This window comes from Collinsella sp. AM18-10 (assembly GCF_003471585.1).
Taxonomy (GTDB): Bacteria; Actinomycetota; Coriobacteriia; order Coriobacteriales; family Coriobacteriaceae; genus Collinsella.
This window is the reverse complement of record NZ_QRJO01000001.1, coordinates 346,029-461,371: the sequence shown is the minus strand read 5'-3', so window position 1 is coordinate 461,371 and position 115,343 is coordinate 346,029. Positions and strand designations below refer to the sequence as shown.

The window sequence follows — 115,343 nt, the reverse complement described above, 5'->3', positions numbered from 1 at the left end:
AGGGTGTGGTAGCAAACGTAGTAGATAGGCCCGTTTTGCGGCATACGACCTATTCAAGCCCAATCTCGAAGGCTGGAGAAAGCCCTTCATCCACGCCTGTGAGCGAAAACCAAATAGAATGAAAGGCAAATGGAAAAGCCCGTTTAACGAGCGGAGGACATATGCGCGACGTAGCCGAAAGCGACTGGAAGCTGTTTAAGAAAATGCTTCCTCAATGGCAAGAACGTTATATGGAAAAGCTCATCGGCCAGTATGTTGAGATACTGAACGGCGACAGTGAAGCGTCCAGTAGATTTTGGGCACTAGAAGAGCGCCTCAATAGAGACAAGCTGTCCTCAGGCGTAATTGCAAACGACATTCGCCGCAGCACAATGCACCGCGAGATAGCCAATTTGCTTATCGACAGCGTGATCACCCTTGACGACCTTGACGGTTTTACCGAGGACATTAAGAGCTATGCGCAACACTGGATTGGCCAGTAAGAGCACTGAACGACAGACATCCCCAGCAAAACGGGGCAAACGCCGGGCCACCTAATGGTTGTCCGGCGTTTGCGCAGATAAAACCTGCCAAAATAAACCTGTCCCTTTTTGGCAGGTCACTCGGCGCTCTTGAGGGCGCCGACCATGTCGATCTTGTTGAGGGTACGATTGGTGGCTAGGTTGACGATAAACGTAAAGCCAAAGGAAAGCACCACGGCGAGCACGTAGCTTAGCGGCTCGACTTCGACGTCAAAGTACAGCGACGGCATCTGCAAAATGTACGTAAAACTCTCGGCCAGCAAGCCGCCCAGTGGCACGCCCAGCGCGGCGCCAATTGCCGTGAGGATCAACGTCTCCTTGTTGACGTAATGGTGCACCTCGCCACGGCGGAAGCCCAGCACCTTGATGGTCGCCAGCTCGCGTTCGCGCTCGGAGATATTCGTGTTGGACAGCGTAAACACCACCACAAACGACAGGCATGCCGCCATAAAAGTCACGAGCACCACGACCGAATTGATGATCGCAAAGTTCGCCTCGTAGTTCTGCCAATGTTCGGCCGTGCTCGAGATGGTGAGCCAACCGTCGCTCTTAAGCTTCTTGCTAAACGCAATCTGGTCGGCCGACGAGCCCTTAAGCAGCGCAAGGATGCCGTTAAGGCGCGCGCTTCGACCGAACGCGCGCTCATAGGTGCCCTGCGTCATGTAAAGCGTATTGCCCAGATAGTTGAGCGAGATGTCGCTGACTTTGACCTTGGCAACATTGAGCGACGAATCCTGGACGTGAGCCGTGTCACCCGGCTTGATCCCCAGCACCAGCTGAGAGCTCTTGCTCAAATACACATCCCCGTCACGCAGGGCGAGCGGTTCTTTGGACTCATCCTCCAGGCGCACGTAATCGCCCAAGTCACCCGTGCGGTCGTCGGGAATCACGATGAGCTGCACGGTCTCGCTCTTACCGCCAAATGTAAAGGTGACGTTGTCTGTCATAATTGGCAGCGTCGAAGTCACGGTCACGTTGGAATCCTTGGCTGCACTGCGTTCATCCAGTGCTGCGCACGTCTGCGAAAAATCGTCGGGGTTGGCGACCGCCAGCAAGTCGTAGCGCGTGATGTGCCCGTACTGCTTGGGCGACAGCGCGACCGACGTATCGCGGATACCCATACCGCAGATCACGAGCGCCGTGCATCCCGCAATGCCAAAGATGGTCATAAAGGCGCGCTTTTTGTAGCGGAACAGGTTGCGTGCAGCGACCTTGTTCAAAAAGCCCATGCGGTGCCAGATAAAGCCGATGCGCTCGAGCAGAATGCGCGAACCGGCGCGCGGAGCCTTGGGGCGCATGAGCGAGGCAGGGGTCTCGGCCATCTCGTGGCGGCAGGCGATAATCGTGGCTCCCACCACGCCCACAGCAAACAGCGCCACCGAAACGATCGAGGACACGATGTCGTACGAAAGTAGCATCTGGGGCAGCGAGTACATGTCGTCGAACACCGTAAACAAGAACAGCGGCAGGCCCACAAATCCGATGATGTTGCCGAGCACGCCACCGATCAGACACGCCCACAGCGAGTAGTCCACATATTTGGACAGGATGCGCCCGCGTGAATAGCCGAGCGCCTTGTACAGGCCAATAAGCGTGCGCTCCTCCTCGACCATGCGGGTGGCGGTGGTGAGACTGATAAGCACGGCGACGATAAAGAAGATGAACGGGAACACCGTGGCGATGGCCTCGATCGAAGAACTATCGCTCTCGACGCTCGAGTAGCTTGCGATATTGCCGCGGTCCTGGATGTACCAGGTGCATTCGCCCAGGTCAGAGAGCTCGGCGCGGGCATCGGCAAACTGCTGGTCGGCGGCGGCACGGCGCTGGTCCAGGTCGGCTTGCGCCTGCGCACGCTCGTCGCTGCCCTCGGCCATGCGATTGATGTTGTCCTGCTCGATCCCAAAGACCATATTCGCCTGACGCTCAGCTGCGTCCAAGCTCGCCGGTGTGTCGACCGTCAGCTCCTGGGCGCGCGCCTTCTCACGCTCCTCGCGGATCTTCTCGATATTGCCCTTGACCTTGTTGATCTTTGCCGAGTAGGCATCCGAATAGGAGTTGAGGCTCTTGGCTCCCTCGACGACCACGTGGACAGCGGAGTAGGAAGAAGATGTCGCGGCATCCTCGCTCACGTAGAACTTGTAGTCCGCAGTCGAAGCAGCGCGAAAGGCGTTGACTGTCGAGTCGGAGCTCACATCAGTGGGATCGAGGACCTCAGCCGTAATGGTGTAGTACCCATCGGCAAACTGGTCCTTGGCGCTTTGGTTCGACGAGCTCGCATCGTTGGCGGCAAAGCTCACCGTATCGCCGATTTTCTTGCCCGAAGCCTTCAAAAAACGTGAGGTCACTGCCACTTCGCCCGAAGTCTCGGGCAGCTCGCCGCGTACTAGCACCGGTTGGTCAATATTCTCTTTGGAGAGGCTCTGTACGACGACACGCTCGCGCGTCGTACCCACGGCGGTATAGGCGGTCTCGGTATAGATGCCCTCGGCCGTCTCGACGCCATCGACCTCTTGGATCGCGGCAATATCGTCATCGGTCAGACCATAGGTCGACTGCACGTTGATGTCATAGACATTCTGCTGGTCAAAATAGGCGTCGACCGAATCACACAGGTCCTCGCAGCCCGCCTTAAGGCCGCACATCACGCTCACGCCAAGCGCGGTGATCACAACGATAGACAAGAAGCGTTTGAGGCTGCCGCGAATCGTGCGGTAGATGCCACGACGAAAAACCGTCGGCACCATATCGTTTGAGCTTTGGGCGGTACGGTAGGTCGTAAAATCCTGCTCGCGCTCCGTGTTCTGCGCGTCGCGGCGTTGACTGTTTTGGCGGTCCTGATTCATGGGCGCTACCACTCGATCGTCTCGATAGGCACAGGATTTTGCTGGACCGTCTCGCTCTCCACGCGGCCGCTCTTAAAGCGGATCAGGCGATCGGCCATGGGCGCCAGCGCAGAGTTGTGGGTGATGATGATGACCGTAATGCCTTGCTTGCGGCAAGTGTCCTGTAGCAGCTGCAAGATCTGCTTGCCGGTTTTGTAGTCGAGTGCACCCGTAGGCTCGTCGCACAAAAGCAGCTTGGGGTTCTTAGCCAGCGCGCGGGCGATGGATACGCGCTGCTGCTCGCCGCCCGAAAGCTGCGCCGGAAAGTTAGCGAGGCGGTCGCCCAGGCCAACCTGGCGAAGCGTTTGCTCGGCGTCGAGCGAATCGGGGCAGATCTGCGCCGCGAGTTCGACGTTCTCAAGCGCCGTCAGGTTAGGGACCAGATTGTAGAACTGAAAGACAAAGCCGACGTCAGCGCGACGGTATTCCACAAGCTGAGCCTCGTTGGCAGAGCTCACGTCACGCCCGTCCACCGTCACGGTGCCAGAAGTTGCCGTGTCCATGCCGCCCAGAATGTTGAGGGCCGTGGTCTTGCCGGCACCCGAAGCACCCAAAATGATGGCGAGCTCGCCGCGCTCGACCGTAAAGCTCGCGCCGTCGAGCGCGTGGATGCGGGCATCGCCCTCGCCGTATGCCTTGATGACGTCTTTGAATTCGATATAGGCCATCGATTAATTCCCATCTGGTCGGATAACTCTTTAGTATTACCCATTTCCCACCTACCAAAAAGGGACAGGTTTATTTTGGCAGGTTTTATATGGGGAAACGTACCTCTTTGGGGGCAGCGCGGGACGCGCAGGGGCGGCCGTGCAGATCGGCACAGCCGTCTCACGTGGAATCGACCGACGCCTGCCTTTCCGTGACACCGGCAACTCGTTTTTGCTTGTTGGCATGGCCGCCATTATGCCTTGGGACTGAGCACTCAAATTCTCACTCCTCATTGCCACGCTTGCCGCAAGCTATCAGGGTGACGAGATGACGACGCTCGCTGTAGCAGCGCAGCCACACTCTATAAGCGAGGCGTTTGCCAGCAAAAAAGCGCGCGACAGGGTAAGCCCGCCGCGCGCTATCCTATGCGGACTAGTTATTGTTGTTGGTCATCGAGGCCACTGCTGCCGCAAGATTGGAAATGGGCATCGTCTGCAACCAGATGCGACCGGGACCGGTGAGCACGGTGTTGAACACGCCCTCGCCACCAAACATGATGTTTTTGACGCCCTTGACCATTTGAGCGTCGATGCTCACGGTCTCCTCAAAGCCGGCCACGTTGCCGGTATCCACAATCATCTGCTGGCCAGCAGCGAGCTCGTACTCAACCAGGTCGCCGTCGATCTCGGCAAAAGCAACACCCGAGCCCGTGAGCTTCTGCATGATAAAGCCCTCGCCGCCAAAGACGCCGGCCTTTGCCTTCTTGTTAAAGTGAATGCTCAACTCGACGCCACTTTCCGCGGCAAGGAACGAACGCTTCTGCAAAATCCAGCTCTTGCCCGGACCGATCTCGATTGGCACGATGCGGCCGGGGAAGCAGGAGCCAAACGCGATCATGCCATCGCCACGCGCGGTCCAAATGTTTTGGAACAATGCCTCACCCGAAAAAGCCTTGGAGAACATCTTGCCGATGCCACCGCCCGAGGTAGACATTTCCATGTTGGGGGTCATCCAAGCCATGGCGCCGCTTTCGGTGATCATGGATTCGCCATCGCTAAGGTTGCATGTAACAACCGGGAAAGCCCCTCCGCCGATCTCGTACTGCATGACCGTCTCCTTTCCACTCAGGAGCCGAATAACGATGCCTATATTTTAGCAGGTAGAGATGCATATGTTCACACCGCCCATGCCCTCTCCTGCGGACGTTTCCCCAGATAAAACCTGCCAAAATAAACCTGTTCCTTTTTGGCAGGTTTTAAAGGCAAACGGTGAAGGTGATCTGGTTGCCGTGACCGGATACGGTGGCGGCGCCTCCATGGGCCTCGGCGATGGCACGCACCACGGACAGGCCCACGCCCGAGCCACCCGTCTTGGAGCTGCGCGACGCATCCGCACGATAGAAGCGATCGAACAATCGGTCCAGGTCGCCCTCGGGCAGCTCGTCCACGGCGTTCGATACGACAAGCTCGGCGGCGCCCTTGCCTTTGCCGTGCGAAACGGCGCACAGGCTCAGCTCAATCACGCTGCCCTCGCTCGCATAGCGCGTGGCGTTGTCCAGTAGCAACTCAACCACCTGCGCCACCGCCGCGGCATCGGCATGGGTCCGCACGCCGGTCGCAATCGACGTCGACAGGCGCTTACCGCCTGAGACCACCACCGACTTAAACGGCGCCGCCGCCTTGTTCACCGCCTCCGAAAGATCGATCGACGCCATGGTAAAGCCCGCCGAGCCCTCGTCCATGCATGCCAAGAACACCAAGCGCTCCGTGAGCGCCGATAATAGCGCACCCGCACTCGCCTTAGTGCTGCCTTAGCAGGTCGATGAGCATATTTAAAAAAGCAAGGTTATAGCTTAGTCGGACTTAAGGAACGGGCGGCTTCACATCTCGCCCTGAAAACAACGCCCGTACAGCGAGCGCGCTTGCCGCATGGGCGTTGCGGCCGCCTGCAGCTTATAGATAGGCACCCTCGAGGCGCAGCAGCCACTCCTTGCGATCCAGTCCACCGGCGTATCCGTTGAGCGATCCGTCGGCCGCGACCACGCGATGGCACGGCACGATAATCGAAATAGGGTTGCGAGCGACCGCAGCCCCCACCGCGCGAGGAGATACAACGGGCGCTTCATTTCCCGGCACACGATGTCGAGCCGCAACACGCTGGGCGATCTCGCCATACGTAGCGACCTCGCCACGCGGAATTGAAAGTAGCTCAAACCAAACCTCACGCTGAAACGCCGTGCCAATCAAATGCAACGGCGGCGTAAACCGAGGCTCCTGCCCCGCAAAATAGGCGTTGAGCCAAGCCCAAGAACGCTCTAGCACCGAAGAAGCCGCGCCATTGGCCGGATTTACCGTCTGCATGCCCCCGGCACCCGAAACTGCATCGGTGCCCTCAACGTATTCGGCGCTTTCTTTAAGAAGCGTGGAACCAAAGTGCTCCTGCCCCTCAAACCAAAGCCCCGTCAGACCGCGGCCATCAGCGGCAAGCAAGATTTCGCCCAAAGGCGAAGCAAACGTCGTCGTGACCACCAGCGGCTCCCTTCAAAACTCCGCAACATAATACCGCGAATTGTACAGACAACCCCGCAGATACGTCTGGGCGGGCTCGCAATTACTTAAGCGAGACTGTTTTCCCTAATCAAGCGAAAAAGACGCAGGGCATCGACACCAGAGCGGTACCCCTGTCAGCCGAGCTCTAATACTTTCCCGAGAAGTGAACGAGTAAAAACGAAGTCCCGGAGCATCCACACCTTTAGACCGCAAAACCGCAGGATTCGCGCTGCAAAACCGCAGGACATAGCAATCAAAAAATGCCAATGCTTCGGGGGTCCAAATAAGGTCGTTCACTTCACGGGAAAAGTATTAGACCTCAATTCGCACCAAGCCCAAAGTCACCCCAGGCAGCAGGCGCGAAGCGCCGAGGCCGCCGCCGGGACTAGGGCCCGCAACAACCACGTGCCCCCACATCAGCCCAGCGGCCCCAACCAGCAACGGCCCCATCGCAGGCCGCTCGCAGCCGAGTCACCGCAGGCGGGGGCCGGGCTTGGTTTTCAGAACATTCCGCAGACCAGTGTGGCGCCTTGTCCGCAGCTCCGAAGGAGCAGGACAAGGCGCCACACATGGTCGAGGACGTTCTGAAAACCAAGCCCGGCCCCCGCCGGACAGGTCCACCGCTACTCGCAGAGCAGCTTAGCGATCTGGACGGCGTTGGTTGCCGCGCCCTTACGGATTTGGTCGCCGCAGCACCAGAAGGTAATGCCACGTGCGGCCTCGGGGTTCGAGATGTCGCGGCGTACGCGACCGACCCAAATCAGGTCCTGGTCGGAGGTGTCCATCGGCATGGGGAAGCGATCGTGCGCATCCTCGGCACTCATGTCGTCAACCAGCTTGACGCCCGGAGCGGCAGCCAGCGCAGCACGGGCCTCTTCCACCGTGATGTCGCGCTCAAACTCGAGCGTAATGCTCTCGGAGTGCGAGCGCAGCACGGGCACGCGCACGCAGGTGCAGTTCACGCGCAGCTCGGGCAGGTGCATGATCTTGCGGCCCTCGTTTTGCAGCTTCATCTCCTCGGAGGTAAAGCCCTCTTCCTTGACGCCGCCAATCTGCGGAATCAGGTTGCTCGCCAGCTGGGCGGCAAACGCGCGCGGCTCGGGAATCTCTTCGCCACGGCCCAGGGCGGCCAGCTGGGCCTCAAGCTCGGCCATGCCGGGGGCACCAGCGCCCGAAGCCGCCTGGTACGTCGAGACGATCATGCGCTTCACGCCAGCGAGCTGATGCAGCGGCCACGTGGGAACCAGGCCGATAATGGTCGCGCAGTTGGGATTGGCGATAAGACCGTGATGCCACTTGATGTCGTCGGCATTAATCTCGGGCACGACCAGCGGTACCTCGGGATCCATACGGAAGGCATGGCTGTTGTCGACCACGACGGCGCCGCGCTTGACGGCCTCGGGCAGCAGCTCCTTGGCGATATCGTCGCCGGCAGCGCCGAGCACGATGTCGCAGCCCTCAAAAGCCTCGGGGCAAGCCTCCTCAATCACAGCCTGCTCGCCGCGGAACTCGACGGTCTTGCCCGCAGAGCGTGCGCTCGCCAGCAGCTTGAGCTTGCCGACCGGGAACTCCTGCTCGTTCAGGCACTCGAGCATCTGGGTGCCCACGGCTCCCGTCGCGCCCAAAATAGCAACCGTGTACTGTTTCATGCTTCCCCCTTTAAAGGTTGTGGCTATCGCCCGCACGCCAAGCAGGCCGATTATTGTTGCCAGTGTATACAAGAACGGGGCAGGCACGAAACCCGCCCCGTCGAAACGAAACCGAAACGAAACGCCCCGCCGTAGATTTTTTGACATGACCCAAAAATCTACCGAGCAGTCGCTACTTTTTGAGCGCGGCCAGAGCGGGATCAACCGGCGCGGAAGCCTCCAGGTCGGAGACCTTCACAATGCCATTTTCGTCGGAGAAGGCACGGTAAATGGTCCGAATCGCCAGGTCAAAGTCCTTCTCCTCGACACCGATAATGATGTTGATCTCGTCGCAGCTCTGCGAAATCATACGCACGCTCACGCCAGCCTGGCCGAGCATGCCAAACAGATGGCCCGAGATACCTGCACGGCCGCGCAGGTTACGACCGACGGTCGCGATAAGCGCCAGACCCTCAACGACCTCGATCTCGAGCGGCTCGACCTCCTGCTGGATGTCGCCCACGAGTGAGTACAGCGAATCGTGCACATCCTGCTCCTGCACCACGGCGCCAAAGCGGTCGACGCCGGTGGGCATATGCTCGACGGAAACGTCATAGCGCTCGAAGACCGAAAGCGCACGGCGCATAAAGCCAACGCGGGGCTTGGTGCGGTCGCGGGCCACGTTGATGGCGACAAAACCGCGCTTGCCGGTCACGCCGGTAATGATGGGCTCTGCCTCGCCTTCATCAGCCGTCTCGCTAATGATGGTGCCGGGGTCCTGCGGCGCATTGGTGTTCTTGATGACCAGCGGAATGCCCGCCTCGCGCACGGGGAACACGGCCTCCTCGTGCAGGACGCTTGCGCCCATGTACGAAAGCTCGCGCAGCTCCTCGTAAGTAACGCGCGCAATGGGCTGAGCCTCGGGAACAATACGCGGGTCGGCAGAATAGAAGCCCGAGACGTCGGTCCAGTTCTCGTACAGGTCGGCGCCCAGGCACTTGGCCAGAATCGAGCCCGAGATATCGCCGCCGCCACGATCGAGCAGCTTGATCTGGCCCTCACGCGTCGCGCCGTAGAAACCGGGCATAACAAAGCCGCCCTGCTGACCGTACTCCTGCACCAGCTCGGAGGTGCGATTCATGCTGAGCGTACCGTCGTGATGGAACGCCACGACCGTCGCGGCATCCAGGAACGGCAGGCCCAGGTACTCGGCCATCAGGCGAGCGGTAAAGTACTCGCCGCGGCTTACGAGCTCCTCAGTAGAGTAGCCACCGGAGCGAGCACGCTCGGCAAAGGCCGCAAACTCTTCGCGGATGGGATAGGTGAGCCCCAGCTCGTCAGCGATATCAAAATAGCGCTGGCCGATGTCCTCGAGCAGCTCCTCGCACGACACGTGGTACTTGACGTGCGCGTTGACCAAGTAGAGCAGATCGGTCACCTTGGTGTCGCCCTTAAAACGGCGACCGCAGGCAGAAACCACCACAAAACGGCGGGCCGGGTCGGCATCGACAATGGCCTTGATCTTCTTAAAGTGTTCGGCGTCGGCGACAGACGAGCCGCCAAACTTGGCAATCTTAATCATGGGCTGGAGGTTACCTTTCTAAAAAGCCTCTGCGAACCTATTTTGCGCGCTCTGATACCATGGTTTCACCGATTGGGACCAAGGCATCCGAGGAGCAGTGTTATATGGGAACTTATCATAGTACACGAGGACGCACTTTATCGTGCTCAAGTAAGGTGGCAATCCGTACCGGCATCGCTCCCGACGGGGGTTTGTTTGTCTCGGACGAGCTCGGCACCCAGCAGGTCGATAACAGCTCGCTTGCAGATAAATCGTACTTTGAAATCGCTCAAGATGTGTTGGGAATGTTACTGAATGATTACACGACCGAAGAAATATCGGCCTGTGTGAATGAGGCATACCGCGGCACGTTCGCGAGCGAAGAGGTCACGCCGCTCGTCAAACTCGACGCCGCACCGGGCGCTGACGTCCCTCAGACCTATGTGATGGAGCTCTTTGGCGGCCCCACAAGCGCCTTCAAGGACGTCGCCCTGCAGATGCTCCCCCGTCTGACGGCCCGCACTTCCGCCAAAGACGGCGGCGCCGAGCGCATCATGATCGTCACCGCCACGTCGGGCGACACGGGCAAGGCAGCACTCGCCGGCTTTGCCGACGCCCCGGGCACGGGCATCACCGTCTTTTATCCCGAAGGCAAAGTCAGCCGCGTGCAGAATCTGCAGATGTCCACGCAGGAGGGCGATAACGTCGCCGTCTGCGGCATCCGCGGCAACTTCGACGATGCCCAGAGTGCCGTCAAGCGCATCTTTGCCGATAAGGAGCTTGCCGAGCGCCTGGAAGCCGCCGGCACGGTGCTTTCGAGTGCCAACTCCATCAACGTCGGCCGCCTGGTGCCGCAGGTTGTCTACTACTTTGCCGCCTATGCGCAACTGCTGCGCGCCGGCGCTATCGAGGCTGGCGACGCCGTAGAGTTCTGTGTGCCCACCGGCAACTTTGGCGATATCTTGGCCGGCTACTACGCCAAGTGCATGGGTCTGCCCGTCGCCAAGCTCGTCGTGGCGAGCGACAAGAACAACGTGCTTACCGACTTCCTGACCACCGGCGTTTACGACCGTAACCGCCCGTTCTTCACGACCATCTCGCCGTCGATGGACATCCTTATTAGCTCCAACCTGGAGCGCATGCTCTACTTCTTGTCCGACGGCGACTGCGAGCTCGTTGCCGGCCTTATGGAGCAGCTGGCACAGACTGGTCGCTACGAAGTTCCCGCCGACCTGCTGGCAAAGATTCAGAGCGTCTTTGGTTGCGGTTGGGCCAGCGAGGACGAGGTCCTCACTGCCATCAAGAGCTGCTGGGACGCGAACGGCTACGTGATCGACCCGCACACCGCTTGCGGCTATCACGTCTTTGAGCAGGTCGCTCCCGCCGAGGGCGCCAAGGCCCGCGTGTTGCTTTCGACCGCCAGCCCCTACAAGTTCCCGCGAGCCTGCTGCGACGCCTTGGGCCTCGACGTTCCCGAGGATGATTTTGAGGCTATGCGTGTGCTCGAGCAGGCCACCAACACGGTCGCCCCGGCACAACTTGCCGAACTCGAGTCCAAGCCCGTCCGCTTCGAAGACGTCTGCGACGTCGATGAGATGGCAAGCTACGTCGAGTCTGCAGCAAAACGAATGAGCACCAACTAAACCCCTTATTAAGCGCCGGCGAAAGCCGGCGCACCTTCTTTTTATTAAGCTTTCGGGATGATGACGAGCATGCGAGCGGGTCTGGCCGTTTAGTTCGTCGCGAGTTCCGCACGAGCCGGAAAGCACTTAATGTGCTTTCCGAGCGAGCCAGGACTGCCCGAGCAGCGAACTAAACGGCCAGACCCGCCCAGGAGGACCCACATGATCAAAATCACCGTCCCAGCAACCAGCGCCAACCTAGGCATCGGCTACGACACCCTCGGCATGGCCGTCAGCCTCTACTCGCACTTCACCTTCGAGCGTACCGACAAGCTCACCATCACGGGCTGCCCCGAGGAGTTCCAAAACGAGAACAACCTGGTCTATGTGAGCTTTGTCGATGCTCTGGCCGCCTGGGGCGAGCAGGCCTTCCCCGTTGCCATCGACATCCAGACCGACGTGCCCGTCGCTCGCGGCTTGGGTTCCAGCTCCACCTGCGTCGTCGCTGGCATCATGGCGGCCGCCGCGCTGACGGGCCACACCGTCGACCGTGCCGAGCTCGTCCGCATTGCCACCGAGGTCGAGGGCCATCCCGATAACGTCGCCCCTGCCATCCTGGGCGGTGCCGTTTGCTCCTTTACGCCGACTGATTCGCTCCCCCAGTGCCTGCGCTACGAGGTGAGCGATCGCTTGCGTTTTATTACCGTGATTCCGCCCTACGAGGTGCATACGAGCGAGGCGCGCAAGGTTGTGCCGCAGGAGATTCCACTCTCCACCGCCGTATGGCAAATGGGCCGCATCGCCGGCATGACGCGCGGCCTGGAGACCGGCGACCTTGACCTGATTGCCGCCGCCAACGACGACCGCATCCAGGAGCCCTATCGCCGCCGCCTGATTCCCGATTACAACGCTGTGCGCGACACCTGCCTTAATGGCGGCGCCAAGACCATCTGGATCAGTGGCTCCGGCTCGACCCTTATGGCTGTAACCGATGACACTATCGTAGCCAAGTTCCTGCAGGTCAAGCTGCGCGAGCAGTTCCCCAAATGCGACACGCACATTCTGACGTGCGACACGGAAGGCGCCCAGATCGAATACCTGTAGTCGCCGTACCTTATACCCGCCGGGGAGGCCAGGGGCTTTGCCCCCAAATCGTCCTCGGACATGGCAGGACCCCCGCTGCGCACTTCGTGCGGCGGGGGTCCTGCCGTCCTGCGGAAAGATTTGGGGGCAAAGCCCCTGGCCTCCCCTACGTTAACTTCGCTGGCGGCGGCTACAGGAACCTACGCTCTGGAAAGTCGCCGGGCTGATAGTTGCTTTTTATTGGTAGGGGCTCTTGCTAGGCTGGAGCACTTCCTAGAGGCGGGCATCGGCTGTGTGCTTGGTTTAGGCGGCGCTGGTTTCTTTGTATTCGAAGACTGGTTCTAGGAGGTCTTCGATGTTGCAGTGGAGGGCTTTTGCTATGGCTCTTACGCTTGTAACCGAAGCTTCATTGATGTTTCTCTGGCGCTGCTCGTACATTTGGATTGAGCGGAGTGATACGCCCGATTCGTATGCCAGGTCTTGTTGGGTTTTCTTGAGCCTCTTTCTTGCTTGCGCCAGTTTAGTTTGACGAGGTGTTTTCTTCGCCATATCGCAAATAAGACGCGCCACACGTTCCTCTGAGGCTTCGTGCCAGGGGTAGTACAGACTGCGTAGCACATCGAATGGAACGACATGCAGCAAATCTTCGAAAGACTCTCCTAGGCGCCACTGAAGGTATGCCAATATCCAGCCTGTCCAATATTCCGGTGTCTTTTCGAATCGGTAGGTTCGATTTGGCATCGGCCTTGATTGATAGCCGAACCTTTCGGCAATGAGCGCAAACAGCTCAACGCCCGATTTTCCCGATACGACCCATGCGTTGCCGCGTTCGAACTCGCGGGCTACGCCGCTCAGGCAAAAGAGTTCAGCAACTTCCGATCCTTCTGCCCCATAATCGTTAACGGCATAGTCAAAGCAGTCGCCGAGGTTGTTCATTGCATCCTCAAGGTAGTAGACGGGGTATGTCCTACTCGGCCCACGATCCGTTAACTCTTGGATCATTTAAATCAACCCTCCCTGCCATCAAATCCCTAATGTCGACACCATCAGAGTCAAATCCGTTTACCGTATCCAGGTACTTTCGTCGAGCGTTCTGTTCTCGCTCAAATCGTTTGGGATAAAACTCAGCTCCCGAGGCCTGCTTCCAATCGCGGAACTTAATCGCCGAGAACGCACGCTCACTCATGAGCGCATATTGAATGCCCAAATCCCCCAAAAACATAATGCGCTGCAATTGCCTGAGCGAGATCATGCCGTTGACAAACTGTCTTGCAAACGAGAAATAGGAATCGTCTGCACGATAGCCTCGAATAACGTCATAGGGAGAAATATCAATCAGGCAGTTATCCAGCAGATAACGAAGCCCCTCGCGTGCTACTGGCGTTGAAACATTGAACTCTCTGTTATTCGCCAGAATTGCAAGCCAGTTGAGAATCGAGAACTCACCTGATTCCAAATCCAAAATCGCAAGGCCATCTAAATCAAGCTCATATCGATTGGCAATGCCATCAGACTCGGTCCGGCATGCCCATTCCATTGCCATTTCCTCATGTGGCGTGCAATAAAACCCGCGCCCATAGTCATTGAATTGCCTGCATTTATCCAACGATGGATGCTCGACAACAACCTCCGACCCGTGCCAAAGCTCCATATCGACCTCCTAAAAAATATCACCCCAGTGATAGTTTACCAATAACTATCACTGGGGTGATATAGATGAGAGCTTTTGAGGGGTTGCAGCCCGATTAGAGGCAGGCCTCGGCGATGCGGCGCTTGAGTTCATCGATGCCGGTGCCGGTCTGGGAGCTTGTGATGATTACGTTTTCGGCCGGGACGTTGAGCTGCTTTTTGATGGCTGCCGCCTGGCGGGCCTGCTGGGTGCGGCTGAGCTTGTCGGCTTTGGTGAGGCAGACGATAAAGTTGAACTCGTTGCCCTGCAGGTAGTCGATCATGTCATGATCGAGCTTGCTGGGGTCGTGACGAATGTCCACCAGCGAGACGACCAAGTTAAAGCTGCGCTCGGAGTCGAAAAAGTCGCCGATAAGCTCGGCCCAGCGGTCGCGCTCGGCCTTAGAACGACGGGCGAAACCATAGCCCGGCAGGTCGACGAAGTGCACGTCGTCGGCCTCGAAGAAATTGATGTTGCTTGTCTTGCCCGGTGTGCTCGAAACCTTGACCAGGTTCTTGCGGCCAAAGAGCTTGTTCATAATCGACGACTTGCCCACATTGGAGCGGCCGACAAAGCTCACTTCGGGGCAGGTGGACTCGGGAATCTGCGAAACCTTGCCGTAGCTGGCGACGAACTTGGCAAGCTGGTAGTTAATGGAATCGGCCATGGACACTCCTTGGTCGTAGGTTCTTACAAAAGAGCGCGCTATTGCGCAGCGGCAATGCGGCGGACGATATCGAGCGTGATGTTACTTGCGACACGCGCGTACTCGAACAGATCGAACTCTCGGTCGCAAATTGCATCGTACGCCTCGTCACAATTATCGCTGATAGCGCGCAACACCAGGCAATCGACACCATTTTTGGTTGCGACATGGGCAATCGCCGCGCCCTCCATGCCGACACAATCGGCATGCGTCGCTTCGATAGCGTCGTTACGCATGGCGGCGCCCGTCACAAAGCGGTTACCCGTGGCAATCGTGCCGACCAGGAACTGTTTGGTGCCCTCGTTCGAAGCGACTGCATTTGTCGAAGCGTCAACGAACCCACGCTCAGCAAGCACGTCGACGGCAATATCGACCAGCGCGGGCGTCGAACCAAACTCCTCAAGCCCCGGTGCGGACTCGGCGATAAGCGCGGTATCGGTATCCAGATAGCGTAGGCGTTTGCCAATGACCACGTCGTCGATATGGAGCTTGGGGTTCAAACCGCCCGCAATGCCCGAAAACACAACAGCCTGCGGAGCATACTTGCTAATGAGGTGCTGTGTTGCAGCGGCGGCGTTCACCGTGCCCATGCCCGCCGTTGTGGCGACGACTGTCAGGCCGTCGAGCTCGCCGCTCACAACGGTCAAGCCTGCCTCCCGTGCCTCGCAAACGTCGCTCAGCTCTTCCTTAATCTGCATGATCTCTTTTTCGAGCGCACCGATAATCGCGATGGTAGCCATACCATTCCCCAAACCTATACGAAATTCTCAACCACGGTATGGTACCAGCATTTTGTTTGACCTCGCCAAACGAACACGCTAAGCCAGCGCAGCTCGCATATCAAACAGAGCCTTTGCAATCACGGCCGTAACCTCGCTCGAGCGGTCGCCCCACGGCATCGATGTCATGACGCTCATGACATAGGTACGACCATCGATGCCGATAAGGCCCGCATCGCATGTCGAATAGTAACCATCCTCGCTAATCCAGCCTGCCTTGTTGCGCACCAAAACATGCTCGCCCGCAATGCCATCGCGCACTCATTTAAGTCTGTCCCCAATGAGTGCCCTTGGGGGCGAAAATGGCTCGCTAGTCGATGGCGTTTTTGAGTTCGGCGCGGCGCTTTTTCATGCCCGTCATGACGGCGTTGCGCAGCTCGGGCATGCGCGCGGTATCCATCTGGGGCACGCCCTCAAGCTTATAGGGAATCCCCAGCTGCTCGTATTTGACGACACCCATGGTGTGATACGGCAGCATCTCCAGGCCGACCACGTTATGCCACGGGGCGATTAAACGACCGAGCGCCTCGCACTCCTCCACCGTGTCGGTAATGCCCGGTACCACCACGTGGCGGATAACGACCTTGATCCTGCGACGCGCCAGCTCATCGCCAAACGCCAGGATGCGTGCGGGGTCACAACCGGTCAGCCTTTTATGCTCGACCGGGTCGGCATGCTTGATGTCGAGCAAAACCATGTCGGTCTCGTTGAGCACGGCATCGAACTTCTCGGGATGCTGAGGGTCGAAGGCGTAGCCACAGCTATCCAGGCAGGTATGTACACGACCATCGGGGTTGTTGTGCATTGCACGGAACAGGTCGGCCAAAAACTCGGGCTGCAGAAGTGGCTCGCCGCCCGAAACCGTAATTCCGCCGCTGCGGTAAAACTCATGATTGCTCTGGAACTCGTCCATCAGGTGCTCGACGGTCACCATCGTGCCGCCGTTAACCGACCAGGTATCGGGATTGTGGCAATACGCGCAGCGCATGGGACAGCCCTGGACAAACACTACGAAGCGGATGCCGGGTCCGTCGACCGTACCCATCGTTTCAATCGAATGTACGCGGCCCAGGGCAAACGCGGAGTCCTCGGGACGAGCGTCCACACCCTCGAGCGTCATCTCAGCCATTCCCGCTACCTTACCTCTCATTGGTTTTAGTTACATAAATGCCAGAGCCATTCTAGCCCATACGCATGATGGTGAAACGGTTTAGTGGTCAATTGGGTTGTTCTATTTGGCCCCACACAAAAGCGGCGGGAAGGTTGTCACAACCCACCCGCCGCCGAGACAATAGATATCGATAGACGCCAGGCCTTACGCCTTGAGCGTGAGCACCGCGCCGAAGGCGGTCGGGCCGCAATGGCTCGAGATGACGCCGCCGACCTGAGTCCAGGTAATGTCCTTAAAGCCCAGGTCGTGCGCATAGACTTCCATGTCGTCGCGCAGCTCCTCGGAAAGACCTACCGAATATGCCAAGCCAATGTGCGAGTAGTCGATCTCGCCCTTGGCAACCATGTGGTCAATAAAGGCGCGGGCGCATTTGAGCATAGAGCCGCGGAACTTCTTGGTTGCCACGAACTTGCCGCCCGTTACCTCAATGCAGGGCTTAATCTTGAGCAGATGGGCGCCCAGGAACGCGACGTTGGACAAGCGACCGCCCGCCTTAAGGAAGGCAAGGTCCGTAGGAACAAAGCCCAGCAGCACGCGGTCCATGACGGAGTTCGTAAATGCAAAGATCTCGTCGACGGTGGCATCGGGGTGAGCCTCGATGTATTTGGCAGTCTCGACGACAACGAGCGACTGGCCCACCGAGACAAAGCGCGTGTCCATGGAGAACACGTAGTCGCGCCCCTGGGCCGCAATCTTAGAGGACTGATGCGAACAGGTCGTGGCCTCGGAATATGCAAGATGCAAAATAGTCGCGTCGGGTTGCTCGGCATGGATGCGGTCGTACACGTGCGCAAAATCCGCTGGCGAACAGCCACTGGTCTTGGGCATCACACCAAACTCGTTACAGCGCGAGTAAATCTCGAGCGGATCGATCGAGCCGTCCTCGACGGTCTCGTCACCAATCGTGACATGCATAGGCACGCGCACGATGCCGTAGCGCTCGCAGAGCTCCGGCGTCACATCCGACCCAGACTCAACCACGATTACGTACTTGCCCATTATCATCACGACCCATCTCGACGTTGACTATGTATTACACGCGCACGCTCGCCGCCCCATTGAACAACGACTCACAAGCGCCAGAGAGACGCCGCCCTTCGACCACAGCAAAGGACAGCGTCTCCCTGAAAAACTCCGTGCTTCTCTGAGATTTTACACGGTTTATGAAGGAGTGTTACTTATTCCGCAAACGGTAGCTATACGCGATAAACGGTAGCAAGCAAGAATCCAGAACGCTCAACCCATTAGGAGAGTTCCGCCTAAAGGGTGACTACACAGGACCCCGCCGGGGCTGTTTGGGCTACCTCCCAAAATATTCCGCAGGACGCAAGAAGCCCTCGCCGCACGAAGTGCGCAGCGAGGGCTTCTTGCATGTCCGAGGACGTTTTGGGAGGTAGCCCAAACAGCCCCGGCGATCCTGCGGGAGTTAAACCCCTTTAGAACTTGTTGTGGAAGGTACGCGAAATGACCTCGTCCTGCTGCTCCTTAGTGAGCGTGTGGAAGTTCACGGCATAGCCGGAAACGCGGATGGTCAGCTGCGGGTACTTCTCGGGGTGGGCCTGAGCGTCGAGCAGCGTCTCACGGTTGAAGACGTTGATGTTCAGGTGGTGGCCACCCTTCTCGGCGTAAGCGTCGAGCATGTGGACCAGGTTATCGGCCTGAGTCTCAGAAACTTCAGAAACCTTCATAATGTGTCTCCTTCGATTGATAGGCGCCGGCCGAAACCGTCGCTCTAATCAGTAATCGTTATTGTTAGTATAGCACTAACAATAGTTACTCGCCCAGCTGATCAAGGTCGATATCGCCAAAGAACACCTGGTCCTCCTTGCCGAGCGCACCCGGGATGATGGAGAAGGTGTTGGAGATGCCGTCCTGAGCATCGCGGAACGGGAGCTTGGAAACCGAAGACAGCGAAGCGATGGCGCCGTGGCTATCGCGCTTGTGCATGGGGTTAGCACCCGGGGCGAACGGCTGGCCAGCCTTGCGGCCGTCGGGCGTGGAGCCGGTCTTCTTACCGTACACGACGTTGGAGGTAATGGTCAGAACCGAGGTCGTGGGCACGGAGTTGCGGTAGGTGTCGTTCATGCGGATGTACTCCATGAACTGGTGCACAACGTCGTGAGCAATCTGGTCGACGCGGTCGTCGTCGTTGCCGTACTTGGGGAACTCGCCCTCGGTCTCGAAGTCGACGATGATGCCGTTCTCGTCGCGGACGGGGTGGACCTTGGCGTATTTGATGGCGGACAGGGAGTCAGCCACGACGGAAAGGCCAGCGATGCCCGTAGCGAACCAACGATGCACGTGCTTGTCGTGCAGAGCCATCTGGATGCGCTCGTAGCAATACTTGTCGTGCATGTAGTGAATGATGTTCAGCGAGTTGACGTACACGCCAGCAAGCCACTTCATCATGTCGTTGTACTTGGCCACAACGTCGTCGTAATCGAGCGTATCGCCCTCGACGGCGCGATACTTGGGGCCGACCTGCTTCTTGGAGACCTCGTCAACACCGCCGTTGAGTGCGTACAGCAGGCACTTGGCCAGGTTGGCGCGGGCGCCGAAGAACTGCATCTCCTTGCCGATGCGCATGGAGGACACGCAGCAGGCAATGCCGTAGTCGTCGCCGTGGTAGACGCGCATGAGGTCGTCGTTCTCGTACTGAATCGAGGAGCTGGCGACAGAAGTCTTGGCGCAGAACTTCTTGAAGTTCTCGGGCAGACGGGTCGACCACAGAACGGTCATGTTGGGCTCGGGGCTGGTGCCCATGTTCTCGAGCGTGTGCAGGTAGCGGTAGCTCATCTTGGTAACGAGCGTACGGCCGTCAACACCCATGCCGCCGATGGACTCGGTGACCCACTGCGGATCGCCGGTAAACAGGGCCTGGTACTCGGGGGTACGGGCAAACTTGACCATGCGGAGCTTCATGATGAAGTGATCCACGAACTCCTGGATCTGCTCCTCGGTGAAGGTACCGTTGGCAAGGTCGCGCTCAGCGTAGATGTCGATGAACGTGGAGGTACGGCCGATGGACATAGCGGCGCCGTTCTGCTCCTTGACGGAAGCGAGGTAGGCGAAGTACATCCACTGGATGGCCTCCTGCGTGTTGGTAGCAGGGTTGGAAATGTCGAAACCATAGGTCTCGGCCATCATCTTGAGCTCGCCGAGGGCGCGGATCTGCTCCTGCAGCTCCTCACGATCGCGGATGTTGTCGGCGGTCATGACCGTCGGGGTGGAAGCCTTCTGGGCCTCCTTGTCCTTGATCAGGTAGTCGACACCGTACAGGGCGACACGACGGTAGTCGCCGATGATGCGGCCGCGGCCATAGCCATCGGGCAGACCGGTGATGATGTGGGCCGAGCGGCAGGCGCGCATCTCGGGGGTGTAGACATCGAAGACGCCGGCGTTGTGAGTCTTGCGCTCGAAGGTGTAGCGCTCGACAACGTTCTCGTCGATCTTGTAGCCGTGCTGGCTGGCAGCCTGGCAAGCGATGCGGATACCGCCGTTGACGTGCAGCGCGCGCTTGAGCGGCTTGTCGGTCTGGAGGCCGACGATGGTCTCCTTGTCGCGATGGGCGTTATCGATGTAGCCAGCGGGGTGGCTCACGATACCCGTGACGGTCTTGGTGTCCATATCGAGGACGCCGCCCTGCTCGCGCTCCTTGAGCAGCAGGTCGAGAACCTCGCCCCACAGCTCCTTGGTACGCTCGGTCGGGCCGGCGAGGAACGACTCGTCGCCCTCGTAGGGGGTGTAGTTCTTCTGGATGAAGTCTCGGACGTCAACCTCTCCCGTCCAGATGCCTTCCTTGAAGCCTTCCCATGCCTCCTGCATTGTGTAACCACGCTCCTAGTTACGTGTAATGCGGCGCTCTCTCACACCGCTGCTTATTGAATTCTTGAATGTTCGGCTTGCACTACCGGCTTCTTCCGTTCTTCACCACACGTTGGTGCAGGGAAAACGTTTGTCCACCTTGGAACTACAACCCAAAACCCAAGATTTCACCCGTTTGAGAAGGATAACATAGCGACCCTCTCCATCTGGGCTGTTATATGTTTCTTTTTTTATATCATAAAGGCGTTTTTTACAAACCCGCAGGAAATGCGAGCGCGAACAACTACCGTTCACCGATTTCTTTGGTATTTTTCCTTGCCTTTGTACGACGTTCACTCTAGCTGTTATGTCAGCTTTATCAGAGTAAAGTACCCCAGAGACCCTTCAGAAACTGAAGGGCGGCCACGGGATTTCCCCCGGGGCCGCCCTATGGCGTGGCTAGTTATTTAGCTTTGATTGCCGTTTGGCATTAGGCGGCTGCGGAGGCCTTGTCGGTCGTTGCCTTGCCGTTGCTCTGCTGGCCCTCAAAATGCTTGTAGCACCAGCTGGTGACCAGCGGGGTCAAAATGGCCGTCACGATAGCACATGCTGCAACCTGTGCCGTAGCCGTCGCGAGCACGGCACCACCGTACATGGCCCCGTTGACGCTTGCCATGGCAGCAGGCGTGGCCACATTGGCTCCGGCGCAGCTCGAAATGGCCGCACCTGCGACACCCGTGCCGCCCGTGAGCTTATCGACCGCGATGACGGGAATTGCAAAGATCACCGAGCAGATCACGCCGAGCAGAATACCGGGAAGACCGCCATTAATGAGCTGGCCAAAGGTCATGGTCGAGCCCATGGCAAAGAAGACGAGCACGATGACGGCGGAAAGTGCCGGCGCCATCATCTTCTTAAAGCTGGGGAAGAGGTTGCCCAGGATAATGCCGACGACGATCGGCAGGATGGCGCCCACGAGCGACCAGCCGATCGGAGCCTGGCCGGCGGCGCCAAGGACAATCATCGTGACCGGAGGGCCGACAACCAGCGTGGTAATGGCGACGGCGCCACGCTCGGCCTCGTTGCCCATGGTGCCCATCAGTCCAGCGTACATAGCGTTGTTGGCACCCGTGCAAGCGGCCAGCATCACCATGGCCGAGATACCAAACAGGTTGTCGTTGAACACATAAAGGATGAGCAGCGACACGGCAACGACAACGATCTGCTTGACGGCGATGATGATGGCGCCGCGGGCAGCGGCGGCAGGAGCGCTCTTAAACGAAATCGTCGTGCCGACGATGAGCAAAAAAGCGCCAACAAGCGGGCCTGCGCCCTGCTGGGTCATGCCGAGCGTAAAGCTGCCGAGCGTTTTAAACAGGTCGGGGAACAGCGTGTTGAGCAAGCAACCCAACAGAAGCGGCACCAAGATATTGGCACCCGGGATGGAGGACATCTTAAAGAACGGCTCCTTTGCCGCCGGCGCCTCCACCGCAGTCGATTCACTCATATATATCTCCTTTGGATGCATGCGAATCGTAGCCGCACGCGCCTTTGTCAGAAAGAAGGCGACGGTCCCGAGTCGCAGGAGCCGTCGCCGAATAATCGTCGTGGGGTATTACCCGTCCAGGACGATGCCGCCGTCGCAGTCGCCGATCTCGCCGTTCACGAAGCTGGCGAGGTCGGAAGCGAAGAACAGCACCATCTGCGCAGGCTCGCTGGCCTGGGCGGCGCGGCCCAGAGGAATACCGTTGATGATGCGCTGAGAGTTCTCGTCAGAGAGAATCGAGGTCATATCGGTAAGGGTAAGTGACGGGCACACGGCGTTGCAGCGGACGCCAAACTTGCCGCCTTCCTTGGCGACTGCCTTGGTTAGGCCGTTGACGCCGGCCTTGGAGCTTGCGTAGGCAGCAGTGCCGAGCAGGCCGCCGCCGATCTTGCCCGCAACGGAACTCACGTTGACGATAGTGCCAGCATGGGCCGCCTTAAAGTGCGGGTACACGGCGTTCATCATAGTGAAGGTACCGTTGAGGTTGATGTCGATGGTACGACGCCACTCGGTGTCATCGATCTCGTCGAACTTCTTGGTGCTGATGACGCCAGCGCAGTTGATCAGGATGTTGGTTTGCGGCAGGTCCGTAAAAATCTGCTCGACGGTCTCGCGCGCCTTGGGTGCATCGGCGACATCGAGCTGATAGAACTTGTTGCCCTCGCCAAGCTCGGCCACCGCGGCCTCGCCCTTGGCAGCGTTCCTTGCGATGAGCGCGACGTGTCCGCCGCCCGCAACGATACCCTTGGCAATCTCGAGGCCAATGCCCTGAGTGCCACCCGTGACAATCGCGGTCTTGCCCGTGAAGTCAAATGCCATGACTCCATCCCCCTTTATATAAGGTGTCTCCTTGCGGGAAGTTGGAGCATCGCACGTGGCGATAAATGAGTCCCAGTCGTCATGGTGGTGACAACCCCTCGCCTAACCGCGGGCATAATAGTTCTTTGAAACGCTTCAGCAATTGAATTTTTTAACTCTTTATGCGCTCTTTATATTGCCCACTGAATGAGGCCCGAATATGCGGGTATCATCTTTCACCGAAAATAGTTTCTAGTGTTAGGGGTTTTCGGTGGAAGATACCGATTTCCATGAGCTTGGGCGTCAGCTCTTTACCGAGTTTGGCAGCATGCATCATCGCATTTCACGCTCTGCGGACAAAGCTCTCGGCGGCGAGATGGCCGTCATGCGCGCCCTCATGCTCGCCGGCGGCTCGCTCACGCCGAGCGAACTCGCCGATCGCGCCTGGGTCTCGAGTGCCCGCATCGCCAATATCTTACGCACTCTCGAAACCAAGGGCTGGGTCGAGCGCGAGCACTCAAAGACCGACCGTCGTCGCGTACACGTCACGGTGACCGACAAAGGCCGACAAGATATCGAAATCAAGCGTCGCGAATTCGAGGACCGCACCGCGGCCTTCCTCGAACAGCTCGGCGAAACAGATACCCAAGAGATGGTGCGCCTTCTAAGGCGAGCCAACGAAATTATCGATCGCAATCACGAAAGGAGAGATGCCGAGTGAGGATTCTCAAGCTTTTTAAAAAGCATATCCTGGCGCTGCTCACGGCTATCGTACTTATCGTAATCAGCTGCAATGCCGACCTAGCGCTACCTACGTATATGAGTGACATCGTCGATGTGGGCGTGCAGCAAGGCGGCATCGCCTCGCCCGTACCCGACACCATTCGAGCCGAATCGCTCGATGACCTCAAGCTCTTTATGAGCGCCAAGGATGCCAAAGCGGTAGAGGCCGTGTTTAGCAAGGCAGACAACAACGGCATTCGGACGTACAAGGGCACCGAGGAAGAGCGCGCCGATGGCGGCAAGATTGCTGACATTATGAGCCTGCCCGAGACCGTCGTCCTTTCGCTCAACCAGGGCATCGACGCTGGCTCCATGGGCGACATGATGGGCACGTCCAACGAACAAGACAACAGCACCGCCCAGGCCATGCCCTCCCCCGAGCAGATGGCGGCGATGACGCCCGAGCAGCTCGCCGATATGCAGCAGAAGGCCGCAGCGGCGCAGAACATGCAAAAGCAGATTGATGCCGACGGCGGCAAGGTCACCATGAAGAGCCTGCGCCTAGGTGTCGAGGGCGGTCTGGTAGACCAAAGCAAGCTCGTCGAAGGCGCCAACCAAATGGCGGACAAAATGGGCTCCATGTCGGGCTCCATCGTGACCCAACGCGCCGTGAGCTATGTGCAAGACGAGTACAAGGCGCAGGGTATCGACCCCGCCGACGTGCAGAACGCCTACCTGGGCCGCATGGCGACCACGATGTTTGGCCTGTGCCTGATCTCGCTGGTCGCCACCATCCTGACCGGCGCTGTGGCGTCGCGCACCGCCTGCTCCATCGCCCGCGACCTGCGCCGCGAGACCTTCAACAAGGTCATGCACTTCTCGCCGGCCGAGGTGGGCAAGTTTAGCCAGGCCTCGCTCATCACCCGCTGCACCAACGACATTCAGCAGATCCAGATGGCAGCGACTCTGTTCATTCGCATGTGCCTCATGGCGCCTGTCATGGGCGTCGTCGCCGTCATGCGCGTCCTGGCCAACCACACCGGCCTGGAGTGGACCATCGCCGTGGCCATCATCGCGGTCTCGGCCGTCGTCGGCGTGCTCATGGGCCTTACCATGCCCAAGTTCAAAAAGATGCAGAGCTTTGTGGACCGCGTGAACCTCACCGCCCGCGAGCTGCTCGACGGTCTTATGCCCATCCGCTCGTTCACCCGCGAAGAGCATGAGCTCGAGCGTTTTGACAAGGCATCACTCGACCTGATGACCACGCAGCTCTACACCAACCGCGCCATGAGCTTTATGATGCCGCTCATGATGCTCGTCATGAACTGCATCACCGTGCTTATCGTCTGGTTTGGCGCGCAGGGCGTGTCCGACGGCGTGATGCAGGTCGGCAACATGATGGCGTTTATCTCCTACACCATGCAGATCGTCATGGCGTTTATGATCCTCACCATGGTTTCGGTCATCCTGCCCCGCGCCGAGGTCGCAGCCGAGCGCGTGGAAGAAGTCATCACTTGCCCCACGAACATCAACGACCCTGCCTCGCCCAAACTGCCCGTGGCCAGCGCACCGCGCGGTGAGCTCACCTTCCGCGACGTGAGCTTCCAGTATCCCGATGCCCGCGCCGACGTCATCAGCGGCGTAAACTTCACCACGCACGCCGGTCAGATGCTCGGCATCATTGGCTCCACGGGCTCGGGCAAGTCCACGCTCGTGCAGCTCATCCCGCGCCTGTACGACGTCACGGGCGGCAGCATTTCGCTCGACGGCATCGACGTGCGCGACATGACCCTTTCCGAGCTGCGCCGCCGCATTGGTTACATCCCGCAGCAGGGTCGTCTGTTCTCGGGCACCGTTGAGAGCAACCTCAAATTTGCCGGCGACATGGTGAGCGATGATGACATGCGCCAGGCGGCACGCATCGCACAGGCCGAGGACTTTATCGCCGAGCGCGAGGGCGGCTACGACTCCCCCATCAGCCAGGGCGGCTCCAATGTCTCGGGCGGCCAGCGCCAGCGTCTGGCCATCGCCCGCGCCCTGGCCAAAAAGCCCGAGGTCGTGGTGTTCGATGACTCGTTTAGCGCCCTCGACTACAAAACAGACGCGCGCCTGCGCGAGGAGCTTGCCAAAAACGTTACCGACGCCGCGCTCGTGGTCGTGGCCCAGCGCATCGCGACCATCATGCACGCCGACCAGATCATCGTGCTCGACGACGGCCACGTGGTGGGCACCGGTACGCACGAGGAGCTGCTGCACAGCTGCCCAGCGTACCTGGAGATCGCACAGTCGCAGCTTTCCGCCGAGGAGCTGGGGCTCACCCAAGAAGAAATTGAAGCCGTCATGGAAGGAGGCGAGCGCTAATGGCAGACAAGACCAAGACTCAGATTCCCAAGCCCACCCGTCAGCGCGGTCCCATGGGCCGCATGGGTGGCATGGGCCGCGGCGAAAAGGCCAAGGACTTTAAGGGTACCATGAGGCAGTTGCTCGGCTATATCGGTCAACACAAGGTTGCCGTGTTTGCCGCCGTCGCCTTTGCCGTGTGCTCGGTCATCTTTAACATTGTGGGACCCAAGGTGCTCGGCCAGGTTACGACCAAGCTGTTCGAGGGCCTGGTTGCCAAGGTCAACGGTACCGGCGATGTCGACTTTAACTGGATCGCCAAGACGCTCGGCTTTTTGCTCTGCCTGTACCTGGCGAGCTCTGCCTGTAGCCTGATCCAAGGCTGGCTCATGACTGGCGTCACGCAAAAGATCTGCTATCGCATGCGCAAGGAGATCGCCGCCAAGATCGCCGTCGTGCCGATGAGCTACTTTAACGGACGCAGCAAGGGCGACGTGCTCAGCCGCATCACCAACGACGTCGATACGCTCGGCCAGTCACTCAACCAGAGCGTGACGCAGCTCATCACGTCGGTTACGCAGATTATCGGTGTGCTCGTCATGATGCTTTCGATCAGTCTGCCGCTTACCAGCGTCACCGTGCTCACACTGCCGGCCGCCGCGATTATCCTGACCGTGATGATTCACTTCTCGCAGCCGTACTTCCGCGAGCAGCAGCAGGTTTTGGGCACCGTCAACGGCATTATCGAGGAGGACTTTGCCGGTCAGAACGTCATTCAGGTGTTCGACCGCGCCGAGGCCTCGATCGAGGAGTTCGACCGTCAAAACGACCGACTGTTTGTGAGCGGTTGGCGCTCGCAGTTCCTGTCGGGCCTGATGATGCCGCTTATGAGCTTGGTGGGCAACATGGGCTACGTGGGCGTTGTCGTGGTGGGCGCACAGCTCGCGCTGACCGGCAATGCCACGCCCGGCGACATCCAGAGCTTTATCCAGTACGTGCGCAACTTTACGCAGCCGGTGCAGCAGCTGGGCAACGTGAGTAACACGATGCAGTCGATGGCCGCCGCAACCGAACGCGTCTTTGAGTTCTTGGCCGCGCCCGAGGAGGAGCAGAAGGCCGACGCCCAGATTCCCGAGAAGCGCCCCGGCCACGTTGAGTTCGACCACGTCAAGTTTGGCTACACGACCGACAAGACCATCATCCACGACTTTAGCTGCGAGGCGCAGCCCGGTCAGACCATCGCCATCGTCGGCCCCACCGGCGCCGGCAAGACCACGCTCATTAAGCTGCTGCAGCGCTTCTACGACGTGGACGGCGGCTCGCTGCGTGTCGAGGGCGTCGACGTGCGCGACTGGGATCGCGCGGCGCTGCGCGGCGAGTTTGCCATGGTGCTGCAGGATACCTGGCTGTTTAACGGCACCATCCGCGAGAACATCCGCTACGGACGTCCCGATGCGACTGACGCCGAGGTCGAGGCCGCTGCACGCGCCGCACGCTGCGACCACTTTATCCATACGCTCGCCGGCGGCTACGACTTTATGATCAACGAGGAGGGCACCAACCTCTCACAGGGCCAGCGCCAACTCGTGACCATCGCCCGCGCCATTTTGGCCGACCGTCCGGCGCTGATTTTGGACGAGGCGACTTCCAACGTCGATACCCGCACCGAGGAGCTCATCCAGCGCGCCATGGATGCGCTGATGCAGGGCCGCACGAGCTTTGTCATCGCGCACCGCCTGTCCACGATCCGCAACGCCGACGTGATCTTGGTAATTCGCGACGGCGACATCGTCGAGAAGGGCACACACGACGAGCTGCTCGCCCAAGGCGGCTTCTACGCCGACCTGTACAACTCGCAGTTCGACGAAGCGGCGTAAATTCTGCCGCAGGGAACGAATAACGCCCGAGAACGGGGGCGCAGGACAGCCTGCGCCCCCGTTTTTGCTCTGCGGCCCTCGAACCGCCTCCCCTGGGACCTGATTGACGCCCTCCCTCAAGGCCCCGTGGACAAAAAATGGCAAATATGAGTACTGTCACCTTTTTAGTAACAGCCAAAACTGCCCCAAACGACCTCATTGCGGCCTAGACATGCCTTCAAATTGATCAAAATGCCCGGTAGCATGCTTCTGTGTGCCAACGTTAATGAACATATTTACTGTTGTGTCTATTATCTTGTAAGATCGATATGATACTACGCTAGCAACAGTACTCATATTTGCCATTTTTTGTCCACAGGGTATGCCGCAGAAGATCCAACTTGCTCCAGCGTGCCGTACGTTGGCCCTCCCCTTCCGGCGAGCGCCGACATTTCCCCAGATAAAACCGACCAAAATAAACCTGTCCCTTTTCGGCAGGTTTCACTTGCACTTTAGCGTGCGACAGCGGATAATGCCGAGCATTCGAGAATTCGCCAATTGTTGCCGTTAATTGATAAAGGAGGCCCCATATGGCCATGGAATTCAAGCGCAGGTTGCCGATCCCCATGGAGATCCGCGAGGAAATGCCGCTTTCCGCCGAGCTTACCGCCAAAAAGCAGGCATTCGACGCCGAGGTCGCCAAGGTCTTTACCGGCGAGGACGCACGCAAAGTGCTCATCATCGGCCCGTGCTCTGCCGACCGCGAGGACTCGGTGCTTGAATACATGAACCGACTGGCCAAGGTCGCCGAAGAGGTCAAGGACAAGCTCATCATCATTCCGCGTGTCTACACCAACAAGCCGCGCACCAAGGGCACCGGCTACAAGGGTCTGCTGCACAACCCCGACCCCGAGGCGCCCGATGACCTGCTCGAAGGCGTTAAAGCCATTCGCCACATGCACCTGCGCGTCATCGAGGAGACCGGTTTCTTTACCGCCGACGAGATGCTCTACCCGTCCAACTACCAGTACCTCGTCGACCTGCTGAGCTACGTTGCCGTGGGCGCGCGCTCGGTCGAAAACCAGGAGCATCGCCTGGTGTCGAGCGGCATTTCGGTGCCCGTCGGCATGAAAAACCCCACCGCCGGTTCCACCACCGTCATGCTTAACTCCATCTACGCCGCCCAGGCACATCAAAGCTTCATCTTCCGCAACTGGGAGGTTGAGTGCGACGGCAACCCGCTCGCACACGCCGTCATGCGTGGCTACATCGGTCTCGACGGTCGCACCTACCCCAACTACCACTACGAGCACCTGGAGCGCCTGGCCGAGCGCTATACCGAGCATGCCGGCTACGCCAACCCGGCGGCGGTCATCGACTGCAACCACGACAACTCGGGCAAGCGCCCGCTGGAGCAGTACCGCATCTGCAAGGAGGTGCTCGACAGCTGCCGCCGCAACGAGTCCATCTCCAAGCTGGTCAAGGGCTTTATGATCGAGTCTTACCTGGAGGATGGCAATCAGCCGGTCGATGGCGGTGTCTTTGGCAAGTCGATCACCGACCCGTGCCTGGGCTGGGAAAAGACCGACTACCTCATCCACGAGATCGCAGAGCGTATTTAGAGTTACGGCGTTTTGCCAAACGCCGTAACCGGCCGACGCTGCAAACCCGTCAGAGCGGCAATCTGCCTTTCAGCTTCGACGGCATGACCAGAAGGTCAATGCCGCCTCGCTTCAAGGCACCTTGCTCGCTCTGGCGGATTTTCGCTGTCGTTGCCAAGACATCGGCGTTGCCAAAGCCGGCACTTGGGAACGCTCCTTTTGAGGTAGTCGTGACATTTAGGGACGTTCCTTTTAATATGAGCAGGACATTGTCAAGAGGCAAAATCGGGCCTGGCCCCAACGATATGGGGTCAGGCCCTCTCCCTATATCAACCCGTCCGCGGCGACCTCGGCGTGTCTTACCGACGCTCGTCTTTGCAGTTTAATATCCGCCCGTGGCGATCTCTCGCTGGGCAATCCGTTGCTACGGCTGAGGCTTCTACGTCGAACCGACAGTCTGTGCACGCGTGTGGCGCCCTGGGCGCTCGCAGAAAAGGGACCTGAGGTTCGCCTCAACGGCTTCGGATCGAACCGCTTCCGGGATGACTGGCTTATGTGCGGGGGACCGCCCCCTACGCCTCCTCGGCCATGAGGCCGACCGCCCACACCCAGCAGGCGAGCTCGCGCGCCGTGGCGACGTTCGCCTTGTTGCTGTGGACCCCGCGCGCGAGCAGGGCCCCGCGCCTCTCGACCAGCCTCCGCACGCCCTTGGCGGCATGCCTCCGGGCGGCTGGGTCCGGGGCCTGGCCCTTGGCGAGGTCCTTCGGCCGCCCCGAGCACGTCAGGTAGTGCCACGCGGCCTCGACCAGCGTCTTTCTCAGGTGCTTGTTGCCGGCCTTGGTGATCGCGCCCCTGCGGTCGCTCTCCCCGCTGGAGTGCTCGGAGGGCGTCAGGCCGACCCACGCGGCGAACGAGCGGGCGTTCCTGAACCTGGAGAACTCGCCGGCCTCGAACACGAGGTCGGCGGCGGAAGCGGTGTCTACGCCCTTGAGGCAGCGCAGGGAGTCGACCCTCTTCCGCCACCTGGGCTTGCGGGCCTCGGCCTCGACGAGCCCCTCGAGCCTCGCCTTCTCCTCCGCCGCCCGCCTGACCGCGTCGACGTAGTAGGCGAGCACGTCGTTGTCGGCCCCCTCCGCGAACCTAATCGACTCGATCCAGGACCAGTGCGCCCGGGTCCAGTTACCCTTCCCGCGGCCGGTGGGCGTCCTCTCGTCGAAGACGAGCCCGTGCCTGAGCAGGAACTTGGAGAGCCGCTGCTTCGAGCGCGAGAGGTCGTCCCTCGCGTCCTCGAGCGCCCTGGTCAGGTCGCGGGCGGCCTCGCACTCGTCGTCGGGGACCCACACCTCGACCACGTTGCCGACCGACAGCATGCGGGCGAGGAACTCGGCGTCGTTGCGGTCGTTCTTCCTGCCCCTGTCCGCGCTGGGCTTGATCATCTTCGAGACGGCGCCGACCACGCAGTCGACCCCCAGGCCGGAGAGCCTCTTCTGCAGGTCGAAGCCCGTGACCCCGGACTCGTACACGCACCTGGCCCCGGGGTCCACGGAGCGGACCCACTCCGCGACGGCGCGGGCGTGGACGTCGAGGCCGACGAAGGTGGTAGTATCGAGCATGGGAGCCCCTTCCATGAATGCGGCGTGGCCGCCGCGGCTGAATTAGACACTCACCATTGTCGGCCTAATCCGCGGTCTTTCATGCAGCAGGGGCTCTCAATGTTTTAGGCTCTGTTAGACCAGGATTGACATACATGTGTCCCCACGGTGCCATATCGTTGACCCCGTAGACCGCGATGATGGGGGCAGCATGAACGCCGAAGACCTGGTCCTCAACTTCAAGAAGGACATGGCGAGCCTCAGCAGGACCGAGCGCCGCCGCGCAATCGAGTCCGTCAGGGACGTTATCCGCGCGGCGGCGTTCGACGACGCTGCCGGCTCAACCTATGAGGTCGAGCGCTGCCCGCGCTGCGGGTCCGCCGCGGTCGTGAAGAAGGGCAAATCGAGGAACGGCGAGCAGCGCTACCTCTGCCGGGGCTGCGGCAGGACCTTCGGCATGGGCAGCGGGCGCATCCTTGGGACGAGCAGGCTGCCGAGGGAGACCTGGATGGCCTACGCCGAGTGCTTCGTGCTCAAGCTGCCCCTGCGCGAATGCGCGAGGCGCTGCCGCGTCTGCCTCCTCTGCCGGGGCTGCGGCAGGACCTTCGGCATGGGCAGCGAGCGCATCCTGGGGACGAGCAAGCTCCCGAAGGAGACCTGGATGGCCTACGCCGAGTGCTTCGTGCTCATGCTGCCCCTGCGCGAATGCGCGAGGCGCTGCCGCGTCTGCCTCAAGACCGCCTACACCATGCGCCACAGGCTGATCGAGTGCCTCTCGGCCTACTCCCCCTCGTTCAGGGTCGAGCGGGGCTGCGGCTGCGAGCTCGACGAGACCTATTTCCCCGAGTCGTTCAAGGGCAACCACACGAGGGGGTCGTTCGCGATGCCGCGCCCCTCCCGGCACCGCGGCAAGCAGGTGCACAGGCGCGGGCTGTCGCGCGAGCGGATCTGCGTCATGACCGGAGTGAACGACTCGAACGAGACGTTCCTCGAGGTCACGGGGCGGGGCGCCCTGTCGAGGGGGCGCGCCATGGACGCGCTGAGGGGCCGCATCGCGGCCGGCTCGGTCGTCGCGACCGACAGGGCGGCCGCCTACGTCGGTGTCCTCGCCGAGCTCGAGGTCGCCGCGCACGCGGCCTACGACCCCAAGGACCGCTCCGGGGGAACCATCAACCGGGTCAACACCGTCCACTCGCTCCTCGGTGCCTTCATGGAGCCGTTCAGGGGCGTGTCGACGAAGCACCTCGATGCCTACCTCGCCTGGTTCAGGTGGTGCCGGACCTTCATGGCGACCGATTCCGGCGCCGCCGAGCGCACGGTCGCGCGGCAGCTCGCGCACGGCGTCTGCAGGAGCCGCGTCCGCGACATGTTCAACGTGGAGCCGCCCTACATGGACTACTGGGCCGCGCCCGCCGCATAGAGGCGGTAGAATGGTCGCACCGCGATACACGAGGAGGGGTGAGGCCATGCCGTCGAACATACCGGCCACGACGATCCGCATCGACCCGGAGGTCAAGAAGGAGGCCACGGCCATCCTGGACGAGCTCGGCCTGTCCATGTCCACCGCCGTCAACGCGTTCCTCAGGGCGCTCGTCCGGGAGGGCGGGATGCCGTTCGAGATGAGGGTCAGGACGCCGGTGCCCGACGGGGAGACGGCGAGATAGCCGGCAGGTCGGCATGAAACGGCAGGGCCAGGCGAGCAACTCGTCCGGTCTCGGGCGCATCGCCCCCTTGCCGGATTCAAATCCGACAAGGGGGTGACCGCTGTGCAATCGCAAGAAGATGATGGGGCGGAATGTCAATCCTGGTCTAACAGAGCCTTAAATAATCATTATGCATAGAAAGTCATAATTATCATTTCGTAAACAATTTGATGAAATTAACGCCATGAGGCATGCTTGCGGTTACAATACCGCGAGGCCTAACTACACACCTTTAAGCCGGTCCTGTGAGACCGGGAAGGAGAATTATGGCGAACAACCATACCGCGGGCGCTGCCGCCCGCACCTTCGCGCCCAGCGAGCTTTGCCAGCATATGCTGGCCAAAACCAGCAAGGGCACCTGCGGTCCCTGTATCCTGTATCTTGAGGATGGGACCATTTTTTATGGACGTGCATGCGGCGCCGAGGGCACCGCGACCGGCGAAGTCTGCTTCAACACCTCGCTCGAGGGCTACTTTGAGGTCATGACCGACCCGAGTTATGCCGGCCAAATTGTAACCATGACCTATCCGCAGATCGGCAATTACGGTATCGACGAGACCGATGTCCAGTCGGCCTTCCCTGGCGACGCCGTGCGCCCTGCGAGCGCTCCGGCTATGCGCGGCATGATCGTTCGCGACACGTGCGCCACGCCTTCTAACTGGCGCTCGGCCGTCAGCGTGCCGGAGTACCTGCGCGCTCACGGCATCGTCGCTATCGAGGGTGTCGACACCCGCGCTCTGGTGCGCCATCTGCGCGACAATGGTTCCAAAATGGGCATTATCTCGACCGAGATCTTCGACGTCGACGAGCTTGCCGAGCGTCTGGCCGCAGCGCCCACGCTGGTAGGCGAGAACCTGGTCAAGACCGTAAGTTGCCCCGCGCCTCACGAGTTTGTGGCCGCCGACCTGCCTGCCACGCATGACTTTGCGCTTGCGGTTGCCGCTCCTGCCCGTCACAAAGTGGTCGCCTACGACTGCGGTGTGAAGCGCGGTATTCTGGAGGGCCTGGTCCGTGCCGGCTGCGACCTCACCGTCGTGCCGTGGGATACGCCCGCGAGTGAGGTGCTCGACATGAATCCTGATGGCGTCTTTTTGTCCAACGGCCCCGGCGACCCCGATGCCGTGGTGGAGACCTACGAGCAGGTGCGGCAGCTGATCGGCAAGGTGCCGGTCTTTGGTATTTGCCTCGGTCACCAGATGATCAGCCTGGCCTGCGGCGCCCAAATGGAAAAGCTTAAATTCGGTCACCGTGGCGGTAACCAGCCGGTTATGAATCTGGTGAGCCGTCGCGTGGAGATCACCGCGCAAAACCACGGCTTTGGCCTGCTGTTCCCCAGTCTGGGCAAACTGATTCCGGAGCTTTCCGGCGGCGAAACCGAGCATGCGGCCGATGGCGACCTGCGCGCCTGGGTGCGCCGCGGTATCGCGCCGGTCGTGATGAACGAGCGCTTTGGCCGCATTCGCCTGACACATGTGAACCTCAACGACGGCACCGCCGAGGGCATCCAGCTGCTCGACGCCCCGTGCTTCTCGGTCCAATACCACCCCGAGGCTTCGCCCGGCCCCACCGATGCCCACTATCTCTTTACCGCCTTTACGCGACTCATGGACGGCGAGGAGAACTACCTGGACATCGACACCGCGAAGGACCGCCTCGCCGGCTGGAATTTCGCCGAGTCCGAGAACGCTGCGACCGAGGAGAACTAACATGCCTAAACGTACTGACATCAAGCGCATCCTCGTTATTGGTTCGGGCCCTATCGTCATTGGCCAGGCCTGTGAGTTCGACTACTCCGGCGCACAGGCCTGCAAGGTGCTCAAGGAGGATGGCTTTGAGGTCATCCTGGTCAACTCCAATCCGGCGACCATCATGACCGACCCGGGTCTTGCCGACCGCACCTATGTCGAGCCCATCACCGCCGAGTTTATCGAGCGCGTGATCAAGAAAGAGCGCCCGGACGCGCTGCTGCCCACGCTGGGCGGCCAGACCGGTCTGAACGCCGCCGTCGAGCTGGCAAAGGACGGCACGCTCGACAAGTACGGCGTCGAGATGATCGGCTGCGACCTGGCCGCTATCGAGCGCGGCGAGGACCGCAAACTCTTTAACGAGGCCATGGCCGAGATCGGCCTGGAGGTTGCGCGCTCGGGCTATGCCTACAGCGTGGCCGACGCCGAGGCTATCGCCGAGCGCGTGGGATATCCCTGCGTACTGCGCCCGAGCTTTACCCTCGGTGGCGCCGGCGGCGGCATCGCTCACACCCACGAGGAGCTCGTCTCCATCGTGAGCCAGGGCCTTGAGCTCTCGCCTGCCCATGAGGTGCTGGTCGAGGAGTCCATCGAGGGTTGGAAAGAGTATGAGATGGAGGTCATGCGCGACCACGCCGGCAACGGCATCATCGTGTGCTCCATCGAGAATCTCGACCCCATGGGCGTGCACACCGGCGACTCCATCACCGTGGCGCCGGCGCAGACGCTCTCCGACCTTGAGTACCAGCGCATGCGTGTCGCCTCGCTCGCCATCTTGGGGAAGATCGGCGTCGAGACCGGCGGCTCCAACGTGCAGTTTGCCGTGAACCCCCAGACCGGCCGCCTGATCGTCATCGAGATGAACCCGCGCGTGAGCCGTTCGTCCGCACTGGCCTCCAAGGCCACGGGCTTCCCCATCGCCAAGGCCGCCGCTCGCCTGGCCGTGGGCTACACGCTCGACGAGATCGTCAACGACATCACCAAGGCAACGCCCGCCTGCTTTGAGCCCACAATCGACTACTGCGTTGTCAAGGTGCCGCGCTTTGCCTTCGAGAAGTTTAAAGGCACTGATCCTACGCTCACCACGCGCATGAAGGCCGTGGGCGAGATTATGGCGATCGGCCGCACCTTTGAGGAGGCCTTCGGCAAGGCCATGCGCTCACTGGAGGACGGTCACCAGGGCATCTGCGCCGGTGGCAAGGAGGGTGCCGACAAGCTGAGCGACGATGAACTCGCCCAGGCCGTGGGTACCCCGACCGAGCACCGCATCTTCTTTGTGGTCGAGGCCCTGCGCCGTGGCTGGGACATCGCCCGCATCCATGCCGTCTGCGGTATCGATCCGTGGTACCTCAACCGTATCAACGACATGGTGCAGGTCCAGGAGAGCATCCGCGGCCTGCGTGTGGAGGATATCGACGCCGACGCGATGCGCCTGCTCAAGCAGTACGGCACGAGCGACGCCGAGATTGCCGCGCTGACCGGCTCGGACGAGCGCTTTGTGCGCGCCTATCGCAAGGGTCTGGGCGTGGTTCCCAGCATGAAGACGGTCGATACCTGCGCTGCGGAGTTTTCGAGTGCCACGGAGTACCACTACAAGACGTACGAGAACATCTACCGCACGAGCCCGGATGCCAAGAAGTGCGTGGCTCCCGACGAGACCACGCCGGCGGACAAGCCCAAGGCGATGATCCTGGGCGCCGGCCCCAACCGCATTGGCCAAGGTATCGAGTTCGATTACTGCTGCGTGCACGCGAGCTACGCACTGGCGGCTCGCGGCTTCGAGACCATCATAGTCAACTGCAACCCCGAGACCGTTTCGACTGACTACGACACCTCGGACCGCTTGTACTTTGAGCCGCTCACCTACGAGGACGTCATGGACGTTATCGATGTCGAGCGCCCCGACGGCGTCGTGGTGACGCTCGGTGGCCAGACCCCGCTTAAGCTGGCGCGCATGCTCGAGGAGAGCGGCGTGAACATTATGGGCACCAAGCCCGATGCCATCGACTTTGCCGAGGACCGCGAGCGCTTCGCCGCTCTGCTCGACAAGCTGGGCATCATGTACCCGCCGGCGGGCCAGGCCACCTCGTTTGAGGAGGCCGAGGCCGTGGCCGCGCACATCGGCTATCCGCTGCTGGTGCGCCCGAGCTATGTGCTGGGCGGCCGCGGCATGATGATCGCCTACGATGCCGAGCATCTGCGCGATTACATGGCCGAGGCTGCGCGCATTAGCCCCGACTACCCGGTGTACCTGGACCGCTTCCTGGAGGGTGCGATCGAGTCCGACGTCGACGCCCTGTGCGATGGCGAAGAGGTATACATCGGCGGCATCCTGGAGCATATCGAGGAAGCCGGTATTCACTCCGGCGACTCCGCGACCTGCATCCCGCCGTTCAGCTTTAGCGAGAGCCTGCAGGCGAAGCTCCGCGAGACCACGCGCCGCATCGCGATGGCGCTGGGAGTCCGCGGTCTGGTCAACGTGCAATATGCCATCAAGGGCGAGACCGTCTACGTGATCGAGGCCAACCCGCGCGCCAGCCGTACCGTGCCGTTTATCTCCAAGGCCACCGGCGTGCCGCTGGCCAAATGCGCGGCGCGCATCATGGCAGGCGATTCCATCGCGAGCTTGGGCCTGCCGAGCGACGAACGTCAGCTGGACTGGTTCTGCATGAAGGAAGCCGTCATGCCCTGGGGCCGTTTCCCGGGAGCCGACGTTATCCTGGGGCCCGAGATGAAGTCGACCGGCGAGGTCATGGGTATCGCCAAGAGCTATCCCGAGGCATACGCCAAGACGCAGCTGGCGATCGACTACAACCTGCCCGACCCGAGCGCCGGCAAAGTGTTCATTAGCGTGTGCGACCGCGATAAGCGGCATATCCTTTCGGTTGCGCGCATCCTTCGCTACCTGGGCTTTGATATCTGCTCCACCGAAGGTACGGCGCGCGTGCTGCGCGGCGGCAACGTGACCTGCGAGATCGTGGAAAAGATCAGCGGCCCACATGATGGCGAGCGCCCCAACATCGGCGACCTCATCGCCGATGGCAAGATCGCGGTGATTATCAACACGCCGTACGGCCCAGGTTCGCGCGGCGACGGCTATCTGTTGCGTACCGAGGCGGTGCGCCGCGGCGTAACCTGCGTGACCGCGATGTCTGCCGCCAACACGTACGTGAGTGCCATCGAGGCGGTGCGTGAGGACCAGCAGGGTCACGGCAGCGCCAACGACATGGGCATGGACGTCATCGCCCTGCAGGACCTGCCGCAGTACACGGTGTAGATTGAGCTGGCCGGCCGGGGCGGAGGGGGCTGAGTTTCCCCCTTCGCTCCGGCTGCAAGCAGAGTCGCTCAGTGGGAAACTCAGCCCCCTCCGCCCCGGCCTGCGGTGACTTGGCTGCACCGTGTGCTGCCGAAGGGGCTTTGTGCGATGACTAGGGCTGAATAAAAAATGAGTGTGGGCGCCGTCGTTCGTTTGAACGACGGCGCCCACGTTTTGGATTTATTGGGCTGTGGCGGTGAAGGTTGTTTTGTCGGCGGCGATGTGCACGTGCAGCTTTGCCTGACCGTCGCAGCTGATGAGCACGCCTACCTCGAACGGGGTTCCTGTCTTGTCGTAGGTCGAACGCACGATGCGCATCGCCGCCTTACCGGTGTTCTGTCCCAAAAGGCGCGCCTCATGCTTGTCGAGGTTGACCGTCTCGTAGACGGCATCGACGCTTGCGGGCAGGATGCCGGTCTTTTCCGCGATATAGGCGTAGAGCGAGCCATCCACGTCTTTGCGCGTGAGCTCGGGGCAAAGTGACACGGGGATATAGACGTAGTTGAGCTCCATGGGTTTGTCGTTGGCGAGACGCAGGCGGCGAATCTCCCAGACGGGTGTCCCTTCGGGCACTTTGAGCCCAGAGGCGATGCCGCGGACGGCCGGTATGCTTGAAAAGGCGAGAATCTGCGAGCTCGGAACCCGTCCCGCTTCGCGCATCCGCGCGCTGAAATTCAGGGCCAGGTCGATGCCGGGTGCTGAGGTTTGGGGTTTGATGAACGTGCCCTGCCCACGTTTGCGCACCACGCGCCCCTCGATGACGAGATCTTGGAAGCAACGGCGCACGGTCGCGCGCGATAACTCTAGCCGCTCACAGATTTCGAGCTCGCGTGGCAGCGGCGTCTTGGTGTCGAACGCCTGGCTGGCGATAAGCAGGGCGATTCGATGTTTAAGTTGGACATAGAGCGGCGTATCACCGCTGCGGTCGAAAGGTTCGGAGGCGAGAAACGAGATCATATCCATGGGGTACCTCCATGTCGTGGGCGTACGTGACATGGTCTGACACTGCGGGGCAAACCGGAGATGCCAGGCCCGATTCTTGCTGGTATGTATGGTGCATAAGGAACATAAAACATTTATCAGGCAATCTACCTGCTATTTTAAAAATAATTAGAAGAAAAAATAATTTAGGCACAAAAATAGTTACTACCGTTAACCGATGAATAGTTGCCGTTCGCAACTATTTTCTTGTACCGAACATGCCCCGGCGCAACAATAATCTCAGCAAAAAGCAAAGCCGTGCGACACACGGCAGGTCGAGAGGAGACCGCATGCGGTATCTGGTAATGGTCAGTCACGGAACGCTCGCTCCCGGACTGCACAGTGTCCTCAAGATGCTCGGCAATGACGCCCCGAACATCTTGTCGACGAGTCTCGTGGACGGCATGGGCGCTGACGAGTATGTCGAGAACGTCAAGGCGATGCTCGCTCCCGTTACCGCCGATGACGAGGTTGTCCTGCTTGGTGACATCCTGGGCGGATCGCCGCTCACCAATGCCATGAACACGCTGGCCGAGAAGGGCCTGCTCGCCCACACCATTGCCTTCGGCGGCATGAACCTGCCCATGGCTATGACCGCCATGATGGGGCTTGCCACCATGGACCTGGATTCCCTCAAGCAGATGATGCTGCAGGAGGGCAAGAACGGTATGTCCGAGCTCGTTGTCCCGACCGATGACGCCGACGACGAGGACGACGACATCTAGGCAGCGCATCCGCCCAAATTTTTGTGATGGAGCGGGGGTTAAGAGGAAAGACCCCTGGTGATAAAGAAAGGGAGAACGCATGATTTCGTTCATCCGTATTGACGACCGTATGATCCATGGACAGACCGTTACCCGTTGGGCCCTCGAGTATCCCTGCGACGGTCTTATCGCCGTCAACGACGCTGCAGCGTCCAACCCCGTGCTCAAGGAGGCCTACAAGAGTGCCTCGGGCAAGAAGACGTTCGTGTGGACCAAGGAGCACTTCAAGGAGGTCTCCGAGAAGGTTCTCAAGTCCGACACCAAGTACTTCCTGATCACCAAGAACCCGCTCGACATGAAGGAACTTCTCGTCGATTTTGGCTTTAAGCCCGGCATGGACCGCATCATCGTCGGTCCCTGCAACGATCGTCCCGGCACCACCAAGCTCGGCAACAACCAGTCGATCACGCAGGAAGAGGCCCAGGCGCTCGAGGACCTCACCAACGCCGGCTACACGGTCGAGTTCGCCCTTATCAAGGAGAAGTCCATCGGTGAGTGGCCCAAGTTCCGCGGTCAGTTTGGCTTCTAGTTAGGCGCCAGCCGCATTTTGGTATCTACAGCCCTGGGGGAAAGGGGCTGAGGAATAAAGAAAGGGGAAAGCATGGCAATCAATGCATTCCAAGCCGCGCTGTTCGGCCTGTTCGCCTGCCTGGCATCACTGCCTGGCATGGGCGGCACGACGATCGGCAACTACACTCTGGGTCGTCCTCTGGTCGCCGGCCTCATCGTCGGCATCATCATGGGCGATATGCAGACGGGCATCCTCGTCGGCGCTGCCATCCAGGTTGTCTACATCGCTCTCGTGACCCCCGGCGGAACCGTCTCCGCCGACGTCCGCGCCGTGTCCTATATCGGCATCCCGCTGGCGATCCTCGCCATCAAGAACTCGGGCATCGATCCCGCCTCCGCTGAGGCTGCCGGCATGGCCGCATCCCTCGGTGCCGCCGTCGGCACGCTCGGCACTGTGCTCTTCTATGGCACCGCCACCATCAACCTGGTGTGGCAGGGCATGGGGTGGAAGTGGCTCGAGAAGGGCGATCTCCACAAGCTCTACCTGGTCAACAACGTTCTGCCTTGGATTGGTCACATCGTCTGCTCGTTCCTCCCGACGTTCATCATCACCATGGGCGGCACCGCCATGGTCGACCTCATGAAGACCTACATGCCCATGGACGGCATCGCGATGAAGACGCTGTTCACCGTCGGCTCGCTGCTGCCTACCGTCGGTATCGCCATCCTGCTCAAGCAGGTCATCTCCAAGCCGACGGACTTCCTCACGTTCTTCTTCGGCTTCACCCTGTCCGCTGTCATGGGATGCAACCTGATTGCCGCTGCCGGCATCGGCTGCTTCTTCGCCCTGATCAACTATGAGATCGCTTCGCTCAAGATCGACCTCGCAAACGCTCCCAAGGCAGCTATCGCCTCGGGCTCCGATGATGAGGAAGAGGAGGACATCTAATGGCAGAGAAGAAGAAACTCTCTAAGAAAACGCTTGCCAAGTCGTTCCGCAACTGGTCCTATGGCAACCTGACTTGCTTCTCGCAGGAGCACATGCAGACCTTCGGTTACCTGTGCGCCATGCTTCCGATCGTCGAGGAGCTCTACGACACGCCCGAGGAGCAGAAGCAGGCCCTCCAGACCTACTCCGCGTTCTTCAACACCGAGCCGCAGATCGGCACCATGATTGTCGGCGTCACCGCCGGCCTCGAGGAGGCTCGCGCAAACGGCGAGGCCATCGACGACGACGCCATCAACGGCATCCGCGCCGGCCTCATGGGCCCGCTCGCCGGCCTTGGCGACTCGCTGATCGTCGGTACCCTGATCCCGATCCTGCTCGGTATCGCCCTCGGTCTCTCGACCGGCGGCTCCCCGCTCGGCGCTATCTTCTATATCGTCGTGTGGAACCTGCTCATGTACCTCGGCATGCGCTTTGCCTACAACCAGGGCTATGAGCTCGGCGGCAAGGCGGTCGAGGCCCTCGTTGGCCCTAAGGCAAAGGCTCTTCGCGATTCCATCGTGATGGTCGGTACCATGGTCATCGGTGCCGTGGGCGCAACTTGGGTCTCCATCACCTGCAGCCCCAACCTGGTGCTGCCCGGTGGCGGTAAGTTCCAGGACACGCTCGATGGCATCTATCCGCACCTGCTGCCGATGATCTTCATCATCTTCTGCTGGTACATGATGACCAAGAAGAAGGTCAACCCCATCGTTATGATGCTGATCCTCGTTGTGATCGCATTTGTGGGCGTTGTTATTGGCTTCTTCGACCCGGCACTGAGCTACTAGTCATCATCCCCTGGCCCCCTGTAAGGCCGTGCGGCCTCAACCGCACGGCCTTCTGATTTTGCGCCGCCCTTCAAGGGCAATATGGCCAGCGACCTCCATCGCCTACACGACACCCGCTATATTGCTCTTGAAAGATGACGTATTCGAAAAACGATGTACTTGCACATGATGCACGCTTTGCACGAGGAGGACCCATATGCACGAGAAACACGGACACGACCTTTCGCGCGACGACTTGATCCGCGAGGCAAAGATGCAGACCGATGCTATTCAGCGGCTCAACGTTTGGCTGCGCCTGGGCTATTCGCTCGTGGCTATTGGCTTTTTGGTGGGGATGTGGGGTATGCAGGGCGGCCCCGGCTGGGGCGTCCCCGCGGGCATCGTGTGCCTGGTGGTGGGCACTCCGCTTTCGATTGTGCTTAAGGTTGGCACGACCAACGCCAAAAAGAATGTTGAGCGTATGCTCGAGGCCGCGGGTATCGACGTTGAGGAGCTTATGCGACGCAAGAAGGACGAGCAATAGACTTCCGCGTTGGGGTATCATAAATAATTGTTGCGAATGTTAACTAATGTACGGCAAATGACGGTTTTATGGCCCTTCTAGAGTTGCAAAGGACAATATCCCCAGTGGATTACGATGACGTCGCTCGAAAACTGATTGTGTACTCACGTTCCCTTGCCAAGGGATCCTTGAGTGCTGCCGGCGGCGCCAGTGTGGGCGAGGCACCGGTTTTACAGTATCTATCGGGTATTGACGGTGATGTTATTCCCTCCGAGATTGCCAAGAAGCTGAAATTCTCCCGTGCGCGCATGTCGCATATCTTGGATTCACTCGAGAGCAAGGGTTACGTTCAGCGCAGGACCGATCCAAACGATCGTCGGCGTGTGCTGGTGAGCATTACCGAGGAAGGCCGTGATTTCGCGGCGAAAAAAAATGCCGAGAGTGTGGCATCGCTCTCGAAGCAGCTCTCAGCGCTCGGCGAACACGATGCTCAGGAGCTCGTGCGCATCCTGAATAAAGCCTACAGCCTTACCTATGATGCCGACGACTACCTGGACAATCTATAAGGATAAAGACAGACATTTAGGTGCATCTTGAAATGCACCCGGGACAGTTGTGCCCATTGACTACCGTCAGCATCTCATTCCAAACCAAATCAGCCAACGTACGTCATAGCAATCCCCGGTAGGTCGCAGGGCGCTTCGCGGGCGGGACAGGCTTTATCTGAACGACTTTGCGAAGCAACCGGAGTGAAGATAAAGCCTGTCCCGCCCGCGAAGCGCCACAAAGACCGCAGGGACGGGAGCAGCTATACTACTCTCAGTAGTTAAGGGTCGCGGATTCGCTGCGTCACCGCTCTCAACAGGAGGTCTATGTTTATGGCAGATCAAAAGCCGGTTGTCGGGATCATCATGGGTTCCAAGTCCGATCTGGGCGTTATGGAAGGCTGCACCGCCGAGCTCGAGGCACTGGGTGTGCCCTATGAGCTCGTCATTGCGAGCGCGCACCGCACGCCGGCGAAGGTCCACGAGTGGGCTTCGACTGCCGCCGATCGCGGTATCAAAGTGATTATCGCCGCCGCCGGCAAGGCCGCTCACCTGGGTGGTGTCGTGGCTGCCTTTACGCCGCTGCCGGTTATCGGCGTGCCCATGAAGACGAGTGACCTGGGCGGTATGGATTCGCTGCTGTCGATGGTGCAGATGCCTTCGGGCGTGCCCGTGGCCTGCGTTGCCATCAACGGTGCCAAGAACGCCGCCATCTATGCCACACAGATTCTGGGTGCTTGCGACCCCGAGTACCGCAAGGTTATCGAGAAGATGAAGCAGGAGATGGCTGACGCCTAAGCGTTCCGCCGTTTCACCGCAGTATAAGGAGAGCCATGTCCGATTATCAGGGAAAACGATTCAAGGCTTCTCAGATTCCCGATCCGTCGAAGCCGGGTGCTGCCCGTGCGGCACAGCAGGGTCGGACATCCTCTCCTCAGCAGCCGCGCGCGCCGCGCCCCGTGACACCGGCGACGCATCGTCGACAGGACGCGCCGGCCGCATATCGTCCTTCGTCTTATAGCTCCGCTAAGAAGCCGCCCCGGTCTTCATCGCATGCCGCGCCGTCGGATCGCACCGAGCCGCCGTGCAAAAAGCGCCACTCCATTATTCCCATTCTGCTCATCATCATCGGTATCGGTCTGATTGTCGCCGCCGCCGCTATTTTTATTAATGCCCAGATTGGCTATAAGCAGGCGAGCGATTCGTATCAGAAAATCGAGAAGCAATATGTAAGCGATAAGGACGCCAGCGGCGTGCCGATTATCGACTTTGATGCGCTTGCTCAGACGAACCCCGAGATTGTGGGTTGGATTTACGTGCCGGGAACCAACATCAACTATCCCGTGGTGCAGACCAACAACAACTCCAAATACCTCAACACGCTGTTCGATGGCACGTCTAACGCCTCGGGTGCCATCTTCTTGGATAGCGATGACACCGCGCCGGGAATGGTCGACCAGCAGACCACGATCTACGGCCACCATATGAACGATGGGTCGATGTTCAACGTGATTTCGGATACGACTGACCAGGCAACGTTCGATAGCATTGAATATGTGTACTACATCACGCGCGATGCGACGTATAAGTTGCGTCCGCTGGCGACCAAGGTGGTCGAGGACACGTATGCCAAGGCGCGCACGACCAATTTTGAGGGCGACGACGGACTCAAGAACTACCTGTCCGAGATGCTCGACGGCGCTTCTGCCGTGGCGAGTGATGCCACCGATCGTGCCGCTTCGGCAACTAAGGTTGTAACGCTTGTGACCTGTCGTTCGCTGTCGCTGAGCAACACACGCGCCGTCATGGTGCTCACGCCGGTCGAGGAATAAGTTGTTCGAGAGTAGCTAAAAAGGCCCCGTCCCAAATTGGCTACTCGACGACGGTAAGGGAGAAATGATGCTCGAGAGTGGCAAATTGATGCCTTCGATTGATGCTTGGCTGCGCGAGGCCAAGGCCGATGCTTCGGCGGCAGGCTGTGGGATGTATCTGACGCATAACGGTGTGGTGCGCGCGACGCCCAAGGCTGAGGTGCGCGGAGTCGAGACCGATGGCGTGGCGCCTGGGCATAAGGTGGGCGGCATGGTGTTTGGCTTCGATGCTCAGAAGGTGCAGGCTGCTATCGAGGCGACGCGTGCGATGCCGGGTATCGGCTATGTGCGTGTGTGGCTGGCAAGCGGCGAGCTTGCCGTAGGTGACGACATCATGCTCGTGCTCATCGGCGGGGACATTCGCCCGCACGTGGTCGATGCGCTGCAGGCGCTCGTTGGCACCATCAAGAACGAATGCGTGAGTGAGGTCGAGCGCGAGGCGTAGAGGCTTGCGTCGATAGAAGGATCGTTTATAAAAATGCCCACCGGTACGTGTGATACCGGCGGGCATTTTGCGTTTTGGGCGCGGTGGGCGCTACACGCGCGTCGCATCCTTGGGGCTCATGGTCATGCTCTGGAAGCGGTTTTCCATGTACTCGTTATCGAAGTGCTCTCCGTAGAACTGTGCGACGGGAATGTCCGGCTCCGTGCCGTTAACGCGCTGGTACCAGTAGTCGAGCGACTGCAGCGTCATGACGCCGTCGACCAGCATGATAACGGTAAAGATGACGGTGGCCGAGTAGCGGCTCTTCCAGGGGATCTTGTTGATAAGCTTAAGCAGCCTCGGCAGCAGCAGCTTGATCCAGATGAGGCCGCCCAGGCCCCACAGGCAGGCGAAGCCCGTGCAGGTGCGTCCGCCCGTGAGGACCACGAGCGGATCGGGCAAACCGAACAGCGTTATGTGCGAGTAGCTCCACGAGACCACGCCAAACGCGGTCTGCATAAACCAGCCCACGAACACCTCAAAGCTGGCGCCGAGCAGGGCGCTCACCAGGAAAATGATGATGGGGTTCTTTTTGTAGAAGCGGTTAAGCACCATGGTCATGAGCACGGCGCCAAATCCGTAGATGGGGCTGAAGGGGCCAAACAGCATGCCGGCGCGGTTCTGGTAGACGCCCGGGTCGTCGACCGTCATGTGCCAGATGTCCTCGGCGATCAGGCCGAGCACGCAGCAGACAAAGAATACCCAGAACAGGTTGAAGTAGTTGAGTTTGATGTAGCCCTCGCCGGTTTCATCGCGGCCGAGCATGCCCTCGGCGGCGGCGTCGCGGTCGAGCATCTCCTGCAGGCGGCGCTGCAGTTCGCGCTCCTGACGCAGCGTGGGGTCGACGGTTGCCGAAAGTGCAACAAGGATGCCGAGCTGGATCGCGGGACGCAGCAGGAAGGGCCCGATGCCCTGGAGCATCACGTCGACCAAAAGCTCGACGACGGTGAATGCAATAAGGATGTAGGACAGGCGGGCGGCGTTGCGGCGCTGGTTTTTGATAAGGTCCAGGCCAAAGATGATTAGGATGACGGCACTTGCCGCAGAGAGCATGATGCCGGCGACGATAAGGCCGACTGCGACGAGCGTGTTGTCGCCGAGCTTTTCGGTGGCGTTGCCGTTAACAAGTGCCGTGATGACCTGCCACATAAAGGCAGCGACCGACGGGAGCGTGCCCACGCCGGAAAGGATGCACAGGACGGCGTACACCTTAATGATGAGGGGAATCTTCTTGACCTCTGTGGCGCTGGGGACGCTGGGGTCGAGTTCGTTTCGATCCATACAGAACCTTTCTCGCTTTGTTGTAGGTTATAAGGATACGCCGCCGACCTGCCAAAAGACAGGACGAACGTCCCAATTGCAACTTTGTAATCCCCAACGGTGGACGCGGCGGCCATCTGGGGGGCGCGGGCGCTTGCACTGGACAGACCGATAAAATGTTTGGCAACAAAACTGATTATTAGCTCGGTGGGCTTTTAAAAAGCGCTGCTCATGCGCTGGGGAGCACGTCGCGCCGTGCGTATAATAAGGCGGGTAACGCCAAAAATACGAGGCTCTGAGGGGATACCATGTCTCAAGAAACCATCCGCGCGGCCGAGCGTGCCGCGGGACAGGTGAACACCATGTCGACGTATGATCCGGACTCCGACCAGCTGCATGAGGAATGTGGCATTTTCGGCGTATGGGCGCCCGATCGCGACGTGGCTCGACTGACGTACTTTGGCCTGCGTGCGCTGCAGCACCGTGGCCAGGAATCGGCTGGAATCGCCGTGGGTGACGGCGGCACGGTTATGGTCCGCAAAGATCTGGGCCTGCTCGACCGCGTGTTCTCCAACGCCGACCTGTCGACGCTCTCCGGCCAGCTGGCCGTGGGTCATGTGCGCTACGGTACTGCCGGCGCCAAGAGCTGGGAAGCCTCTCAGCCGCACCTCTCTACCATCAATAGCGTCATTATCGCGCTCGCGCACAACGGCACCCTCGTCAACACCGACGAGCTGCGCCGTCAGCTGATCGAGCTGGGCGTGCCGTTCCTCTCCAATTCGGATTCCGAGGTCGCGACCAAGCTTATCGGCTACTTTACCCAGCGTACGGGCCACCTGCGCGAGGGTATTCGCAAGACCATGGAGCTCGTGCGCGGCGGCTACGCCATGACGCTCATCAACGAGCAGGCGCTCTACGCATTCCGCGATCCACACGGCATTCGCCCGCTCGTGCTGGGCAAGCTGGTGGACGAGGGTCTGGACCAGGCCGATGCCGCAGCCGTTTCGCAGCTGCCGTCGCAGGACGGCGCCGCGACGGTCGACTCCGCCGTCCGTGTCACGCGCGCCGGCGGCTGGGTCGTTGCTTCCGAGACCTGCGCACTCGACATCGTGGGTGCCGAGTACGTCCGTGACGTCCGTCCCGGCGAGATCTTGCGCATCAGCGCCGAGGGCCTGGTATCCGAGCAGGGCGTGCCTGCAGCCGAAGAGCCCGCCAACTGCATCTTTGAGCAGGTCTACTTTGCCCGCCCCGACTCCATCATGAACGGCAAGAGCGTCTATGCCTGCCGTTACGACATGGGTCGTCAGCTGGCACATGAGGAGCCTGTCGAGGCCGACCTGGTCATCGGCGTGCCCGACTCCGGCCTGCCGCCTGCGGAGGGGTATTCGCACGAGAGCGGTATTCCCTTTGGCGAGGGCCTTATCAAGAACCGCTACGTGGGCCGTACGTTTATCGAGCCTACGCAGGAGTTGCGCGCCATGGGCGTGCGTATGAAACTCAACCCGCTGCGCGACAACATCGAGGGCAAGCGCCTGGTCGTCATCGACGACTCCATCGTGCGCGGCACCACCATGGTGCAGCTCGTCAAGATGCTGCGCAACGCTGGCGCCAAGGAGATTCATATCCGCATCAACTCGCCCGAGGTCATCTGGCCGTGTTTCTACGGTATCGATACCGACGTGCAGTCGCAGCTTATCAGCGCCAACAAGACGGTCGATGAGATTTGCGAGTATATCGGCGCCGATTCGCTGGCCTTCCTTTCGGTCGAGGGCCTGCTTAAGGTCATGCCCAAGGGCGGCTACTGCGATGCGTGCTTTACCGGCCGCTACCCCGTGGCGATTCCAGAGAGCTTTGGCCGCGACAAGTTCATGGAGGGCTTTAAGCCCCGCAACCTGGATAAGCCGCTGCACTTTGACGACGACGCCGTGGTCGAGAAATACGACGACCGCAGCTGGGAAGAGGAGCACGGGGAGGCCTAAAACCTGCCATGTAGGGACAGGTTCATTTTGGTAGGTTTTACCTGCTGTTTTGTTGATATGACGGCGCGCGTTGTTATGGCGCGCGCCGAAATGAACGCAACTATGAGCACCGTTTGGCGCCTGCGCGGCGCCACGGTAGTGGGAGAGGAAGGCTCAGATGAGCGACAGCAAGCATGTGACGTATGAGGATGCCGGCGTCGATACCGCCGAGGGCGGCCGCGCCGTCGACGCTATTAAGCAGATGGTTAAGGACACCAACCGCCCCGAGGTCATCGGCGGCATCGGTGGCTTTGGCGGCCTGTTCTCGGCCGCCGCGCTTAAGGATATGGAAGACCCGATCCTGATTAGCGGCACCGACGGCGTGGGCACCAAGCTCGTGCTCGCCCAGATCATGGACCGTCACGAGACGGTGGGCCAGGACTTGGTCGCCATGTGCGTCAATGACATTTTGGCTTCGGGCGCCGAGCCGCTGTTCTTCCTGGATTACGTTGCCATCGGTCACATTGAGGCCGAGCACATGGCAAAGATCATCAAGGGCGTGGCCGACGGCTGCAAACTCGCAGGGTGCGCGCTCGTGGGCGGCGAGATGGCCGAGCACCCGGGCGTCATGGCTCCCGCCGACTACGACCTCGCCGGCTTTACCGTGGGTGTTGTCGATCGTCCCAAGATGCTCGACCCCGCGAACGTTCGCCCCGGCGATGTGATCCTGGGCCTGCCCTCCACCGGCGTGCACTCCAACGGCTACTCGCTCGTGCGCAAGGTCATCGGTGTCGACGGTATCAAGCCGGGTACGCCCGAGGCTGCCGCTAAGGCCGAGGAGCTGAGCCGTCCGCTCGAGGAGCTCGGCGGTGCTTCGCTGGCCGACACCCTGCTGGCCCCCACGCGCATCTACGTCAAGCCGATTCTGGAGCTGCTCCGCGCCGGCGCCAACGTTCATGCCATTGCCCATATCACCGGCGGCGGCATCACCGAGAACCTCAATCGCGCGCTTGCCGACGATGTCGACGCCGTGGTCATCCGCAACGGCGCCGAGATGGGCTGGGATGTTCCGCCCGTCATCACCTACGTGTCGCGTCAGGCCGAGCTCGCGCCCAACGAGGCATGCAAGACCTTCAACATGGGCGTCGGCCTGTGTCTGATCGTCGCCCCCGAGGACGAGGCCGCCGTGACCGAGGCTCTGGTCGCGCTGGGCGAGAAGCCGTTCCGCGTGGGCGAGTGCGTCGAGGGCTCCGGTAAGGTCGTGTACTCCGATGAGCGCTAACGAGCAGATGGCTGCTGCCGAGGGCCTGGGCTTTGTGCCCTACACCCGTCCGACCGGCACCGATACGGCCGAGCCGCTCAAGATCGGCGTGCTCATCAGCGGTTCGGGTACCAACCTGCAGGCGCTGATCGACCTTATCTCCGCCGGCAAGCTCAACGCCTCGATTGAGCTTGTAGTGTCGAGCCGTCCTTCGGCCAAGGGCTTGCAGCGCGCCGAGCGTGCGGGTATCCAGACACTCACGCTGTCCAAGGATATCTATGCCGACCCCATCGCGGCTGACGAGATCATCGCGCATGAGCTGCTCGAGCGCGGCTGCGAGTACGTGGTGATGGCCGGCTATATGCGCATGGTGCACACGCCGCTGCTGGCGGCGTTCCCCAATCGCGTGGTCAACCTACACCCGGCGCTGCTGCCGAGCTTTACCGGTGCCCATGCGATTGACGATGCCTTTGCGCGCGGCGTCAAGGTGACCGGCGTGACCGTGCACTTTGCCAACGAGATTTACGACAACGGCCCTATCATCGCCCAGCGCGCGCTGGCTGTTGAGGAGGGCTGGGATGTCGACATGCTCGAGGAGCACATCCATGCGATCGAGCATGTGCTGTATCCCGAGGTCGTGCAGATGCTCGCCGACGGTCGCGTCCACGTGCTGGAGAGCGGCAAGGTTGCTATCGACCCGGCGCGCTAGCGCGTGTAAACAGGTCACCTAGGTTTCTTTGTGACATAAGCAATCGAAATAGCCGCTTGGGGCATATGGAACCACATGTGCCCCAAGCGGCTTTTACCGTCTCTTCGATTTCGGGCTCCTGATAACGTGACAGGTGGGACCGAAAAATGGAGGGGGGGTGGTTGGCTGCGAGCATGATATGGATATCAGCGGCGATTTCTCCATCTCGGTAAATAAAAATGGCTTCAAGCTCAGTGTCGGTTCGAACTTCGAGGTAGCAACCCTGTTCAACGATTTTCTTACACTGACACCCATGTCATGAGCAAGGATAACTAGCCGGTATAGAGTCGCTTGAGCGGGTATGCGTCTGTTCAAGTGACCCATCGATTTGTTTAAGAAATAGTTAAACTACGAAACAAACGGCACGTGGGTAACTCACGACTCAGCGAGAGTAAAAGGAATAGGAGAAGAAGGTTCATGTTTTGCCCCAAATGTGGCAGCAAGATTGGTGATGATGCGCGGTTCTGTACCGAATGCGGTCTGCCCTTGGGCGGGCTCTCGGGCAAGACTGCGGCCGAGGAGGGGCCCAAGGCCGAGCCGTCGGAGCGAGAATCATCGTCCGCTGAAGTCATAATGGAACCCACAGATACCGAAACGGACTCTGCGATAGGATCCGCGAATGCCGAGTCCACAGCAGAACCGAGCCCCGAGCCGGTCTCGAAGACCGCGAATAGCGGTCACTCCCAGATGTACAACTTCTTTATGCAACGCTGTCAGGTCGGTAACCGCCTAGTGCCGCAGTTTGCTATCATGATCGCCGCATTTATCGCCGCGGCAGGCATCGCTTACGCTGCTTTCATGCTCTACAAGAACGTCATTGAGCCCAATCTCCAGCAGCAATCCGTGCAACAGGAGCAAGCGACCGAAAGGCCCAAGAAGGACGAGAGAGCGGTCGAAGAAGTTGTCTATACGTTGGAGGCAAAGTCATTGACGGTGTCTGCTCCGGTCGACCCTATGCTCGAACAGGGCGAGCGGAGGGACATGGAATGGTCCTATCCGCAACTTAAGAGCTCCACCAAAGACGACGTTGCAGACAAAATTAACAAGGCGATTCTCGAGCCCCTTCAAATTGACGCGGAGCGAACAAATCGAGCATCAGATAATGAGCAATCAGATGCTGAGTTGTACCCCGACGGCGAATTTCCCTGCATATCGAGAAACGTGACGGTAACGTACATGGATGAGAACTTTTTCTGTATCCGTGACGAGCGCTATTCGACGGGATGGGGTCCGCATGGCGGCACGGTTGTGACTGGTGTTATTTTTGATTTGCATACGGGTGATACTGTTAGTCCTCAGGACATGTTTGGCATTGATACCGAGGATCTTGCCAGTTCCATGAGTTCGGCAGTTTGGCCGTATCTTACGGAAATGGGCAGAGAACATCCGTCTGATTACAATTCGATGCTCATGCGGAGTAATTCTTCGGACTATTCAATCAAGGGCTCAACGTGCTTGTGTGTGACATCCAAGGGACTGGTGTATCACACCGAAGACTATGAGCTCGGTACTTTTGCGGACGGCAATTGCGAGATTTTGGTTGCGTCCTGGGATGATGAGTCTCAAGTGGGGTCCGAAGTAACCCCTGATGAGGTCAAGGACGGTACAACGGTGAAAGTCGATAAGGAGGACTAACATGTTCTGTCCCAACTGTGGATTTGAGCTTGATGGCGATTTGCGATACTGCACCGAGTGTGGCCATGCACTCGAAGATGCAAAGGCGGTGCTGAACTCTGCCGGCAACGAAGTGGCAGAAGAGCCTTCCGTTATCAATGAGGCTGCGGAAGAGATTTTCGCTAGTGACGAAACGGAGAAGGAACCTTCCGCCGGTGCCGAGGCGGGGGAGGAAAAGTCGCCCGTGGAGAGCGAGCCCGTAGCGGACGAAGAAGACGACCGGCCCAAGGACGACGTGTCGTCCGATGCAACGCCTTCGATTCAAGCCGTGCGCGCCGACCGGCCAAAGCCGAGCAATCCGGTCGCCAAGCCCGTCGCGGCGCCAGCCCCTGCGCCTGCGGCGAATGTATCCGCACAGAAAAAGGAGCCCAAGGCGCTCTATATCGTTGGTATCGTCGTTGGTCTGGCAGTCATTGCCATCTTTAGCTATCTGCTGTTCTTTAGCAAGTCCGGCGACGTTGCCCATTACGGCCAGGACAAGGCCATCGTGGTGGCCCAAGAATCCAAGATTACCCCGACCGACGCAAAGGGCGAGAAGATCAAGAAGTACTCGGTGACCCTGAACGGCGACAACGGCTACAGCACCAATGCTGAGGTTAAGGGTGACGAGGGCTTCACGGTAAGCCAGTTTCCCGATATCAAACCGGGAAAATATACCCTCACCGTTAGGGACTCCAAGTCAAAAGTCGAGTGGGGCATTCCCGTCAAAGTCGTCGATAACTCTAAATCCACTGATGCCGTAAAAGAGGTTTCCCTCGAGGTGCCTAAGGCCAACGAGGCCGATACAAAGACAGGCGAAGGCGACAAGAAGGATGGAGGCGCCGCTGCGGACAATACCGCTGCGTATGCCGCTTACAAGCAAAAGTGCCAGGAATATCTCGCGTGCTATGGAGAGCCACGAATTGTTGAGGCGACTGATTCTGTCTATGCGATGCGGGGGCTTTGTCTTGCCGACCTCGTTGATTTTGATCAGGATGGCCAGCCTGAGCTCTTGACCGTTGTGAACGGTATGAGCGATGACGAATTAAAGAGCGCTTGGAATGGAGATATAGAGGGACTTCAGAAGTCCTACACCGTAGAGGTTTGGTCGGCAGCTGATGGTGGCGTCAAGAGGCTTTACAGTCAAAATTGGCTTGATAACAGCAACGGAGGAACGATGTTTCTTCCGCTGATTAAAGCGGATGACGGCAGCATCCTCGTAAGCCAAAGAACATATGAGATAAGCAATGCGATTGCGGCATTGCTTGCTGGCAGGCAGGCTTTGGCTGGGGACAATACTTCGGTATACGGCAAGAAAGGCGATGTTTTTTCGCTTGTAAGCAACTACGAGTCCTGGGGAGTTGCGCCGAGCGAGGGCAATGGCTACGAAGGCTATTATGCGTCGGAGGGCAAGGAAATTTCCGGGACGGACTATAATGCTCTATATCAGCAATTTGGCTATGGGCACAATTACCGGACATACTACTTCCTTGATTTCTCAACCTCAGATTACGGCTCTATTTCGGGGGAATCCCACGTCGATCCCAAACAAGTTGCGGAAGTCACCAAAGATACGCTCAAAAAGGTGGGAATCGAATAAAAACTGAAAGGGGCTTGGAAAACTGTTTCCAAGCCCCTTTCTTATAGTAGTTGCTCGAGTCCAACAAGCCTCGCGCTGCTTGCTTGAGCCGCTCTATTTTGACACGCTTTGGTAAATCCACTCTTGCTAAACAAGTAGCACTGTTTGATCGGCTGGCCCAGCAGCGCGCTGCGTCGCTCGAGTGTTTCAAGAACGTCGGTATCTACGGGCTCGTTTCTCCATTTGCACTCGCCAACGATGAGCTCCCCATCGGCGTCCTCAAGCACAACGTCAATCTCTTCTTGCCGGCGCGTGTTCGGGTTCGTGCCCCACCAAGAGCCGATTGCCTTGGGCAGCACATCCAGCTCGCTCTCAACAACCTGCCGCATCAACCACTGGCGGCACACTTCTTCAAATGCAGGACCCACAAAGGTGGACAAATCATGCTTGGCGATACGCGCGGCCACAGCGGCTCCGAGCCCCTCCTCAATTGTTCCTGCGTACAGTGGAACAAAACGATACCAAAACCTAAACAGGTTATCGCAGATCCGATAGACTACCTGGCGTTTTGTTGCCTTTACAACAGGCGTGACGCGCTCAACGATTCGCAGCTCGATCAATGCGTCGAGCAGTCGCGCGACCTGTGGCGTTGCGAGGTGGGTAACATCGGCAATCTCTTTGGAGCGTACATAGCCGTTGGCAATGGCGGTTATGACGGCATTGTAGATAGCCGGGCTGCGGACCTCTTGCAGCAGATAGTTCTGGGGTTCGGCATACAAAAACGCATCTTGACGCAACAGCGCATACTCAAGGTTCCATTGAGTGGAACGCGTGCCATCGAGCTGTGATAGATAGAGCGGCATCCCGCCAACAACGGAATACAGCTCGATGACCCTTTCGATGGGTGCATCGGGAAGCATGAGCGCCGCGTCGAAGATGGTGAAGGGGTCAATGCGCAGCTGCATGGTGCGGCGTCCATAAAGAGGGCTTTGGTGTCCTAGTACCTGGTGTTCCATAAAGCTCATGGACGACCCGCAGAGTACGAGGAACAGCTTGCTCGTGTCTTTATGTCGATCGATAAGCGTTTGCAAGCACGAAGAGATGCCCGGATCGCTCTCGGCGAGGTAGGGATACTCGTCAATAATCAGAACGATTCGCTCTGTCTTGGCGTGTTCGAAGACGGATTCGAGTGCAACCTGGATAGAGGGGAACGCTGCTCCTGCGGCGCTATCGCCAAGTATCTCGCGGCTGAGCAGAGCGAGATTTTCGCTTGCAACGGTTTGCTGCCCAGTAAAGAAGATCACATGGGGTTTGCCCTGTGTAAAGGCGTGAAGCAGGCTGGTTTTACCTACGCGACGCCTTCCATAGACTACAGCAAACTGAAAAGAACTCTTTTGATAGGCGGTTTCCAGGGATTCAAGCTCTTCCCGACGTCCAACAAACATGATGTGCCTCGCTCATATACGTATTACTAACATATATATTACTAACACGTATATGAGCAACTTTCCACCCGTCAATCGGATGGAACAGAAATGACAGCGTTTCTACTTAACGTGGCGCTTGAGTCTGGCATAGTCCTGAACTTGCTTTTTGCGCTTGGCGTTGAGGAGGTTGTTGAGGTCGAGCTTCTCGGCGGTGCAGCGTTTGAGTAGCTTGGAGCTGTCAAAGCCGTTTGACTCAATGTCTTCATCCAGATCGTGCTTGAGCTTGGTCCATTTATTGAGCTGCGAGCGCACGTAGGCCGCGGGACGTTCTATCTCGTTGGCGATGTCGCGTACACTGGTGCCCGTTCCAAACAGCTCGCGTATCTTTGCCGTCTCCTTGCGCGTGCGCTCATTTTTGGCATCGGTCTTGCATCGATCGCTGCAGTAGTGCCGTTTGACGCCACGATGCCCGGCAAGTGAATAGGCGCGTCCGCACTGCTCGCAATAACCAATTTTGACGGTGCTCAGCTTGCGTGAAAAATCAAACCAGAGCCACGAGAGATAGCTGTCAAAGGAGAGGAACCCTGTGGACTCGTTACCCTGGAACACATCCACGTGCGCGCCCGAGAGATGCGAGATCACGAGCGCCTGCACCAAAGCGGTGAGTGCATCGCGGTCATCATTTTCAAGTTCTTCGCGGCGCTCCTGGATATCTGCTTGAGGGTCGATTACATAGAAGCTCTCCTCGCTATTGCTGACCTTGAGTCGCGCTGAAATCTCCGAGCTGGAGTCTTCGTCCATGTAGAACATCGCCTGCAAAACACTGAAGTCATTGGCGGTGAGCTCGTGTTCAAAAGAGAGCACGTTGAGTGCAACGAGGGATTCTTCCTCGTCGATCATAAACATAAAGGCGTAGAAATATCCCGCATCGGATTCGATTTTGCGCACGATGGGCAGGCTTTTGAATGAGTCGGTATAATCACCGCCCGCCCTCAGGATAGTGGTGTAGATCTTGAAGGATGACCCGTTTGCCGCGCAGGTCACCACTGATTTCTCGATTCTTTCCAATGCGGAGACCTTTGCGATGGTGCAGCTCCCGTTGAGGTATTCCTGGATGCGCATGGCAATAAGTGCTGCCATCGCGGCATTGGCCCAATCGCGTACGGATTCTATTGCGTGCTTGCCAAAAAGTGGCCCGGTCTGTTCGGCGTAATCAAGTACGTTAAAGAGGCTTGCGCGGAAGGGCTGCTCTTTAACGGCGGTGGGTTCGATGCATGATGCCAGCCTGATCAGATCGGCATGGCGCTCGCTGTGTGCGGGCCCTTCGTTGCTTTTGTTGCCGGCCAGCTCGGTGGGCATGTAGAGTTCAAAGACAAGCTGGGCCTCGCCAACGGGCCTATTGGGTTCGTTCTCTATGAGGTTGACTGTCTTAAACGGAATCGAACCTTCAACGGTGCGTGTTTGGGAGAACTCAAACATTGTTACCCCTGTCTCTAGCTGCAGGTTTAATAGCGTAGCACGTTTAGGAAAATTACCCGGTCAAAATCTCTATATCGGATAAACGACAAATCGTATCTTGTGATCGTCAAGAAAAGGGGTAACGAGAAAGGACCCGATTATGCATTGCAAACAGTGTGGAGCAGAGATTAGCGACGGCGCCAAGTTCTGCGGCGTGTGCGGAACGCCTACGGTCGCGGCTGCGGCCAGCGCGGTGGGGGATGCGATTTACGTCGAGGCCCAGCCGATTGAGAGCCAGTCTGTCGAGGCTCAGTTTCAAGCGGCGGAGGATGCAGAGGCCGCTGCTTGCCTGCAGGATTCGCTTCACGAGTCCATCGGGTCGCTTGGGCGAGCAGCGGTGATTTCATTGCTCTATGTGCTCTTTTTCAATTACGTGCTGGGAGGTGGCTCGCTGGGACTTAACAATATGATTCCGCTGGCGCTGCTTCTGATTGGTCCCTGGAAGGTGATTATCTCGCTGTACCGCAGCGGTGTAAGGCTTCCCCTTGTCTATGGTAGCGGCATTATCGGTATCACGATTATGCTAATCGAGCTTGTGGTTCTCGTGGGCCTTCCTGTCGTGGTTCTGATGCTTTTTTACTGGTTGGGCAGCGTGATTCACGGGGCGGTTCCTGTTATTCCCGAATCGGTTCCGATGACGATCGTGGCGCTCTGGCCTATTGCCTCGGTTGCCAACATCATCTTCAAGGCAATCAAGCTGCACATGGCTCGCGCCTAGCAAGTAGCCCGTCGCATGCCTTCCGCGTGGGGTCAGGCGAATTTGAAAGGTGAAAGAAGAGGTTTACAGTCGAGCAAATTGCTTCTGGGCCTTTTCTGTTTGCAGGCTGTGGGCTATCGTTTCGATATGCTGAAGTTCTAGGGGGATTTATGTACTGTGCAAGCTGCGGGGCAAAGATCAAAGACGGGGCGCGATTCTGTTCTGCATGCGGAAAACCGTTGGATGTGGATGATGCGCCGGCGAATGCTCAGCAGCCGCTTCCTTCAGGTACACCAAAGGCGTCTGCTGATAGAAAAGCGACAAGCGATCCTGCTGTATCTCGCGCAGAGGGCCCTTCTCCGGCGCCCTCTGATCATATGTCCTTTGCGGCCTTTATGATGCAGCGTCGGCAGATCGGCCGTTTTGCTGTGCCTACGTTTGTCACCATTCTTGCAGCAATCATCTTTACCGCTGGTGTCGCTTACGCCCTGGCCAAAGCTTACGAAGCCTTTGTGCTGCCTCAAGCGCAGCAGCAGGAGCAGCCGGCTGCAGTCGAGGAGAAGTCGTCTAAAAAGAAGGTCGCGGCAACAAACAAGAAAGCACGCAGGGCTTACGAGGGCGTGGTTGCGCGTTACGAGGACTTTGCGAGCTATTGCGAGCGGAAGGGGGCTGGTGCTGCCAGCTACGACGACTGGGCCCAGGGGCGCGGTGATGATTCTGGACTGGGGCAGATATTCGTTTATAACAACCAGACTGCCCCCGGCTTTTTAAGCTACTACTATGCTTTCGATGATTTGAATGGCGACGGAATTGACGAGCTGCTTGTTGGGTTTGTCGATGCGCAGAACGATATTTCGGCGATTGTGGGTGCCTACTGCTTTGTTGATGGAGAGGCCGTTTCGGTTATGCCTTCGTCAGAGATGGTAGAAGGCTCCAGCAATTTGACGAATCAGTATGACGGTTTTATTGCTCAGGGTGAGAGCCAAGTCATTACTGTCTGTAAGGACGGCATCGTTAAATTTACCTGTAGTCAGGATTGTAACCAGGCAGATTTCTATATTTCGCTTACTGCAGAGGGTCCTGAGGTCGTAGACGCGGTGCAAATTCAAAATAAGGAATTCGATAGGCAGAATGGCGCCTACTTGGTGAGGACCGTTGAGGATGGTGGCAAACCGCAGGAGGCGATGGTCCAGGGGCGTGAGGAAGCGTGCAGAATTCTTGACGAGCTCGCCGGGAAGTATCCGGAGGCCGACATTGAAATGCCGTCCGCAAGCAGCGATATGTGGAAGGCATTCAAAGGGGTGGAGCCTTCGGAGGGCTCTTTGAAGGACGGCTCTGGCACTGCGGACGATCGATCTGGCGCATCTCAAGCACCATCTGAAGCGGCATCCGATAGCAGCGACGATGGGGAGGCCGCTGCGCGCGGCGATGGCGTGATCGCCGACATGGATGCGTTCATTGCAAACGCCAAGCGCGAGTTGATTGTGCCAGATGACGCCTCTATTACGTTCAAGGTCGCTGATAAGCCAAACTATTGGGAGGGGGCGGCAACGTACGTTTGGTACGTCGAGTTTTATAAAGACGGAAAGGTCGTAGCGTCTGCGGAATGCGGCTCCGAAGGGTACCCATGTCGGTCGATTATGGCCTATCACGAGAGCTGGTAACTTTAACCGAGCCGTTTTGGCATTACAGCGCGCGCAGCTCTTATGTCTTTCCCCTTGTTCCATCCGACGAGTTTAGTTGCGGCTAAAACGGACGTTACGAAGAGCTGACCGAGAGGCCGAACGCGCTCGCCCGCTCAGCGGGTATGCCCCAAAAGGGCATCTGGGGTTCGAACCCTCCCGGTTCTTCGTCAGTTGACCAAAGGTGCGACATTATTGCCGCTCATCGGGGGTGGCTAAATGAGATGACTTGAGGGCTATAATTAGCCAAGCTAAGTTGGGGACAGATTGAGGCGCACAGGCTTTCGATGCGCCTGTCGACTCGGCAGTTCACAATTTATTAGACACGCGGAACGCGTGGTTTGGGATTAACGAAAGGAATCAGCATGTCACTGTTCCATAGCGATAACGAAAAGGAAGAAAAGCACAGCGGAATTCTCGGTGCCTTTTCTGTCGACAATATCAAATGGGAGCCTGGCAACGACGAAGATGCCTCGCTTGTCTCATTCCGCTATCCCTACGAGGATTTTCCCAACGGGTCCTATCTTCAGGTTGCGCAATCGCAGATTGCCGTTTTTACCAACAATATGGGGGCGGGCAGTTCTACTGACGCTACGGGTGCCGGCGATTCTCAGGTAAGCGTGTTTGTCGGTCCGTGCAAGATCAAGCTCGACACGGGAGACAGCCGATTCGCCCCGTTCCGCAATGCCGCCCATTCGCTTACCGGCGGTAGCTCGGCGTTTCATTCCGTTGTGTACTTTATCAATACTAACTACATGAACGAGCTGCGCTGGGGCACGACCGAGCCCATCATCGTCCAAGACCCTGAGGAAGACGTCAACGTTCATGTTCGCGCCTTCGGTTTGTTTGGCGCGCATATCGAGCAGAATAACTCGAGCCTGGTTCCCATTCAGGTGAGGAAGTTCCTCGTTAAGGTCGTGGGCACGCGAGATCGCTATACGCGAGAAGAACTTACTTCCTTTATGCGGGCAAAAATCCTTGAGTATGTTCCTGACCTGCTTGCCAAGGCGATTGTTGACCAGGAGGTTTCCGTTCTTAAAATTGCGACGCATCTGAGCGACTTCTCGTCTCAGATGCAGGGCAAGCTCGTTAACTATTTCGATGAGTTTGGTCTCACGCTCGATAACTTCTCGTTCAACAGCATCAAGCCCTTCGAAGAGGATCTTGCTGCCATCAACGAGATGAAGATCCAGCGTAAGCGGAGCATTCTCGAGGCGCAGGGTAACGCTGCCCAGATGGACATCGAGTCCGAGGCACTTGCCAGGAAGCGTGCGCGCGAAGGCTACAACTATCAGCAGGAGCGCGGCATGGACGTAATGGAGAGTGCTGCGGGCAATGAGGGGAGTGCCGCATCGGGCCTCATGGGAGCCGGCATGGGACTCGGCATGGGCGTTGGCATGGGCGGTGCATTTGGAGCTGGCTTCTCCAACTTGGCCAACCAGACCATGGGCGCTGTTGCTCCCATGGTTGGAACGGCTTCCGCGTCCGCAGGTATGCAAAACGGTCCCGTGTGTCCCAGTTGCGGAAACGTTAATCCGATGGGTGCTAAGTTCTGCCTGGAATGCGGACAAAAGCTCGAGCAGGGTGTTGCGTGTTTGGCGTGTGGGCATCTTAACCCGGTCGGTGCCAAGTTCTGCCTGGAATGCGGGAACCGGTTGATCTCGCCAAGGTGCCCGAGCTGCGGAGCCGAGTTGCCCGAAGGGACCAAATTCTGCCCCGATTGTGGAACTAAGATCCAATAAGGAGAAACAAAGATGAACGGTTCTGTTAAACGTGTCATTTTGGGCGAGGCAATCGTCTTGGTGGCGTGGCTTGTAATCATGTTTGTCTGCAAAAACGCGCTGATGAACCCTATCGTCTTTGCTATGTCGCTTGGCTTTGGGGTTTTGGCTTTTGCGGCGGCTTCGATTTCGGCTGCCATGTCCGATAAGCAGTCCACGGTCAAAAGCACGACCGAAATCCATTATTTGCCGGTCGCATCCAGCTGTGCCTACTTTGTCGTTGCCCTTCTGGCCAACACGTACTTTGTGTTTGCGGCATATGGGTGGGGCGGCAGCACGATTCCAGTCGTCGTAAACGTTGTCCTTCTTGCTGTGCTTGTCCTTGTGCAGATGGGTCTAGGCTTCAATGGCCGCCAGGTTGACCAAAAGGTTGCTGCCGTGGCCGCAAAGACGGTTCAAACGGCGCAGTTCGGATCGTATGTGGGACAGCTCCTCGCCGTGGCGCAGGACGCTCAGGTCAAAGCCGAACTCAAAGCGCTTAAGGATGACATCTCCTTTAGTTCCAACATGTCGCAACCCCATGTTCAAGAGATCGAGCGACAGTTCTCCGCCGCGCTTGAGGCGGTCTCGAATTCCATGAGTGCCGATGAGCCGGCAGATGTTACGGTTGGCCTTGTCCATGATGCGCGCAATATCTGGAAAAAGCGCAATGCGGCGCTGACCGCTGTCAAATAAGGGCTCGCGCTGCTTTTTGCCAGGGCACTTTGATGGTTGAAGTGGGGGAAGCTATTGGAAATCAACGGTATAACTTGTGAGGGCTGCGGCAGCACCGATGTCGAGTTTGACCCCGCAACTCGAAAGGTTCATTGCAACCAGTGCGGTCGCGAGATGTACTATTCGCGGGCGCGTCTGGGGGCCACGGGCAAAATCGCGTTTGCCAAGGACAATGCCATCAAGTTTTTTAAGGGTGGTAACTTTCCGGAGGCCCGCAAATTTGCCGCGGACGTGCTCAATATGATGCAAGACAACGCGGCAGCACAGTTTATGGTTGCGTACTGCGATGAGTTTTGCGAAGGTCTTTCGGGTTCGATGACGGTTTTCTTTAAAAGGGCCGAAGATATCCCTCTCGAATATGACGAAGTGCGTGACTTGATCGACTTGTTTGAGTCGACGCTCTACAACATGCGTGACTTTGAGGTTCAGATGGTATCGCTCGTGGTCGCCAATATGCAGAGCATGGAGGATCGGTCTCGGCTTGAGAGCTTTATCGATGCTGTGTGCCCGTTCTGCATAGCGCGGTATGCTTCGGAAGACTTTATGACCGCAGAGCGGGAGAGCTTCTATCAAGATATCGCCGCCAACTGCAACATACCCAAGACGTGTCTCGCACTACTCAAGGGCATTAGAGAGAACCCCGGGTCCCCCTATAAAACTGGTTCGTTTGCGTTGCGAAGAAGGACCTCGTACTTTCTCGAACACTATGTGGAGCCCGTCGGGCGCATCGTCAATTCGATGAAGGCAAGCCAATACAAACAGAAGTTTCTCGTGGCCTATCAGCAGGTGTCCGAGCAATACCGAAGCATGGCCTCTCAATAAAGCGGATGGCGGGTGCTTACTCGCTTAAAGCTATTGGATGATCTAAACAGTTCAAACTGAAAGGTGGTACAGATGAGTGATTCGGGATTAGATACTGCCCTTATCGAGCGCAGGATCGCCGCTATTGGAACAAAAGTTGACCAGATGACCACGAAGGTCGATAAGGTCGAATCCCAAATGGAGGAAGTGCGGAAGGACCTTAAAAAGCTCCGAAAGGACTTTCTCGAGATGATGCTCGAACAGCGTCGTACCGCCGCACTTGAGCAGGCGACTACGGAGCTCGTGAGCGTCCGGCAGGAGATGGACAAGAAGTTCGGCAACTACTCGGTGGTTCGAAACACCATGGTCGGTATTCTCCAGGCAACCGATGCAGCGCTCGTGCGCAAGGCGACGATTTCGACGGTCTCCGAGGAGTTAATGATTTCTACCCCGGACTACTGGCTGGCGCCTGTCCTGGTTGCCCTTGCGGCATGGATCAACAACAACCGAGATCTTGCAGAGCGCGCAATACGCGAGGCTGTCAAACGTGACAACGAGCACACGTCGCTTGCGATGGCTCTGATCTGCAGACGTAATAACCGCACGGCCACGTGCTACGAATGGCTCGCACGCTACTTCTCGACGCAAAACGCCGCCCGTATTGATGCCGATGCGATGGTCTACATTGATGCCTATATCAACGGCATCTTCGGAACCGACGAAAAGCACCTGTGCGACGACTATATGGCGGGCTGGATCGAGCAGATCAGAAATCAGAGCCCTGAGTTCGAGAATGAGCAGTCAGAGTCATGGGCGGAGTACTTTACCGGCTACGAGGAGGATATGAGCTCGAGATATCCGGCACTCAAGGTGGTGGTCAAGGAGTTTGACTACATCAATAAGTATCTCGGAAAAGTCGAGGCAATCGAGAGCATCTCCAATGACTTCGCCGACCTCAAGGCTTCTGATGTTGACGAGAGGACGCTTGCCGAGCAGGTTGACAGGCATCTGATGGAGCTCGTTAACTCCGATGACTCCAAGGAGCGAAATTTGCGCCGCCAGGAGGAGTATCTTCTTGCGGTCAAAGCATTTGGCGGAGACGTGGACCGCGCCCGAGAGCTCGTCAATCGTCGGCGCGATGAGAAGCGTCAGCAGACGATGAGCATCATCGACCAGATGACACGCTCGATGCGCGACCAGAGCGCGTCCGTGGATGTGCATAAAAAGAAGACCGCGATTCAGTTTTTGGGTTCCTATATCAACGGTGGTTTCAACCGGTATCGCAAGAGCGATGTCCCCGAATTTCCGCAGGCGATCACCCTTGACTTCGACGGATGGACAAGCAGAGCGGTCACCGGCGATGAGGGCAATGCGCTGCGCGGCGATTATGTTCGCTATGTCGGTGAAGAGAAGAAAAAGGAGCTCGCTGAGCTTGATGTCAAGGTTGCGAAGGGCAACAAGAGCCACAAGATAGCGGCCGTTGTCCTCGCTGTTTTGGGAGTAGCTTTCTTTGCGTTTGTAAACCAGGTTATTGGCATTCTGCTTCTTGCGGGGGCTGGCTATTGTCTAGTAAAGACGGGCCTCTCGAGCAAGCAGCGCGCTGCGGAGGCAGAAGAGATTGAGGCCAAATACTCCAAACGCATCCAGGAAGGCTGTTCCGAGATCGATCTGGCGCTTAATCAGTGGAAGAGCGCGAAGGAAGCGGCGGCCGAGCGCAGCGACCTGCTTAAGCTCGATAAGGTTGCCTAGCCGATAGGATTGACTCGATAACCATGAACGGAGTGAAATAGATGACTGATGAAGTGACTGATTTCGACCATAACGATGCTGCGATGCGGGACTTCGATGCATTGAGCGAGCTCGATAGTCTGTTTGAAGAGGACGAGCGACTGAAGCAAGCTGAGAACAATGTTTTGACTCAAAATCTCTCAGGCTTTGCAAACTGCTTTCCCGATTGGGATTTGCATCCGCCGGTAGCGTAGAAAAGCGCTTGAAACACAAGCTGCGATCATTTGGAAACATCGATGTTTCTGCGGGCTAGAAGCCATGGGGCTTTTGGCCCGCTGTCTTTCATATGCCGGTCGGCGGCATAGGGCATCAACCGTATTCTAGGTTCTTGGACGCCAGGCCGACTCGCTTCGGATCGGGCGCTACACCAACTTTCTCGAGACCACCAATCTGACAGGGCCTCGTCCGCGTGTGGACGGGGCCCTTTTGCGTGGCCTTTTATGTCTGCTATACTGCTAGCAAGTAGAGAGGAGCCGCTATGGGTACAGCAACGGTGCAGCTCAATACGCGAATCGATCCTATGCTCAAAGCTGGTGGCGATGCGGTCCTAACTCGCAATGGGTTGGGGCCGAGCGATGCCATTCGCGCGCTTTGGGCCTATCTTGTCGAGCATCAAGCGTTGCCGGGATTTATGCTGGCGGATAAGCGTGAGCTGCCCCGCGCGAAGAGCCTTGCCGAGCAGGGGTGTGGCCTAGCTTTTTCCTCGTTGGGGCTAAGCGCTTCGGATTTTGCGCCAGCTGAATCGTCTGCGGAAGACCGGGATGCCGTACGCGATGATATGTATGACGCGATGATTGCCGACATGGAGGCGAATTGCCGATGATTGAGGCAAAGCGTCTGCTGGTAGATACGAACGTTTGGCTCGATTATTACCTACAAGAGGGGGCATTCGACGAAGCGAAGTACCTGGTGGAGCTTGCCGAGGCGGGAAAGATCGACCTTCTGTATGCGCCAACGACGGCAAAGGATGTGTTCTATATTTTGCCTCGTCGTCTGGCCCGGCGGAATGCGAATGGGATTAACGTGTCATTTGCCTCGGCGTCATGGGCCTGCATCGAGCACATGATGCAGGTGGCAACCGCCTCTCCGCTTTCGTTGGCAGAGTGCGAGATGGCGCGCATGCTTGGCAAGCGCACGCCGGATCTCGAAGACAACCTCATCATTGCTTCGGGCGAGACGGCAGATGTTGACTACGTAGTCACGAGTGACCGACGCATGCTGGAGGCGATGCCCGAAGTTTGCCTGACGCCTGCCCGCGCTCTCGAGATGATTGGGATCCTCGACTAACCTTGCCTGTCTCGTTTCGCTATCATATGGGGCATTGTGAACCTCATGCAACTTTGGAGGACGGTATGGCGGATAACGCCGAGATGCTATTCTCGCCCGAGCTGGTGTTTTTTGATTGGGGGTGTGCGACGCCGGATGAGGTGTTTGCGCAGCTCGAGGACGAGCTCGCTCCGCGCGGCTACATTGCCGAGGGTTGGCTCGACGCCGTCCGCACGCGCGAGGACGCCTATCCCACGGGTCTCGCTATGCCGGCGGCAAACATCGCCATTCCGCATACCGATCCGGGATTTGTGGCCAAGCCCTATATCGCGGTGGTAAAGCCCGCTGCACCTGTGACGTTCAACGCGATGGCGGGTATGGGCGCCCCGGTGCCGGCGCAGATTATCATCAATCTGGGCATTGCCGAGCCGGGCGGCCAGGTCGAGGCCCTGCAAGCGCTTATGAATATCTTTATGGATGCCGACGCTGCAGCCGATGTACTCGGCCAGACCACGCCGCAGGGCATGGTCGACGCCATCCGCCGCCACTTTTAAGGCCGGCACTTGGGGACTGTCCCTAACTGTCGGCAGAAAAGGAACGTCCCTAACTGTCAACTGCCAGACCTGTCCCCTTTGCACCAAAATGGTGCAGATTAACCCGTCTCCCCTGCACCAGGTGTGTCGCGGGGGCTGCGTTGTGACACAATGGCGTTTGTTCGATTCGTGATGCGAAAGGCCAAACATGGCAAACAAGAAAAAGAACCCCGAGGCCGCGCCGACGCCCGAGCAGCAGACTCGCGCTGCCTCCAGCTCTCGCAAGAAGCAGCGCAAGACCTATGTGTCCAAGACCGTCAAGATTGTCCTGGTGGTCATCGGCGTGCTGGCGATGCTGCTCTCCGTCTCGGCCATGGCGTGCTCCGGTCTTATGTCGCAGACCGAGGACACCTCGGGCTACAAGCTGACCGGCGGTGTTGCCGCCACCATCAACGGCACCAACCTCACCGAGGACACCGTGACCAAGCAGATCATGAGCATGCGCACGTCCTATGGTTATACCAAGGACAAGGATTGGGCGCAGTACCTGGTCAACAACGACCTTACGCCCAAGAAGTATCGCAAGCAGCTCATCGATTCCTACACGCAGCAGATTCTGCTTCAGCAGGCGCAGAAGGAAAACGGCGTGACGGTGTCGGATGAGGAGGTCGAGAAGGCTTGGAAGGACGCGTGCAAGAGCGCGGGCGGCGCCAAGACCTTTAAGAAGACCCTTAAGACCTACGGCTACACCGAGGACACCTATAAGAGCTCGCTCAAGGAGAGCCTGGCGCAGCAAAAGCTCAAGGAAGCCGTGGCGCCTACCAGCAAGACCGAGGACAGCGAGATCGTCGATTACATCAACGAGAACCTGTCGAAGTACAACGATGCCCGCCGCTCGTCGAACATCCTGATCAAGGTCGATTCCGACGCATCCGACGAGGACAAGGCTGCCGCCAAGGCCAAGGCGCAGGAGTGCCTGGACAAGATTAACTCCGGCGAGCTGAGCTTCGAAGACGCCGTGGAGCAGTATTCCGACGACACCGGTTCCAAGGAGAAGAGGGGCGATGTGGGCTGGGACAAGCTCACCACCTTCGTCGACAGCTATCAGGCAGCGCTCGAGGGGCTCAACAAGGGCGATGTGAGCGACGTGGTCGAGTCGACGTATGGTTACCACATCATCAAGTGCACCGACTACTTCCATGTCGATAATCAGGTCGATGACATCAAGCAGGTACCCAAGGACATCAAGAAGTACGTCTCCAACGTGGTGAAGACGCAGGCGGCCAGCACTGCGTACAGCGAGTGGCTGGAGCAGTACAAGAAGGACGCCGACATCACCGTTAACCCCATGCCCAAGGACGTGCCGTACAACGTCAGCCTGAAGGGCGTCACCAAGAGTTCGACCGACAATTCGTCGACGACTGAGTAATCATGGGGCGGCGCTCGTGTGAGTGTCGCCCGCACTATTGAGGAGGATTTGCAGATGACCAACGAAGAGCTGCAGAAGGAAATGATCGCGGCCATGAAGGCCAAGGACAAGGTTCGCCTGTCCATCATTCGCCAGGTTAAGGCCGAAGTGAAGAACATCGAGGTCAACGAGCGTCGCGATGTGACCGAGGAAGACGTCAACAGCATGATCAAGCGTCTGATTAAGCAGACGAGCGAGACGCTGGAGATGTCCATCAAGGCCGGCACCGACCAGGAGCGTACCGACAACCTGACCGAGCAGGTCAAGATTCTGGAGAGTCTGCTGCCCGCGCAGGTTTCGGGCGAGGAGCTCGAGGCCCTGATCGAGCAGGTTATCGCCGAGCTGGGCGCCACATCTAAGAAGCAGATGGGCCAGGTCATGGGCGCGCTCGGCAAGGCCACCGGCGGCAACTTCGACAAGCCTGCCGCGGCAAAGATCGTCGGCGCAAAGCTGGCGTAATTTGTTGCGCGGTTTTACCAAACCGCGCAACGGCTCGACGCTGCAAACCCGTACACGCGGCAATCTGACGTTCAATTTCAAGGGCGCGACCATAAGGTCTGCGCCCTTTCATTTCACGTCACCTTGCTCGCGTGTACGGGTTTTCGCTGACTTATGCTCAACAAGGGCGGTTGGGCGCTCACTGGGGACAGACTTAAATGAGTGCCCAATGAGTGGGCGGAAGGTTGCGGGTTCTTTACGGGGATGTAGTGTGGGCTGCGGAAACGTGGTTCTTTCCGTACAATAGTTCAACTCGTGTAAACGCAGGGAAGGGACATCCATGGCAGACATGATCGAGATCAAGCATCTCAACAAGTACTTTGGCGACCTGCATGTGCTCAAAGATATCAACCTCACCGTCAAGCGCGGCGAGAAGCTCGTAATGATCGGGCCTTCCGGCTCGGGCAAGTCGACGCTCATCCGCTGCGTCGATTATCTTGAGGAGCCCACGTCGGGCGAGGTCATCATCGACGGTACGCCGCTCACCAAAAAGAATCACCTGGAGATGGCCCGCAAGTATAGCTCCATGGTGTTTCAGCAGTTCAACCTGTATCCCAACATGACGGTGCTCGGTAACCTGACGCTCGCGCCCATCAAGCTGCAAAAGAAGAGCAAGGAGGAGGCGACCGAGATCGCCATCGCCGCGCTCAAGCGCGTCGGCATGGCGCATAAGGCCGGCGAGTATCCGCAGAATCTCTCGGGTGGTCAGCAGCAGCGCATCGCCATCGCCCGCGCCCTGTGCACCAAGCAGCCCATCATCCTGTTTGACGAGCCGACCTCGGCGCTCGACCCCGAGATGGTGCAGGAGGTGCTCGACGTTATGATCGAGCTCGCGCAGGAGGACATCACCATGATCTGCGTGACGCACGAGATGGGCTTTGCGCGCCAGGTGGCCGACCGCGTCATCTTTATGGAGGACGGCCGCATCCTGGAGGAGGGCACGCCCGAGCACTTCTTCGATAACCCCGAGAACCCGCGCTGCCGCGAGTTCCTGTCCAAGATTCTGCACTAGGCGCGGTGATGGACATGACGGATATGACGAGGGCGGCTGTATCGCGCCGTCACTTTTTGCAGCTGGCTGGCGCCGGCATGCTTGCGCTGACGGGGACCGCGCTTGCCGGTTGCGGCAACTCCACCAGCGGCGAGGGTTCCGACAAGGGATCCAAGCTTGCGGCCATTAAGTCGCGTGGCCATCTGAATGCCGGCGTTAAGAAAGACGTTCCCGGCTACGGCTATTACGACACCGCCAAGGGTCGCTTTGAGGGCATGGAAGTCGATTTGTGCTACCAGATCGCCGCTGCCGTCTTTGGCGTGAGCTACAAGGAGGCCCGCGCCCAGGAGCTTGTCGAGTTTACCGACGTAACGCCCAAGACGCGCGGCCCGCTGATCGATAACGGCCAACTTGACGTGGTCGCGGCGACCTACACCATCACTGACGAACGCAAGAAAAGCTGGGATTTCTCTACGCCGTACCGCACCGACTACGTGGGACTCATGGTCAAGAAACGTTCGGGCTTCACCTCGATTGAGGACCTGGACGGCAAGGTCATCGGCGTGAGCCAGGGTGCTACCACGCAGGGCCTGATCGAGCAGATGATCAAGGACAACGGCTTTAGCTGCAAGCCCGAGTTTAGGGCCTTTAGCGGCTATCCCATCATCAAGAGCTCGCTCGACGCTGGCAATATCGACGTCTTTGCCATGGACCGCTCCACGCTGGCCGGTTACATGAACGAGACCGTTGAGCTGTTGCAGCCCGAGGTCAAGTTTGGCGAGCAGGGCTACGGCGTGGCGACCAAGAAGGGCTGCGACCTTTCGGCCGTGGTCGATCAGGTGATTTGCGATCGCCTGGCCGATGGCTGGCTCGACCAAGAGGTCAAGACCTGGGGTCTTGTATAGGCGCATCGTCCAAGGAAGGAATCAAATGCTCGAAGGATTATTTGACGCCGACCGTTGGTCGACGACATTTCAAAACATGGGGCCCTTCTGGGAGGGCTTTGGCGTGACGCTGCAAGTGGTCGTTGCCGGTCTGCTGCTGTCGCTGGTGCTGGGCACGCTGCTGGGCGTGTTCTCTACCACCCGCTTGCGCGTGCTGCGCGCCATAAGCCGCGTGTACGTGGAATTTTACCAGAACACCCCGTTGCCCGTACAGGTGCTCTTTATGTACATGGCCGGTCCGCAGTTTTTACAGGCCATAACCGGTGCCGACCAGCCGGTGCGCATCGCGCCGTTCGTGCTGGGCTTCTTGGGCGTGGGTCTGTATCACGCGGCCTACATTTCGGAGGTCATCCGCACTGGTATCGAGGCGGTTCCGCGCGGTCAGATGGAGGCGGCCCAGAGCCAGGGCTTCACCCGTGCGCAGGCGTACTGGTACATCGTGCTGCCCCAGACATTCAAGATCATTCTGCCGCCGCTGTGTAACCAGGCGCTCAACCTGGTCAAAAATACGTCGGTGCTGGCGCTTGTGGCCGGCGGCGACCTTATGTACCGTTCCGACAACTTTGTGAGTCTGTACGGTTACCTGCAGGGGTACATCGTCTGCTGCCTTATGTACTTCATTATCTGCTTTCCGCTCGCCATGCTGGTGCAGTGGCTCGAGCGCCGCTCCAAGGAGCGTCCGCGCGGTGTGAGCCTGGCCGAGCTGGGGCTCGACAACGTAGAGGAGGCCTAGCGCATGGAAATCTTCAACGCGACCAACCTGCTCTACATTTGGGGCGGCTTTGTTAAGACCATAGAGATCTCGGCGCTGTCGATCTTTTTCTCGCTCATCTTTGGCACGGTGCTGGCGCTCGTTAAAAGCTATGCGCCCCGCCCATTCCGTATTCTGGTGAGCGCCTATATCGAGCTGTTCCGCTGCACGCCGAACCTGCTGTGGATCCTGTTTATCTACTTTACGGTGCAGGGTTTGGACATTGTGATTTCGACCATTGCCTTTACGCTGTTTACCAGCGCCGTTATGGCCGAGATTGTGCGCGGCGGTCTCAACTCGATTCCGCGCGGCCAGTTTGAGGCGGCGCAGAGCCAGGGCTTTGGCTTCTTTGCCACCATGCGCTACATCATTCTGCCGCAGACGTTTAAGACGATCATTCCGGCGCTGTTTAGCCAGTGCACGACCGTCATTAAGGACAGCTCGTATCTTTCGGGCATTAACGTGGCCGAGCTCATGTACACGGCAAACGTCGTGATGGCCCACGCGATCGATCTGTCGCAGGTGCTTATGCTCTACGGCCTGGTGTTTGCGATGTACTTTGTGCTCAACTTTGGTATCTCGTTGCTGGTCCGAGCATATCAACGCCGCATCGTAGCCGCATAGCCTGGCTTTCCCTGGCACCCAACCTTGGCCTTCAAACCGTCGCTCGCGTACCAAAGTACGCGTCGCTCCTCTTTCAGGTCAATCTTGGGCACCAGGAAAACCCAGGTACGGTATCGTGGGAATAAGAGATAAACAGCCCTTTTCTCATTTGTTAGAAAGGAATCGCGATGAGCGATCTGGAGAATAAGAAGAATCCTGTGGTCATTACCATCGCGCGCGATTTTGGTGCCGAGGGTCACGAGATTGGCCGCATACTTGCCGACGAGTTGGGGATTCCGCTGTATGACAACGAGCTGCTGGTGCGTGCGTCGCTGCGCGCGGGCGAGTCACTCGACAAGATGGCCGCCTACGACGAGCGTCTGGCTGTGGAGAACATGGCGTTTCTGCCCGACCGCTACGATGCGCGTTCGTACTCGGACAAGTTGTTCCAAAAGATGAGCCAGGTGATTTTGGACCTGGGCGAGACCGAGAGCTGCATTATCGAGGGTCGCCTGTCCGATTACCTGCTGCGTAACAACCCCAACCACATTGCCGTGTTGGTGACCGCACCCTTTGAGGACCGCGTCGAGATTGTGCGCAAGAAGCGCGGACTTAACAAAAAGAAAGGTGCCAAGCTGGTCAAACAGCAGCAGAAGGCGCGCGAGGCGTTCTATAAGCGCTACAGCGCCGGCAAGTGGAAGATGACGAGCGGCAAGGATATCGTCGTCAACCGCGCCAAGCTGGGACGCGAGGGCTGTAAAGACGTCATCGCTGCAGCCTACCGCTACAAAGTGGCGCAGCTCGAAGGCTAGCCGACCAAAACCACCACAAAGGGGACAGCACCTTTGTGGTGGTTTTTGTTTTAGGCCGAGGGGAAGGCCTTGGCGGCAGTGCCTATCCTCGGCTTTTGCATAGTCTCGATCTGTAACACCAAGCCAGCGAAAATGGCTCTAACTGTTACAGATTGAGATGAACCGTTCGGCCGTCAGCCCAACGTCTTGATCTGTAACACCAGGCGGCATATTTGGTCTCTAACTGTTACAGATTGAGATGCAGCGTGGCCGGCCGGCACAATATCTCAATCTGTAACAACTGCAGGGCTCAACGGGCTCCAGGTGTTACAGATCGAGACAAACTAGTCGGTCAGGCTCCCAACCACCACAAAGGGGACAGGCACCTTTGTGGTGGTCTGGGCGGTCGGCATAGAAAAAGTCCCCGCCGGGCGTGTGCTCGACGGGGACTTTGCCGTTTGGTGGCTAGCGCTGTAGGTGATTACTCGCCCAGCAGGCTCTTGGTGATCGAAGCGGCGGCCTTCTTGCCGGCGCCCATCGCCAGAATGACCGTAGCGGCACCGGTGACGATGTCGCCGCCGGCCCAGATGCGGGGATCGGTGGTCTGGCCGGTCTCCTCGTCAGCGACGATGTAGCCCCACTTGTTGAGCTCCATCTTGCCGCCGATCTTCTTTGCGAAGGGGTTGGCGTTGGTGCCGATAGCCGAGATCGCGACGTCGCAGGGGATCTCCTCGATGGCGCCCTCGATGGGCACCGGGCGACGACGGCCGGACTCGTCAGGCTCGCCGAGCTCCATCTTCTGGACCTTGACGGCGCACACGGAGCCGTCCTCGCCAGCGACAAACTCGAGCGGGGAGACGAGCGGCAGAACCTCGACGCCCTCGGCCTTAGCATGGTGCAGCTCGGCGCGACGGCAGGGCATCTCGTCCTCGGTACGACGGTAGGCGATGATGGCGTGCTCGGCGCCCAGGCGCTTGGCGGTACGGACGGCGTCCATGGCCACGTTGCCGCCGCCAAAGACAACGACGTTCTTGCCGTGCTTGGTGGGGGTGTCGTACTCGGGGAACTTGTTGGCCTTCATCAGGTTCACGCGGGTGAGGTACTCGTTAGCGAAGAAGACGTTGGGCAGGTTCTCGCCGGGGACGTTGAGGAACTTGGGCAGGCCGGCGCCGGTTGCCACGTAGATGGCGTCGAAGCCCTGCTCGAACAGCTCCTCGGCCGTGGCCATGTTGCCCACGACGGAGTTGTACTCAAACTTGACGCCCATGTCCTCCAGGCCGTCGATCTCGCGCTTGACGACTGCCTTGGGCAGACGGAACTCGGGGATGCCGTAGACCAGCACGCCGCCGCCGGTGAAGAATGCCTCGAAGACGGTGACGTCAAAGCCGTTGCGGGCGAGCTCGCCGGCGCAGGTGATGCCGGACGGGCCGGAGCCGACGACGGCGACCTTCTTGCCGTTCTTGGGGGCCATCTTGGGCGTGGAGGCGAGCTCGGGGCGGTCACCCAGGAAGCGCTCGAGCTGGCCGATGGCCACGGGCTCGGACTTCTTGCCGCGGATGCACTTGCCCTCGCACTGGTTCTCCTGCGGGCAGACGCGGCCGCAGATGGCGGGAAGCATGGAGTCCTCGCGGATGGTATCGAGGGCGCCGCCGAAGTCCTTCGCGCGGATCTGCTCGATAAAGCGGGGGATGTTGATGTTGACGGGGCAGCCCTCAACACAGAACGGCTTCTTGCAGTTGAGGCAGCGCTCGGCCTCGGCCAGCGCCATCTCCTCGGTGAAGCCCTTGTCGACGGGGCGGAAGTCGCAGGCGCGCTCGGCAGCCGGCTCCTCGTTATCGGGGGTGCGGGGCGACTTCATATCGGCAACGAAACGACCGTTAACTAGTGGCATGCGCAGCTCTTTTCCTCATAGGCCTTGAGGGACTCGCCCTCTTCGGAACGGTAAGCGGCCTGGCGGGCACGAAGGTCATCCCAGTCGACCAGGGTGGCATCGAAGTCGGGGCCGTCGACGCAAGCGAACTTGGTCACGCCGCCCACCTCGACGCGGCAGCAGCCGCACATGCCGGTGCCGTCAACCATGATGGGGTTGAGCGACGCGGTGATGGGGGTGTCGTACTTCTGGGCGGTGAGGGTCGAGAACTTCATCATCGGAACGGGGCCGACGCAGAAGACCTGGCTCACGGCCTTGTCCTGCAGCAGACGCTCCAGCGGAGCGGTGACAACGCCCTGCTCGCCGTAGGAGCCGTCGTCGGTGGTGATGTGGATGTGGTCCTCGTCGAGGAGCTCGCGGAACTGGTCCTCCATGAGCAGGAGGTCCTTGGTGCGGGCGCCCATGATGGCGTGCACCTCGTGGCCGGTTTCGACCAGGTGCTTGGCGACCGGGAAGGCAATTGCCAGGCCGACGCCGCCGCCAATGACGGCACAGGGGCCCTCGGCCATTTCGGTGGGAACGCCCAGCGGGCCCACGACGTCGCGCAGCGACTCGCCGGCCTCGTAGGTGGAAAGCATCTCGGTGGTCTTGCCGATCACCATGAAGATGAACTCGACCCAGCCCTCGTCACCGTTCCAGCCGGCCAGGGTAAACGGGACACGCTCGCCCGTCTCGTTGGCGCGAACCATGAGGAACTGTCCAGCGTGCGCATGTTTGGCGATTGCGGGCGCCTCGATGCGGAACTTGAACACCTTCTCCGAGAACTGCGTCTTCTCCAGGATCTTATACATAGAACCCCTCTCTTGTTAGGGCCGCCGAACCGTGCCTCCACGGAAATGGACGGTAGCCCGAGTAAAACCGTACGCGCACAGGCGTTGTGCAGACATACGGTGCAAATTATACCCTCATGGACATGCTGTTTACGTGTGTCTTCGGCGGTTGGGAAAAGGGTTTATCCCGACCTACCAAAAAGGGACAGGTTTATTTTGGTCGGTTTTATCAGGCAAAACGGCAAAGGGGGCCGGCCTCGCGCATCGGTGGGGCCGGCCCCCTTTGGGGCGCTGCATATGTATGGCGGCGCAGGACTTATTGCGATGCGGCCGCGGCGGCGTTTTCGCATATAAAACCTGCCAAAATTAACATCCCTAAATGGTAGGTTTTAGTGCTTGCCGTTGGCGGAAGCGGCACCGTTTACGTGATCGCGGGCGTAGATTACGCCGTGGACGATGGCCAAACCGGCGGCATCTGCGGCGCGGGTGCAGGTGTCCTGGAAGCCCTCGGCCTCGCGGGCGCGCAGCTGCTTAAGCACATAGTCTGCGACGGCCATCTTGCCGGGAGGGTTGCCGATGCCGGTGCGGATGCGGCTGAAGTCGCGGCTGCCCATCTTGTCGATGATGGAACGCAGGCCGTTGTGGCCAGCATGGCCGCCGCCCACCTTAACACGCACGTCGCCGGCGGGAATATCGAGCTCGTCGTGGATTACGAGCAGCTCCTCGGCCTTGATCTTGTACTCGCGGCAGAGCTTGGAGATGGGGCCGCCCGAGGTGTTCATGAATGACTGCGGCTTGACCAGCACAATCTGGCGTTTGCCGCCCTCTTCCTCGGCATCGTTGATATTGATGAGCGCGACCTCGGCACCGGCCTGATTTTTCCAATACGTGACACCGGCCTGACGGGCCAGCTCGTCGATTGCCTTAAAGCCGGCGTTGTGGCGGGTCTCGGCATATTCCTCGCCCGGGTTGCCAAGCCCGGCAACCATGCGAATCTTAAGCGGCTGTGCAGCTGCCATGTTCATCCTTTCGTTGATTTGTCGCCTGCTATGGTGAGCGACCCTGTTGCCGCTGTCAAATGGAGGGCAATTGAGGTGAGTTGAGGGCGTTTGAGCGGTTGCAGGAAACCGGGGTGGACAGTTAGTTCAGATTTGTATAAAGCAAGAGGCTCTCGGCTGCCAAAATCGGAGACATGGAGCCGTTTCGGTGCTTTGGGGCGCACGTTTTGCGCTATTTCGAAGCCATTCGAGCCTTTAAATGAGGTGATTGGCCCCGAGATGGCAGCAAAGCGCCTTGAAATAAGCCGTCTGTTTATACAAATCTGAACTAACTGTCCAGCCTTGCTCGGCGATGTTGTCGAGATACGCTTTCTAGACCGGCGCGAGGCCGATTCCGGCCCGAAGGGCGTTGAGCCATGCGGCTTGACGTTTGCGATAACCCTTGATGCGATAGCGGAACCGAACCCCAGCGAGTCGATGCATCATTTGTGCGAAGGCTTCGAGCGCAACAAGGTCTTTCATTTGGTCGCGATTGATAACCAGGACGTGGATGCCCATTGCCTTGAGTCCATTATTTCGATTGCCATCGTGGATGCGAGCATTTTGAAGCTCATGCCCAATTCCGTTGTATTCGTTGTCGACTCCGGCTGCCGGGCAATATAGGTCGCAGATGGCATAGGGGATGCCTGAGGACATGTTGACCGCAAGAGTGTCGAAGTCGATTCGATGGTTGAGTAGCAGGCCTCCCATGGGCAGGCTGCAGCATCCGAATCCGCCAAAGCGCATGGGCGCGCCCAGGACGGCGAACATTAAGGACTCCGCTGGGGATGCGGATCCTGCTCGGGCGAGTCTGACGGCCGTGCGAAACGAGGCGTAGGAGCTACTTTTGGCAAACTGTGCGACTGCCTCGAGCTCATTTATGGTTGTGGCAGGCTCGCATTTGTAGTGCGCCTGTTCGTAGCGGGTTTCGTCTTGCTTTCCGGGTGCCGGCTGGCCGCCATGACAATCAAGATCGTCCATCGCTTCGGAGCTACCGGCCTTGGGCCACGTGTCGTCGTGGGCGATGGGGTTGGTTATCTCGGGCGGAAGGGAGTAGGACCCCAGCAGCTCCATGAGAAGCATCAGGACTTTGGCTACAGGCTCATTCCTAGAGCACAACATGGCTGTCATGGCGGGAGACGTTGCGTAGATGTCAGCTTCGATGTGCATGATTGCTTCCGCGGGAAGCGGGGCGGTGACGCTGTGCTGGAGAAGACGTCCGTCGGGCCGTCTGTTGTTGCCGCCGGCAACAAGGAGATCTAGGCGCTCGGAGTCGTCTTCGCTCCAGGCGTCAAGCATCGCAAGAGCTACAAAGTCTATGGCGTCCTTGTTGGGAACACAACTTGCAAGGGCTTGTGCCTGTTGCCTGTCATCGATGATGCCCCACGGAAGCGCAGAGTACGCCCGTCGAGCGCGGCGAATTGCGCGGAGGGCGGAGAAATGTGAGATCACAGTGGTCATAGCTATAAAGTACTAAGCCGTCGGCGAAATGATGCAGCCGTGGCGTTCTTTTCGCTCAAAGGGGCGTCGTGCGCCGCAGACGGTAGCAGATCGTGCGAGGGGCCTTGAAAAAGCGGGGCTCAGGGCGCTTGTTTGACCTTGGAGGCATGGATCGAGATAGGTGTTGGACAGTTAGTTCAGATTTGTATAAGGCGATTGAAGCGTTCCGCCATTGTCGAAGGGTTCGGTGGGCAAAATAGAGTGAATGGCATAGTGAAGACGTCCATAAGAGGAGAGATTGGCCGAGATTATGCCGGCAGGTGAACCTTTGGCGCATCAAGTGGTCCATGTGGGCGCCCAAGAAAATACAAATTTGAACTAATTGTCCAGGGAAGGTTGGCGAGGGATAGAAAAAGGGTCGGAAGCGAGCTTCCGACCCTTTAAAAGCATCAAAGATGATGCGATGCGTGGCAGGCTACAGCGCGAAGTCGCCGCCGACGAGCGTGGAGACGGGCTCCTCGTGGTAAACGGCGGAGATGGCCTGAGCGAACTCCTCGGCGACCGAGATGGTCTTAATCTTGCCGCCGACCTCGACGGGAATGGCATCGGTGACGACGCACTCGACGATGGGGGCGTCGTTCAGACGCTCGATGGCCGGACCGGAGAAGATGCCGTGGGTGGCGCACACGTAGATGTCGCCGGCGCCCATAGCCTTGAGCTCCTTGACGTTGGCGCACAGGGTGCCAGCGGTGTCGATCATGTCGTCGTTGATGATGCAGGTCTTGCCCTTGATGTCACCGATGATGCCCATGACCTCGGCGGCGTTGTGGCGCGGACGGCCCTTGTGGGCGATGGCCAGGTCGCAGCCGAGCATGTCGGACAGCTTCTTGGCGGCCTTGGCACGACCCACGTCGGGGGAGACGACAACCAGGTTGTCGGTGTCGAAGTGCATGTCGTTGTAGTACTGGCCAAACAGCGGCAGCGCGGACAGGTGGTTAACCGGGATATCAAAGAAGCCCTGGATCTGACCCTGGTGCAGGTCGAGGGTGATGATGCGGTTGACGCCGGCGCGCTCGAGCAGGTTGGCGACGAGGCGGGCAGTGATGGGCTCGCGCGGGCCGGCCTTGCGGTCCTGGCGGGCATAGCCGTAGTGGGTGATAACGGCGGTGATGGAGCGGGCGGATGCGCGCTTGGCAGCGTCGGTGGCGATGAGCAGCTCCATGAGCATGTCGTTGACGTTGCCGCCGGCCACGGACTGAATCAGGAAGACGTCGGCGCCGCGGACGGTCTCGTCGTAGCGGGCGTAAATCTCACCATTGGCGAACTGCTTTAGCGTAAGGCCCGAAAGCTCGACCCCAAGGTACTCAGCAATCTTCTGAGCGAGGGGACGGTTGGAGGAACCGGAATACACGCGGATGGACTTGCGCATATTCTCCGACTTCTCGGGATCATTAATCGGCATTACCCTTCTCCTTTATATCGAATGCCATATAGATGCCTTGTTGCATTGTAACCGCGCGGCGGGGTTTATCGAGTCTTGATAACGTCTTTACCGTCAACGGACACGAACCGACCACTCATCCGGTCGCGCAGGTCAGCATAGAAAAAGGAGCCGTCCCCATGGGAACAGCTCCTTAGATGCTTGATAAAACGTTATACCTCGTCGTCCTCGTGCAGACGGCGGCGATAATCGGCGGCCCAGCCCTCAATATTTACCTGACGGGCACGACCCAGTCCGAGTGCGTCTGCCGGGACCGGCTCGGTGATGACGGAGCCGGCGGCCACGAGCGCGCCGTCGCCGATCTGGGCAGGCGCGACCATCATGGTGTCGGAGCCGATGAAGGCATCCTTGCCGATGACGGTCTTGTGCTTGTGCACGCCGTCGTAGTTGCAGGTGATGGAGCCAGCGCCCACGTTGACGCCGGGGCCCATGGTGGTGTCGCCGATGTAGGACAGGTGCGGCACCTTGGATCCCTCGCCGATCGTGGACTTTTTGATCTCCACGTGCGTGCCGGCCTTGGAGCCGTCGAGCATGTGGGTGCCCGGGCGCAGGTAGGCGCGCGGGCCGCAGTCGACGCCGTTCTCGATGACGGCCTCGATGGCGATGGTCTCATCGATGGTGCAGCCGCTGCCGACGGTGGTGTCGGTGAGACGGCTGTTGGGGCCGAGCTGGCATTCCTCGCCCACGGTGACGTGGCCGATCAGGTGCGTCTGCGGCCACACGACGGTGTCGCGGCCGATGGTGGCGTCGGGGCCGATCCAAGCCTGCGTGGGGTCGATGAACGTGACGCCCTCTGCCATCCAGTGCTCGTTGATGCGGTCGCGCGCGATGGCGGTGAGCTGCGCGAGCTGGACACGACTGTTGACGCCCAGGCCGTCGCGGTAGTCGTCGCAGTGGAAGATGGAGGCTGCCTGGCCGTGACCCTTGAGGATTTCGAGCATGTCGGGCAGGTAGTACTCGGACTGCGCGTTGTCGTTGCCGATCTCGTTAATGTGGGCGGCGAGCTGCGCGCCGTCGAAGGCGTAGCAGCCGGCGTTGCACTCGAGTAGCTCGGCGGCCTGCTCGGGCGTGCAGTCCTTCTGCTCGATGATGCGCTCGATCTGACCATCGGCGCCCAGCTTGATGCGGCCGTAGCCGAAAGGATCGGGCGGGGTCATGGTCATGACGGTGCAGGCGAGCTCGCCGGTGGCGACGGTTTGCGCGAACTTGGCGACGGTGTCGGCGGTGATGAGCGGCAGGTCGCCGTTGAGCACCACGACGGGGCCTTGCGTGATGCCACAGGCCTCGAGCGCGACCTTCACGGCGTGACCGGTGCCCAGACGCTCGGTCTGCTCGACGCACTCGACCTTGGTGGCGCTGTTGGCGTAGGCGCCGTCGATGAGGGCGCGCATCTCGTCGGCGTGGCTGCCGATGACAACCACGACGCGGCTGCAGCCGGCCTTGATGGTAGCGTCGACGATCCACTGGACCATGGGCTTACCCAGGATCTTGTGCGAAACCTTGCAGTGGTTCGACTTCATGCGGGTGCCCTCGCCGGCAGCGAGGATAATTGCGGTTGCGTCCATGTGATCTCCTGTTACGTTATAGAGACGTGTGTTTGGAAACGATACACGGCGCAATATGATACCGCAGGCATATGACGAGCGCGTAACGATTGGTTTGCGGCGGTTGAGGCTTGCGCCGCCGGCGTGGCGTTTGCACTGCTTGCGTGCGGCGTTGGCGGTGCTGCGGAGCTGTTGTTTGAGCGAGGGGACGGGGGTGCCCGTGGACAACATACGAGAGGAGTTTGGCGGCGAGCCCGTCGCGGCATTCTCGATGTCGCATCCGGCTGTGCCGGCACTCTATATAGTGCTGACGCTGGGGCTCACTATGTTCTCGATGCAGCCGGTACTGATTGCGCTGTCACTTGCGGGCGGGCTGGCGTATGGATTTGCGACGCGTGGGGCTGCCCGCACGCTGGGCGCGCTCCGCTGGCAGCTGCCGGTGATTTTGATCGTCGCGGTGCTCAATCCGCTGTTTAGCGCCTCGGGCTCGACGGAGCTGTTCCGTATTGGCATGCGCGCGGTGTATCTGGAGAGCATGGTATACGGCCTGTGCATGGGCGGGCTGTTTGTGGCGAGCGTGCTGTGGTTTGAGGCGGCGGCGTCGATGCTCGAATACGACAAGGTGCTCGCGCTGCTGGGCAATGCCGCACCGGTGATTGCGCTCATGATCTCGATGTGCATGAGGCTTATCCCGCAGTTTTTGCGCCGCGGCCGCACGGTGCTGGCGGTGCAGGACGCGATCGATGTGCCGGGCCGCGCGCCGGCCGACCCCGTGCGTTCGCGTTTGCGGGCATCGAGTGTGTTGATGGGCTGGGGCATGGAAGATTCGCTGGAGCGCGCGGACGCCATGCGCTCCCGTGGGTGGGGCGCCGCGACGCGTCGAACGACGTATGCGCGGTATCGACTGGGGCGCAGCGACGTTGCCGCGCTGGTTGGGCTTGCGTTGTTTGGCGTGGCCACGGCGGCAGTGGTGTGGACCGCGACGACGCAGTATTCGTTTTATCCGCAGCTCTCGGTGCCGGCGCCGTGGCCGGGCTATGTCGTGTACGCTGCCTGGATGGTGCTGCCTTGCGCGTTGCATGCGATTGATGAGAAGAGGTTTGGCTGATGGCTCGGTTTGATAGGAGCTCGGCGGCGGGTGTGGCATATGGCTCGGCCGCGCCGGCGATTGAGGTGCGAGGCCTTAGTTTTGCCTATCCCGGGGCCGAGGCACCGGTGCTCGAGGGACTTGATTGGCGTGTTTCCCAAGGTGCGTTTGCGCTGCTTGTTGGCGGTACCGGGTCGGGCAAATCGACGCTGCTGTCGCTGCTCAAGCCCGAGATCGCTCCGGCGGGTACGCGCTCCGGCGAGCTGCGCGTGCTGGGCGAGCCCGTCGCCGACATGGACGTGCGGGCATCGGCGGAGCGCGTGGGTTATGTGTTCCAGGATCCCGAGAACCAGATCGTGTGCGAAACCGTGTGGCACGAGATGGCGTTTGGCCTAGAGAATCTGGGTGTGTCGCGCGACGAGATGCGCCGTCGCGTAGCTGAGACCAGCTATTTCTTTGGTCTGGAGGACTGGCTTCATCGCGATACCGATACGCTTTCGGGTGGCCGCAAGCAGCTGCTGTCGCTTGCCGCCGTCCTGGCGCTGCGTCCGCGTGTGCTGCTACTCGACGAGCCCACGTCTCAGCTCGATCCCGTTGCCGAGAAGAATTTTCTGCACGCGCTGTTTCGCGTGAACCGTGAGCTGGGCTGCACGGTCGTTGTGGCTACGCATCAACCGCGGCCGATGCTCGAGTATGCGACGTGTGCGTACCGGATTGAGGGCGGTCGGGTGCGCGAGGTGGCGGATATGGCTTCTTTAGGACGCCGAGAATCGCTGTTTTCCGATGACATGTTGGGGTGGGGTGCCATCCGATGTGCAAAAAACGGAGTATTCAGCAGGCGTGAGGACAATTTGGGCTCTCTGGAGCCGTCCGGGGACGTATCGAGCGCGAAAAAAAGTTTGGAATTGGACAAATCGTCCGAATTTGTGGCACAAACGTCGCTCGAGAACGGCTCGGAAGCCTTCCTGCGCACGGATGGAAGCAGAATACTCCAAAAAATGCACGGCGGGTCGGCTACCACCCTGTCGGAGGGCTGGTTTCGCTACGATCGCGCGGGCGGTTGGGTGCTGCGCGGGCTCGATGTGACGTTTTCAGCTGGCGCGGTGCATGCGGCCGTGGGCGGAAACGGCTGCGGCAAGTCGACGATGCTCTCGGTGCTGGCCAAGACGGCCAAGCTACAGCGTGGCCGCATGGTGCGCGGGACGGCTTCGGCGGCGCTGCTGCCACAGAATCCCAAGGCATTGCTGGTCGCCGAAACGGTGCGCGACGAGCTGATGGAATGGGCTTCGACCTGCGGATACGACGAGGCTGCAGCACAGGAGCAGACAGCGCGCCTGGGTCTGGCGGGCTTGGAGGCGCGTCACCCGTACGATCTTTCGGGCGGCCAGCGCCAGCTGCTTGCGTTGGCAAAGCTGCTGTTGATTGGTCCGGAGCTGCTGCTGCTTGATGAGCCCACCAAGGGTTTGGACTTGGCCAGCCGCCGCATCATCGCTCGCGCCCTGCGTGACCATGCGAATGCCGGCGGTACCGTCATTATGGCCACGCACGACTTAGACTTTGCCGAGCAGGTGTCCGACGACGTCGCCATGATGTTCGACGGCGAGATCGCCTGCATGGAGCCTCCGGCAGATTTCTTTGCCGACAACGTGTTTTACAGGGCGTGATGGGATGACGGATTATCGCGTCGCGCGCCTGCTCGCAAAACTGGAGATCCCGCTGCTGCTGGCGGTGCCAGCCGTGATGGCTGCGGCGTTGCTGGCGGGCGTTGAGCAGGCGGCACTCGCCATGCTTGTCGTGGTGGCGCTGGTGCTTGCGCTGTTCTTTGCAGGCTACGAGGCGTCGCGACCGGGCCTGCGCCAGATTATGCCAACGCTGGTTCTGGCGGCGTTGGCCGCGGCGGGGCGCATCTTGTTTGGCCCCATTCCCGACTTTAAACCCGTGAGTGCCATCGCCATTATCGCGGGGGCGACGCTTGGCCGCCGCAATGGTTTTATGGTTGGCGCGCTGGCGGCGCTGAGCAGCAATTTCTTTTTTGGACAGGGCATGTGGACGCCGTGGCAGATGTATGCCTGGGGGCTCGTGGGATACGTTGGCGGTGCGCTGGCGCATGCCGGCGCTTTTGATCGCGCCGATGGCACCGTGCGTATGCCGGCGCTGCTGACCTACGGCTTTGCTTCGGGTTTGCTGTACGGCGTTGTGATCAACGCCTACGACATTATCGGTTTTGTTCAACCGCTCACGTGGGCGGGTGCCATGGCGCGTCTTGCCACGGCGGTGCCGTTCGATATCACGCACGGCCTTGCGACCTGCGTGTTTTTGGTCGCCCTGTACAAGCCTTGGTGTCGCCGCATCAACCGAGTCGTCGTGAAGTGCGGACTGTAGGGCTGGTTGCGCCGGGGCGGGAATCAATACTGCCGAAGTGCCATTTTAAAACTATGCCGGTTTACGGGGCCAGATTGGCACAAGCAGACCATGCCGGCTATTTTTGAAATAGAGCAAGCCGTTTACCTGCGGTTTTATTATTTCGGAATTGCGTATGGTTGGGGGTTCGCGATTCAGCCCCGTAAACCGGCATAGTTTTGAAATAGCCGGCTGATACGACGGGCATCGTGGCCCTCAGAGAGCCAAATTGATCCGTTTTCTTTCGCCTCCAGACGTTCCCAGGGAATCAGCTGAACCCGCCCGCCACGGAATCGGCCTATCTACTATGTTTGGCCCGACACCCCCAAACACAACCGCGTTTTATGAAAAACCGCAGGCTTTCTACCTGCGGTTTTCTTTTTGCGTTGTTCGCTGTGGTTGAGGGTGGTGGCTTAAACGTAGTAGATGGGCGTGTTTCGTGGCGGATGGGTCACGCGGATACCCCCACGAGGCCCAAAATGATCCGTTTTCCTTCGTCTCCGGGGGCAGCTGGAGTTAGAGCTCCAACGTAAGGGTGACGGGGCAGTGGTCGCTGCCGAAGATGTCGCCGCGGATGCCGGTGTCGCGTACGTTGTCGGCGATTGCGTCGCTTACCAGGAAGTAGTCGATGCGCCAGCCTGCGTTGTTCTTGCGGGCATTAAAGCGATAGCTCCACCAGCTGTAGACGCCCTCGACGTCGGGGTTTGCCGTGCGCCAGGTATCGGTAAAGCCGGCGTTGAGCAGCTCGGTAAACTTGCCGCGTTCTTCGTCCGAAAAGCCGGCGTTGCCGCGGTTGGACTTGGGGTTCTTAAGGTCGATTTCCTCGTGCGCCACGTTAAAGTCGCCGCAGGTCACGACGGGTTTGCCGGTCTCGCGCTCGAGTGCGTTCAAAAAGCCGCGGTAGGCATCGTCCCAGGCCATGCGCACATCGATGCGCGCGAGCTCATTTTGGGCGTTGGGCGTATAGACGTCGACAAACCAGAATTTGTCGAACTCCAGCGCGCAGACACGGCCCTCGGTTACGGCTTGGGCAACGAGCTCAGCTGCCTCACCCTCGCCGGCGTAGGGCAGCAGCGCATCGGCGTGCAGCACGCGCAGCGGTTCCTGGCGGCTAAAGACCGCAGTGCCCGAATAGCCTTTACGCTCGGCGTAGCTCCAGGTTTGGTGATAGCCGGGCAGGTCAATATCGACCTGGCCTTCTTGCAGCTTGGTCTCTTGCAGCGCCAGGATATCGACGTCGAGTTCTTGCGCAATCTGGATAAAGCTCGGGTCCTTTTTGAGCACGGCGCGCAGGCCGTTGACGTTCCACGAGGCGAAAGTGTAAGTCTGAGGCATGGTGTCCTTTCGACGGGGTTGGCAGGCTTAAGATTAGCGCAACAGGGGCGGGGCGGGCCCCGCGGACGACGGCGCAATCGCGGCCGCCCCGACCAACATGGACGGAGGACAAACATGACGCAAGCGATAACAGATCCCAAGCAGGCCTCCGCCGCGCTGGCGGAGCTGTTCAATACCCACAAGCGCATGGTGTTCTTTGGTGGCGCTGGTGTTTCCACGGCAAGCGGCATTCCCGATTTTCGCAGCGTTGACGGCCTGTATCACCAGCAGTTTGCCTACCCGCCCGAGACCATGCTCTCGCACAGCTTTTACGAGACGCATCCGGCGGAGTTCTTCGACTTTTACCGCACCAAGATGATCGCGCTTAACGCTAAGCCCAACCGCTGTCACACCAAGCTCGCCGAGCTGGAGCGAGCTGGCAAGCTCGATGTCGTGGTGACGCAAAACATCGACGGCTTGCATCAGATGGCGGGCTCGCAGCGCGTGTTTGAGTTGCACGGATCGGTCCATCGCAACATTTGCCAGTCGTGCGGAGCGGTCTATAGCGCCGAGTGGATTTGCTCGCGCGAGCACGAGGACGCCGCGGGCGTGCCCGTGTGCCCCGCGTGCGGTGGTCGCATCAAGCCCGATGTGGTGCTCTACGAAGAACCGCTCGACGAGCATGTGTTGACCGGTGCCGTTGCCGCCATCGCCGCGGCCGATGCCCTCATTGTAGGCGGGACCTCGCTCGTGGTGTATCCGGCGGCGGGCCTTACACGCTACTTTACCGGCGATACGCTGGCCATATGCAACCTTGCTCCCACCGATCAGGATGCAAATGCCGACCTGCTGATTTCTTGCGACATCGCGGCCGCGTTTGCGTTCTAGCCCGTGTGCGCGGATACAATAGAAAGACTGAGTGCAAAGCGACCCCGCTGCCAGCTCCCCAAGCTCGGCGGCGTGGGCATTTTAGGAGGATGTTCATGGCGAACGACAGCAAGACATGGCGGTGCGGAAAGTATGAGCTCAGCTTTGACCGTCCGCGCATCATGGGCGTCCTCAACGTGACGCCCGATTCGTTTAGCGACGGCGGGGAGCACTTCGACCCGGATGCCGCCATCGAGTACGGCCTGGCGATGCTCGACGCCGGCGCCGACATCATCGACGTAGGCGGCGAGTCCACGCGCCCCGGCTTTACCCCGGTTAATCCCGACGAGGAGGCTCGCCGCGTGCTGCCCGTGGTGCGCGCGCTGGCCAAAGAGGGCGCCATCGTCTCGATCGACACGCGTCACGTGGCGGTTGCCAAGGCGGCCGTGCGCTGCGGCGCCTCGATCGTCAACGACGTGACCGGCTTCACTGACCCCAAGATGGTCGAGTTTGTTAAGACGAGCACCTGCGGTGTCATCGTGATGCATGCCGGCGAGGTCGCCGCGCCTACCCGCACGCACGCAACGGTGCAGCTCGATACCTCGGCGGCGGCGTTTGTTGCCGAGAAGGCGCGCGAGGCGGCTGCCGAGGCCGCGCGTGAGGCCGAGAAGCCGGCTCGCCGCCGTCGCGGCAAGTTGCTGGGTGAGCCTAAGCCGGAGGCCAAGCTTCCGGGTGGCGTGGTGCAGCCCTCGTTGCCGTTTGGCGAACCTGAGCCCGCGACCGAGCCTGCAAGCGAGCAGGAGACGCCGGCCGCCGAGCAGGCTGCTGCCGCCGAGACCGTCGCGCCCGCGCCCGAGGCCACCGAGGCCGCATCGGAGCCCAATGACCGCCTGGCCGCCATGATGCGCCGCAGCGCCCGCCGCGAGGAAGCCTACGTGCCCACCTCGCAGCTCCGCCGCTTCACCCTGCCCGATTCGGCGCCCATCATGCGCCGCGTCATGGGCTTTCTGTCCGACCAGGCCCGCGCGCTCATCCACACCGGCGTGTCGCGCGACCGCATCTGCATCGATCCCGGTCCGGGCTTTGGCAAGACGGCCAACGAGGACATCGTCATCCAGCGCGAGACTGCCAAGATGGCGTCACTGGGCTATCCGCTCATGTGCGCCGTATCGCGCAAGCGCTTTGTGGGCGCCGTCTCGGGCGTGACCGAGGCCGCCGAGCGCGATGCCGCTACGTTTGGCGTGTGCCTGGGCGCCATCCAGGCCGGTGCCAACATCGTGCGCGTGCACGACGCCGCGGGCTTTGCGCAGTTCCTGAATGGCTACTGGGCGGTTGCCAAGCCGCAGCCGCGCCGCGCGTTTGTGGCCGTGGGCTCCAACCTGGGGCATCGCTGCGACAACATCCGCGCCGCACGCGACATGATCGCCGAGATTCCACTTACCTGCGTGTCCAACTCCTCCAAGATCTACGAGAGCGAGCCGGCCTACGAGACGCGCCAGGACGCGTTTGCCAACGCCGTCATCGAGATCAAGACCGAGTTGGCGCCGCTGGTGCTGCTCGACGAGCTCATGAAGATCGAGGCCGAGCTGGGTCGCGACCGCTCCAAAAAGGCCAAGGCCAACGGTCCGCGCACCATCGACTTGGATCTGCTGTGGATGGACGGCGAGACCCACGGGGGCAAAAAGCTGCGCCTGCCGCATCCGCTGATCGGCGAGCGCGACTTTGTGCTGGTGCCGCTCGAGGATCTGATGCACGATCCGGCGCGGTTCTTCCGCTACAACGGCGTCGAGGTCAAGGAGCCCGAGGACCGCGTGGGCCATATCGTGGGCGAATTGGGGCGCATGTAGATGATCGAGATGAATGCTGTTGCCGCCGGCACCGAGCTCGACGCGGCGCGTGACGCGGGCCGCGAGGGCGTGTCCGCGGGCTGGTGCGCGTGGAGCGCGGGCGATGCTTCGCTGACGTTTTCGCTGGTCGTTCGCCCCGACGTGAACATGCACGCCTTTCACGGTCTTCCGTTTGTGGCCGCGATGGGCATGATGGACGCGCTCGTGGGCACGACGTCGACGCCGGGCCTGGGCCTTGCCGGTAAGGTGGGTATCCAGTGGCCGAGTGACATCGTGTGCGGTGCGCCTGCGTTTGAGACGTCACTCGCGCGTGTTGCCGTGAACGGCGGTGCCGGTGCTGCGGGCATGTTTGCCGCGGTGACGGTTGATATTGAGCGTGCGGCGCTGGGTGAGCTTGGTGTGGATATGGCAGATGAGGCGCTGATCGAGGCATTGGCCGCCGCCGTGCTGGTCCGCGTGGACACCTGGGCGGTTGCCGCCAACACACCACAGGGCGCTGCCGGTCCGCTGGCTCCCGTGCTGGGCGAGTACTTCGATATGGTGCCACTGCTGGGTCGTCAGGTCGCGGCGGTGTCGCCCAGTGGCTTGCCGCTTGCGGTCGGTGTGTTTGCGGGCCTGGACATCTGGGGCCGCGCGACCATCAAGACCGATGCCGGCGAGCAGGAGTTTCCGCCCGAGGCCGTACGGATTCGCGGACTGTAACGCGAGGTGCCCGCGCTCAAAGATAGCGATGACAACGAAGCCCTCTTCGGCCTGTGCTGGGGAGGGTCTTGTTGTCTGGGGAATGGGTTGTCAGCACCCTATTCCTCAAAACTGAAAATCTTTCGATTTTGAGGAATAGGAAACATGCACGATATCGCTGCGCTGGGCGTATTCGAGGAGTCTCTATTCCTCAAAATTGAAAATTTTTCAGTTTTGAGGAATAGGCTTGGCGAACGTTTGCGGGGCTGTGACATCGGGCGTGCTCGACTTAAGCCCCTGCTCTATCCCAGCTCCTGCATGCGGCGGTAGATTTCGCAGATGCCCTTGATGGTGAGTTGGCCGTCGACCACGTCGAAGGCGTCGGTCGAATCGGCGACGATGCCGGCGAGACCGCCCGTGGCGATAACGGTGGCATCCTCGCGGCCCAGCTCGCGCTTCATGCGCGCGACCAGGCCCTCGGCCATGGCGGCAGCGCCCACCACGGCGCCGACCTTAATGCACTCCTCGGTATCGCGACCGATGGCGTGCTCGGGCGCCTCGAGCGGCACGCTGGCGAGCTTGGCGGCTCGGGTGGCAAGCGCGTCCATGGAGATGCGGATGCCCGGCGCGATCGCCCCACCAATGTAATAACCGTCCTCATCGATGACGTCGATATTGGTCGCGGTGCCAAAGTCCACCACGATTGCCGGCGCGCCGTAGAAAGTCTCGGCCGCAACGGCGTTGGCGACGCGGTCGGCACCTACGGCTTGGGGGCGCGCCGCGCGCAGCTTGGTCACGGCAGCCGTCTGCGGCCCGATGACGATGGCATCCGCCGCGATGCGGTCGGCCACGGCGTGCCACTCGCGCGAGAGCTGCGGCACCACGCCCGCAAAGGCGATCGCATCGACCGCATCGAGCGAGAGGCCGTACATCTTAAAGAAACCCATCAGGCGCACGTGGATCTCGTCGGCGGTATAGGAGCGGTCGGTGGGCATGCGCCACGACTGCACCAGCTCGTCTCCGTCAAACAAGCCCATGGCCGTCTGCGTGTTTCCCATATCGATAGCGAGCAGCATGTCTACTCCCGGTGTCGGCATAAAAGGACGCGCACCATTGTATACGTGCCATCGACGGCGCTCGGCTGTGATTCGTTTACGGTGATAAGGGCTGAGAGGTTTAAATATGAAGGAATTATGCTCTACGAGATTTTCCTTGCCGTTTACCGAACTCCCACGTAATATTCTTTCTTGCGCACATGAGGCGCCCAGACATTGCGGGGTGGAGCAGTCTGGTAGCTCGCCGGGCTCATAACCCGGAGGTCGTAGGTTCAAATCCTGCCCCCGCGACCAAGAACTTGCAGCTCGTCGGCCTAGCCGGCGAGCTTTTTTGTTATTCCGGGACCGTGTTTTTCGGTCCAATTCTCAGCCTCTCAAACAAAATCTCGATCTGTAACATCTAGACCCGATTTGGGCGGCTAGGTGTTACAGATTGAGATGTTGAGTCCCCGCCTGGACGGTTTGTCTAAATCTGTAACACGAGGGACGGTTTTTACTGAGTAACTGTTACAGATCTAGATCTTTCGGCAGGCTAGATTGGTTTGTCTCGATCTGTAACAGGTGGAGGCCAAAAGTGGGCCTAACTGTTACAGATTGAGACAAACCGACGGGCCGCCCCGCCCCATCCACCTGCCGCTACCTGCTGTCTGCCGATTTCCGTTGCGCCACTGTGCCCCCATGTCATATCCTCTAGACAACTACGCGGCATCATCGCCGCCGCGCCTACAAGAGAGGAATGTCCATGACCACACCTGCGTCCAAGCTGCTTCAACCCATTACGGTTGGCCCCCTTGAGCTCAAAAACCGCATTATGTTCCCGCCGCTTACCACCGGCTACGAGGAGCGCGACGGTTCCATCGGCGAGCGCAGCCTGGCCTTTTACGAGCGTCTGGCCCGTGGCGGCGTGAGCTACATCGTCATCGGCGACGTCGCTCCCGTTATGACCGCAAGCCCTACGCCCAAGCTGGCGACCGACGCTCAGATCCCCACGTTTAAGGCACTGGCCGACGCCGTCCACAAGTACGGCGCCAAGATCGCCCTGCAGCTGTTCCACCCCGAGTACGACGTCCCCGGCGTCGGCCGCATGGTCATGGGCTCCATGGCCGCTGCGAAAGCTGCGCAGGAGGCCAAGGCCGCCGGCGACGAGGAGACCTTTGCCGCCAAAATGGCCGAGTCCAACGAGATCCGCAAGCAGGCCTACGCCAAACTGCACCACGACATGCAGCACTTTGTGAACGAGGCCACCGTGGAGCAGCTCACCCAGATCAAGGAGGCTATCGCCGCCTCGGCCGCCCGCGCGCAGCAGGCTGGCATCGACGCCATCGAGGTCCACGGCGACCGTCTGGTGGGTTCGCTGTGCTCGGCCATCCTCAACCAGCGCACCGACGAGTACGGCGGCTCGTTCGAGAACCGCGTCCGCTACGCACTCGAGGTCGTCGCCGCCATTAAGGAGGCCGCGCCGGAGCTGATGGTGGAGTACAAACTCCCCGTGATCATGGAGAACCCCGACGGCACGACGCGCGGCAAGGGCGGTCTGCTGCCCGATGAGGCCTGCGAGTTCGCCAAGCTGCTCGAGGGCGCCGGCATCGACATGATCCAGGTCGCGCAGGCCAACCACACCGGCAACATGGGCGACACCATTCCGCCCATGGGCGCCATGCCCTACAACTGGACGCTGCCCGTGGCCGAGCGCGTCAAGGCCCTGGTCTCCGTGCCGGTGGCAACCGTCGGCCGCGTTGTCTCGGTCGAGGCGGGCGAGAAGATCCTGGAAGACGGTTCGGCCGACATCGTCGCGTACGGCCGCTCGCTCATGTGCGACCCCGACATTGCGCTCAAGGCCGCCACGGGTGAGCCCATCCGCGAGTGCCTCAACTGCAACAAGGGCTGCGTCGACGCGATTCAAAACCGTCAGTACATCTCGTGCGTGCTCAATGCCGAGAACGGCGACGAGGCGACCGTCGCCATTAAGCCCGGCGAGGGCGACAAGAAGATCGCCGTGGTGGGCGGCGGTATTGCCGGCCTGGAGGCCGCGCGCGTGGCGGCCAAGCGCGGCTACGACGTGACCGTCTACGAGGCGAGCGATCATCTGGGCGGTCAGATTGTGCTGGCGGCCGCGCCTCCGCGCAAGGACGAGATCATGCGCTCGGTCGAGTACTACGAGAAGATTCTGCCCGGCCTGGGCGTGAAGGTCGAGCTCAACCATGCCGCTACGGCCGAGGATCTCAACGCCGCCGACGCCGCGATTGTGGCTGTGGGCGCGCACGACGTGGTCATCCCCGTTCCGGGTGCCGATTCGGAGAAGGTCGTCTCGAGCTGGGACGTGCTGGCCGGCAAGGTGGAGCTTACGGGACGCGTCGCCGTCATTGGCGGTGGCCTGGTGGGCACCGAGACTGCCGAGTACTTGCTGCAGCACGGTTGCGAGGTGGCGATCGTGGAGATGCTCGACAAGATTGCCGCGGGCGAGTCCGAGACCATTCTGCCGCTGATCATGAGCGACTTCGCAGAGCACAACGTGGAGCAGCACGTGAAGACCCGCCTGACCGCCATTACCGACGAGGGCGTGGAGGCCATTCGCACCACCGAGGACGGCGCCGAGGAGCCGGTGAAGATCGCCTGCGATTACGTGGTGATGGCCGTGGGCTCCAAGGCCAACGCGTTTGACCTGGACGGCGTGACGGTGCCCGTGACCTGCGTGGGTGACTGCTCGGGCGAGCGCACCGCCGATATTGCGAGCGCCATTCGCACGGCATATCACGCGGCCAACGAGCTGTAGTTGAGAAAGCCATCGCGTATTGAGTGGGCGGGGAGTGCCGTATCGGTGCTCCCCGCCTTTTTGCCAATGAGAGCGCCACTGACCAGCGGGTTCAGAAAATCCGACTTCTTAGAACATGAAAATCCGAATTATATGAACACGAAAATCCGAATCGCAACCACCCAAAAATCCGAATTTGCTACAGTGGAATAGAAGAACCAGAAAGCAGGAACTGGAAATCTGCGGGGGTGGCTCATGGCGGGCGAGAGGCTACATCGGGACGGATACATCCCGCGTATCGTGGATGCGCAAATCGAACGCTACCTTCGCGTCTTTGGCGCGGTCGAGATTGCGGGCACCAAGTGGTGCGGCAAGACGTGGGCCGCGCTCGAGCACGGGGCGTCCGTCTCGTATGTCGACGAGAATCTCGACCTCGCGCGTGCCGACCCGGCGATGATGTTGCTGGGAGACCGTCCGCATATTATCGATGAGTGGCAGCGAGTTCCCCAGATTTGGGACTACGTTAGACACGAGGTTGACCGCACCCGGGGCACGCGCGGCGCCTATATCCTCACGGGTTCCGCCACGCCTGCGTTTGGCTCAAAGACGGAGGCACCCGCGCATAGTGGAGCCGGCCGCATCGGCCGCGTCCGCATGTACCCCATGACGCTTGCCGAGACAGGTGAGTCCAGCGGCAAGGTGAGCCTGGCGGGCTTGTTTGAGCATCGTTTTGAGCCCTGTCGGTGCAATGGCGATACACCGGGGCTTGTCGAAGCCGCCTGCCGCGGCGGCTGGCCCGAGGCGATCGATATGGTTTCGGCTGACGCCCAGCTCATCGCTCGCGAATATCTCAACACTACGTTTTCGAGCAGCTTCCCGGCGGTTGGTCTCGACCCCGATATTGCTCGTCGAGTCTCCGCATCGATCGCGCGCAATCTGGGACAGGCGACCACGTATAAAACGATTCTTATGGATATGTTCGGTGCCGAGGGGGAACCCGCAGCGTTTGCCGACGAGACCAAGGTGCGCAGGTACCTGGATGCCCTCAAAGGCATGTTCATTCTCGAGGAGGTCCCCGGTTGGGTTCCCGCCGCGCGCGACAAACGACGCTTTACCGTCAAGCCCAAGCGCTATCTGGCAGATCCGAGCCTTGCTTGCGCCTTGCTAGGTATGTCCTTGCAGGCGCTGCTTGCCGACTGGCAGACATTTGGTCTGGTGTTTGAGAATTTGGTCATACGCGATCTTTCGGTCTACGCACGTTCGCTCGACCTGCTGGATAGCACGCCCGTGCGCTATTATCGCGACGATTCGGGCCTTGAATGCGATGCCATCGTGCAGCTAGCCGATGGACGGTGGGCCGCCTTTGAGATTAAGGTGAGCGAAGATAAGGCGAGCGCCGGCGTTGAGAGCCTCAAGCGCGTTCGCAAGAAGGTTTGTGGAAATCCTCGTTCACGCACACGCGAACCGGAGTTTATGGCCGTGATTGTGGGGGTGGGTGAGTACGCCCGCGAGGTCGAGGACGGTATCTACGTGATACCCGTGCGCGCGTTGGGGTGTTAAGGGGCGGCACGCCGTGTGCCCGCTGCCCGGTGCTGCGGATTGGTGCAAGTGGTCAGGTTTGTTTGCACCATGTCCTTGGCATATGGAAGAAGCTGCTATTCGTAATCTTTAAGACATCATTAAGGCTTGCGCTGTGGAGCAAACCGCAGGTCAATGCTATTCTTTTACCTTATCGTATGGTGTTGTATTCTGCCTGAATTCTCTACCTGCGAACAACGGATAAACGCGACCGAGCGGAAAGGATGGCACGCCCGCTAGCAGGGCAAACGTAAACGATGAGTGGCATGGACCGACATAGCGAGCTCCAGCAGCACAAGACGGCGGCCGAGTACCGCCAAGCTGCCGACGAGCACGTGCGGACCCTCAAGGATTTCTGGAAGGATTTCCTGGTGAGCGGTCTGTTTGTGCTGGCCGCCATCGTTGCCATCTTTGCATGCCTGGCCTGGTTTGCCGCGAATAACCGAGTGAGTGCCACGGGGAGCACGATCGCGGCGAAGGGCCCGCGGTTTGTGCTCTCGGGAACGCAGGGCGGCACGGCGGGTAAGTACGACACTCAGGACAACTACGCGTCGGACAGTACAAGCCTTGCCGTGAACAATCTTTTCAACCTCAATAACATGAGCACCGATGGCGGTCTCTCTCCGGGGTCGGCCGGCCAGCTCCAGCTCAACGTCAGGCCGCTCTGCAATGACCTGCACGATATCACGGTGGAGATGACCTGGGAAATTTCTGTTCAGACGAGCGTTGCGGGCACGGGCGGCACTGCTGCGGATGCATCGAAAAACGAAGAGATCATCAACTCGCTTAAAGATTTGGTGCGCGGTCATATCCTGGTTTTTCAGGGCAAAGATGCCTCTGGCTTTTACTCGAATCCGCTGGTCCCCACGACCACCACGGTGACCCAGGACGGGGCCAGCGTCACCGTCATTACGCAGAGCTTTACCATCCCAAAGTCGAGCTTTTACGCTGCGGACTCAAATAGCACGACCGAAACCGTCACCAAAACCCTCTACTGGATTTGGCCGGAACAGTTCAAGAGCTATGTTCGCACGGGCAACGCCGGCTACGGTGGCAACCTTTTCGCTAACACAGGCGACGAGGGGGGATACACAACCCTCGTCGGCGACATCAACAATAACCACGCGCGCTATTTCCGCGCCGATAGCACGAGCGTGCCAGGTCAGGCGCCTAGCGCGGTTCCGCCTGTCGGAGCCGGCATGTCCTCTGCGGATGTGGAAACCTGCGCCAGCTACTACAACAACGCCGACGAGATTATCGGCAAGAACGTCAAGTACATTCGCGTGCGCTTCACCGCCAAGGAGGCGGATAAATAAATGGACGAGCAGCTTAATGCCCGCGAGCAGGGCGATATCAAACACAACGAAGGAGCGGCAAACCCCGGCGGCAACGGGTTCGGCTCGCACGGCGAAGCGCGTCCGGCTGGCCGCATCGAGCGCATCAAGGCTTGGGTGAGCGACCACCGTCGCGAATCCCTGGCCATCGTGGGTCTGGTGGCCGTGCTTCTCGTGTTGCTGGGATTGACGCTCGGATGGTTCGTCGATGCCAATCGCGGCTCCACCGTCGGCAAGATCAAGGAGCCGGCAGAGCTCAAAGTGCTGGGCCCCAACGCTACGGCAACAGAGCAGATCGACCTGAGCTACAACCCCGAATACGGCGATACCAAGACTGGCAACACGGTGACGCTCAAGCGTGCGTTTTGCGTGCAAACGGGCGGTGACGGTTTTGAGCTGCAACTCGCGAATACGACCAACATTACGGGTCTCACTATTGAGCTGTACAGAGCCGAGAACACGTCTGCGCTCCAGACGCCCGACGTGAGCGGTACCGCAGACGGCAAATCTTATAGCTGGAAAGCAACCGGAGAGAACCTGCTGACGAGCTTCGAATATATCAACAAGGAGAACGACGGTCTGGCAGCCGTGCCGGGCGAGGGCGCAAGCGACCCTACATTCAAGGACTATCAAAACGTCCAGCGCAACGCGCGCCCGCTCTACCGATACAAGAAATTCGGCAAAAGCGAACTCAACGCCAAGACGCTCGACGGCTCGACTGGCAATGACACTCTCAACTTTATCATCAAGCTTTCGTGGGACGAGAGCGCCAAAGAGACCGACGTGATCTATCTGATCGCGCGCAACACGAGCGGTAAGTAGGAGAGGGGGCGCACATGGAGAAGCGGGAGAAGCAGCAGGATGCCGAGCGCGAGCAGCTGGCAAAAAGCAAAAGCCTAGTCAAGAACAAGCTGGTTGTGGCGGCAATCGCACTTGTTTGCGCCGTGGCGCTCGTGATGGGTGGTTACTTTACCTATTCCGCCTACATCGCCAACGGATTTCTTAAGTCCGTCGCCGCGACGGGTACCGCTCAGAGCCTGTTTGCGAGCGACCTGCTCACGGGCTACATGAGTACGCCTAGCAGCGACGAGCTCGACCGTGCCCAGCGCTCCGTTACGGTGTATCCCAGCAGCGGACAGTGCAGCTTCACCTTTAGCATCTACAACTATTTGCTGAGCAACAGCAACTTCTGCAACGACAAAAACGTGATGTACGCCTTGACGGTTGAGGGGTATGGGCTCGATGGCGCCACGTGGAGCTATTCGCCCCAGCCCAGCGGCAGCGTCACACTTCCGGAGAATCAGCCCACCAAGCACGACTACACCGTGACCTTCCCTGAGGACAAGTTGGGACATGCCTACTTTGTGATTAGGGCGACGGTGGTTTCGGGCGAGAGCCCCGGCACCGAGCTCACCTGTCTGGCGGCGAAAGTCGTGCCGTCAAAGAGGGCCGAGGTCAAAACCACTGCGGTTGAGGGCGCGCTGGTCGATGAGGCTGGCAAGTTTGCTGATTACGCTGCATACAACTACCGCGTGACGGTTACGGGCGCACCGGCAAACGTCACGCTCACGTGGGGGGAGAACGTGGAGATCGACCCGTTCTTTGAGACCAACCATAGCGCGACGGTGGATGCTGCAGCTCGCAAGGCTACGTTCACCATGGAGCCGGGTTCGATGGTCGTCAACTTTTACCGAGCGGACGGCAAAACGCCCGGTGGCTGGGGCGACCTGGACATTAGCGTGAGCGGAACTACTCTGACGGGCGCGACGGAGACTCGATAACTCTGGAAGCGGAGTTTTAGGATAAGAGGTACGGAATCGATGAGAACGGCAAAGCGCATATTCGCAGAGTTCATGACGGTGGTCATGGTGCTCCAAGCATGCTCGCCCACGGTGGCTGCTGTGGCGGCAGGCTGGCAGAACATCTCGAACGAGATTGCTGCCGCATCTGCGAAGGCGTTGGATACTGCCGAGAGCGGCGAGACCAACGGCGACGCCGCGAATGGGTTTGGGTCGAGTGATACCGGCGCCGACAGCGACAGTGCTGGGGATGACGCGGCGAAGGATGACGCTGCAGCAGGCGATACCACCGATAGCGCTACGGGTTCCGATTCCACGGGCGACCAGACGGAAGGCGACGATGCCGCTGACGATGCCGCCGCTGACGACGCCGAGCAAGATGCCGATGATGCGACTTCGGAGGACGCTGAGGCCCAGGCTGGTGCGACGATCACGGATTTGGAAAAGCTTGTCGAGCTGCTCGAGGCTAATGGTGCGGAAGGCATCGAGCTCAAAGAAGATAACAGTGGAATCAAAAGCCTCAATGTCACGTCGTCGGAGGCGTTCGCCGCCCTGTCTAACGCCGACGCTTCGCTTTACTATGATGCGCAGATCAAGGTTATCATCACGGGCGATGCGAAGCTCACTGAGTCGGCAAATAACGGCATGTCTTTCCAGGGTCTTGGCAGTGATGAATGTCCGTTTGAAGGCAGGATCTATAGGGACGTTGATAGTCCCGTCGAGCTTACGACTGATCGGACGGTTTTTAATAACCTCAAGCTGTCTGACCAAAACAAAACGGTCAGGATAAAGTGGGTGGGCGCGACTAGCTATAGCGCGCCGATGGTCGCTTCGAAGGTCAGCGGTGCGGAAAACAGCGAAGAGAGCAAGACGCTTAACGCGTCGGTTGACATCGCGGGTCCCGTTGATAAGAAGGATGATACGACTTCCGTCTTGACGGCACCCCTCCTGGGTGAGACGACGGGCTATCTTGCTGCGAAAGTTACCTATAGCTTCACCGGTTCCCACAAGATTCTCAAGGTGAATGCGACGGGCAACATTGGCTTGATTGGTAACACGGTCGAAAGCGGGGCCTTGACGGTTGAGTCCGTCACGTTCCCCAACGATCTGGCCTCGGACGGAACCGTCGAAACGAGCTCTGGCAACGCTGGCCTGCTCGTAGGCGAAGTCAAGGACGGTGCGACCCTGAGCATCGGCACCCTGACCAATGTTCCCACTGCCACCGTCCAGTCCACGAGCGGCTCTGCCGGTGGCGTTGTGGGCCTCGTTGGCTCGAGTGCAGGTGCCATGGTCAACGTCACGGAGGCTCTCGACCTACACGCGCTCACCGTCAAGGGCACCACTGCCAGCGGCGGTTTTATTGGTAAAGCGACCGTGCTCACACTGGGCGCGGATAATAAGCAGATTGGGTGTCCTCTAAATATTGGCGACGAGAACAGCGCTTGCTCTGGTGGCGTTATCGGCGACGTGAGCTTTGCGCAAGGATTTGCCGTTACGTCCAATATGTTCGACCTGGGCGACCTTGTGACTCTTGGTGCGTCGCAGCGCGCCGGCGCTCTTTTTGGCATGGCCGATATCTCTAATGGAGACATCGTGGTGCAAGGCGGGACGTATAAGAGCAAACTCGCCTTACCAGAAGATGTTAGTGTCAACGGCAGCTACGGCGGCCTTGTCGGCAAGGTGTTCGCGACGAAAACGGACGACGACGGCGCTTTGCGCGCCTTTGTTGTTGAAAAGGATGCAGATAATAAGAATACGTGCTTAATTGAGTTTGACCTTGCGAGCAAGTTGTCCGACGCAGGCGGCGTTGTTGGCTATGTTGGCGATAGCGCAAATCCTAACTCGCAGCCCGTTGCCGTTGTCTTCAACGGCGTGACGGTTGCGTGCAAGGGAGATGCTTCGGCGCGAACGGGTACCGGAAAGTTCGGTGGCGCCGTGGGCGTTGTCGATACGCGCAATGTCCTTGACGTGCGAGATTTCAAACTTACAAGCGACAATCCTATCGGTAAGGCGCAAAGCAACCGTGCCGCGGGAATTGCGGGATCCGCGTGGAATGCTGTAATCAAATTCAGCGGCATCACGGATCTGTCGGGCGCAAGTTTTGGCGAGAACGCCACGACGGGTCAGCTCGTATACGAGAACCACAACGCGCTGATCTTTGCTGCCGGCAATGGCTCTAATGGTGATCTGGGAGACAAGGGCGCTGCGGTCTGGACCTTCAAGCGTAGCAACTCAGCCTCAAAGACGGACGACATCGCGACCTACGGTGAAGTTGTTCGTCTGGGCGGCGACTTCATTAAGCTTGATGCGGACACTCATAAGTTGACCTTGCCGGATTCGCTGACGGCAGCTAACGGTGCCTACGCCCTAACCACAGCTGAGGATTTCGCCAAGCTTGCGATTACCTGGCAAACCAACGGCTACTACTCGATGGTTGACGGCGTTACCGAAAACAACCTTAACGGCTTGCAGTCCTCGACCATTACGGTGAACGGCACTATTGATCTCAAGGGCACGGGTCTGACGGGTTTCACGCAGGATCGTGCAGACGGCTCGCAAGTTTTCTCGGGAACGTTGAACGGTGGCGGCACAATCAATCTTGCCGTCGGCGAGGCGTACGGCAAGCGTGGTGAAGACGTGCTCGACGGCAATAACACGAGCAACGGCAACGGCAAAATCTACCGCCACGGCCGCTTGGGCTTGTTCGCGGCCGTCAACGGTGCAACCATCTCCAACGTCACAATCGCTGGCTCCATGAAGTTCGATAACGGTTCGGCTATCGATGCCGGGTCGCTTGCGTGTGCCATCGTCGGCAACCTGTCATTGTCTGGCGTAACGTGCAAAACGAATATCGCGTGCGATGATACGTTTGCCAATGACGTGAACATTGGTGGTATTGCGGGCAGCGTGTTGGCGGCTTCTACGGTTGCGTTTAAGGATAACAGCAAGGCTCAAGCGACCATCGCTGCAACTAAAACGCTTAACGGCAATAGTCGCATTGGCGGCGCCATTGGTTATGCGGGCGATTATGGCTCGTCATTCAATGTTGCGGGCGTCGAAGTCGCCGGATCAATCGAAACTGGCGATTGCGCCGGCGGCAAGATCGCCCAAGTCGGTGGTCTTATCGGCTGCATCGCACAGAGTACCTACAATGCAGGGACAATAGCCAACTCAGCTGATAAGTACGTGAACATTTCGGGCCTTTCGTTCAATTCATTCGAAATGAAAGTCGGCAGGAACGGCGATAAGCTCAATGGCACGGGTGGTTTCTTGGGTTATAGCTGGGGCAACGCGGTCGTAACTATCGGAGATGAGAGCATTAACAAGAATGAAAACTCCTATGCTCTGAAAACGACCAACGCTTCTATAACCGCGACTGCGGATGATTCCAAGGAACTCGGTGGTCTTGTATACGCCGCGAGCGGCCACTGGATTATCAACAACTATGCCATCGATCTCTCGGGCACAACCATTAATGCGGGCGCCGCTCAGACGCTCGGCGTTCTAGTTTGCCGCGGCTGCAAGGTGGATGATAAGACGACATATGGCGTCGAGAGCTACCTAGGCCTGTACTTGGAGGACAGGGCTTATTGGGATACCGCCTATAGGGTGCCCACCGGCGAGGGGGCCATCGTTGCGTCGGGCGTAACGTCCTTCGATGAATGGGTTGGCAGCGGTGTAAAACCAAACAACGGCAGCAAGCTCATGGACGCCGACTGGAACACGGTCGTTTCGCTACACACACAGAAAAACAAGCTGGACATGGACGGCGATTCCACAAAAGACAACAGCTACCATAATCGCTCGTCTTTCGGTCGAAGCCAGAATACGAACGGCAATACCCGCTACTTCTACAACCTCGACATAGCCTCTAAGAATTGTGAAGGCGGCTTTAGTGGCAGGCAAATCGATACAGCGGAAAAGCTGCTCTTATGGTCTGCTTACCGTTATGCTCCCGAAGGTATTCGTTCGACAATCGTTCCCAATGGCACGACAGGGCTCGATGATTCCATAACCATAACGGGCACAATCGATTTGGCCGGCTACAGCTATTATCCCACTCAGCCGAGCGGAGAGGTGACGGTTGAGAATGCGACCATTACCTTCTGTTACTCCAAGATCAAGGCCGAGCAGAATGGCAACAAGCTAAATTCCGATGCTACCCAGCACGAGAACATGCACTGCGGTCTTTTTCGAACGGTGGCAAACGGCGATCTCACAGTAAAAAACGTCACTTTGCGTGGTACTGTTGGGCCCGTTATTAATGACGGAAAGAGCTCTGAAGACACTGATGGAGCAAGCGGAAGCTCTTCGGGCGCGCTCGTGTGCCGCTACGTGTATGGGTCCAGCGACGGCAATGGCACCAAGATTAGAAAGATCTCAATTGATGGTCTTACGCTCAACAATCTGATTGTCGACGGCGCCAACAGCGCCACGGATGCTAACGCCTATATGCCTCTGCTCATCAACGAGATGCAGAAGTACGTGAGCCTGAACGCGAAGAATATCAAGACTACTGGGTACGCGAGTGACACCAAGGCGGCTACGTCGCTGTTCGGAAAGCTTGGTGTAGGCAGTGAGGCCGATCAGGTGACGGCAAAGTTTGAGCAAATCAGCTTGCCCAGCCAAAAGAACAAAACGATCTTCACCCATGCGAGCCTGCTGGAGAGTTTTGGCTACGGAAGCACGAGCACGGGCTCTGCGGACTACACCTTTACTAAGGCCGATGCCGATGCCGATGCAGGCAAGGTGACATACGGATCTGAGATTGATGGGAGTACGGAGTACCCGGGCAAGCAGCTTTGGTATTACGACGAAGCGACGTATGGTGCCGTGAGCGGCTATGTGACGGTTGATGGTAAGAAGGACGGTGACGTCAGGCCTTGGTTTGGTGGCTATCTTCCTTATGTTTATAAGGGAAAGGCCACCGAGAGCGGCGTCCAATATCATGAAATTAAAGTCAACCAGCGCATTCCAAAGCTGGTAGAGGGATGCGGCACATATGGCGATCCGTATGCCGTTAAGGACGCGACTGAGATGAACGCCATCGCCAACTACATCAACAACCAAACTGCGCTCGACGGTTGGGAGGTCACCATTGCCGTCAACCAGAGTACGCTCTGTACTCGCCGCAGCGACAATAAAACCGACAATGAGGTTACGTACGTCTATAAGCAGGCGAAAGACACTGGGAAGAAGTGGGAAAAGAAGACCGGCGACACCACTGATCCTTCGGCCACACTTTCCGACGAGATGATGCACCGCTATATCCAAAGCGCGTACTACAGTATTGAACCTACCGGGGGTAATACGATCACCCTCGACGGCGCATCGTTTGGCGGTTTTGGCAACAAAGCCAACCCGTTCCGTGGCGTCATCGTTGGCAACCCTAAAGGTGATAAAAAGGCAACCATCAAGATAGAGAATAACGAGGGTTCGCTTCGCGGCCTTATTCCCTATAGTTACGGCAGCGTGGTGCGCGATCTGAATATTCGCTATGTGAACGCGTCGGCGACTATTACTTATTCTGCCAAGGATGCCGACGGTGTTCCGACGTCGTTCTTCGGTGGCGTTATCGGCTGCATCCTTGGCGGCGATAACATTATCGACGGTGTGGCCGTGAATGGGACAACGCCCGATAACCCCACAACCGGCTTTACGGTTGCTGGTGGCGGAACTAAGCCACATCTTGTTCCCATCGGCGGTTACGTTGGTGCCATTGCGGGCGGCGGTGTGATCTTCCGCAATATGTCAGGGACGTCTTGGCGCGCTGGAACCAGCGACAAGTCTCAGGGTCTTGGAACGGGCAACTTCCGGCAGTACGACAATCCCTACGTTGGTCGTGTGATTGATGGCTATGCCTTTAGCGAGGGCTGCAAAGTCGAAAACGGTAACGCTAACTACAAGATCAACGAGCTCACAAACAAGGGAGCTGCCTGCGTCACTACCACGGGCACCGACAACAAGTATATCGGCACTGATGCCGAGGCACCCGTGACCACGGTGGAAAACGCCCAGGGCCTTTTGGTGCTCTCGGCCATCATTAGCTCGGGTGCGGGTGCTGGAGCGGCACATACCGACTACGCTAATTATGGCGTGTTCCGCGGCTCCAAGGCGTACTGGGGCAGCGATAAGCAGGACCCGGCGATAAACGGCTACCTGTTTGGCAACAAGGAATATGGTAAGGTGCGAAATGCCAGCTACGACTGCGTGGGCAAGCCTGCGAGCGCTTCCGGCGATTTCGAAACCGCCAAAAACGATGACCAGAAGGCCCCGGGCAAACAGGGGTGGCACGGCCCGCTCAACCATGATGACGATGTAAATTCGCCCTACCTGGTGGCGTCCTACGCTGCCGACTACCAAACGGGCTACGTGTGCGCGTCGAAATCGATCGGCATGAGCCTGGAGTTCAAGGAAAATGCCACCTATGATATGACCGGCTACGGCACGGGATACGTGGGTCTCAGCGGCCGTTACTATTCCAATGCTTGCAGCTCGAACGAGGCGTCCACCGATCGCGACCGCATCACGCCGCACGTGGCAACGATCGACGGCAACGGGGCCACCATCACGGTAGGCACCAAAGATGCCACTTACGGCGTCGTCGAATATGCCGATGACGACTATAAGGTCTCGGGCGTGGGCGGCCTATTCAGCACCGTGATGTTCACCTCAACCAATGTGGGGCAGAGCGTCACCGCGAATGACGGCGCTCAGGTCAAAGACCTCACCTTTAGTAACTGCAACGTATCGCTCACGTACAAAGACGCCAACGGTAGCATTGCCTCGGGACCGGCATCGAACGACCTCATCGGCACCGGCCTTTTGGCGGGCGCAACGGCCAACTACGACGGCAACACGCGTGGCGTCTACCGCAACGTACAGATGAAGAACTGCACCGTGTTGGGCGCAAAGAGCGTAGGAGGGCTTCTTGGCAGCTCGGGCCGTACCAGCCGAAGGACGGATAACGACGTGACCTATATGGTCAATTTCGGCTCCGGCACGCAGGCGCCCGCGAATCTCTATGACTGCTCATACACTGGCCTTAGCGTCACGGGCGAGAAGTGCGTTGGCGGCTATGTGGGTGCGATCGCCTCGCCGTGCGGCGTGTGGACAACCGCGGCCACAGGGGTATACGAGAAGACTATTGGCAAAAACTCGACCATAACCGCCACGGGTACAACACCCTACGTGGGCGGCGTGTTCGGTTATACCTCCAGTAACGTATCGGTGAACACCAAAATTGGCATCACGGAAGCCGTCGCATCGAGCACGGCAGTCATCTCTGGGGTAAATGTACTCGCCACCGGGTCGAACACCGATAAGTACATGGGCGCCGGCGGTGTGGTCGGAAGCGCCTATAGAGGCGTTATTTCTATAAGCAACGTGCGCATTGATGCCGGAGGCGATGCCAAGAGCGCCATCATCGGCGATGCCACCGGAACGAACAATAGCATCCGTAATGCGGGCGGCTTGATTGGCGAGGTCACGAGCAGTGGCAGCCCCAACACGTACTGGTTTGAGGACTGTAGCGTCGAGAATATCAACATTGCCGGCACCGACCAATGCTCGGGCGGACTTATTGGCTACTACTTCAGCAATGTGAACATAGCCTGCAACAATATCGCGATTGAGAGCGCCACGATCAAGGGCAGGTGGAGCGGCGGTCTACTTGGCGCGATTAACAGCGGTGCCGACGTCATCAACGTCACCAACACAAAGGTATCTAACACAACGTTTGGCGGAACCTCCAACGGCGGCATTGCGGGCGACGGACGCGGCCAGTTCCATCTGGTAAACGTGCTCATGGACAGCAATACCTACAAATTGGGCTCTAAGCAGGGCGTGCTCTTAGGCGAGGCTGACACAAACGGCTATAGCCTCTCCGCAGCGGGCGTGAACGTAAAGCTCGGCAACGGCAAGACCACGCGTGATCTGCCGCCGATGGTTTACACGACCAATGCGGCCGTCGTAAACAGGAAGACCTACATCGCGTTCGGCGACTATAAGGACACGCTGCGCGCGCCCGACGAGGGCACCACGCTCTACGGTGCGGACGATACCGCTACCACGGCGGCAAGCCCGTACGTGACCACGAGCCCCGTGAACACGCTGGCGGTGCGTGCATCCGACACCGACACCACCGACCGCTATCTGTTTGGCGACGGCGCCGCCATCGAAACCGCGGCGACCATCCAGAGCCAGGCGGCTGCTGGCGTTGATGGCCGCTACACCTACACCAATATCGGCGGCATTAATGACAACGGCGCCTATCAAAATACCTCGAGCTACGATGCCTCATCCGTGGCGAGTAAGTTCAATTCGAATAATGATACAAGCAGCAACCAGGCCACAACAGATTTCCCCGTTTTGGTGATCTCTGGCAACGACAACACGACGGTCAAGAGCTATCTAAACATCGTCACGAACGGCGGCTTCTCCGACGCTTACAGATTGAATAACGAGAATGGCACCAATCCGCACGTGACGGCCAAAGCAGAGGTTTTCCAACTCAAGGACGGTCTGTTCGTTAAGGACGATGGCGCGTCGAACAATCCCGCGCTTCGCGTGGTGAACAACGGCAAGAACAACATGTCGTTTAGCCCAAGCTCCGATTGGGATAACGGCAAGGGTCGCTTTACGCTCCTGACCGTCACCTTTACCGAGGCGGGTCAGAGCTACAACGTTCAGGTGCCGATCATCGTTAAGCGCAAGCTCGAGATCGATTTCACTGCAACGTATGATTACGGCACTAAATTTAAAGAAAGCGACTACGCTAACCTTGGAAAAGATGCACACGTGCTTACGAGCTTTGGCGAGCCGATGACGGGTCTGCTTACCTGGACATACAATTCTGCCAATGGGAAGGAAGTCGACTTTGGCTGGGACAGCTATATGGCTGCTGGCGGCTCGATGAAGGGGCTCGGTAAGAGCATCCTCTTCAATGGTGCCGACGGAAGGTTGCCCCAGGGCACCCAGCTTACGCTCATCGATGCGAACGTTGACGGCCGGGCCGGTGGCAGAGAGTATCACTATACGGTGGGCGAAGGCGGAGCAACGAGCGTTTCCCTGAGCGGAAACGACGGCTTTAAGGATTCTGCGGGCAATCCATATCAGGAGCGATGGCTGAGCGAGATTTTGGGTGTGTCGGCCACACAGGATGGCGCCGGCACATGGACCGTGTGTGATAACGAGGCAGAGGCGACCGCTAAAGCGAAACTCGATGGCAAGTGGACGCTGTTTAAGGTTGCGGGTGCTGACGTTCCCAGCAACAGTCGCTATACGCTAAAGGTACCTAAGGAGAAGGATACCGGCAGAGAGAAGCGTGCATCGGAGAGCGTCTACCTAGTTGTCAACGTGCCCAAGTCGGGCGACGGCGTGACGCAAGCTAGTATCAACGGTTTTACGGCTTCGTCTATTGACTCGAATTCTTCGGGTGGCCGCATATCTTGGAATCTGCATCATGTTTTACGCACCGATGGCAGCGACGATATTCAAAACAGTACGGCATCGACATACAGCATCTTGTCCAATTATGAGCAGAATGTAGTCGACAAAAAAGATGGGGCGTGCATTCCGGTTTCGAAGTCGGAGGACGGTGCCGCCTACGTTCTTTCTCTTGACGTCAAAGATACGGTTACGTTTAGCCCGAGCCAATACTATACAGAGAGCGACCATCTGTTCTATCAGCTCGATACATCGCTGTGTCGCTATGGCGCCAACAACAACCTAATGGGAGTAAGCAGTTTCCCGAGCGGAACCTCGGCAATTGCGAAGTTCTATGTTGCCGTCGGCGATCAGAACTACATGTGGAATGGCAGCGATTGGAAGAAGTGTGACGCTTCGACGCCTGCGTTTACACAGATTGTGACGGATACGGGTGATGACTCACTGAGGCTCACGCTCGACCATGATCTTGCCGGAATCCGCAAGCGTGCAACGGGCGGATCCTTTACCGTGCGTACGGTAGTGGAAGAGATTCGTCTTACGCCGGACGGCTGCAACAAGGTTATCTCCCTGTCCAAGCAGTCTGGCGAGGACGCCTGTACCAAGATGTCCTATACCGCCAAGCTTTCGACGCGCGATTCTGGTCTTGCCACCTCGAGCCTGGCGATGACGAAGCGCGGTAACGTTGGATACTATCGCATGGACACGGGTGATACGACCATTACGCTATCGGCGCCTGAGAAGTCGCAGCTTGGCATTAACGTGGACGACCTGCGTCCGATCGCGAATGGCACGATTGGTCTGGGTGCCACGTATGAACTGGGTGGACTCAGCAACGCCGCCGAGGCAATTGCGAACGCAGACTCTGTTGTGTACACGCTCTCGCTTCAGCGCCGCGGAACCGACGGCACGTATGAGAGCGTAACGGATGATATCTCAAACTACGTAACAGTGACGGAGAGTAAGCTTGCCGCGGTCGCTCCCTCCGGTAGCACGATCACCTTCACTGACTCGAAGGAGAACGGCAAGTTCAAAACGAAGAACGGTAATACGACGTTTAGCCTGCCCTTTACCGTTAAGGTCAACACGCAGGTTGAACAGCGTGAGCAGTTCTACGCGAGCTATCGCTTGGTGATGACAGCGAGCCTGGTTAAGGGTGACGTGGCGAGCGCAGCGCCTCAATCGCCCGACTATGTGACCTATACGCTCACGAGGGTGAACCTCAACGGCATCGACCACTAGTTCCGAAGCCAACTGGCTTCGCAAAGGGGGCGGCAACCACCCGGTTGCCGCCCCCTTTCTAGTCTGCGCGATCCCAGTCTTGGACTCCGCTGGACAGTTAGTTCAGATACGTATAATTCCAGACCGCAGCAGGCGCATCCGGCGCTCGTTTTGGGGAAGAAAGGGGCTCAAAACTAGGGTTCGGTAGCTATCTGGCTCGATTTGCGTGCAATGGGTCGCCAAAGAACCCTCTCCGGGGACCATAGTGCAGCTTTATCAGCATAGAAAAATACGTATCTGAACTAACTGCCCAGCCGCCGTTGGAGAAAGGTGTTTTAGCTCTCCCGACCCCTCCACCAAGCTTTCCAACTTTCCACTTAACTTAACACCTAAGGTGGAAAGCTGGGTAGAAAGCTGGAAAGTTAAGTGGAAAGCTGGAAAGTTAAGTAGAAAGCTGGAAAGTAAGCGGAAGACTGACATGCTAGCTCAGAGGCTGAGGGGTTAATAATTATGAAAACCATACCAAGCGAAACAAAAAGATACCAATCTGGTTGGTAAAACACCGTCAATGAGCCGCGAGCTAACTAGCTGCGTAAATAAAACCTAAAGAACTGTTGCAAATTAATGGCAAATGCCCAGATGCCGCCGTGCGATTTTCAATTAACTGTTACGCGCAAACAGCAAAATGCTACTATCTAACATGCACGTAAGAAAGCAGATTAACGGTTAAGGCTAAGAAGTGGCAGGTATGTCGGAAGCAACAAGGACTCGCACGCATGCGCCCGAGGTTAGGCAGCGCGCCGTCGAGGTCCTCCAAGAGGGGGTCGGTCATCGCGCCCTCGCCGCGGAGCTCGGCATTCCCCAGGCCACGGCTCGTCAGTGGGCCCGCGCATATGCCGTGGGCGGTGCCGACGCCGTTCTCAACGCCGGTTCGCATCATCACACCTATTCGTACGAAGTTAAGCTCGCCGTGGTCAAGGACCGCTTGGAAAACGGCTTAACGGTTCGCGAGGCCATGATCAAGCACAAGATTCCTAGCGAGTCTTCGGTCAAGGCTTGGTGCCGTCAGTACCGCGAGAGCGGTGAGTCCGCACTGGTCGATAAGCCGCGCGGTCGCAAGCCGCGCGTTAAAAAGGCGGAATAGCAAACGGGATGGTGCACCCACAGGGGCGCATTTTTCTTGCCGCCCCTCTGCTCCAATGCGGGCGTGCCCTTACCCCGTACGCCTAAAACTCCCCAGTTGACCGAAAACCCGCCGCCGCTACTCCTCAATTGAGCTATAACGTTAAACAATTGCAGCGTTTTAGCATGGGGGAGTGATGGTATGACGCTACTGTATTTCCTTACCCTGTTTCCGCTGGTACCGGCGCTGGGCATGCTGCTCGCGCGCGGTGACCGCGCCCGCGATGCGGCGGGGCTCATAGGCTCCGGCATTATTATGGCGGTGACAGTTGTAGTCGCCGTCATGTTTTTTGGCACGGGTCCGCAGAGCTTTGAGGTTGCCCCCGGCACCTCGCATGTGCTCTCGATCATCAGTTCCGTTATCGACGTCATCCTGTGCGCTGTCATCCTGTACAACGCGTACAAATATAGGAACGCGCTCACCACGGTGCTCGGCATAGTCCAGCTGGTGGGCTCGCTCGCCTTTGCAGCCATGACGCTGCCCGCGGCCGAAGCCGTCACGGCAACGCCACTCTACCTGGACTACATGAGCGTGATCATGGTCCTCGCCGTCGGCATCGTTGGCAGTCTAATCTGCTTGTATGCCCTGGGCTACATGAAGGACTTCCAGGCCCATGACGAGCACGAGGCCGCGCTGCGCGGGCAGACCGCGCCCGACCGTCGCCCGCAGTTCCTGGCGCTCATGTTCCTGTTCCTCTCGGCCATGTTCGTCATCGTGACGAGCGACAACCTTGAGTGGCTGTTCTGCGGCTGGGAAATCACCACCGTGTGTTCGTTCCTTATGATTGGCTACACGCGTACGCCCGAGGCCATCAAGAACGCCTTTACCCAAATCATCCTCAACATGCTGGGCGGCATCGCGTTTTTGGCCGGACTTATGTATCTGCACGTTAACGGCATGCCGCTGACCATCTCGGGCATGATCGAGCTTTCCGGCACCGGAACCGCGCAGTCCGCGCTGCTGGTGATGCCGGTCATCCTGTTGTCGCTCGCCGCGCTCATCAAGGCCGCACAGATGCCGTTCCACACTTGGCTGTTGGGTGCCATGGTTGCACCCACTCCCACGAGCGCCCTGCTGCACTCGTCAACCATGGTCAAAGCCGGCGTGTTCCTGATGGTCAAGCTGAGCCCACTCTATGCCATCTACCCCGTGACCGGCTTTATGGTCACGAGTGTGGGTGCCATCACGTTTTTGCTCGCTGCACTCATGGCCATCTCGCAGAGCAACGCCAAACGCGTGCTCGCGTACTCCACCATTTCCAACTTGGGCCTCATCAGTGCCTGCTTGGGTGTCGGCGCGCCCGAGGCCGTATGGGCGGCCATCTTCCTGATCTTGTTCCACACGGTGGCCAAGTCGCTGCTGTTCCTGTGCGTGGGCACGGCCGAGCATCATATCGGCAGCCGCAATATCGAGGACATGGACGGCATGTTCAGCCGCATGCCGCACCTGACGCGTCTGATGATGCTGGGTATCATGGGCATGTTTGTGGCGCCGTTTGGCATGCTCGTGTCCAAGTGGGGCGCCCTGGTGGCGTTTGCGCAGACCGGCAACGTGCTCATGATCATGGTGCTTGCCTTTGGCTCGGCCGCGACGTTTTACTTCTGGGGCAAGTGGCTTGCTAAGCTTTCGGGCATCGATCCCACGGCTCAAAACGTTGAGGTCAATGTCCATAAGACCGAATGGATGGCGCTTAACACCATCGCCGCGCTGCTGATTCTGTGCTGCGTGGCGTTCCCGGTTATCTCGAGCGGTCTGGTGTCGCCCTACCTCGCCATGGTGTTTGGCCGCGTGCCGTACGTTATTGGCAAGGACGCCATGTATCTGATGGTGGTCATCGTGGCGTTTATCGCCGTGGTGCTGCTGACGTCGTTCCGCGTGAGCAACAAACCGCACGTAAACGTATATCTTTCGGGTGTGGGAACCGACAATTACCGCCATTTCCGCGGCTCGATGGGACACGAGGTGAAGGCCGAAAAGCGCAATTGGTACTCGGAGGACGCCCTTGGCGAGAAGCGTATTGGCCCCGCGGGTAGTGTTGTTTGCTGTGCCATCATCCTGTTTGCGCTGCTGTGCTGCGCGTGGATTGGGCCCGAGAGACTCGCCATGAGTGCGCCCTCGGTGCTGCGCGGCAAGTATTTCGAAGGTTCGGGCGTCGTGGGCATCTTCATAGGCACCGTGGCGTTTGCCTTGATTGCGCCGCTTGTGGGCGGCCTGATCGACGGCGTTGACCGCAAACTTTCGGCTCGCATGCAGGGCCGCGTGGGCCCGCGCTTGCTGCAGCCCTTCTACGACGTTGCCAAGCTGCTGCGCAAGGCTCCCGCCAGCGTAAACACCATGGACGATACTTATATGGCATGCGCGCTCATCTTTACCGTGGTGGGCGGCGGCATCTTTGTGTCGGGCTCCAACACGCTGTTATGCGCCTTTATGGTGACGCTTGCCGCGATCTTTGTGGTGCTGGCGTCCGCCTCGACGCAAAGCCCATTTGCCCAGGTCGGTGCCGACCGCGAGCTGCTGCAGGTTATGAGTTACGAGCCCGCCGTTCTGCTGATGAGTGTGGGCCTGTACCTTGCCACCGACAGCTTCGACTCCATCGCCGTGACGGGGCAGTCGGCCCCCATCATCGTGTACAGCGCGCCCATTTTCCTCGCGCTGCTCGCGGTGCTTACCATCAAGCTGCGCAAGTCGCCGTTCGACCTTTCGTATTCGCATCACGCGCATCAGGAGATCGTCCAGGGCGTCGCCACCGAGATGAGCGGCGGCACGCTGGCCAAGATGACCCTTATGCACTGGTGCGAGACCGTGCTGTTTTTGATGTGGGTGGGCATGTTCTTTGTCTGGGACAACCCGGTGAGCTGGGTCGTAGCCCTGGTCGTGATGGCTGCGACGTACTTTGTCGAGGTCCTGATCGACAACACCTTTGCCCGTAGCACCTGGCGCAGCTGCTTTAAGCTCGGCTGGGGCGTGGCGCTGGTGTTTGGCCTGCTCAACCTTATGCCCATCCTCGTTGACGTGTTTATTTAGGAGGCGGCATCCATGGATCATAAAATGTCGCGCTCGCCGTGGGTTATTCATTACGACGGTTCGAGCTGCAACGGATGCGATATCGAGGTGCTGGCCTCGCTCACGCCGCTGTTCGATGCGGAGCGCTTTGGCGTGGTCAACACCGGCAACCCCAAGCATGCGGATATCTTTTTGGTGACGGGGTCGGTCAATGCCCAGAACCTGCCCGTCGTGCGCCAGATCTACAACCAGATGCTCGAGCCCAAGTGCGTGGTGGCCTGCGGCATCTGCGCGTGCTCGGGCGGCGTGTTCCGCGATGCCTACAACGTGATCGGCGGCGTGGACCGCGCGATTCCCGTGGACGTGTACGCGCCCGGATGCGCCATTCGCCCCGAGACCGTGATCGATGCCATCGTGGAGGCGTGCGGCATCTTGGACCAGAAGGAGGCCGTGATGCGCGCCGGCGGCGATCCGCTTACCGTGGGCGGTGCCGCTACTTGGGACGGTGGCGTTGAGTTGGGCGAGGACGGGTTTGTGGCTGCTGCGGGTGCCGGGGCCGGTGTCGACGCAGACGCGGCTGACGGTGCGCCCGCCGCTGCAAAGGAGGCCGAGTAATGCAAGAGGCAATCTATACCACCGTTGGGATCGACGAGCTCCTGTCGCATGTCCAGGCGCTCAAGGGCGCCGGTGCCCGCTTTGTGCAAATGCACGCCGAGCGCAACGTCGACGACGGCACGTATCGCTTGGTCTATACGTTTATCAACGTTCATGCTGCTCAGGAGCATATTGCGCAGGACGGTAGCTATGCGATCGAGAACCTGGTGGTTGAGGGAATTGATCGGCACCAGGAGATTCCGTCCATCAGCTCGTACTGTCCGGCGGTATTCCCGTTTGAAAACGAAGCGCACGACCTATTCGGTCTTGCCATCACCGATATGCAGATCGACTTTAAGGGCTTTTTCTACCAGGTCTCGACTGCCGAGCCCATGAGCGTTATCACGCCCGAGGTGAAGGCTGCGCGAGAGAAAGCCATGAAGGTCCGTGCCGCTGCCGAGGCCAAGGCGCGCAAGGCCGCGGCCGAGAAGGCCGCCGCTGCTGCGGCTGCTGCAGGGGAGGGCGCTGCCAGCGCCGGCGATGCCGCGGGCGCCGCTGCTCAGCCCGCTGCGGCTGCCGGCTCCGATGCTCAGCACGATGAAGCTGCCGCCAAGGCCGCGCTCAAGGCTGCCGAGATGGAGGCAAAGCTCGCCGCCATGGATCCCGAGAAAGCGGCCAAGGTCCGCGCGGCGCTTGCCGCCAAGGCCGTCCGCGACAAGCAGAAAAAGGAGGCGTAAAGTCCATGGCACATCGCTCCGTTATTCCGTTTGGCCCGCAGCACCCGGTGCTGCCCGAGCCGCTTCATCTAGACCTGGTGATCGAGGACGACCGCGTCATCGAGGCAATTCCGCAGATCGGCTTTGTGCACCGCGGACTCGAGAAGCTCACCGAAAAGCGCGACATGCACCAGTTTGGCTACATCGCCGAGCGCATCTGCGGCATTTGCGCCGTGGGCCACAGCTACGGCTATGCCAGCGCCTGCGAGCGCATGCTCGACATCGAGGTGCCCGGCCGCGTGCAGTATATCCGCACTATTTTGCACGAGCTTTCGCGCATCCACTCGCACCTGCTGTGGCTGGGCCTGCTCGCCGATGCCTTTGGCTTCGAGGCGCTGTTCTATCGGTCGTGGACCCTGCGCGAGCAGATTCTCAAGATCTTCGAGAGCACGTGCGGTGGCCGCGTGATCCTTTCGATTAACGAGATCGGCGGCCTAAAGCACGACATTGAGGACTCCGAGCTGGCTGGCATTGTCCAGACGCTCGATGCCATGCGTCCCGACTACGAGGCCCTGGTGCATACGTTTTTGGACGACGTCAGCTGTGGCGAGCGCCTGCATGGCGTGGGCGTGATCAGCAAGAAGGACGCGCTGGATCTGTCGATGGTCGGCCCGTTTGGGCGCGCCTCGGGCGTGGACTACGACGTGCGCATGTTTAGCGACGGTGCCTATGCGGACCTGGCTGCGTTTGAGCCGGTTGTCGCCACCGATGGCGATTGCTATGCCCGCTGCCAGGTGCGCTGTGCCGAGGTCACGCAGGCCATGGACATCATTAAGGAGCTTGTGGGCAAGATTCCGCACGACGGGATCGGCGGGCGCACCAAGCTTACGCCGGCCGACGGCGCACGCGGCGAGGTTGTGATTGAGCAGCCGCGCGGCGAGGCGTATTACTATGTGCGCGGTAACGGCACCAAGAACCTGGACCGCTTCCGCGTGCGCACGCCGACGTCGCAGAACCTGGCGGGTCTGACACATGCGCTGCAGGGCGTGCTCCTTGCCAACGTGCCCATGATTATCCTGACCATCGACCCCTGCATTAGCTGCACGGAAAGGTAGGCGCGGCATGAGTTTGCTGACATTTGCCAAGACGGCCTTGGGCTCTATGGTCAAGCAGCCGGTAACGGTGTGCTATCCGCAGGAGAAGCTCGCGGCACCCGAGCGCTTGCGCGGGCATATCGTCAACGACATGGACGCGTGCATCTGCTGCGGCATGTGTGCGCGTCGCTGTCCGGCGGGCGCGCTCGCAGTCGATCGCAAGGGTGGAACGTGGTCGATCGACCCGTATGCCTGCGTGGTGTGCGGTGAGTGCATCGAGAGCTGCCCCAAGCACTGCCTGACTATGGACACCGCCCGCACCCCAGTCGCAGCGGACAAGACTCCCACAGTAGAAACCAAGCCGGAGTAGCGCAGGGGTAGAACTGGAATAGGGGCCGGCGGGGCAAAAATGCCCCGCCGGCCCCGCGCGTGAGCGCGTGTGCGGGCCGCCACGCGACCCGTCCAGCCCGAAAATGACCCGTCTGCCACGAAATGGGCCCATCTACTATGTTTAGGCGGCAGCCCTCGACCACGGCAAGTAATGTGAAATGAAAACCGCAGGTAGAACGCCTGCGATTTTTCATGAAACGCGGCTATGGTCAGGGGTATCGGGTCAAACGTAGTAGATGGGCCCATTTCGTGGCGGGCGCCGTCAGCCGATCTCCGCGGGCGGAAGAAAGCAGATCATTTTGGTCTCGCAAGGCTTGCGGAGGCACTCGCGCAGGGCCGCCCGAACAAAACTATGCCGGTTTACTACGATGAACTCGACATTCCCGACCATGACTGCATTTTTCTAAATATCGCAAGCGTTCTACCTGCGGTTTTGGAAGCGTGCAATTTGCCGTGGTCGAAGGTAGGCGATTCATCGTAGTAAACCGGCATAGTTTTGAAATGGCATTAAATCGATAGCAGCCATTTTGCTATGCCGGGGTGGTCGGTTGTTGGGTAATTACCCTCGCAGGTAGGCGATGGCGATCTGCGTTCGGTTGCGTAGGCCCATTTTGGCAAGGATCGAGCTGATGTGGTTGCGCACCGTGCCTTCGCCCATGTAAGCGGCGGCGGCAATCTCCTTGTTATCGAGGCCGCGGGCGATGAGCTCGGCGACTTCGAACTCACGGTCGGTCAGGCTGGCAAAGGCGGCGGGTCGGCGAGGCGTGCTGG

At 59.2% G+C, this 115,343-nt stretch carries 92 protein-coding genes, 1 tRNA gene and 1 pseudogene (1 of these 94 only partly in view); 62 read left to right on the top strand and 32 right to left on the bottom strand.

Annotated elements, in window-relative coordinates; translation table 11 throughout:
- Positions 1-161 precede the first annotated feature (161 nt).
- The gene (locus DW211_RS01870; protein WP_117635687.1) at positions 162-482 is read left to right on the top strand and encodes a multidrug transporter; all 321 of its coding nucleotides are present in this window, start codon (positions 162-164) and stop codon (positions 480-482) included.
- 116 nt (positions 483-598) lie between these two features.
- On the opposite strand, the gene DW211_RS01865 is transcribed toward DW211_RS01870, so the two are convergent.
- Entirely contained in the window at positions 599-3,364 is a 2,766-nt protein-coding gene (locus DW211_RS01865; protein WP_233540918.1) for an ABC transporter permease, read from the bottom strand.
- A 5-nt stretch (positions 3,365-3,369) separates the two neighbouring features.
- Complete coding sequence (locus tag DW211_RS01860) at positions 3,370-4,071, bottom strand: ABC transporter ATP-binding protein (protein WP_117816947.1); 702 nt, start codon at positions 4,069-4,071, stop codon at positions 3,370-3,372.
- Between the two features lie 109 nt (positions 4,072-4,180).
- On the opposite strand from DW211_RS01860, the pseudogene DW211_RS10420 reads away from it, so the two are divergent.
- Positions 4,181-4,321 (top strand): annotated as a pseudogene (locus DW211_RS10420) (hypothetical protein); the annotation flags it as partial.
- 162 nt (positions 4,322-4,483) lie between these two features.
- On the opposite strand, the gene DW211_RS01850 reads toward DW211_RS10420, so the two are convergent.
- The 5 genes from DW211_RS01850 to DW211_RS01830 all read right to left on the bottom strand — a co-directional run bounded on the left by DW211_RS01850 (position 4,484) and on the right by DW211_RS01830 (position 9,810).
- Positions 4,484-5,158, bottom strand: coding sequence for a TIGR00266 family protein (locus tag DW211_RS01850; RefSeq protein WP_117629922.1), 675 nt, complete (start codon positions 5,156-5,158; stop codon positions 4,484-4,486).
- 148 nt (positions 5,159-5,306) lie between these two features.
- Positions 5,307-5,807, bottom strand: coding sequence for an ATP-binding protein (locus DW211_RS01845; RefSeq protein WP_117758369.1), 501 nt, complete (start codon positions 5,805-5,807; stop codon positions 5,307-5,309).
- A 196-nt stretch (positions 5,808-6,003) separates the two neighbouring features.
- Entirely contained in the window at positions 6,004-6,579 is a 576-nt protein-coding gene (locus DW211_RS01840) for a methylated-DNA--[protein]-cysteine S-methyltransferase (protein ID WP_233508860.1), read from the bottom strand.
- A gap of 644 nt (positions 6,580-7,223) precedes the next feature.
- Positions 7,224-8,249, bottom strand: coding sequence for an aspartate-semialdehyde dehydrogenase (locus tag DW211_RS01835; protein WP_117790509.1), 1,026 nt, complete (start codon positions 8,247-8,249; stop codon positions 7,224-7,226).
- A gap of 172 nt (positions 8,250-8,421) precedes the next feature.
- Positions 8,422-9,810: an aspartate kinase gene (locus DW211_RS01830; protein WP_117790510.1), complete on the bottom strand. Its 1,389-nt coding sequence runs from the start codon at positions 9,808-9,810 to the stop codon at positions 8,422-8,424.
- Between the two features lie 104 nt (positions 9,811-9,914).
- Here DW211_RS01830 and thrC point away from each other — a divergent pair, with 104 nt between their 5' ends.
- A complete protein-coding gene (thrC, locus tag DW211_RS01825; RefSeq protein ID WP_118258856.1) occupies positions 9,915-11,432 on the top strand; it encodes a threonine synthase in 1,518 nt (505 codons plus the stop codon).
- Positions 11,433-11,633: 201 nt separating this feature from the next.
- Positions 11,634-12,515: a homoserine kinase gene (gene thrB, locus DW211_RS01820; RefSeq protein ID WP_117648278.1), complete on the top strand. Its 882-nt coding sequence runs from the start codon at positions 11,634-11,636 to the stop codon at positions 12,513-12,515.
- A 282-nt stretch (positions 12,516-12,797) separates the two neighbouring features.
- Here thrB and DW211_RS01815 read toward each other — a convergent pair whose 3' ends face one another.
- From DW211_RS01815 to DW211_RS01765, 11 genes are all read right to left on the bottom strand, one after another.
- Entirely contained in the window at positions 12,798-13,430 is a 633-nt protein-coding gene (locus DW211_RS01815) for a helix-turn-helix transcriptional regulator (protein ID WP_117758364.1), read from the bottom strand.
- A 31-nt stretch (positions 13,431-13,461) separates the two neighbouring features.
- Positions 13,462-14,145 (bottom strand): DUF3990 domain-containing protein, encoded by a 684-nt coding sequence (locus DW211_RS01810; RefSeq protein WP_117758363.1) that lies wholly within the window; start codon positions 14,143-14,145, stop codon positions 13,462-13,464.
- 94 nt (positions 14,146-14,239) lie between these two features.
- Positions 14,240-14,830, bottom strand: coding sequence for a ribosome biogenesis GTP-binding protein YihA/YsxC (gene yihA, locus DW211_RS01805; RefSeq protein ID WP_055252447.1), 591 nt, complete (start codon positions 14,828-14,830; stop codon positions 14,240-14,242).
- A gap of 38 nt (positions 14,831-14,868) precedes the next feature.
- The gene (gene mtnN / locus DW211_RS01800; protein ID WP_099432169.1) at positions 14,869-15,609 is read right to left on the bottom strand and encodes a 5'-methylthioadenosine/S-adenosylhomocysteine nucleosidase; all 741 of its coding nucleotides are present in this window, start codon (positions 15,607-15,609) and stop codon (positions 14,869-14,871) included.
- A 78-nt stretch (positions 15,610-15,687) separates the two neighbouring features.
- Positions 15,688-15,909, bottom strand: a complete 222-nt coding sequence (locus DW211_RS01795; RefSeq protein WP_117758362.1) for a hypothetical protein — start codon at positions 15,907-15,909, stop codon at positions 15,688-15,690.
- 49 nt (positions 15,910-15,958) lie between these two features.
- Positions 15,959-16,777 (bottom strand): pyruvate formate-lyase-activating protein, encoded by an 819-nt coding sequence (gene pflA, locus DW211_RS01790; RefSeq protein ID WP_118256610.1) that lies wholly within the window; start codon positions 16,775-16,777, stop codon positions 15,959-15,961.
- Between the two features lie 186 nt (positions 16,778-16,963).
- The gene (locus tag DW211_RS01785) at positions 16,964-17,818 is read right to left on the bottom strand and encodes a DegV family protein (RefSeq protein ID WP_117758360.1); all 855 of its coding nucleotides are present in this window, start codon (positions 17,816-17,818) and stop codon (positions 16,964-16,966) included.
- A 437-nt stretch (positions 17,819-18,255) separates the two neighbouring features.
- The gene (gene grcA3 / locus DW211_RS01780; RefSeq protein ID WP_055252439.1) at positions 18,256-18,507 is read right to left on the bottom strand and encodes an autonomous glycyl radical cofactor GrcA3; all 252 of its coding nucleotides are present in this window, start codon (positions 18,505-18,507) and stop codon (positions 18,256-18,258) included.
- An 85-nt stretch (positions 18,508-18,592) separates the two neighbouring features.
- A complete protein-coding gene (gene pflB / locus DW211_RS01775) occupies positions 18,593-20,644 on the bottom strand; it encodes a formate C-acetyltransferase (RefSeq protein ID WP_117758359.1) in 2,052 nt (683 codons plus the stop codon).
- 469 nt (positions 20,645-21,113) lie between these two features.
- Positions 21,114-22,130 carry a 2-keto-3-deoxygluconate permease gene (locus DW211_RS01770; RefSeq protein ID WP_233540917.1) on the bottom strand — a complete coding sequence of 339 codons (1,017 nt, stop codon included), beginning with the start codon at positions 22,128-22,130 and terminating at the stop codon, positions 21,114-21,116.
- 108 nt (positions 22,131-22,238) lie between these two features.
- The gene (locus tag DW211_RS01765) at positions 22,239-22,988 is read right to left on the bottom strand and encodes an SDR family NAD(P)-dependent oxidoreductase (protein WP_006234857.1); all 750 of its coding nucleotides are present in this window, start codon (positions 22,986-22,988) and stop codon (positions 22,239-22,241) included.
- A gap of 250 nt (positions 22,989-23,238) precedes the next feature.
- Here DW211_RS01765 and DW211_RS01760 point away from each other — a divergent pair, with 250 nt between their 5' ends.
- From DW211_RS01760 to DW211_RS01745, 4 genes are all read left to right on the top strand, one after another.
- Positions 23,239-23,688, top strand: a complete 450-nt coding sequence (locus tag DW211_RS01760) for a MarR family winged helix-turn-helix transcriptional regulator (protein WP_118258852.1) — start codon at positions 23,239-23,241, stop codon at positions 23,686-23,688.
- Entirely contained in the window at positions 23,685-26,051 is a 2,367-nt protein-coding gene (locus DW211_RS01755) for an ABC transporter ATP-binding protein (protein WP_118258850.1), read from the top strand. Before DW211_RS01760 ends, DW211_RS01755 begins: the two co-directional genes overlap by 4 nt.
- Positions 26,051-27,907: an ABC transporter ATP-binding protein gene (locus tag DW211_RS01750; RefSeq protein WP_118258848.1), complete on the top strand. Its 1,857-nt coding sequence runs from the start codon at positions 26,051-26,053 to the stop codon at positions 27,905-27,907. The genes DW211_RS01755 and DW211_RS01750 overlap by 1 nt, the downstream gene beginning before the upstream one ends.
- A gap of 569 nt (positions 27,908-28,476) precedes the next feature.
- Positions 28,477-29,508 carry a 3-deoxy-7-phosphoheptulonate synthase gene (locus tag DW211_RS01745; RefSeq protein WP_118258846.1) on the top strand — a complete coding sequence of 344 codons (1,032 nt, stop codon included), beginning with the start codon at positions 28,477-28,479 and terminating at the stop codon, positions 29,506-29,508.
- A 551-nt stretch (positions 29,509-30,059) separates the two neighbouring features.
- Here the strand turns inward: DW211_RS01745 and DW211_RS01740 are convergent.
- A complete protein-coding gene (locus DW211_RS01740) occupies positions 30,060-31,100 on the bottom strand; it encodes an IS110 family transposase (protein WP_233540916.1) in 1,041 nt (346 codons plus the stop codon).
- 190 nt (positions 31,101-31,290) lie between these two features.
- Here DW211_RS01740 and DW211_RS01735 point away from each other — a divergent pair, with 190 nt between their 5' ends.
- The 4 genes from DW211_RS01735 to carB all read left to right on the top strand — a co-directional run bounded on the left by DW211_RS01735 (position 31,291) and on the right by carB (position 37,804).
- Complete coding sequence (locus DW211_RS01735) at positions 31,291-32,499, top strand: IS1595 family transposase (protein ID WP_118258842.1); 1,209 nt, start codon at positions 31,291-31,293, stop codon at positions 32,497-32,499.
- Positions 32,500-32,545: 46 nt separating this feature from the next.
- On the top strand, positions 32,546-32,743 hold the full coding sequence (locus DW211_RS01730) for a type II toxin-antitoxin system RelB/DinJ family antitoxin (RefSeq protein ID WP_118258921.1): 198 nt from the start codon (positions 32,546-32,548) through the stop codon (positions 32,741-32,743).
- Positions 32,744-33,048: 305 nt separating this feature from the next.
- Positions 33,049-34,488: a glutamine-hydrolyzing carbamoyl-phosphate synthase small subunit gene (gene carA, locus DW211_RS01725; protein ID WP_118258840.1), complete on the top strand. Its 1,440-nt coding sequence runs from the start codon at positions 33,049-33,051 to the stop codon at positions 34,486-34,488.
- 1 nt (position 34,489) lies between these two features.
- Positions 34,490-37,804 (top strand): carbamoyl-phosphate synthase large subunit, encoded by a 3,315-nt coding sequence (gene carB, locus DW211_RS01720; RefSeq protein WP_118258838.1) that lies wholly within the window; start codon positions 34,490-34,492, stop codon positions 37,802-37,804.
- 219 nt (positions 37,805-38,023) lie between these two features.
- On the opposite strand, the gene DW211_RS01715 is transcribed toward carB, so the two are convergent.
- A complete protein-coding gene (locus DW211_RS01715) occupies positions 38,024-38,806 on the bottom strand; it encodes a GntR family transcriptional regulator (RefSeq protein WP_158551165.1) in 783 nt (260 codons plus the stop codon).
- Positions 38,807-39,114: 308 nt separating this feature from the next.
- On the opposite strand from DW211_RS01715, the gene DW211_RS01710 reads away from it, so the two are divergent.
- From DW211_RS01710 to DW211_RS01670, 9 genes are all read left to right on the top strand, one after another.
- Complete coding sequence (locus DW211_RS01710) at positions 39,115-39,549, top strand: PTS sugar transporter subunit IIA (protein WP_089572603.1); 435 nt, start codon at positions 39,115-39,117, stop codon at positions 39,547-39,549.
- 79 nt (positions 39,550-39,628) lie between these two features.
- Positions 39,629-40,117 carry a PTS sugar transporter subunit IIB gene (locus tag DW211_RS01705; protein WP_089572604.1) on the top strand — a complete coding sequence of 163 codons (489 nt, stop codon included), beginning with the start codon at positions 39,629-39,631 and terminating at the stop codon, positions 40,115-40,117.
- Positions 40,118-40,189: 72 nt separating this feature from the next.
- The gene (locus DW211_RS01700; protein ID WP_089572605.1) at positions 40,190-41,047 is read left to right on the top strand and encodes a PTS sugar transporter subunit IIC; all 858 of its coding nucleotides are present in this window, start codon (positions 40,190-40,192) and stop codon (positions 41,045-41,047) included.
- On the top strand, positions 41,047-41,874 hold the full coding sequence (locus DW211_RS01695; RefSeq protein ID WP_117759528.1) for a PTS system mannose/fructose/sorbose family transporter subunit IID: 828 nt from the start codon (positions 41,047-41,049) through the stop codon (positions 41,872-41,874). Before DW211_RS01700 ends, DW211_RS01695 begins: the two co-directional genes overlap by 1 nt.
- Before the next feature lie 196 nt (positions 41,875-42,070).
- Positions 42,071-42,397: a DUF202 domain-containing protein gene (locus DW211_RS01690; protein ID WP_117584044.1), complete on the top strand. Its 327-nt coding sequence runs from the start codon at positions 42,071-42,073 to the stop codon at positions 42,395-42,397.
- Between the two features lie 104 nt (positions 42,398-42,501).
- Positions 42,502-42,942, top strand: coding sequence for a MarR family winged helix-turn-helix transcriptional regulator (locus DW211_RS01685; protein WP_158550938.1), 441 nt, complete (start codon positions 42,502-42,504; stop codon positions 42,940-42,942).
- A gap of 312 nt (positions 42,943-43,254) precedes the next feature.
- Positions 43,255-43,719, top strand: coding sequence for a 5-(carboxyamino)imidazole ribonucleotide mutase (gene purE, locus DW211_RS01680; RefSeq protein WP_006235810.1), 465 nt, complete (start codon positions 43,255-43,257; stop codon positions 43,717-43,719).
- 35 nt (positions 43,720-43,754) lie between these two features.
- On the top strand, positions 43,755-44,753 hold the full coding sequence (locus DW211_RS01675; RefSeq protein ID WP_118258836.1) for a class B sortase: 999 nt from the start codon (positions 43,755-43,757) through the stop codon (positions 44,751-44,753).
- A gap of 64 nt (positions 44,754-44,817) precedes the next feature.
- Positions 44,818-45,237 carry a molybdenum cofactor biosynthesis protein MoaE gene (locus DW211_RS01670; RefSeq protein ID WP_233504102.1) on the top strand — a complete coding sequence of 140 codons (420 nt, stop codon included), beginning with the start codon at positions 44,818-44,820 and terminating at the stop codon, positions 45,235-45,237.
- Between the two features lie 90 nt (positions 45,238-45,327).
- Here DW211_RS01670 and DW211_RS01665 read toward each other — a convergent pair whose 3' ends face one another.
- Complete coding sequence (locus DW211_RS01665; RefSeq protein WP_117776583.1) at positions 45,328-46,557, bottom strand: putative ABC transporter permease; 1,230 nt, start codon at positions 46,555-46,557, stop codon at positions 45,328-45,330.
- A gap of 287 nt (positions 46,558-46,844) precedes the next feature.
- On the opposite strand from DW211_RS01665, the gene purF reads away from it, so the two are divergent.
- The 5 genes from purF to DW211_RS01640 all read left to right on the top strand — a co-directional run bounded on the left by purF (position 46,845) and on the right by DW211_RS01640 (position 53,756).
- Entirely contained in the window at positions 46,845-48,515 is a 1,671-nt protein-coding gene (purF, locus tag DW211_RS01660) for an amidophosphoribosyltransferase (RefSeq protein ID WP_118237272.1), read from the top strand.
- Positions 48,516-48,672: 157 nt separating this feature from the next.
- Complete coding sequence (gene purM / locus DW211_RS01655; protein ID WP_118258834.1) at positions 48,673-49,776, top strand: phosphoribosylformylglycinamidine cyclo-ligase; 1,104 nt, start codon at positions 48,673-48,675, stop codon at positions 49,774-49,776.
- Positions 49,766-50,464 carry a phosphoribosylglycinamide formyltransferase gene (gene purN, locus DW211_RS01650; RefSeq protein ID WP_118258832.1) on the top strand — a complete coding sequence of 233 codons (699 nt, stop codon included), beginning with the start codon at positions 49,766-49,768 and terminating at the stop codon, positions 50,462-50,464. The genes purM and purN overlap by 11 nt, the downstream gene beginning before the upstream one ends.
- Before the next feature lie 456 nt (positions 50,465-50,920).
- Entirely contained in the window at positions 50,921-52,138 is a 1,218-nt protein-coding gene (locus tag DW211_RS01645; protein WP_117640755.1) for a zinc-ribbon domain-containing protein, read from the top strand.
- A gap of 1 nt (position 52,139) precedes the next feature.
- Positions 52,140-53,756 (top strand): hypothetical protein, encoded by a 1,617-nt coding sequence (locus tag DW211_RS01640; RefSeq protein ID WP_118258831.1) that lies wholly within the window; start codon positions 52,140-52,142, stop codon positions 53,754-53,756.
- 41 nt (positions 53,757-53,797) lie between these two features.
- Here DW211_RS01640 and DW211_RS01635 read toward each other — a convergent pair whose 3' ends face one another.
- Both DW211_RS01635 and DW211_RS01630 read right to left on the bottom strand, forming a co-directional pair.
- Positions 53,798-55,180: an ATP-binding protein gene (locus tag DW211_RS01635; protein ID WP_118258829.1), complete on the bottom strand. Its 1,383-nt coding sequence runs from the start codon at positions 55,178-55,180 to the stop codon at positions 53,798-53,800.
- 102 nt (positions 55,181-55,282) lie between these two features.
- Complete coding sequence (locus DW211_RS01630; protein ID WP_118258827.1) at positions 55,283-56,641, bottom strand: hypothetical protein; 1,359 nt, start codon at positions 56,639-56,641, stop codon at positions 55,283-55,285.
- A 139-nt stretch (positions 56,642-56,780) separates the two neighbouring features.
- Here DW211_RS01630 and DW211_RS01625 point away from each other — a divergent pair, with 139 nt between their 5' ends.
- The 17 genes from DW211_RS01625 (at position 56,781) to DW211_RS01545 (ending at position 72,009) form a co-directional block, all read left to right on the top strand.
- Positions 56,781-57,398, top strand: a complete 618-nt coding sequence (locus DW211_RS01625) for a zinc ribbon domain-containing protein (RefSeq protein WP_118258825.1) — start codon at positions 56,781-56,783, stop codon at positions 57,396-57,398.
- A 149-nt stretch (positions 57,399-57,547) separates the two neighbouring features.
- Positions 57,548-59,041 carry a zinc ribbon domain-containing protein gene (locus tag DW211_RS01620; RefSeq protein WP_118258823.1) on the top strand — a complete coding sequence of 498 codons (1,494 nt, stop codon included), beginning with the start codon at positions 57,548-57,550 and terminating at the stop codon, positions 59,039-59,041.
- A 383-nt stretch (positions 59,042-59,424) separates the two neighbouring features.
- Positions 59,425-60,801: an SPFH domain-containing protein gene (locus DW211_RS01615; protein WP_118258821.1), complete on the top strand. Its 1,377-nt coding sequence runs from the start codon at positions 59,425-59,427 to the stop codon at positions 60,799-60,801.
- Positions 60,802-60,813: 12 nt separating this feature from the next.
- Entirely contained in the window at positions 60,814-61,515 is a 702-nt protein-coding gene (locus tag DW211_RS01610; RefSeq protein ID WP_118258819.1) for a hypothetical protein, read from the top strand.
- 54 nt (positions 61,516-61,569) lie between these two features.
- Positions 61,570-62,376 (top strand): hypothetical protein, encoded by an 807-nt coding sequence (locus DW211_RS01605; RefSeq protein ID WP_118258817.1) that lies wholly within the window; start codon positions 61,570-61,572, stop codon positions 62,374-62,376.
- 72 nt (positions 62,377-62,448) lie between these two features.
- Positions 62,449-64,104, top strand: a complete 1,656-nt coding sequence (locus tag DW211_RS01600) for a hypothetical protein (protein ID WP_147357228.1) — start codon at positions 62,449-62,451, stop codon at positions 64,102-64,104.
- Between the two features lie 41 nt (positions 64,105-64,145).
- Positions 64,146-64,337 (top strand): hypothetical protein, encoded by a 192-nt coding sequence (locus DW211_RS01595; RefSeq protein WP_118258813.1) that lies wholly within the window; start codon positions 64,146-64,148, stop codon positions 64,335-64,337.
- A gap of 284 nt (positions 64,338-64,621) precedes the next feature.
- Complete coding sequence (locus DW211_RS01590; protein ID WP_118258811.1) at positions 64,622-64,966, top strand: type II toxin-antitoxin system RelB/DinJ family antitoxin; 345 nt, start codon at positions 64,622-64,624, stop codon at positions 64,964-64,966.
- The gene (locus tag DW211_RS01585; RefSeq protein ID WP_199576625.1) at positions 64,963-65,430 is read left to right on the top strand and encodes a PIN domain-containing protein; all 468 of its coding nucleotides are present in this window, start codon (positions 64,963-64,965) and stop codon (positions 65,428-65,430) included. The genes DW211_RS01590 and DW211_RS01585 overlap by 4 nt, the downstream gene beginning before the upstream one ends.
- Before the next feature lie 65 nt (positions 65,431-65,495).
- Complete coding sequence (locus DW211_RS01580; RefSeq protein ID WP_118258807.1) at positions 65,496-65,963, top strand: PTS sugar transporter subunit IIA; 468 nt, start codon at positions 65,496-65,498, stop codon at positions 65,961-65,963.
- Between the two features lie 187 nt (positions 65,964-66,150).
- Positions 66,151-67,371: a peptidylprolyl isomerase gene (locus DW211_RS01575; protein ID WP_118258805.1), complete on the top strand. Its 1,221-nt coding sequence runs from the start codon at positions 66,151-66,153 to the stop codon at positions 67,369-67,371.
- Between the two features lie 54 nt (positions 67,372-67,425).
- Positions 67,426-67,869 carry a GatB/YqeY domain-containing protein gene (locus DW211_RS01570; RefSeq protein WP_006235801.1) on the top strand — a complete coding sequence of 148 codons (444 nt, stop codon included), beginning with the start codon at positions 67,426-67,428 and terminating at the stop codon, positions 67,867-67,869.
- Positions 67,870-68,188: 319 nt separating this feature from the next.
- Positions 68,189-68,920 carry an amino acid ABC transporter ATP-binding protein gene (locus tag DW211_RS01565; protein ID WP_055251548.1) on the top strand — a complete coding sequence of 244 codons (732 nt, stop codon included), beginning with the start codon at positions 68,189-68,191 and terminating at the stop codon, positions 68,918-68,920.
- Between the two features lie 8 nt (positions 68,921-68,928).
- Entirely contained in the window at positions 68,929-69,804 is an 876-nt protein-coding gene (locus tag DW211_RS01560; RefSeq protein WP_118258803.1) for a transporter substrate-binding domain-containing protein, read from the top strand.
- 25 nt (positions 69,805-69,829) lie between these two features.
- A complete protein-coding gene (locus DW211_RS01555; RefSeq protein ID WP_118258801.1) occupies positions 69,830-70,576 on the top strand; it encodes an amino acid ABC transporter permease in 747 nt (248 codons plus the stop codon).
- Positions 70,577-70,579: 3 nt separating this feature from the next.
- On the top strand, positions 70,580-71,218 hold the full coding sequence (locus DW211_RS01550; protein ID WP_055285379.1) for an amino acid ABC transporter permease: 639 nt from the start codon (positions 70,580-70,582) through the stop codon (positions 71,216-71,218).
- 167 nt (positions 71,219-71,385) lie between these two features.
- On the top strand, positions 71,386-72,009 hold the full coding sequence (locus tag DW211_RS01545; protein WP_117734775.1) for an AAA family ATPase: 624 nt from the start codon (positions 71,386-71,388) through the stop codon (positions 72,007-72,009).
- A 460-nt stretch (positions 72,010-72,469) separates the two neighbouring features.
- Here the strand turns inward: DW211_RS01545 and gltA are convergent, their stop codons facing one another.
- The 6 genes from gltA to glmU all read right to left on the bottom strand — a co-directional run bounded on the left by gltA (position 72,470) and on the right by glmU (position 80,231).
- A complete protein-coding gene (gltA, locus tag DW211_RS01540; protein ID WP_022094914.1) occupies positions 72,470-73,879 on the bottom strand; it encodes an NADPH-dependent glutamate synthase in 1,410 nt (469 codons plus the stop codon).
- Positions 73,870-74,709: a sulfide/dihydroorotate dehydrogenase-like FAD/NAD-binding protein gene (locus tag DW211_RS01535; RefSeq protein ID WP_006235793.1), complete on the bottom strand. Its 840-nt coding sequence runs from the start codon at positions 74,707-74,709 to the stop codon at positions 73,870-73,872. Before DW211_RS01535 ends, gltA begins: the two co-directional genes overlap by 10 nt.
- A 368-nt stretch (positions 74,710-75,077) precedes the next feature.
- Entirely contained in the window at positions 75,078-75,707 is a 630-nt protein-coding gene (gene pth, locus DW211_RS01530; protein WP_199411478.1) for an aminoacyl-tRNA hydrolase, read from the bottom strand.
- Positions 75,708-76,058: 351 nt separating this feature from the next.
- Positions 76,059-77,186, bottom strand: coding sequence for a hypothetical protein (locus DW211_RS01525; RefSeq protein ID WP_117759335.1), 1,128 nt, complete (start codon positions 77,184-77,186; stop codon positions 76,059-76,061).
- Positions 77,187-77,640: 454 nt separating this feature from the next.
- Positions 77,641-78,627 (bottom strand): ribose-phosphate pyrophosphokinase, encoded by a 987-nt coding sequence (locus DW211_RS01520; protein ID WP_089573682.1) that lies wholly within the window; start codon positions 78,625-78,627, stop codon positions 77,641-77,643.
- Positions 78,628-78,818: 191 nt separating this feature from the next.
- Complete coding sequence (gene glmU, locus DW211_RS01515) at positions 78,819-80,231, bottom strand: bifunctional UDP-N-acetylglucosamine diphosphorylase/glucosamine-1-phosphate N-acetyltransferase GlmU (protein ID WP_118258799.1); 1,413 nt, start codon at positions 80,229-80,231, stop codon at positions 78,819-78,821.
- Positions 80,232-80,430: 199 nt separating this feature from the next.
- Between glmU and DW211_RS01510 the strand changes: the two genes are divergently transcribed.
- Genes DW211_RS01510 through DW211_RS01500 form a run of 3 tightly spaced genes read left to right on the top strand, consistent with a single transcriptional unit; the run spans position 80,431 to position 83,679 of the window.
- Positions 80,431-81,318, top strand: a complete 888-nt coding sequence (locus DW211_RS01510; RefSeq protein ID WP_233540915.1) for an energy-coupling factor transporter transmembrane component T — start codon at positions 80,431-80,433, stop codon at positions 81,316-81,318.
- Positions 81,318-82,961, top strand: a complete 1,644-nt coding sequence (locus DW211_RS01505) for an ABC transporter ATP-binding protein (RefSeq protein ID WP_118258798.1) — start codon at positions 81,318-81,320, stop codon at positions 82,959-82,961. Before DW211_RS01510 ends, DW211_RS01505 begins: the two co-directional genes overlap by 1 nt.
- Positions 82,962-82,965: 4 nt before the next feature.
- On the top strand, positions 82,966-83,679 hold the full coding sequence (locus DW211_RS01500) for a DUF6580 family putative transport protein (protein ID WP_118065914.1): 714 nt from the start codon (positions 82,966-82,968) through the stop codon (positions 83,677-83,679).
- Positions 83,680-84,213: 534 nt separating this feature from the next.
- Here DW211_RS01500 and DW211_RS01495 read toward each other — a convergent pair.
- On the bottom strand, positions 84,214-85,032 hold the full coding sequence (locus DW211_RS01495; protein ID WP_118258796.1) for an exodeoxyribonuclease III: 819 nt from the start codon (positions 85,030-85,032) through the stop codon (positions 84,214-84,216).
- 114 nt (positions 85,033-85,146) lie between these two features.
- Between DW211_RS01495 and DW211_RS01490 the strand changes: the two genes are divergently transcribed.
- The 3 genes from DW211_RS01490 to DW211_RS01480 all read left to right on the top strand — a co-directional run bounded on the left by DW211_RS01490 (position 85,147) and on the right by DW211_RS01480 (position 88,427).
- Positions 85,147-85,899 (top strand): NAD-dependent protein deacylase, encoded by a 753-nt coding sequence (locus DW211_RS01490; protein WP_117840347.1) that lies wholly within the window; start codon positions 85,147-85,149, stop codon positions 85,897-85,899.
- Between the two features lie 95 nt (positions 85,900-85,994).
- Positions 85,995-87,725, top strand: a complete 1,731-nt coding sequence (gene folP, locus DW211_RS01485; RefSeq protein ID WP_118258794.1) for a dihydropteroate synthase — start codon at positions 85,995-85,997, stop codon at positions 87,723-87,725.
- Positions 87,726-88,427: a hypothetical protein gene (locus DW211_RS01480; RefSeq protein WP_118258792.1), complete on the top strand. Its 702-nt coding sequence runs from the start codon at positions 87,726-87,728 to the stop codon at positions 88,425-88,427.
- 281 nt (positions 88,428-88,708) lie between these two features.
- Here DW211_RS01480 and DW211_RS01475 read toward each other — a convergent pair whose 3' ends face one another.
- On the bottom strand, positions 88,709-89,482 hold the full coding sequence (locus DW211_RS01475) for a type III pantothenate kinase (protein ID WP_158568462.1): 774 nt from the start codon (positions 89,480-89,482) through the stop codon (positions 88,709-88,711).
- A 196-nt stretch (positions 89,483-89,678) separates the two neighbouring features.
- Between DW211_RS01475 and DW211_RS01470 the strand changes: the two genes are divergently transcribed.
- The 13 genes from DW211_RS01470 to DW211_RS01410 all read left to right on the top strand — a co-directional run bounded on the left by DW211_RS01470 (position 89,679) and on the right by DW211_RS01410 (position 114,552).
- Positions 89,679-89,755: transfer RNA gene (locus DW211_RS01470), tRNA-Met, on the top strand.
- Between the two features lie 448 nt (positions 89,756-90,203).
- Positions 90,204-92,234, top strand: a complete 2,031-nt coding sequence (bilR, locus tag DW211_RS01465; protein ID WP_233540914.1) for a bilirubin reductase, long form — start codon at positions 90,204-90,206, stop codon at positions 92,232-92,234.
- A 234-nt stretch (positions 92,235-92,468) separates the two neighbouring features.
- Positions 92,469-93,773 carry an ATP-binding protein gene (locus tag DW211_RS01460; protein ID WP_118258787.1) on the top strand — a complete coding sequence of 435 codons (1,305 nt, stop codon included), beginning with the start codon at positions 92,469-92,471 and terminating at the stop codon, positions 93,771-93,773.
- A gap of 284 nt (positions 93,774-94,057) precedes the next feature.
- A complete protein-coding gene (locus DW211_RS01455) occupies positions 94,058-95,107 on the top strand; it encodes a hypothetical protein (RefSeq protein ID WP_117759358.1) in 1,050 nt (349 codons plus the stop codon).
- The gene (locus DW211_RS01450; protein WP_118258785.1) at positions 95,108-95,947 is read left to right on the top strand and encodes a hypothetical protein; all 840 of its coding nucleotides are present in this window, start codon (positions 95,108-95,110) and stop codon (positions 95,945-95,947) included.
- Between the two features lie 14 nt (positions 95,948-95,961).
- Positions 95,962-96,906 (top strand): hypothetical protein, encoded by a 945-nt coding sequence (locus DW211_RS01445; RefSeq protein WP_118258784.1) that lies wholly within the window; start codon positions 95,962-95,964, stop codon positions 96,904-96,906.
- A 39-nt stretch (positions 96,907-96,945) separates the two neighbouring features.
- Positions 96,946-107,613 (top strand): hypothetical protein, encoded by a 10,668-nt coding sequence (locus tag DW211_RS01440; protein WP_118258782.1) that lies wholly within the window; start codon positions 96,946-96,948, stop codon positions 107,611-107,613.
- 727 nt (positions 107,614-108,340) lie between these two features.
- Positions 108,341-108,736, top strand: a complete 396-nt coding sequence (locus DW211_RS01435; RefSeq protein ID WP_117564058.1) for a helix-turn-helix domain-containing protein — start codon at positions 108,341-108,343, stop codon at positions 108,734-108,736.
- Between the two features lie 180 nt (positions 108,737-108,916).
- Positions 108,917-111,799 carry a proton-conducting transporter membrane subunit gene (locus tag DW211_RS01430; protein ID WP_118258780.1) on the top strand — a complete coding sequence of 961 codons (2,883 nt, stop codon included), beginning with the start codon at positions 108,917-108,919 and terminating at the stop codon, positions 111,797-111,799.
- Positions 111,800-111,811: 12 nt separating this feature from the next.
- Positions 111,812-112,393 carry an NADH-quinone oxidoreductase subunit B family protein gene (locus tag DW211_RS01425; protein WP_118258778.1) on the top strand — a complete coding sequence of 194 codons (582 nt, stop codon included), beginning with the start codon at positions 111,812-111,814 and terminating at the stop codon, positions 112,391-112,393.
- Positions 112,393-113,109 (top strand): NADH-quinone oxidoreductase subunit C, encoded by a 717-nt coding sequence (locus DW211_RS01420; protein WP_118258776.1) that lies wholly within the window; start codon positions 112,393-112,395, stop codon positions 113,107-113,109. Before DW211_RS01425 ends, DW211_RS01420 begins: the two co-directional genes overlap by 1 nt.
- A 5-nt stretch (positions 113,110-113,114) precedes the next feature.
- Positions 113,115-114,203 (top strand): nickel-dependent hydrogenase large subunit, encoded by a 1,089-nt coding sequence (locus DW211_RS01415; RefSeq protein ID WP_117630031.1) that lies wholly within the window; start codon positions 113,115-113,117, stop codon positions 114,201-114,203.
- A 7-nt stretch (positions 114,204-114,210) separates the two neighbouring features.
- Positions 114,211-114,552 carry a 4Fe-4S dicluster domain-containing protein gene (locus tag DW211_RS01410; protein WP_117630030.1) on the top strand — a complete coding sequence of 114 codons (342 nt, stop codon included), beginning with the start codon at positions 114,211-114,213 and terminating at the stop codon, positions 114,550-114,552.
- A 579-nt stretch (positions 114,553-115,131) separates the two neighbouring features.
- Here DW211_RS01410 and DW211_RS01405 read toward each other — a convergent pair.
- On the bottom strand, positions 115,132-115,343 hold the end of the coding sequence (locus tag DW211_RS01405) for a response regulator transcription factor (RefSeq protein WP_118258774.1). It continues 418 nt past the right edge of the window; the window shows 212 of its 630 coding nt (coding positions 419-630); the start codon falls outside the window, past its right edge; the stop codon is at positions 115,132-115,134.

What these genes read in the sequence shown, in the direction of transcription:
- DW211_RS01635 (WP_118258829.1), bottom strand. Translation starts at nt 55,180, where the DNA reads ATGTTTGTTGGACGTCGGGAAGAGCTTGAATCCCTGGAAACCGCCTAT.
- DW211_RS01415 (WP_117630031.1), top strand. Translation starts at nt 113,115, where the DNA reads ATGGCACATCGCTCCGTTATTCCGTTTGGCCCGCAGCACCCGGTGCTG.
- DW211_RS01595 (WP_118258813.1), top strand. Translation starts at nt 64,146, where the DNA reads ATGACTGATGAAGTGACTGATTTCGACCATAACGATGCTGCGATGCGG.
- DW211_RS01735 (WP_118258842.1), top strand. Translation starts at nt 31,291, where the DNA reads ATGAACGCCGAAGACCTGGTCCTCAACTTCAAGAAGGACATGGCGAGC.
- DW211_RS01740 (WP_233540916.1), bottom strand. Translation starts at nt 31,100, where the DNA reads ATGCTCGATACTACCACCTTCGTCGGCCTCGACGTCCACGCCCGCGCC.
- DW211_RS01770 (WP_233540917.1), bottom strand. Translation starts at nt 22,130, where the DNA reads ATGAGTGAATCGACTGCGGTGGAGGCGCCGGCGGCAAAGGAGCCGTTC.
- DW211_RS01765 (WP_006234857.1), bottom strand. Translation starts at nt 22,988, where the DNA reads ATGGCATTTGACTTCACGGGCAAGACCGCGATTGTCACGGGTGGCACT.
- DW211_RS01525 (WP_117759335.1), bottom strand. Translation starts at nt 77,186, where the DNA reads ATGACCACTGTGATCTCACATTTCTCCGCCCTCCGCGCAATTCGCCGC.
- DW211_RS01455 (WP_117759358.1), top strand. Translation starts at nt 94,058, where the DNA reads ATGGACCGACATAGCGAGCTCCAGCAGCACAAGACGGCGGCCGAGTAC.
- DW211_RS01870 (WP_117635687.1), top strand. Translation starts at nt 162, where the DNA reads ATGCGCGACGTAGCCGAAAGCGACTGGAAGCTGTTTAAGAAAATGCTT.
- DW211_RS01545 (WP_117734775.1), top strand. Translation starts at nt 71,386, where the DNA reads ATGAGCGATCTGGAGAATAAGAAGAATCCTGTGGTCATTACCATCGCG.
- DW211_RS01490 (WP_117840347.1), top strand. Translation starts at nt 85,147, where the DNA reads ATGACGCAAGCGATAACAGATCCCAAGCAGGCCTCCGCCGCGCTGGCG.
- DW211_RS01555 (WP_118258801.1), top strand. Translation starts at nt 69,830, where the DNA reads ATGCTCGAAGGATTATTTGACGCCGACCGTTGGTCGACGACATTTCAA.
- DW211_RS01565 (WP_055251548.1), top strand. Translation starts at nt 68,189, where the DNA reads ATGGCAGACATGATCGAGATCAAGCATCTCAACAAGTACTTTGGCGAC.
- DW211_RS01475 (WP_158568462.1), bottom strand. Translation starts at nt 89,482, where the DNA reads ATGCTGCTCGCTATCGATATGGGAAACACGCAGACGGCCATGGGCTTG.
- DW211_RS01810 (WP_117758363.1), bottom strand. Translation starts at nt 14,145, where the DNA reads ATGGAGCTTTGGCACGGGTCGGAGGTTGTTGTCGAGCATCCATCGTTG.
- DW211_RS01505 (WP_118258798.1), top strand. Translation starts at nt 81,318, where the DNA reads ATGGCTCGGTTTGATAGGAGCTCGGCGGCGGGTGTGGCATATGGCTCG.
- DW211_RS01645 (WP_117640755.1), top strand. Translation starts at nt 50,921, where the DNA reads ATGTTTTGCCCCAAATGTGGCAGCAAGATTGGTGATGATGCGCGGTTC.
- DW211_RS01670 (WP_233504102.1), top strand. Translation starts at nt 44,818, where the DNA reads ATGATGCTCGAGAGTGGCAAATTGATGCCTTCGATTGATGCTTGGCTG.
- carA (WP_118258840.1), top strand. Translation starts at nt 33,049, where the DNA reads ATGGCGAACAACCATACCGCGGGCGCTGCCGCCCGCACCTTCGCGCCC.
- DW211_RS01690 (WP_117584044.1), top strand. Translation starts at nt 42,071, where the DNA reads ATGCACGAGAAACACGGACACGACCTTTCGCGCGACGACTTGATCCGC.
- DW211_RS01610 (WP_118258819.1), top strand. Translation starts at nt 60,814, where the DNA reads ATGAACGGTTCTGTTAAACGTGTCATTTTGGGCGAGGCAATCGTCTTG.
- DW211_RS01700 (WP_089572605.1), top strand. Translation starts at nt 40,190, where the DNA reads ATGGCAATCAATGCATTCCAAGCCGCGCTGTTCGGCCTGTTCGCCTGC.
- DW211_RS01850 (WP_117629922.1), bottom strand. Translation starts at nt 5,158, where the DNA reads ATGCAGTACGAGATCGGCGGAGGGGCTTTCCCGGTTGTTACATGCAAC.
- DW211_RS01815 (WP_117758364.1), bottom strand. Translation starts at nt 13,430, where the DNA reads ATGAACAACCTCGGCGACTGCTTTGACTATGCCGTTAACGATTATGGG.
- carB (WP_118258838.1), top strand. Translation starts at nt 34,490, where the DNA reads ATGCCTAAACGTACTGACATCAAGCGCATCCTCGTTATTGGTTCGGGC.
- DW211_RS01665 (WP_117776583.1), bottom strand. Translation starts at nt 46,557, where the DNA reads ATGGATCGAAACGAACTCGACCCCAGCGTCCCCAGCGCCACAGAGGTC.
- DW211_RS01560 (WP_118258803.1), top strand. Translation starts at nt 68,929, where the DNA reads ATGGACATGACGGATATGACGAGGGCGGCTGTATCGCGCCGTCACTTT.
- pth (WP_199411478.1), bottom strand. Translation starts at nt 75,707, where the DNA reads ATGGCAGCTGCACAGCCGCTTAAGATTCGCATGGTTGCCGGGCTTGGC.
- mtnN (WP_099432169.1), bottom strand. Translation starts at nt 15,609, where the DNA reads ATGGCTACCATCGCGATTATCGGTGCGCTCGAAAAAGAGATCATGCAG.
- pflB (WP_117758359.1), bottom strand. Translation starts at nt 20,644, where the DNA reads ATGCAGGAGGCATGGGAAGGCTTCAAGGAAGGCATCTGGACGGGAGAG.
- DW211_RS01440 (WP_118258782.1), top strand. Translation starts at nt 96,946, where the DNA reads ATGAGAACGGCAAAGCGCATATTCGCAGAGTTCATGACGGTGGTCATG.
- grcA3 (WP_055252439.1), bottom strand. Translation starts at nt 18,507, where the DNA reads ATGAAGGTTTCTGAAGTTTCTGAGACTCAGGCCGATAACCTGGTCCAC.
- DW211_RS01410 (WP_117630030.1), top strand. Translation starts at nt 114,211, where the DNA reads ATGAGTTTGCTGACATTTGCCAAGACGGCCTTGGGCTCTATGGTCAAG.
- DW211_RS01590 (WP_118258811.1), top strand. Translation starts at nt 64,622, where the DNA reads ATGGGTACAGCAACGGTGCAGCTCAATACGCGAATCGATCCTATGCTC.
- DW211_RS01630 (WP_118258827.1), bottom strand. Translation starts at nt 56,641, where the DNA reads ATGTTTGAGTTCTCCCAAACACGCACCGTTGAAGGTTCGATTCCGTTT.
- DW211_RS01585 (WP_199576625.1), top strand. Translation starts at nt 64,963, where the DNA reads ATGATTGAGGCAAAGCGTCTGCTGGTAGATACGAACGTTTGGCTCGAT.
- purM (WP_118258834.1), top strand. Translation starts at nt 48,673, where the DNA reads ATGAGCGACAGCAAGCATGTGACGTATGAGGATGCCGGCGTCGATACC.
- DW211_RS01695 (WP_117759528.1), top strand. Translation starts at nt 41,047, where the DNA reads ATGGCAGAGAAGAAGAAACTCTCTAAGAAAACGCTTGCCAAGTCGTTC.
- DW211_RS01600 (WP_147357228.1), top strand. Translation starts at nt 62,449, where the DNA reads ATGAGTGATTCGGGATTAGATACTGCCCTTATCGAGCGCAGGATCGCC.
- DW211_RS01715 (WP_158551165.1), bottom strand. Translation starts at nt 38,806, where the DNA reads ATGGATATGATCTCGTTTCTCGCCTCCGAACCTTTCGACCGCAGCGGT.
- DW211_RS01705 (WP_089572604.1), top strand. Translation starts at nt 39,629, where the DNA reads ATGATTTCGTTCATCCGTATTGACGACCGTATGATCCATGGACAGACC.
- thrC (WP_118258856.1), top strand. Translation starts at nt 9,915, where the DNA reads ATGGGAACTTATCATAGTACACGAGGACGCACTTTATCGTGCTCAAGT.
- DW211_RS01730 (WP_118258921.1), top strand. Translation starts at nt 32,546, where the DNA reads ATGCCGTCGAACATACCGGCCACGACGATCCGCATCGACCCGGAGGTC.
- DW211_RS01450 (WP_118258785.1), top strand. Translation starts at nt 95,108, where the DNA reads ATGGACGAGCAGCTTAATGCCCGCGAGCAGGGCGATATCAAACACAAC.
- pflA (WP_118256610.1), bottom strand. Translation starts at nt 16,777, where the DNA reads ATGGCTGAGATGACGCTCGAGGGTGTGGACGCTCGTCCCGAGGACTCC.
- DW211_RS01620 (WP_118258823.1), top strand. Translation starts at nt 57,548, where the DNA reads ATGTACTGTGCAAGCTGCGGGGCAAAGATCAAAGACGGGGCGCGATTC.
- DW211_RS01675 (WP_118258836.1), top strand. Translation starts at nt 43,755, where the DNA reads ATGTCCGATTATCAGGGAAAACGATTCAAGGCTTCTCAGATTCCCGAT.
- bilR (WP_233540914.1), top strand. Translation starts at nt 90,204, where the DNA reads ATGACCACACCTGCGTCCAAGCTGCTTCAACCCATTACGGTTGGCCCC.
- DW211_RS01785 (WP_117758360.1), bottom strand. Translation starts at nt 17,818, where the DNA reads ATGGGCAAGTACGTAATCGTGGTTGAGTCTGGGTCGGATGTGACGCCG.
- DW211_RS01495 (WP_118258796.1), bottom strand. Translation starts at nt 85,032, where the DNA reads ATGCCTCAGACTTACACTTTCGCCTCGTGGAACGTCAACGGCCTGCGC.
- DW211_RS01420 (WP_118258776.1), top strand. Translation starts at nt 112,393, where the DNA reads ATGCAAGAGGCAATCTATACCACCGTTGGGATCGACGAGCTCCTGTCG.
- DW211_RS01550 (WP_055285379.1), top strand. Translation starts at nt 70,580, where the DNA reads ATGGAAATCTTCAACGCGACCAACCTGCTCTACATTTGGGGCGGCTTT.
- DW211_RS01710 (WP_089572603.1), top strand. Translation starts at nt 39,115, where the DNA reads ATGCGGTATCTGGTAATGGTCAGTCACGGAACGCTCGCTCCCGGACTG.
- purE (WP_006235810.1), top strand. Translation starts at nt 43,255, where the DNA reads ATGGCAGATCAAAAGCCGGTTGTCGGGATCATCATGGGTTCCAAGTCC.
- DW211_RS01615 (WP_118258821.1), top strand. Translation starts at nt 59,425, where the DNA reads ATGTCACTGTTCCATAGCGATAACGAAAAGGAAGAAAAGCACAGCGGA.
- DW211_RS01580 (WP_118258807.1), top strand. Translation starts at nt 65,496, where the DNA reads ATGGCGGATAACGCCGAGATGCTATTCTCGCCCGAGCTGGTGTTTTTT.
- DW211_RS01625 (WP_118258825.1), top strand. Translation starts at nt 56,781, where the DNA reads ATGCATTGCAAACAGTGTGGAGCAGAGATTAGCGACGGCGCCAAGTTC.
- DW211_RS01535 (WP_006235793.1), bottom strand. Translation starts at nt 74,709, where the DNA reads ATGTATAAGATCCTGGAGAAGACGCAGTTCTCGGAGAAGGTGTTCAAG.
- DW211_RS01830 (WP_117790510.1), bottom strand. Translation starts at nt 9,810, where the DNA reads ATGATTAAGATTGCCAAGTTTGGCGGCTCGTCTGTCGCCGACGCCGAA.
- thrB (WP_117648278.1), top strand. Translation starts at nt 11,634, where the DNA reads ATGATCAAAATCACCGTCCCAGCAACCAGCGCCAACCTAGGCATCGGC.
- DW211_RS01745 (WP_118258846.1), top strand. Translation starts at nt 28,477, where the DNA reads ATGGCCATGGAATTCAAGCGCAGGTTGCCGATCCCCATGGAGATCCGC.
- glmU (WP_118258799.1), bottom strand. Translation starts at nt 80,231, where the DNA reads ATGGACGCAACCGCAATTATCCTCGCTGCCGGCGAGGGCACCCGCATG.
- DW211_RS01520 (WP_089573682.1), bottom strand. Translation starts at nt 78,627, where the DNA reads ATGCCGATTAATGATCCCGAGAAGTCGGAGAATATGCGCAAGTCCATC.
- DW211_RS01640 (WP_118258831.1), top strand. Translation starts at nt 52,140, where the DNA reads ATGTTCTGTCCCAACTGTGGATTTGAGCTTGATGGCGATTTGCGATAC.
- DW211_RS01575 (WP_118258805.1), top strand. Translation starts at nt 66,151, where the DNA reads ATGGCAAACAAGAAAAAGAACCCCGAGGCCGCGCCGACGCCCGAGCAG.
- DW211_RS01435 (WP_117564058.1), top strand. Translation starts at nt 108,341, where the DNA reads ATGTCGGAAGCAACAAGGACTCGCACGCATGCGCCCGAGGTTAGGCAG.
- DW211_RS01570 (WP_006235801.1), top strand. Translation starts at nt 67,426, where the DNA reads ATGACCAACGAAGAGCTGCAGAAGGAAATGATCGCGGCCATGAAGGCC.
- DW211_RS01460 (WP_118258787.1), top strand. Translation starts at nt 92,469, where the DNA reads ATGGCGGGCGAGAGGCTACATCGGGACGGATACATCCCGCGTATCGTG.
- DW211_RS01445 (WP_118258784.1), top strand. Translation starts at nt 95,962, where the DNA reads ATGGAGAAGCGGGAGAAGCAGCAGGATGCCGAGCGCGAGCAGCTGGCA.
- DW211_RS01835 (WP_117790509.1), bottom strand. Translation starts at nt 8,249, where the DNA reads ATGAAACAGTACACGGTTGCTATTTTGGGCGCGACGGGAGCCGTGGGC.
- purF (WP_118237272.1), top strand. Translation starts at nt 46,845, where the DNA reads ATGTCTCAAGAAACCATCCGCGCGGCCGAGCGTGCCGCGGGACAGGTG.
- gltA (WP_022094914.1), bottom strand. Translation starts at nt 73,879, where the DNA reads ATGCCACTAGTTAACGGTCGTTTCGTTGCCGATATGAAGTCGCCCCGC.
- DW211_RS01430 (WP_118258780.1), top strand. Translation starts at nt 108,917, where the DNA reads ATGACGCTACTGTATTTCCTTACCCTGTTTCCGCTGGTACCGGCGCTG.
- purN (WP_118258832.1), top strand. Translation starts at nt 49,766, where the DNA reads ATGAGCGCTAACGAGCAGATGGCTGCTGCCGAGGGCCTGGGCTTTGTG.
- DW211_RS01865 (WP_233540918.1), bottom strand. Translation starts at nt 3,364, where the DNA reads ATGAATCAGGACCGCCAAAACAGTCAACGCCGCGACGCGCAGAACACG.
- yihA (WP_055252447.1), bottom strand. Translation starts at nt 14,830, where the DNA reads ATGGCCGATTCCATTAACTACCAGCTTGCCAAGTTCGTCGCCAGCTAC.
- DW211_RS01750 (WP_118258848.1), top strand. Translation starts at nt 26,051, where the DNA reads ATGGCAGACAAGACCAAGACTCAGATTCCCAAGCCCACCCGTCAGCGC.
- DW211_RS01425 (WP_118258778.1), top strand. Translation starts at nt 111,812, where the DNA reads ATGGATCATAAAATGTCGCGCTCGCCGTGGGTTATTCATTACGACGGT.
- DW211_RS01500 (WP_118065914.1), top strand. Translation starts at nt 82,966, where the DNA reads ATGACGGATTATCGCGTCGCGCGCCTGCTCGCAAAACTGGAGATCCCG.
- folP (WP_118258794.1), top strand. Translation starts at nt 85,995, where the DNA reads ATGGCGAACGACAGCAAGACATGGCGGTGCGGAAAGTATGAGCTCAGC.
- DW211_RS01480 (WP_118258792.1), top strand. Translation starts at nt 87,726, where the DNA reads ATGATCGAGATGAATGCTGTTGCCGCCGGCACCGAGCTCGACGCGGCG.
- DW211_RS01860 (WP_117816947.1), bottom strand. Translation starts at nt 4,071, where the DNA reads ATGGCCTATATCGAATTCAAAGACGTCATCAAGGCATACGGCGAGGGC.